A 112,689-nucleotide genomic window follows, 5' to 3' on the forward strand; every position below is an offset into this window, starting at 1 on the left:
TCACCCGGGGGCTGGTCGCCCGCGGCTACCCCGACCAGCAGGTCGAAATGATCCTCGGCGGCAACTTCCTGCGCGTTTTCGAGCAGGTTGTCGGTTGATCGACACAAAGGAGTGCCCGTGATGATCAGTGCTGAAGAATTGCGGAGCCGGCTCGACCGGCTCGCGAAAGAACACCACGTGACCGGCGCCGCGGCCGCGGTGGCGGTGGGCGAGGAGGTCGTGACCGCACACCTGGGGTGCGCCAACCTCGCCACGTCGATGCCGGTGCGGCACGACACCCTGTTCGCCGCGGGATCGGTGACGAAGGTGTTCACCGTCGCCCTGGTGATGACGCTCGTCGATGACGGGCTCGTGGACCTGGACGCGCCCGTGCAGCGGTACCTGCCGGATTTCCGGCTGGCCGACGTGGAAGCCTCGAAGCACGTCACGGTGAGGATGCTGCTCAACCACACCGCGGGCATCCCAGGGCACTGCATGTACGACCTGCCGCGGAGCCCGGAGGTCGTGGCGCGGCACCTTGAAGTGATGCGGGAGCTGCCGTTCACCTCGCCGCCCGGCAGGTTCTGGTCGTATTCCAACGGCGGGATGGCCGTCGCCGGCCGCGTCGCCGAGGTCGTGAGCGGCCGGACGTGGGACGAGGCGCTCGCCGAGCGGATCCTGGGTCCCCTCGGAGGCAACGCCACCACGTCCGCCGAAGAGCTGGTTCTCGGCTCGACCGCGGTGGGACACCTGGTCGGCCCCTCTGGAGCGGTCACCCGTGTTCCCCGCCTGGTCGTCGACTCCGGCAACGGCCCGGCCGGCGCCACGCTCTGGTGCGACATCGACGCGATGATCGCGTTCGGGCAGATGCACCTGCGTGAAGGCCGTTCGGCAGACGGGAAGACGGTGCTCAGCCCGGAGTCGGTGGCACTCATGCAGGCGCCGTCGTTGGAAACCCTGTGGGGCCTGCCCTTCGAAAACTGGGGGCTCGGCTGGTACATCCGGGGCACCGGGGCCGCGCGAACGCTGGGCCACACCGGCGGCAACGCCGGTGCGCACTCGATCCTGACGATCGCGCCGGAGCACGGCTGCGCCGTCGCCGTGCTCACCAACAGCACCACCGGCGCAGTGCTGAACGCCCTCCTGACCGAAGAGCTGTTCCAGCAACTCTGCGGTATTTCGGCCGCGCCCCGGATGGAGACAACCGGCGACCCGGTCACTGCCGGCCTCGACCTCGACCGCTATGCCGGTACCTACGAGGCGGAAGGCGGCTCGCTGACCGTCACCGTGCGCAACGACCGCCTGCACGTCGAGCAGCACATGAACGACAGCCTCGCCGGGCACATGACCATGATTTCGCCTGACCTGCTGCCACTGCCGCCGATGACGCTGACGCCGTTCGACGCGGACGGCCGGTTCCTCAGCGACGCAGGGATGCCCGTCAGCTTCGTCGACGGCGCTTCCTACGTCTGCGCCGGCCGGATCTTCCGGCGTGTTTCCGCGGCGATGTGATGCGCACACTCGACGAGCACGGCGTCGACGTCAGGTTCGACGCGGGGATCACCGCACCTGACGGCCGCCGCCTTTCGGTGAACATGTTCCGGGCCGCCGGGGCGGAACCGTCCGCGACGGTGGTCGTGTGGGCGCCGCTGGGCAACGGCCGGCTCTCCGCCCTCGGTCCCTCGCCCGTCCCGTCGCTGGGTTCGACCCGGCACTGCCGCCGGCTGGCCGCGGCGGCGGGGGTGACCGTGGTGTCGGTGGACGTTCGTGGGCGGGGCGACTCCGACGGCGAGTTCGTCCCGTTCGTGCACGAGGCGGCCGACGCCGTCGCGGTCGTGGCGGCGCTCGCCGGGCACCCGTGGTGCGGCGGGCCGATCGTGGTGATGGGACAGGGCTACGGCGCCGTGTGCGCGCTCGCGGCGGCCCGGGACGCCGCGGGCCTCGTGGCGGCGGCGTTCCTGATCAGCCCTCCCGGCGGGCCAGGGGACGTGTTCCCGGGCCGGGACGGTGTGCGGCGGGCGGACCTGCTGGTCTGGCGGCACCTGATGGCCGGGCGGCACCCGCTGCCCACCCGGTTCGCCGACTGGGCCGACGTGCTGACCCGCCCGTGGAAGGACCAGGAACATGCCCTCGGGCACGGCAGCCTCGGGTGGGCGGAGTTCACCGCCGCCGGGCTCCCGGGTTCGGTGCCGGTGCCGGTTCCCGTCACGATCCTGACCGGCTGGTGGGACCCCGCGTGCCGCCCGTCGTGGGAGCTGGCCCGAAACAGCCCACACGCCGAACTGCTGGTCGGACCGTGGACGGCGTACACCACTCGCCACCCGGCCCAGCACGTCGGCGGGCTCGACTGGGGTCCCGGCAGTGTCGTCGACCCACTCGAACTGCAGGTGGACCTGCTCGGGCGCCTGGGTGAGCCCGCTCGGGGCGGCCGGGTCTTCGTCACCGGCGACAACGCCTGGAACGATCTGCCGCGCACACCACCGGCGCTGAACTGGGCTTTGCACCCGTCAGCGCCGCACGGTGCGTGGACGACCGCCGGCAGCGGACACCTCGGCGACACCGCGGGTACCGGCGCCGCGGAGTTCACCAGCGATGGGGCAGACCCCGTGCCCGCCCAGCCCGACCTCGGGCTCGCCGTCAGTGCGGGTGCTCCCGCGCAGCTCGACCTGACGTTCCTCGACGGCAGGCACGACGTGCTCGTTTACACCTCCACGGCGCTGACAACCCCGCGCCTGGTCGTGGGGGAGCTGCTGCTCGAACTGGACGCGGAGAGCGACTCACCTGCCGATGGGCTCTGGGTCGCTTCGGTCGAGGACGTCTTCCCCGGCGGGGCACCGAGCCTGCACCTGGCGCTCGGGGTCGCCAGTGTCCGGCCCGGCGAGCGGAAGGCGGTGCTGCGGCTGGGCCCGATCGGGCACCGGTTCCTGCCCGGGCACCGCGTGCGGCTGCGCGTCGCCGCCACCTGCGCGCCGTTGTACCGCCCGGCTGACGACGCCCCGGTCCGGGAACGGCGCCGCGTCCACCACGAAAACACGGTCCTGCGGCTTCCGGAGGTACTTCCATGAGCCGCGCCCGTCGAATGCTGTGGGGCCAGCGGATTTCCACCGGCGACGGCGACCTCGTCGCCGATATCGCGTTCCCCTCCGGCCACGACGAAACGACCGGCCCTCTGCCCACCCTGGTCGCGCGCACGCCCTACAGCCGCCAAAGCTTCTTGAGCGACAACTGGCTGCGCCTGGCCGATCGTGGCTACGTGCTGGTCGCCTGCGACGTGCGCGGGCGTGGCGACTCCGACGGCCGGTTCGCCGCGTGGGAACGCGACACCGAAGGCGGCGTCGCGGTCATCGACTGGGCCGCCGCTCAGCCGTGGTCGGACGGGCGCGTCGGCACGATCGGCGGCAGCTACGACGGCCTGACCCAGTGGTGGGCCGCCGCGGGCGCGCCGGCGCCCTTGCGGTGCATCGTGCCGATGGCCGTCGGTGCCCGCGGCCGGCCGGGCGGGCGGCCGTTCATGGACACCGGGATTCCCTGGCAGTACTGGATGTGGTGGTTCGCCCTGGTTTCAGGGCGCACCCTGCAGGACGTCGGCGCCACCGCGTGGGGACGCCATTGGGGACATCGTCCACTGCGGACCTTCCACGAAGCGGCGGGATTTCCCACCGCGTCCTGGCCGGACTACGTCGAGGGCCGCATCGACTGCCTCGGGCCGGGCTGGGCACTGAGCGACCGGGAACTCGCCGCCGTCGAGGTGCCCGCACTGGTCGTCCTCGGCTGGTGGGACGACCTGACCACGCTCGAGACCTGGCAGGCCCTGCAGGCCGGGCCGCACGCGGCGAACAAGCACCTGCTCGTCGGCGCGTGGGACCACATCGGCAATATCGTGCCCCGCGTCCGGCTCGGTGGTGAGGACGTGTCCGCGGGGACACTCGACCCGCTGGGGGTGGTCGGTGATTTCCTGGACCGCTACCTCAAAGGCGACACGACTGTCCGGCAGCTGCCGCGCGCAAAGGTGTGGCACAGCGGAGCGAACCACTGGGAGGACTTGGCCGGATATCCGGCGGCCGCCGACGACCAGGTTCTGCACTTCGGGCTGACCGAGCCGGGAACCGGCCTCCTGCAGCCAGATCCACCGTCTTCCTCCACTTCGGACGAATGGTCGCACGACGCGACCGACCCCGTCGCGACGCTGACCCCGCTCGACAACTTCGCGTGGAGCGACCCGCCGCACGACCAGCGCTACCTGGAAGCACGCCCGGACGTGCGGATCTACACGTCCGAGCCGCTGTCGGAACCGGTGACGGTCAGTGGACGCGTGCGGTTCGACCTGGCGGTGTCCGCGGACGCGGCCGACGCTGATGTGTTCGCCTGGGTGACCGACGTCCATCCCGACGGGCGTTCGATGTTGCCGGCCGGGTTCGAGCTCGAAGGGCGGCGGCTCAGTGTCCGCAATGGACCACAGCCGGAGCTCTTGGACGGCGGCGAAGTCGTGCGCGTCGAGGTCGATGCGCAGTGGCTGCACCACACCTTTGCCGTCGGGCATCGCATCCGCGTGCTCGTCACCTCTTCGTTCACGCCGACCACGGCCCCTGCCAACGGCACCGGTGAGCACTGGGCCGACCAAGAACCCGGCCGTCCGTTCACGATCCGGGTCCATCACGGCCGTGCGCACCCCAGCGTCGTGCACCTTCCGCTCCGCAGACCCCAGGACCCCAAGCCCGTCTCTTGATCCGGAGGAAGTCAATGTCGACTCCAGTGGATTCCGTCAGAACCGGCCCGCCCCGGGCTGCGTCGCTCGTCCTGTTGTGCCTGATCGCCCTCACCTATTCGACGCTCGAAGGCATGGTGGCCCCGGCACTCCCGGTCTTGCAGAGCGCCTTCGGTGCTTCCCCTTCGGCCCTCGCCTGGGTGTTCACGGGGCTTCTCCTGGCGGGCACCGTCGCCTCGCCACTGATCGGGCGCCTCGCCGACGTCCACGGGCCCAAGCGGGTCCTGCTCACCGTCCTGGCCCTCGTCGCGCTCGGCACGCTGCTGGCCGCTCTGGCCGGCACCATGGTCCTGCTGGCGCTCGGGCAGGTACTGCAGGGGTTCGGGCTCGGCTTCGTGCCACTGTCGATCGCGATCCTGAGCGGGGTGAGCCGGGGCTCAGGCAAGGCCGGGGTGGGGGTCCTCATCGGAATGTCCGGCTTCGGGACGGTCGCCGGTGGCCTCCTGGCCGGGCCGTTGCTCCTGGCGCTGTCCTACCGGTTCATCTACTGGATCCCGTTCGGCGTCCTGATCCTCGCCGGACTGCTCGCGGCGTGGCTTCTGCCGGCCACGGAGCCGAGCGCCCGGGGCCGGATCGACTGGGTGGGCGCGGTCCTGCTCGCCGGTGGGCTCGTCGCCTTGTTGCTGGGAATCACCTTCGTCCCGACGTCGGGCTGGGGTTCGGTGTTGGTGCTCGCGCTCCTTGCCGCCGCTGTGGTACTGCTCGCGAGCTTCTTCGTCGTGGAGCGGCGGACGGCGCAGCCGCTGGTCGCATTGCGGGTGGGTGGGCGTGCGATGGTCGCCACCTACGTGATCGGGCTGGCGACCGGCTGGGCGGGATCGGCGACGTTCGTGCTGCTGCCCCTGATCGTCGCCGCACCCCCGGCGTCGGGATACGGACTCGGCGAGAGCCCGCTGGTCACCGGCTCGCTGTTGACCGTGTTCGGGGTGCTCGGTGCGGCATCGGCCCCGCTTGCCGCACCGCTGGAACGGCTGCTCGGCGCTCGGCTGCTGCTGGTGCTGTCGTGCCTGCCGCTCGTCGCGGCGCCGCTGGTGCTGATACTCGGGCACCTCGGCTTCGCCGGGCTCGTGGTTGCCGCCGGGCTGATCGGTCTCGGTATCGGGCTGGGGTTCTCGCAGGCGATGAACGTCGTGGTCGGCACGGTGCCGGCGGACCGGATCGGGAGCGCGAGCAGCGCCGTCTACGTGGTCCGGGGCGTCGGGAGCACGCTGGGTGCCCAGGTGACCGGCAGTTTGCTCACCGTCACCCTGTTGCCCGGGCTCGGTGTCTCGGCGTGGAGCGGGTTCCTCGCCGCACTGGTTGTCTCCGCCGTCGTCGCGATCGTCGCTGCCGCCGCGGCCGGGACCGTGCCGCGCAATGCCGTCGCGAGCCCGCGCCCTGTCGCGCTGGCCGAACACTGAACACAAGGAGCTGACATGGAGTTTTCCCCGCCACAGCGGGTCTTGGTGGTCGGAGCGGGCGCTGTCGGGCTCTCGTGCGCGTGGTTCCTGCAGGAGCACGGCGCCGACGTGGCCGTCCTCGACCGGTCGGGGGTGGGTGCGGGTGCTTCGTGGGGTAATGCCGGTTACGTCGCACCGGCCATGGTCGCGCCGTTGCCGGATCCGGCGCTCTTGCGGGAAGGCGTCCGGAGCCTGCTGACGCCGGGGTCACCGGTGTCGGTGTCCGGGCGGGTGTCGGCGGCCATGCTGGCCTTCCTGGCCGGTTTCACCCGGAATTCGACCGGTGCGCGGTGGCGGCGAGGGATGGCTGCGCTGGCTCGGCTGGGACAGCTGAGCATCCCGGCGTTCGACGACCTGGTCGCGGGCGGTGTCGAGGCCGACGTGCACGAGGGAGTTGTCCGGATCGGGTTCACGGAGGGTGAGGACACCGCTGGTCTCGAGCAGGAGTTCGCCGCCGCCCGCGATGCCGGGCAGCCTGTGTCCTACTGGACGAGCCCGGGGCACGTGCGGCCGTTTTCCCGCCGTGTCAAGCAGGTGGTGCACCTGGAGGGCCAGCGGTTCGTCGCGCCGGGTGCGTTCCTCGACGCGCTCGCCGGCTCGGTGCGCAAGCGGGGCGGCGAGATCGTCGACGGCGCCCGCGTCCGGTCGGTCGGGTTCGGCCCCCGCGGCCTCCAAATCGATACCTGGTCCGGCGCGCCGTACCGCGGCGACGCTGTCGTGCTGGCGACCGGACCGTGGTTGCCGGAGCTGGCCCGTCCGCTCGGCGTGCGGGCCCCGGTCCAGGCGGGCCGTGGCTACTCCTGCAGCGTCCGGCTCGCCGACCCGCTCGCCGCTCCGGCGTATCTTCCCGGTGTCCGGGTCGCACTGACGCCGTACGGGGATCGTGCCCGCGTCGCGGGAACCATGGAGATCGCCGATCGTGACGCGCCGTTCGACCGCAGGCGCCTCGATGCGATCCTGCGTTCGATACACCCGTTGATCGAGGGGGCCGATTGGGCCGACGTGCGGGATCCGTGGGTCGGGGCCCGCCCCCTGACATCGGACGGCCTGCCCCTGATCGGCTCGACGAAGCTCGAGGGTGTCCACGTCGCGGGCGGGCACGGCATGTGGGGGCTCACCCTCGGACCCGCCACGGGCAAGCTGCTGGCCCGGCAGATCATGACCGGAACCGACCTGCCCGAACTGGCCCCCTTCCACCCCCTCCGGCGCGGCTGACCAGGTGCGTGCCCGGCAGCCCGCGACCCCGCCGCCAAGGCAACCTGCTGTTGTTGTCGGGCCAGGTCGGCGTCGGCGAGAACTGGCGGCCGGTCGACGGCACCTTCCACGACGAGGCACGCGCGGCCTTCCGCAATGTCCGGGGCGTTCTGGCCGAGGCCGGAGCTCAGCCGCACCAGATTCTCAAGATCACCGCCTACCTGGCCGACTTCGGAGACTTCGCCGCCTACAACGAGGTCTGGGCCAAGGAGTTCCCCGAGCCGCGCCCTGCTCGTACGACGATCGGCGCCAGGCGCCCCATTCGTCTGTGGCGGCCGCTCCACCGGACGCTGCCGCGACAGGCTTGTGGTCAGGCTGGTTCGGCTGTGGGCAACGGCGTTGCCGAGAAGACGCCCTCCGGATCCACAGCCGCCTTGATTCGCTGCAGGCGCGGAAGATTGTCTCCGTGGACATGGGGAATCTGGTCGGTCGCTTCCGGACCGAGGAGGTTTGCGTAGCCGCCTGGGAAGGCTTGCCCGGCCAGTGCGACGGATGCCTCGTCGGCCCAGCCGTGGACATGCTCGCCGGTGTCCACCGAGGGCCAGATGCCGATGATCTCGGTCATGAGGTGCGGCCTGCGCAGCACGAACGCGGTGTCGGCGGGAGCGATCCTGGCGGCTGCCCCGTGGAATTGGTGCAGGGTGATCCCGGACATCGGCGTCGGCAGGCGACCGCCGAACCGCTCGATGACATCGACGACGTCCTCGTCAAGCGCGGGCACGGAGCGGGTCCGGATGGTGACGTGCCTGCCGTCGGGGAACATCGCGTCCCGCCCGGCGATCGTGGCCGCGTACGATGCGGCGCCCAACTGGGCCAGCACCGGATCGCCGAGCCGGGCCAGCGTCATCACCGGCCCCGAGGGATCCTCGCCGGTCGCGACATCGCCGGACCAAGTCGGCAGCACCAGCAACACGGGTGAGCCATCCGGAGCGGCGATCGCGCCGACCTGGATCGTGAGGTCGTCGGAGGAGTCCTGTTGTGCCTCGCGGACTCGCTCGAGCACCTGCCTGGCCTGGTTCCAGGGGTAGAGCACCATGCCGGTCACCACCGCCGGCACGGCGTGCAGCCGCACCGTCATCGACGTGACGACCCCGAAATTGCCGCCGCCACCGCGAAGCGCCCACAGCAGGTCTTGATCACGCCGGCTGTCCGTGTGCACGACCGACCCGTCAGCCGTGACCACTTCCGCGGCCAGCAGGTTGTCCGCGGCGAGGCCCGCCCGCCCGGCGAGCGGCCCATAGCCGCCGCCGAGGGTGAGGCCGGCCACCCCGACCGTGCCGATCGTGCCGGTCGCGGCCACCAAGCCGTGCTCACCGGCCGCGGCCAGCAGGTCGTTGGCGGACGCGCCACCACCAACCTCGGCGGTCCGGGCCGTGGGGTCGACCCGAACACCGTGCATCGGCCTCAAGTCCAAGGTCAGGCCTCCGTCGGCAAGGGCGCGGCCGGCGTAGTCGTGCCCCCTCCCGCGAACCGAGAGCGGAAGACCGAACTCGCGCGCGGTGCGTACCCCGAGCACCACGTCATCGGTGGACGTGCAGGCCAGCACGATGGCGGGGCGGTGCTTCACGGCGCCGTTCCACAAGGCGACGCCGTCGACGTAGCCCTGGCCGGAAACGTGCACCTGCTCGGCGCGCCGCGATGTGCGCAGCGCGCGATGGGCGTCGGCGACGGAACGGGCGTGATCGTGACTGCGGGGCATGAGCTTCCTTCGGCAGTAGCGAGCGAATGCGGAACAGAACGTTCTATCCACCTGTGTGTGGCGCTCACTCTACCAAGTTTTGCGATCAGGCGGCAGCACATCTCGACGGCGTGCGGCTTCGCGAACTGGCCGTTCGGATGGTGCACGACACTCGCGGCCAGAGGCAGGGTGTCACTCCGGTGCAGCCGGGCCGGTGTACGGTCCACTCGAGTCTTCGGTCATTTCACCGTTTTCATCGGGAATTGGGAGTTGGTCCGGGCGACACCGGGCAAGCGCGTGAGAGTGTTCATGTAGACCCGCTCGTAGGCAGCGAGGTCGGCGACGGCCACCCACAGCAGGTAGTCGGGCTGGCCGAACAGACGGAAGCACTCCTCGACTTCGTCGACCTCGGCGATCCGGGCTTCGAACGCCTCGATCGTGCCGATGTCCTGGGTGGCCATGTCGATGTGCACGAGGACGCGGAAACCCCGGCCGAGCGCCGTGGCGTTCACGGCGGCGTGATAACCGGTGATGACGCCGGCCTCCTCCAGCGCGCGCACTCGGCGCAGGCACGGCGAGGGAGTCAACCCCACCTTGTCGGCGAGCTCGGTGTTGGCGAGGCGGCCGTCAGCCTGCAGGTGGCGAATGATTGCGCGATCCGTCTGATCCATGGGCGCACTATGCCAAAGCAGCCGCGGACATAGGACGAATATGGCATCCTGTGCGCAGAACTTTGTCATAACGTGCTGCGCATGAGTGAGCTGGTACTGACTGACGAGGAGCGCGCCCGGGCGGGTGAACGTCTGGTGGCGCTGCTGGACCGATACGAACGCGGCCTGCCTGAATCGCGCCTGTTGCCCGAGCCGGACCGCGATCAGCTGGCGACGCTGCTCGCGGACTTGGTGCCGGAAAAGGGCATCGGCGTGGACGGCCTGTTCGACCGTCTCGAGAACACGATCCTGCCCAACTCCACCACCGTGGCGCACCCCCGGTTCCTCGCCTACGTGCTCGGGCCGCCCAACGGCGTTGCCGCCTACGCCGAGGCCGTCGCCGCGACGATCAACCAGAACTGCAATTTCTGGCAGCTGTCCCCGGCCGCGAGCGTCGTCGAGCGGGCGGTGCTGGAGTGGCTGGCCTCGATCGTCGGATTCCCGGCGACCGCGAAAGGCATCCTGACCGGGGGCGGCTCGCTGGCCACGTTGCAGGCCTTGGCGACCGCGCTGGATGACCGCGTGCCCGGATTTCGGAGGACCGGGCTTCAGCGCTCGGCGCCGCCGTTGGTCATTTACACGTCGGTCGAGGCTCACCGCAGCGTCGACAGGGCCGCGGCGATCCTGGGAATCGGCGTCGACCACGTCCGCCACATCACGGTCGACGACCAGAACCGGATGGACGTCGACGCGCTGACCGCGGTCATCGATGCGGACCGCGAGGCCGGTCTGCGGCCCTGGTGCGTGGTCGCGACATGCGGCACCGTGGCCACCGGCTCGGTCGATCCCCTGGACGCGATCGCCGATCTGTGCGAGGAGCAGGACCTGTGGCTGCACGTCGATGGCGCCTACGGTGGCCTCTTCCTGCTGTGCGAGGAGATGCGGGAGCTGATGAGAGGAGCCGCCCGCGCCGACTCGATCTCCATGGATCCGCACAAGCTGCTGTTCGCTCCGCTGGAAGCCGGCTGCCTGCTCGTGCGCGACGGCGCAAAGCTGCGTGCGGCATACGCGTTCGACTCGTCGTACCTCACCGTGGCGGAAGACCCGTTGATGACCGACTACATGGACTACGGGCCCCAGCTTTCGCGAAGCTTCAAGGCGCTGAAAGTGTGGAGTGCTTTACAGGCGTTCGGCGTGGATTCGTTCCGAGTCGCGACTCGCCGGACGCTCGAACTGGCGCAGCACTTCGCGCGCGGCGTCGAGGCTACGACCGGCCTGACCCTGCTCGCCCCCGTCACGTTGACGGCGGTGTGCTTCGTTGTCGATGATGCGTCCCACAGCGATCACACGAAACTTCTGGAAACGCTGGCCGCGGAGAACACCGCGCTGCTCGGACCGGTGATGATCAACGGCAGGCACGGTATCCGCGCCTGCATCACCAACCACCGCACGACGACCGAGGACATCGACCTGATCCTCGCTCGGTTACGGGAGGTCGTCGCAAGCCGGCAGAGGTGAACACGTCGGTGATCACCAGTTGGCGGCGCGGGCAGGTGTTCGATCTCCTGTGACTTTGTCCGGGGCGGTAGTCGGTGCCGAGCAGTCCGGCGATCAAGACATGGTGCAAACCGGGGATTCTCCGCCGTCCGCAGTACTCACTCAGCTCCGTCGATCACGGCTGCGGGCGCCGCACATCCTCCGCGACACCGGCCGGGTGAAGGTGTCGAAGGCACGCGAGATCTCGGGACGTTGTCGTCTACCGCCCACTGGCTGTGTGCAGCGGCGGCCGGAGCCGCGGATCAGGCTGTCGGCAGCGCCGCGTCGAGCAGAGTGGCGGCGGCTGTCCTGGCCGCCCACGCGCCGTGCTGATCGCGATCCATCCGAGCCGACTGGGCGGCGCCATCCCAGAGCAGATGCAGCTGCTGGGCGAGGGTTCGCGGATTCGAAGCGCCGGTCTGCGACGCGAGTGCCGTGAAGGTTTCCCGGAGCCAGTCGCGGTACGCGTCGGCCGCCGCGTCCGCGCTCGGGGCATGGGCTTCGGCGGTTGCGTTGGCGAACGGGCAGCCCCGGTACTCGGGATCGCTGGTCAGCTCGATCTGGAGGTCGAAGACCGCGAGCAGTTGCTCGCGCGAAGAGCGATGGCGGCCGATCGCCTGGTCGACGCGCTCGCGCATTTCGCGATGGCGGATCTCCAGGTAGGCGGCGATCAACGCGTCCTTGGAGCCGAAGGTGCTGTAGAGGGTCGCCTTGGCTACCCCGGCCCTGGCGATGACCCGATCGATCCCGACCGTGTGCACCCCTTCCCGGTAGAAGAGCTCGGTCGCGGCGGCCAGCAGGCGTTCATGTGGAGTGGTGGAGGCGTCGTCGGCCACGGATCGCACCCTAACGTCCGGCCCGCTGCGTCGCGCGGCCGCGCCGCCCACCTTCTCCGCGTGCTGTGGACCATTCGTACAGACCTGTCTGTTCACTCCTCGACCATAGCAGCACCTATCGGCGGCCCACGCTGGCATGTCGCGCACGGCCGGTCTGCTCCAGGGAACCCGCCTGCACGAGCTGCCGTTCGCTGCGTCGGCGGGGCGGAAATCGGCGGTTCCTGGTTCCGTCCGATATGACGGGTGACCTGCGCGGTGCGCTGCTCCGGTACCACTTCGGCCTGCGCCAGATGCGGAAGAGCGGAACCGACCCACGCTCGTCCAGGAGTTGCCGGAGCGGGTCACCAAGAGGTGCTGCTATGGTCGAGGAGCGAACAGACAGGTCTGTATGCTCGCTTGCAGTAGGCGGCCTCCGCGGGCGTCTGGCCACCCTGCCCCGACCAGCTCGTTGGTCGGGGCGCTCGTCGCCGCGACCACTGGCACTATCCGCTGATTCCGACTGGGAGCAACACGATGAACGACAGCAGCCCGACGAACCTCACTCTCGGCCTCACCGCCGACCAAGTCCTCACCACCACGCGCGCGGTTCGCCGCCGCCTTGACCTGACCCGGCCTGTTCCGCGGGAGCTGATCCAGGAGGCCGTGGCGATCGCCACTCAGGCTCCGACCGGCCGCAACCAGCAGCAATGGGACTTCGTCTTCGTCGACGATCCCGCGACGAAGGTGGAGATGGCCAACCTCTGGCGCGCCGGACTCGCGCACGGCAGTCCCGACGAACACCACGGCCTGCCGCTCCCGACCAGGGGGAGCTTCGCTTCGGCGGAGTGGGGACGGATCCGGGGCAGCCTCGGCCACCTGATCGAGCATCTGCACGAGGTGCCGGTGCTGATGATCCCGGTGGTGCGGGTCGCGACCCGCGCCGAACTCGGCACAGTCCACGGACAGGCGCACAACTGGGGCTCAGTGCTTCCCGCTACCTGGAGCTTCATGCTCGCCGCGCGGGAACGCGGCCTCGGCACGTGCTGGACCATCGGCCACCTCGCCTATGAGCGTGAGATGGCCGACCTGCTCGGCCTTCCGTTCGACACCACCGTCCAGGTCGCGTTGATCCCCGTCGCCTACACGATCGGCATCGACTTCAAACCGGCCCCGCGGGTCGACGCCAAGAATTTCGTCCACTGGAACGGCTGGTAGAGGCCAAATCCGGCAGCTGGCGGACTATTGGGTTCCCGCGAACCCGAGCTCCACCGCACCTCATCCCACGAGGCTCACCGTCACGTCGACCGGAATCGAGTCGTCCTTCTCCGGCCCACTGGTCGTAGGAGACGAGGTGGAAATGCTGCCACACCGACAAAACTGCGATAACCCCGCGCGCGGTACTGGCGGGAGAGTCGTCCGGCCTGGTAGCGCCAGGCCGCCACTGGCACCACAGTCACGCTCGGTACGGGGATGGGAGACGATCTCATCTGCCGCAGCGCCCCTGCGAACTCAGTCTGCCGTTCACGACCTGCAGCGTGCCCCAAGCTGGTCGCCTATCTGCGCGAGCGTCACCGTCTGGCGGTCTCCGGCGAAACGCGCGACGGGTCCTGCATCGGGCGGGGATCAGCTGGCAACGTACGAAGAGCTGGAAGACGAGCAAGGACCCCGATTATGCGGTGAAGATGGCTAGCGACCTCGACCTCTACGACCACCCGCCCGCCGATGGCAGTGTGATCTGTGTCGGTGAGTTCGGGCCGCTGAACCTGCAACCCCGGCCCGGTCACCGCTGGTTCCGCCGCGGGCACCCAGCCCGGCAACGCGCGACCTATACCCGTCGTGCCGGAGTCCGGCAGATGCTCGCCGCCAGCCCAGGCCAGGGCGCCAAGAACCGGCGTGCGCCTCGTAGATGCTACCGGCTACCGGGCCGCGATCCGCTGGACCGACTCGAGCACTGCCACCACCACCGCCGAACCCAGCGTTGCCGACGGACGCAACCAATCGTCATCGACCACCACCGAACCCATGACGACCGACCCAAAGCGGCGATGGTCTGACACCGAGGCCGTCCCCAACCCGTGACGGTTCACAGCTGGTGTGGGACAACTGTGACGTGCTCGGCACGGCTGCCCACCTTGTGTACCGAGCGCTCCACACATGGCTATAGTGTGGTGGGCAGGGGTGACCACGACTAAGACCTCTGGACAGAGGGTTCTTGGAGGAACTGTCTACACATGCGCAAGACTCTTCGCTTCACCCTGACCGCTGCCGCGGTCATCGGCCTGTCAGCAGCGACGACGACCGCGACGGCGAACGCGACCCCAGGCTCTGGGGTCACCTCGGTCACGGTCTTGGACAAGACTATCGGCACCACCGAATACGTCGTGAAGGAAATCACGATCGCTCCCGGTGGTAGCACTGGCTGGCACTACCACCCCGGTATGGTGTCAGGCATCGTCAGGCAAGGCGTGTTGACCCACAACGAGTCGAACTGCTCCATCGACGGGATTTATCACGTCGGCCAACGCATCACGGAGGAAAGCGGACCCGGATACGTCCATATCGGGCGTAATCTCGGCTCCACTCCCATGGTCCTGGACGTGCTCTATCAGAACCCAGTCGGCAGCCTGCTGGCCGTCGACGTGCCGAACCCCGGCTGCCCGTTCGAATAGCGATGCGACGAGGAAAGCAGCGGCGAGGCTTTTTCTCGGCTGCTTTCCTCGTCCTGGCATTCCGTCCAGCACAAACGAGGTGCGCGCGGTGAGGCAACGCCGGGGCAACGTACCCTGGTCCGCCTGCCATCGGCAGCAAACTGGGCAAGCGTGTGCACCTTGTCTGGCCACCGCTGGCCCCGGCCGACGTCACGGCTGCCGTCGCTGCCGCAAGCACTCGCCACGATCCACGCTGCTCGCCCTCGCGAAATCCGCGCCCTCCACCTCGAGGACGTCGATCTCGTAGGCCGGCGTCTGGGGATCGCCGGTCACGAGCATCCCTTGGACGACGTGACCTGTCAGGTGCTGCGCGAGTGGATGGACTACGGGGCACAACGCTGGCCGTCGAACGGAATTACGACCATGTGACGCCGGTCATTCGGTCGCGGCGCTGACGCCCGGCAGCGAACGAAGCTGTTTAGCTGGTTTCCTTGGCTGGAGCCTAATTTTCGCCCAGTACGGCCTGACCAGAACGGGCCGTGGTCACCAGCAGGCCCATTGACCTGCGGAAAGAATGAGTGCGCGATACTGGGATCGAACCAGTGACCTCTACCGTGTCAAGGTAGCGCTCTCCCGCTGAGCTAATCGCGCGAGGTGGAGACGGGATTCGAACCCGTGTACACGGCTTTGCAGGCCGTTGCCTCGCCTCTCGGCCACTCCACCGTACGGGCCCGAGTGGGCTCCTCCGAGCGGACGACGGGATTCGAACCCGCGACCCTCACCTTGGCAAGGTGATGCGCTACCAGCTGCGCTACGTCCGCGTTTCCAGCGACTCCGGGCGGCTCGGCCCCCGTCCTCGCGGTGTGGCAAAACCATATCCGACCCCGGAATCCGCGATCACAGGGGGGTACCCATTGTGACCGCGGGTGCTCTGATCAGCCCAGATCGTTCGGGATCAGGTGGGTCAGCGCGTCGTCGACGTCGACCCACAGGTGCTCGTTGCCCGGGAGCACCACGTCGTAGGTCCGGTCGAGGAAGTCCGCCAGCTCCTGGGCCGACGCCTCGAACATGGCGTGCCCCGACGGCGAGTTCAGCTCGATCAGCACCGACTCCGGGTCCTCGACCGACGGGCGGATGCGCACGTCGCCGTCACCGGCTTCGGCGAGCAGGCCGTCCGCGAGCAGGTCGCGGGCGTAGACCCACTCGACCCAGCCGGCGCGGCCGGTGCGGAAGGCGGCGACCACCGCATAGGGGTCGCGGGTGTCGTAGCGCAGCTCCACCTTGACCGGCACCGCCGGAGTGCGCGGCGCCAGCAGGTCGAACACCGCCGTCGAGCGGAGCGTCACGTGATCGTTACGCATGGTCTTACCTTTCGTCTCCCTCCACGGCCCGCCCGGCCGGGTACTGCTGGTGGGACGCACCAGCACGCCGATTCGCTCTCCGTTAGACGCGAGATCACCCGGATGAGTTCATCGGCGTTGCGGTCCATCTTCACCCGTCCCCGAGCGGCCTCGGTGTCCGGTCCCGTGATCGTCCACCTCGTACATCTTGCTCGGTTCCGGTCGCGAACGACAGCGCCGTGTCTGCAACGTCGCAGGTGACACGGCCCGCTACCAGGCGAACACAGTGCTTGCTACCACTCGGTTGTTCGCTCCGTACCTGCTCGTGCGCACACGGTGGCCACCTAAAGACCACCCGTTTGCCAGAGCCGTTCCGGGGTGCGCTAGAGTTCCTTCTCGTACCGCACGGGGGCGATTAGCTCAGCGGGAGAGCGCTTCGTTCACACCGAAGAGGTCACTGGTTCGATCCCAGTATCGCCCACCCCCCGAAACCCCGGGTTCGGAGTTCGAGTGACATCGGATTCCAACCCGGGGTTTCGTCGTCTTGTTCCAACCTCAACCATTCTCACGCGGTCGGGTGACGCGCCGGCGCGGATTTCCGCCCGTGCACGGGGGTTTTCGGTGGCACAGCTGGGCGCTACGATATGAAACGCTCACTCTGCCTATTGAAACGAGGTGAGTCTTGGCGGCCGACCCGAACCTCGACCCCGACCAAGGCGACGGCCCCCTCGCCGAGGACCGCGACTACTCACTGCGCGCGGTCGACCGCGTCTGCGCGATCCTGGACCTGCTGCAGCAGTCCGTCGACGGTATCAGCCTCAACACCGTCGTGGAGGCCACCGGGATGCCGAAGTCCTCGGCCTACCGGTACCTGTGGACGCTGGAGGCGCACCGGTACGTCGAGCGCGACGAGGAGACCGGGCTGTGCCGGCTGGGGCTGGGCTTCCTGGGGATGCAGTCCCGACACCTGGAGCTGCTGCGCGAGGTCGCCCGCCCGTGGCTGGAGAAGCTGCGCGACGAGTTCGGCGAGACCACGAACCTCGGCGTGCTCGACAGCGACCGCATCATCTACGTGGACATCATCGAAAGCCGCCGCGGGGTCCGGCTCGCCGCCGCGCGCGGGGACCGCGACCCGTTGCACTCCACGGCACTGGGCAAGGCGATCGCCGCGCACCTCGCCGAGGAGCGGGTGCGCGACATCCTCGCCCGCTCCGGCATGCCCCGGCGCTCGGCGAGCACGATCACGACGGTCGAGGAGTACCTCGCCGAGCTCGACACCATCCGCACGCTCGGTTACGCGGTGGACAACCTGGAGAACGAGGCCGACGGCCGCTGCGTGGCCGTGCCGTTGCTGGGCACCAGCATTCCCGCGGCGATCAGCCTCAGCGCGCCGGCCGCGCGCTTCCCGGCCAAGGACGTGGGCCGCGCCGCGAAGGCGCTGCTCGACGTGGCCGCGCGCATCGTCTCGCGGCCGCGCGCTCGCAGCGGTTCCAACGACGCCGCCTGAGGGAAAGAGGAACCCCGGCGCGCGGGGAGGGCGGATGTCGCGCCGGGGTTCCGGCGCCGGCTGCGGTAGTCAATGGCTGTTGCAGCTCACGCAACCGGCGGTTTTTCTGGACGGCCAGGTTTCGCCGACGCAGTCCATGGTCGTGGCTGACGGTGCATCCCACAATGCTCCATTCGGGTTAAATCGAAACACCCGTTTCAGTACGCGGTACACCGCGGACATGTGGTGGATTTACCGGCTACCTTCCGTGATTGTTCGGCGGGAGGCAACGGCGGTCCTCCGCCGTTCGGCCGTGGTTTGGCTCGCGTTCTCATTCCTCGATCTTGCAGGGAACTCGGTGTAACGACTCCTCGATCGCGGCCGACTCCCCGGCTGATGGTGCGCCCGAGGGGGACGTGACCACGCCGGTAAATCGATTACGTTGCGTGACTCTTTCAGGGGAACAAGGTGCGGGACACGTCGTCCCCGCCGCCGGATGCGGGAGGTCGGATGGAAGACCCGGTGGGCAAACCGTTTCCGGAGGCCGGGGGAGTGGCGCGGGTGCGCCTGCAGCCGGTGCCCGACGTCGCCACGGAGACGAGCGCGCCGCGCGCGTCGGCCACGTCCTGGGAACGCCGGTACTCGGCCTGCGTGATCGGCTGTGACGTCTTCGCGACCGTGCTGGTGATCGTCTCCGCCGTCCTGGTGCTGGTGGAGGTCACCGGGCGGCCGTACCTGCTGCACGCCTCCGGCACCGCCACCGCGATCCTGTGCGCGCTGCCGCTCAACCGCGCGTGGAGCCAGCACGTGCTCGGCGAGGGCGCCGAGGAGTTCCGCCGGCTCGGCCGGGCGCTGCTCACGGCCGGGGTGGTCGTGGCGCTCGCGGGGCTGATGTTCGGGGCGCTGGACGTGCAGCCGTGGGTGTTCTTCGCCGTGCCGGTGGTCGGGCTCGTCGCGCTGCCGCAGCGCTACCTGCTGCGCCGCTTCCTGCACCGCGCCCGCCACGTGCACGGCACGTGCATGCTGCCGGTGATGGCCGCGGGTGCCCCCGCGACCGTGCACGATCTCATCCAGCGCACCCGCGCCGACGCGCACGTCGGCTGGCACGTCGAGGCCGTCTGCACCGACAGCGGCACCGGCGAGGTCGGCGGGGTGGCCGTCGCGGGCCGGCTGGACGAGGTCGCCGAGCAGGTGCGCCGCGGCGGTTACCGGGTGGTGGCCGTGACCTCCGACCCGTACTGGACCCCGGCGCGGCTGCAGCGGCTCGCGTGGGACCTCGAAGGCACGGGCGCCGAGCTGGTCGTCGCGCCGGTGCTGATGGAGGTCGGCGGACCACGGCTGAACGTGTCCGGCGTGCTGGGCATGCCGTTGCTGCGGGTCAGCGCGCCCGCGTTCACCGGAGGGCGCCGCGTGGTCAAGGAGATCTTCGACCGGGCCACCGCCGCCGCCGGACTGGTGCTGATCTCGCCGGTGCTGCTGCTGATCGCGCTGCTGATCAAGTTCAACGACCGCGGCCCGGTGTTCTACCGGCAGCACCGCGTCGGCCGCGACGGGCACACCTTCCGGATGATCAAGTTCCGCACGATGGTCGTCGACGCCGACCGGGTGCGCAACGAGCTGCTCACCGCCAACGAGGGCGCGGGCCCGCTGTTCAAGATGCGCCGCGACCCGCGGGTCACCCGGGTCGGGGCCGTCCTGCGGCGGTACTCGCTCGACGAGCTGCCCCAGCTGTTCAACGTGCTCGGCGGCACGATGTCGCTCGTCGGCCCGCGGCCGCCGCTGCCGGAGGAGACCGTCAGCTACGAGCGCGCCGCCCGCCGCCGCCTGCTGGTCAAGCCGGGGCTGACCGGGTTGTGGCAGGTCAGCGGGCGCAGCGACCTGAGCTGGGACGAGAGCGTGCGGCTCGACCTGCGCTACGTCGAGGACTGGTCGCTCGCGCTGGACATGGTGATCCTGTGGAAGACGGCCCGCGCCGTCGTGAGCGGCCGGGGCGCCTACTAGCCTCACCGCGTGCTTTCCTTGCAACTCCCCGGAATCCGCGAGGTCGCGTTGCTCGGCGCGCACTGCGACGACCTGGCCATCGGCGCGGGCGGCAGCCTGCTGACGCTCTGCGCGGGCCGGCCGGACCTCACCGTGCACGCGCTCGTGCTGAGCGGCGCCGGAACCGGGCGGGAGGACGAGGAACGCGCGGCGCTCGCCGACTTCTGCGCGCCCGCCCGGGTCGAGCTCACCGTCCTCGGGCTGCCCGACGGGCGGATGCCGGCGCACTGGCTCGAGGTCAAGGAGGCGGTGGCCGCGCTGCGCGACCGGCTCTCCGCCGACCTCGTGCTCGCCCCGCACCGCGGCGACCGGCACCAGGACCACCGTCTGCTGGCCGAGGTCGCGCCGCAGGTCTTCCGCGACCAGCTGGTGCTCGGCTACGAGATCCTCAAGTGGGACGGGGACCTGAGCCAGCCCTCGGTGTACCAGCCGCTGACGGAGGAGACGGCGCGCCGCAAAGCGGAGCTGCTGGCCAAGCACTACCCGTCCCAGCACGGCAAGGACTGGTACGACGAAGACGCCTTCCTCGCCCTCGCCCGGCTCCGCGGCGTGCAGCAGCACACCCGCTACGCCGAGGCCTTCCACGTCGAAAAGCTCGCGCTCACCCTCGGCCGAGGCTGACCAGCAGCTCGTGCCACGACGGGGCCTGCGCGTCGCGGGCGCTGACGACCGTCACCGGCAGGGGCCAGTCGATCGCCAGGTCCGGGTCGTCGTACCGGACCGCGAGGTCCTCCGACGGGTCGTGCGGGCGGTCGATCCGGTAGCAGACGTCCGCGGTCTCCGTGAGCGCCTGGAACCCGTGCAGCATCCCCGGCGGCACGTAGAGGTGCGCGAACTCCGTGTCGTCGAGCCGGAACTCCAGCCGTCGCCCGAACGTGGGCGAGTCCGGCCGGATGTCGACGACGGTGTCGAGCACCGCGCCGTGCGCGCACCGCACCAGCTTCGCCTCCCCGCGCCCGCCGCGCCCGTGCAGGCCACGGACCACGCCCTGCCGCGACCGCGACTGCGAGTCCTGCGCCTCGTCGCCGAGCTCGATCCCGTGCTCGCGGGCGATCGCGGCGTCGAACGTCCTGGTGAAGAACCCGCGCTCGTCGTGGTGCGGCCGCGGCCGGAGGACGAACACGCCCGCGATGTCGGTTTCGGTGACCTGCACGGCTAAGTTGCTCCTGTCCGTCGGAGAAGAAAAGGGGAAAGCTCGTGCATTCTTGCCGGGCCTGCGGCGCGGCCGTCGGCGACCTCGTCCTCGACCTCGGGGAGCAGCCGCCGTGCGACCTGTTCCCGCCCGCCGGCGACCCGGGGCCGGACCCGCTGTTCCCGCTGCGGATGTGGTTGTGCGGCCGCTGTTCCCTGGCGCAGCTGGTCGAGGACCCGGGCACGGCGGAGGAGCCCGCCGGGGTCGAACCGCGGGCGCTGACCGACCAGGCCGCCGACGCGGTCCGGGTGCTGACCGAGGCCGGGCTGGTGCGGCCGGGAGCCACGGTCGCCGAGTACGGCAGCCCGCACGGCGGGTCGTGGCTGCCGCTGCTGCGGGCCGCGGGCCTGCGCGAGGCCGGGCCGGGGGAGCAGGCCGACCTGGTGCTCGACTGCTTCGGCCTGATGCACGAACCGGCGCAGGACAAGGCGATGGCCGAGCGCGCGGGCAGGCTCGCCCCGGGCGGCGCGCTGCTGGTGCAGTTCCACTCGCTGGCCTCGATCCTCGCGCAGCGGCAGTGGAACGCCCTGCGGCACGGGCACTTCGCGTACTACTCCACGCCCGCGATGCGCACCCTCGCCGAGCCGGCCGGGCTCACCGCGGGCCGCAGCTGGTCGTTCCCGCTCTACGGCGGCACGGTGCTGCTGGAGCTGCGGGCGGGCGGCGCACCCGCGCCGGAAACCGAGGAGCTCGTGCGCGCCGAGCTGGCCGCCGGGGTGGCGGACGCGGAGACGGTGGCGGGGCTCGGCCGGGCCGCGGCCGAGGGCGCGGCCCGGCTGCGGCGGGAGCTGGTGGCCCGGGCCGAGGCGGGAAAGCACGTTCTCGGTTACGGCGCCGCATCCCGTGCGGTCGCCCTGCTCACCCGCGCCGGAATCGATTCCGGCCTGCTGCCGGCCATTGTGGACATTTCTGCCGCCAAGCACGGGCGCAGAATGCCGGCGACGGAAATCCCGATCACCGGTCCCGCCGCGCTGGAAAGTGATCTTCCCGACGTCGTGCTGCTGTTCGTGCCGGACCTGCTGGCGGAGGTCCGGGCGGCCTTCCCGGCGCTGGACGAACGGGACGCCGAGTGGCTGCTGGGGTAGATCCGCCCAGGTCACGTGACCGCTCGTCGCCGCGTGATCACCCACCGACGTGACCTTCACCCGATCGATGTCTCACTCTGGTCCAGTTGCGCGTAACGCTGAACGGCCGCACCCCTATAGTCACCATGAAAAATCAAGCCGGGCGGCGGCCTGGGGCACTGGGACGAGGGGTGGCACCGCGACATGCCGAAGGTCGAGCGGCCGTACTGCCGGCTGTGTGGCTCGCCGGAACTGGCGAGCGTGGTCGACCTGGGGGCCAGCCCACCGTGTGAATCGTTTCTCGCCGAAGCGGAATTGGACGCGCCGGAACTGACGCACCCGCTGCATTTGCGGGTGTGCCCGAATTGTTTTCTCGTCCAGCTGCCGCCGTTGATCGACCCGGTGGAGACGTTCACCGAGTACGCGTATTTCTCGTCATTTTCCCACTCCTGGCTCAAGCACGCCGAGGAGTTCGTCACCGCGGCCGTCGACCGGCTCGGGCTGGACGGCTCCTCGTTCGTGGTCGAGGTGGCCAGCAACGACGGGTACCTGCTGCGCAACGTGGTCGAGCGCGGGCTGCGCTGCCTCGGCGTCGAGCCGTCGGTGAACGTCGGCGCCGCGGCGCGGGAGGCGGGCGTGCCGACGCTGACGGCGTTCCTCGACCCGGAGACCGGCGCCGCCGTGCGGCGCAAGCACGGGCCCGCGGACCTCGTGGTGGCCAACAACGTGTACGCGCACATCCCCGACGTGCTGGGCTTCAGCCGCGGCCTGCGCGAGCTGGTCGCCGACGACGGCTGGGTCTCCATCGAGGTGCAGCACCTGCTGAGCCTCATCGAGCTGACCCAGTACGACACGATCTACCACGAGCACTTCCAGTACTACACGGTCGCCACGGCGCAGCGGGCGCTCGCGACCGCCGGGCTGGCCGTGGTGGACGTCGAGAAGCTGCCCACGCACGGCGGGTCCATCCGGCTGTGGGCGCGGCCCGAGGCCGTCGCGGGCGAGCCGAGCGACCGGATGCGCGCCGTGCTCGCCGAGGAGGAGGCCGCGGGCCTGCACGAGCTGCGGGGCTACCGCGACTTCGCCGAGCGCGTGGAACGGGTGCGCCTGGCGCTGCTGGAGTTCCTGGTGCGGACCAAGCGCCGCGGCGAGCTGGTCGTGGGTTACGGTGCCCCTGGCAAGGGCAACACCCTGCTCAACCACTGCGGCATCCGGCCCGACCTGCTGCCGTACACAGTGGACCGCAACCCGTACAAGCACGGGCGCTACACGCCCGGCACCCGCATCCCGATCTTCGAGCCCGAGCGGATCGCGCGGGACCGGCCGGACTACGTGCTGGTGCTGCCGTGGAACCTGCGTGCCGAGTTGACCGCACAGCTCGGTTACGTCGCCGAATGGGGCGGCCGCCTGGTGTTCCCCATCCCGGAGCTGGAGATCGTCGTTCCCGAGCGAGAGGTGAGCTGAGCCCATGAAGGTGGTGCTGTTCTGCGGTGGCTACGGCATGCGCATGCGCAACGGCCCCGCGGACGACGTGCCCAAGCCGATGCAGCTGGTCGGCCCGCGGCCGCTGCTGTGGCACGTGATGCGCTACTACGCCCACTTCGGCCACAAGGACTTCGTGCTGTGCCTGGGCTACGGCGCGCGGCACATCAAGGACTTCTTCCTGTCCTACACCGAGACCGCGTCGAACGACTTCGTGCTGCGCGACGGGCAGGTCGAGCTGCTGTCCACCGACATCAGCGACTGGTCGATCACCTTCGTGCACACCGGGATCGAGTCGTCGATCGGCGAGCGGCTGCGGCGGGTGCGCGAGCACGTGGCGGGGGAGGAGATCTTCCTCGCCAACTACGCGGACGTGCTCTCCGACGCCCCGCTCGACGAGATGATCGCGAACCTCCGCGAGAGCGACGCGGGTGCCTCGATGATGGTGGTGCCGCCACAGTCGACGTTCCACTGCGTCGAGCTGGAGGGCACGCAGGTGCGCTCGATCAGCTCCGCGAGCCAGCTGCCGGTGTGGGAGAACGCCGGGTTCTTCGTGCTGCGGCAGGAGATCTTCGACTACATCCCGGAGAACGGCGACCTCGTCGAGGACGCGTGCGGCACCCTCGCGGGCAAGGGCAGGCTCGTCGCCTACCCGTACCGAGGGTTCTGGCAGCCCGCCGACACGTTCAAGGAACGGGCCGCGCTGGACGCCGCGTACGAGAGCGGCGAGCGGCCGTGGATGCTGTGGGAGAAGAAGGCACCGGTGGGGGCGAGCGCATGAGGGTTCTGCTGACGGGACACCAGGGTTATCTCGGCACGGTCATGGCGCCCGTGCTGCGCGAGGCCGGGCACGAGGTCTTCGGGCTGGACTCGGGCCTGTTCGCCGACTGCGTGCTGGGGCCGCGCCCGGACGACCCGCCGGGCGAGCCGGTGGACCTCCGCGACGTGACCGCCGACCGGCTCGCCGGCGCGGAGGCGGTGATCCACCTGGCGGCGCTGTCCAACGACCCGCTGGGTTCGCTGAAGCCGGACCTGACCTACGACATCAACCACGCGGCGTCGGTCCGGCTGGCCCGGCTGGCCAAGGACGCCGGGGTGCGCCGGTTCCTCTACGCCTCCACGTGCTCCGTGTACGGCGCGGCGGGGGACGACCTGGTCACCGAGGACGCGCCGCTGCGGCCGGTCACGCCGTACGCCGAGTCGAAGGTGCGCGTCGAGGACGACCTGCACGAGCTCGCCGGCGACGGGTTCAGCCCGGTGTACCTGCGCAACGCCACGGCGTTCGGGTTCTCGCCCCGGCTGCGGGCGGACATCGTGCTCAACAACCTCGTGGGCCACGCGGTGCTCACCGGCGAGGTGCGGGTGCTGTCCGACGGCACGCCGTGGCGCCCGCTCGTGCACGCCCTCGACATCGCCGCCGCGTTCCGGGAAGCGCTTTCCGCGCCCGTGGACGCGGTGCACGACGTCGCGTTCAACGTGGGTACCGAGGTCAACAACCTGACGGTGCGCGAGATCGCGGAGGCCGTGGCCGAGGCGGTGCCGGGCTCGAAGCTGGTCATCACCGGTGAGGCGGGCCCCGACCCCCGCTCCTACCGGGTCGACTTCTCGCGCATCCGCGCGGCGCTGCCGGGCTTCACCGCCCGGTGGTCCGTGCCCGACGGTGCGCGCGAGCTCGCCGGCGCCTACACGCGCCACGGGCTCACCGCCGAGGACTTCGCCGACCGATTCACCCGATTGGCATGGCTGCGTCGGCAGCAGGATTCCGAACTCCTGGGAGATGATCTGCGGCGGAGCCGAACCTGAGCCGCCGCCGAGCGTCTGACAAGTGTCTCCCCCGACTATCCCCCCGCCCGTGAGGAACAGCGCGTGACGATCACCGACTCCCCGCGTCCCGTCACCGACGCCCGCCGCCCCGAGTTCGAGAACCTCGGCGACGCCATCGCGTTCGCCGCCCGGCACACCCCGAAGCGCAGGCTCGAGCCCTCCGTGACCATCGTCGTGCCGGCCAAGAACGAGGCCGCCAACCTGCGTGAGGTCCTGCCCGAGCTGCCGCCGGTGCACGAGGTGCTCGTCGTGGACGGGCACTCCGACGACGACACCCTGCGGGCCGCGCACGAGGCGCTGCCCGGGGTCCGCGTCATCCAGCAGACCCGCCGTGGCAAGGGGAACGCGCTCGCGTGCGGGTTCCTCGCCGCCTCCGGCGACGTGATCGTCATGTTCGACGCCGACGGCTCCGCCGACCCTGCCGAGATCCCCCGGTTCGTCGACGCGCTCGTCGGGGGCGCCGACTTCGCCAAGGGCAGCCGGTTCGCCCCCGGCGGCGGCAGCCACGACATCACGGCGCTGCGCGCGGCGGGCAACTCGGGGCTGAACCGGCTGAGCAACACGCTGTTCAGCGGCGGGTTCACGGACCTGTGCTACGGCTACAACGCGTTCTGGCGGGACCTCGTGCCGATGCTCGCGCTGCCGCCGGTGTTCGCCCCCGACGGGCCGCAGATGCGCTGGGGCGACGGGTTCGAGATCGAGACCGTGATCAACTGCCGGGTCGCCGCGCTGGGCCTGTGGATCACCGAGGTGCCCAGCGTCGAGCGCGCCCGCATCCACGGCGAGACCAACCTGCGCACGTTCAGCGACGGCGGCCGCGTGCTGCGCACGCTGGTGGCGGAGTGGCAGCGCGTCGGCAAGCAGCGCCGCAGCCGCCGCTTCGGCGCCTTCACCCCGCTTCCGCTGTCCGCGCCGGAGACCGCGAGCGAGCCGGTATGAGTGATCCCGCCACGACGGTCGTCGTCTGCGCCTACACCGAGCGGCGCTGGGACGATCTCGTCGCCGGGCTCTCGGCCCTGCGCGCGCAGACGGTGCCGCCCGGCGAGATCGTTCTCGTGATCGACCACAACCCGGAGCTCGAACGGCGTGCCACCGCGGCGTTCGACGACGTGCTGGTGGTGCCCAACGCCGGGCGCCGTGGCCTGTCCGGGGCCCGCAACACCGCGATCGAGCTCGCCAAGGGCGAGGTGATCGCGTTCCTCGACGACGACGCGGAGCCCGAGCCGGACTGGCTCGAACAGCTGCTCGCCGGCTACCGGGACCCGCGCGTGCTCGCGGTCGGCGGCGCCGCGCGCCCGGTGTGGCCGGGGCACGAGCGCAGCCCGCTGCTGCCCGCCCGCGGCGCGGGCACCGGCGAGCTGGACTGGGTCGTCGGCTGCACGTACACCGGGCAGCCCACCACCGACACGCCGGTGCGCAACCTCATGGGCTGCAACATGTCCTTCCGGCGCGAGGCGTTCGAGCTGGCGGGGCTGTTCACCGAGGACCTCGGCCGGGTCGGGCGCACGCCGCTCGGCTGCGAGGAGACCGAGCTGTGCATCCGGCTGCACCAGGCGTCGCCGGGGTCGGTCGTGTTGTTCCGGCCCGGCGCCGTGGTGCGCCACCGTGTCACGCCGGACCGGCTCACCTGGAGCTACCTGCGCCGCCGCGGCTGGGGCGAGGGCGTGTCGAAGGCACTGGTCTCCCGGTCGGTCGGCGCCGACGCGGCGCTGTCCACCGAACGCGGCTATCTCCAACGGGTGATTCCGGCGGCCGCGGTGCGCGAGCTGAGCCGCCTGCTGCGCGGCCGCGGGTCCGGGCTCGTGGGCCTGCTCGCGCTGGTCCTCGTGGTGGGCTCCACCGCGGTGGGCTACGCGCGCGGCAAGCTGTCGCGGGAACGCCTGAAGGCGGTGGCGCCGAAGCTCGTGCACGGCCCCATCCACGTGGCGACCGTCGACCTCAACCGGATGCCCGCGCAGCTGCCGGTGCCCGCCCGCGCGGTGGGGCACTACCGCGCCGCGCAGGTGCTGGTGCGCGACGGGGACCGGACCCTGGACGTGGTGCTGCTGCCGGTGCGCCGCGGCGTCGTCCGGCTGGACCTGCTGGGCTTCGGCACGTCCGCGCCCCGGCCGCGCCCGGACTTCGAGCGGCCGCTGATCAGCGTCGTGGTGCCCACCGCACACCGCAAGGCGCAGGCGGTGGCGAGCGTGCGGGCCGCACTGGCCGCCGGGTACGAGCGGCTGGAGATCCTGGTCGTGGACAACCTCCCGCCGGGCCCGGACGGCGACCCCGAGCTGCGCGAGCAGGTCGAGCGGCTCGGCGCGCGCTACCTCGTGGAGCCGCGCAAGGGCGTGAGCATCGCGCGCAACACCGGCGCGCGGGCGAGCAGCGGCGAGTTCGTCGCGTTCGTCGACGAGAACATCCGCGTCGAGCCGGGCTGGTTCGACGCGGTGGCCGAGGAGTTCGCCACCGACCCCGGGGTCGGCTGCGTGACGGCGATGGTCCTGCCCGCGAGCCTCGAGACCGACGCCGAGGTGCTGTTCGAACGGCTCAAGGGCTACAGCCAGCACGTGCGCCGCCAGAGGCTCGACCGTGAGACCGTCCGCGAGGACCCGCTGTACCCGCTGTCGCTGGCGCGGTACGGGCCGGGCAGCTGCACCACGTGGCGCCGCTCGGTGTTCGACGGCCTCGGCGGGTACGACCCGCTGCTCGGCGCGGGCACCCCGGCGATGGCGGGGGAGGACCTCGACCTGTTCGTGCGGCTGGCCCGCGCGGGCGGCACGGTGGTCTACACCCCGCACGCCGTCGCGCGGCACACCCACCGCGCCGACTGGCTGGAGCTGCGCGAGCAGATGCGCGGCTACGGCGTCGGGCTCACCGCGATGCTGCTGCTGTCGGTGCTGCGCAGGCCCGTCGGCGTCTTCTCGATCCTGCGCCGGATCCCGCGCGGCATGGCGCGGCTGGCGTCCCGCACCCCGGAGCTGCCGCTGTCCGACCGGGCGGCGCGCTCGCGCCTGCGGCAGCTGCGCCGCGACGAGCGGTCGGGCATGCTCAGCGGCCCGCTGGCGCTGGCGAGGGCCTGGCGGCGGTACCGGTTCGGCGCCCGCTCCGGCCATCGGTAACCATAGGCAGGCGCGGAAGGAAGAAGGCGGCGGGTGATCGAGCAACTGAGGAACCGGCGGATCACCGCCTACTGCCTGCTCGGCGTCTGCCTGCTGACCGTGCTGCTGATCCTGCTCGGGCTGACCACACCGGTCCGGACGCTGCTGGTGCTCGCCTTCGTCACCACCTCGCCCGGCTGGGCGCTGATCTCCTACGTCAACGTCCGGCACGTGTCGGTCACGTGGATCAGCGCGGTCGGGCTGTCGATCGCCGTCAACCTCGGGATCGCCCAGATCATGGTGCTCACCCACGCGTGGCACCCCGAGGCCGCCACGGTCGGGCTGGCCTTCGCCAGCGCCGCGCTGCTGGCGCACCACGTCGTGCGCAGCAAGCCACCCCGCGGGGCCGGTGCGCGGTGACGCGGTGGGCTCGCCTGCGCCCCCGGGCGCAGGTCCCGCCCGGCGGCGCGCCGGGGCGGGGCATGTTCGCGGACGGGCTCGCGTTGTCGGCGAGCGCGGCGATCAGCGCGGTCGCCGGGATGGTCGGCTGGATCCTCGCCGCGTGGCTGCTGCCCGCGGCCGACGTCGGGCACACGTCGGCGTTCGTCTCGGGGATGCTGCTCATCGCCGGGATCGCGGAGCTCGGCCTCGGCCCGGCGGTGCTGCGGTGGCTGCCGCGCTCGGGGCCGTTGCAGCGGCTGCTGCTGAAACGCACGTACCTGGTGGTCCTGCTGGGCGGCCTCGCCGGCGGGATCGTGTTCGTCCTCGTGCCCGCCGGTGGTGCGGTGGCGGCGAACGTCCCCGGCGGGGCGTGGCTGTTCGTGCCCGCCGCGGTCGCCTGGACGGCGTTCCAGTTCCAGGACGCGGTGCTCACCGGCGTCGGCAAGGCGCGCTGGGTGCCGGTCGAGAACGGCCTCTTCGCGCTGTCGCGGCTGGTGGTGCTCGTCGCGCTGGCGCCGCTGCTGGGCGGGCTCGGGCTGGTGCTGTCGTGGTTCGCGCCGACCGTGCTGGCGGTGCTCGTGGTGACGGTGCTGGTGTTCCGCCGCGTGCGGCCGCGGCCCGAGCCGGGCGGCCTGCCCACGCGGGGTGAGGTCGTGCGGCTGCTGGCGCCGACGTACCCGGGCACGGTGTGCGTCGTCGTGCTCTACAACCTCGTCCCGCTGATCATGCTGCACCGGTTCGGCGCCGACGCGAACGCGGTGTTCTTCGTGGTCTGGACCGCGATCAACGCGCTCGACCTCGCGGCCAGCATGTTCGTCAACCCGCTCGTGGTGGGCCTGTCCGCGGAGCCGGAGCACGCCCGCGAGCTGGTGCGCCGGTCCGGGGCGCGGCTCGCGATGGTGTTCGTGCCGCTGCTGGTGCTCGGCGGGCTGCTGGCCGGGGTGCTGCTGCTGATCTTCGGGCCGGAGTACACCCACGGCACGGGCCTGCTGCGGGTGCTGCTCGCGGCACAGGCGCCGCGGCTGGCCGTGCTGGTCGCGATCGCCGTGCACCTCGGGCAGGGCCGCGGGCTGGGCGTGGCGAAGCTGCACGCCGCCACCGCCGCGCTCGCCGTCGGGCTCGCCCTGTTCATGCCCACCGAGCTCGGTTTCGGCCTCGGCCTGCTCGCCGCCCAGTGCGTGCTCGCCGTCGTGGTGCTGCTGGACCTGCGCCGCCGCCTGCCCCGGGAGCCCGCGTGAGCGCGCCGACGCGGTTCCTGCGGGCGCTGCGCCCGGCTCGCCCGGTCCGCCGCCACCCCGGCACGAACAAGCCGATGCACTACACGGTGCCCGGCGGCCCCACCCGCTACATCCCCACCAGCGGGCTGCTGACCCCGCCGGAGGAGCTGCCCGGCCGTCCGCGCGCCGCCGAGTCGCGGCCGCGGCTGGGCCGGGGGCCGGGGCGCCCGGCGTTCCTCGCCGACCCGTACTTCGGGCCCGGGCTCGCCGCCGTCGCCGCGATCCTCTGGGTGGTGGGCCTGCACCCGGTGCCGCCGTCGGCGATCGGCGCGATCGGGCTCATCGCGAACCTGTCCATCCCGACGCTGCTGGCGTACCCGCTGCTGATCGCGTCGGTGGTGCTGGAGCTGTTGCGCTACCAGCCGCGCACCTGGTTCATGTCGGGCTACACGCTGCTCGGCGTCGTGTTCGTCTACGGCCTGCAGCCCGCCGTCGAGGAGGTCGCGCGGCTGCCGACCGCGTGGCTGCACTCCGGGTTCGCCGAGTACATCGCGAACCACGGCGAGGTCCTGCAGGGCTACGACGCGCGCTTCTCGTGGGCCGGGTTCTTCTCGCTGATCGCGATGGTCACCAAGGCCGCGGGCATCCCGAACGCGCTGTCGCTGATCAACTGGGCGCCGGTGGTGCTGGCCGGGCTGATGGTGCTCGGCACACGGGCGCTCGCGGTGTCCGCGCTCGGCAACCGGCGGGCGTCCTGGTTCGCGCCGTGGCTGTTCCTGGTCGGCGACTGGACCGAGCAGGACTACTTCTCCCCGCAGGCCACCGCCATGGTGCTGATGCTGGCCGCGCTCACGCTGACGTTCCGGCACCTGGTCCGGCCGCGGCTGACCGAACCGGTCCGGGCGCGGATGCGCGTGCGCCTGGCCCCGCGGTCCAGCCCGAAGGCGCGGCTGGTCGCGCAGGGCTCGGTGGTGCTGATCGGGCTCGGGCTCGCGCCCACCCACCAGCTCACCCCGTTCGTGCTGGCCGGGATGCTGCTGCTGCTCCTGCTGTTCGGGCGGCTGTGGCCGGCGTGGCTGCCGTTCGTCGTGTTCGGCGCCGCGGTGGTGTGGTTCTCCCTCGGCGCGTCGGACTTCTGGACCGGGCAGCTGGTGCAGATGCTGCTCAGCCCGCTCGGCGACGTCAGCGCCTCGGTGGACCAGGGCCTGTTCAGCCGGCTGTCCGGGGACATCGGGCACCTCGTCGTGCTGCTGGTGCGGATCGCGGCGAGCGGGTTCGTGGCCCTGCTGGCCGCGCTCGGGATCATCCTGATGCGGCGGGACAACCTGCGCTCGTGGCTGCTGCCGGTGCTGTGCGCGGCGCCGTTCGGGCTCGCGCTGGTCCAGTCCTACGGCGGCGAGGTCTTCATGCGCTGCTTCCTGTTCGCGCTGCCGATCATGGCGCTGCCCGCGTCGATCCTGCTCGAACGGGCGCTGACCGAGGCGCGCAAGCTGCGCTGGCGCAACCGGCCCAGCAGGACGATGGCCGTCGCCGGGATCCCGTGGCTCGTGCTCACCCTGCTGGCCACCATGACGCTGATCGCGCGCGGCGGGAACGACGCCTATACCTCGATGAGCAAACAGGACGTCGCCGCCGCGTCCTGGGCGATCGGGCAGGCCCGGCCGGGGCAGCGCGTGGACTCCCTCGTCAACGCCGTGCCGCTGGCGTTCGCCCGGGTCGGCGAGGTCGACCAGTCCGAGGCCGACATCTACTGCACGGACCTTGTGCACGTGCCCGCGGCCGTCGAGTGCCTGCAGGAGAAGGGGCCCGACTATCTTGTCGTCACCGAACCGCAGTTCGCGTACCTGAAGATCCTCAACGCCGCCGCGCCGGACTACGAGGACCAGCTGCTGCGGGGACTGCAGGAGACCCAGCTCTACCGGGTCGTGTTCAACGACGAGGGTGCCCTGGTGCTCGGCCGGGCGAGCGTGGCGCTGCAGAACGTGCAGCCCGCGGAGGGGGGAACGGGATGAGGCCGTGAACGCCGGTGACGTGCTCGTGCTGCTCACCGCGATCTCCGGGGTCGCGCTCCTGGTCGTGCTCGTGGTGCGCACGGTGCTGAAGGAGATCGCCGTCGGGCGCCGCTCTACGGACTCCGTCAGTGCGCGCACCGAGCGTGTCCGGTTGCTCGACTTCGTCGCGATCGCGCTGACGGTGCTGACCGTCGCGGGCGCGATCGCCCGGATCGTGGTGGGCCTGACGGGCTGAGTCAGCCCAGGTTGACGGCGAACGGCCCGAGGGTGATCGTCGTCCCGCCCTCGTGCAGCAGCTGGGCGGAGGCGGACAGGTTCACCGTCAGCGTCTGCGAGGGCCCGACGAACTTCAGCAGGTTGTCCTCGACGTCCCGCACCACCTTCACCGTCTTCGCGCGCAGCCGCGGCACGAGCCACTGCCAGGCCTCCGTGAGGCTCGTCGGCGCGACCTTGCCGGTGCCCGGATCGGTCCACAGTGCCCCGTACGGCAGGTCCGGGCTCGCTTCCGGTTGCCACAGCAGCATCGCGGCGGCGCCGGCCTCCTCGGCGTGGGCGATGGCGTCGAGCGTCGCCGCCGAACGCGCCTGGTCGTTGTCCGCGGCGGCGGTGGGGTAGAACTCCGACCACCACACCGGCAGCCCGGTCAGGTTCCGCACCCACCGGGTGACGTCGGTGTAGAAGGCGTCCGCCTCGGCGGGCGTGGTCTGCATGCCCTTGTCCCAGGTGGTGGTGGACCCGTCCACGGCGACGAAGTCCGCGCCGTGCGCGTGGTCGTTCCAGTACCGGTAGAAGGCCAGCACCCGCTCGTCGACCCGGCCGTAAGGGCCGGTGATCATCGAGTTCGGGTTGCCCGAGGAGAACAGGGTGAACACCGCGTACGGCCCGCCGACCTGCGCGTCCGGCCGCACCTTCTTCACCGCGTCGTAGACCTGGTTGTAGAAGTCGGTGAAGCCCTTCGCGTCCCACGTGTTGCCCGCGGTGTTCCAGAACCCCTTCAGCTCGTTCCAGACCTGGAAGTAGCGCACCTCCGGGTAGCGCTGCGCCACCTTGGCGGCGAGCGCGGCGAAGTCCTTGTAGTGCTCGGGCAGGGGAGCGTCGGTCAGCTTGGTCCAGTCCGTGCTGCCCGCCTTGCCGCCCTTCATCCAGTCGGGTGCGCAGCACAGCGTCAGCACGGCCGTGCCCTGGGTGCGCCGGATCAGGCCGATCCGGTCGTCCAGGCTCGACCAGTCGTACTGCCCCGGCGAGGGCTCGGGGTTGAGCGCGCCGAAGCCCATGATGTGCTGGTTCTGCAGCATCGGGCTGGCGCTGAGGATGCGTTCGCCCGCCTGCCGCTCCGCGTCGGGCAGCGACGGGTCGAGGCTGTGCTGGGCGTGGGTGACCCCGAGCAGCATGCCGCCGTTGTCGACGGGCGGCTGGGCGATGTCGGGCAGCCACGAACCGATCGCGGTCAACAGTGCCGCTACCATCGCGAGGCTCTTCACGAATCCGAGTCTCGCCGAGCCGCGGGCGCGGCGCCTTCCGAAGATTCCGCCCAGAGGGGGAATGCGCGGTGATGAAAGTCGACATTTCGGTCTGTGTCCCGGCATACCAGGCCGAACGATACCTGGCGGGCACGCTGCGCAGCGTGCTCGCGCAGAGCTTCCGCAACTTCGAGCTCGTCGTCGTGGACAACGCTTCCACGGACCGGACCGCCCGCATCCTGGCGGAGTTCCGCGACCCCCGGCTGCGGGTCGTGCGCAACGACACGGTGCTGCCGGTGGCCGAGAACTGGAACAGGGCGGTCGCCGAGTCGAGGGCGCCGCTGGTCAAGCTCGTCTGCGCCGACGACCTGCTGCACCCGCGCTGCCTGGAGTGGCAGCACGCCGTGCTCACCCGCGACCCGGGCCTCGCGCTCGTGTGCGGGCGCCGCACGATGGTCAACGAGCAGTCGCGGCCGATGAGCGTCAACCGGGGGCTGCGGGGCCTGCTCGGCAAGCACGCGAGCGAGGACGTGATCCGGCGCGTGGTCCGCCACGGCGGCAACCCGCTGGGCGAGCCCGCCGGCGCGTTGTTCCGGCGCGCGGACTTCGACGCCGTGGGCGGGTTCGACGGGCGCTGGAAGTTCCCGATGGACCTGGCACTGTGGGTGCGGCTGCTGGAGCGCGGGGACTTCTACGGGATGCGCCAGTCCGTCGCGGCGTTCCGGATCAGCCGCGGTTCGCTGACCGACGCGCTCGACGACAGCGGTTACGCCGAACAGCGGACGCTCACCGAGGAGCTGGCCGCCACTCCGGAGTGGCAGGTGCGGCGGCGCGACCGGCTGGTGGGCGCGGCGAAGGCGCCGGGTGCCCGGCTGCGGCGGCAGGCGTTGTTCCTGGTCGCGCGGGCGCAGGGGGAGCGTGCGGAGCGTGATGTGACGGCCGCCGCACATCACCCATCAGAGTGAGGTAGGTTCCTGGGCCGTGAAGCGTCGGTCGAGTCTGATCTTGATGTGCGTCGTGCTGGTCCTGGCCGCCGTCGTCGCGGTGACGGTGACGATCCAACGCTTCGGTGGCGACTCCGCCGACTCCGGGGAACAGCTCCAGCTCGGCAGTCCCGGAGGCGCGGGCGTGGCCGTCGGACCCACCCAGCCGGCCTCGACCGAGGCCGCCGTGCTCAACGGCTGGCAGCAGATCGGCGGGGACGAGTTCGACGGCAAGAAGGTCGACAGCAAGCACTGGGACGTCTACGACGGCGCCAACTCGGCGAACGAGACCTGGAGCAGCAAGCAGTGCGCGGTTTCGGCGGGCGTGCTGACCATCACCGGGCTGGCCGACAGCGCGGGCACCACGTGCGGCATCTCCTGGAAGGGCGACCAGACCTTCGGCCGCTGGGAGGTGCGGGCGCGGATGCCGCTGCCCGCCGACGCCGGCTACGCCCCGGCGTTCCTGCTGTGGGGCGCGGACGACCTGCACTTCCCGAACGCCGGTGAGATCGACTTCGCCGAGACGTGGAACCCCGACCGCGCGTTCACCGAGAGCTGGCTGCACGGCCCGGGCAACCTCAAGGGCCCGTACTTCAAGAGCAACCCGGTCGACCTGACCCAGTGGCACAACTTCGGGGTGGACTGGCAGGCCGACAAGATCACGCTCTACCTCGACGGGCAGGTGTGGGGCGTCTACGACGACCCGAAGTACATCCCGACGACGCCGATGCACCTCGTGCTGCAGCTGACCTACATGCGCAAGCACGCCGGGGTCCCGACGAAGACTTCGGTCGACATCGACTGGGCCCGCGTGTACCGCTGAGTGACCACGGACACACGCGCGGTGCGAAATAGTCAAACGCTCAACAAGGTTGGACGGAGTGATCACCCCGTCTTCCAAGGAGCGAGCATGACTTCGACCACCGCCGGCCTGGCCGACGCGCTGCAGGTGCCCCAGGACGTGCAGGACCTGCTCTTCCGCGAGGCCCGCACCGCGAACAGCTTCAGCGACGAGCCGGTCTCCGACGAGCAGATCCAGGCGATCTACGACCTGGTGAAGTGGGCGCCCACGTCGATGAACACCCAGCCGCTGCGTGCGCTGGTGGTCCGCACCCCCGAGGGCAAGGAGCGCCTGCTGCCGCACATGTCCGAGGGCAACCGCGCCAAGACCGCGAGCGCGCCGGTGACCGTCGTGCTGGCCGCCGACACCGACTTCCACGAGAATCTGCCGAAGACCTTCCCGCACAAGCCGGACGCCAAGGACATGTTCGCCGGCAGCGAGGAGGCCCGCGAGGGCTTCGCCCGGCTCAACTCCCTGCTGCAGGTCGGCTACTTCATCATCGGCGTGCGCGCCGCGGGCCTGGCCGCGGGCCCGATGACGGGCTTCGACGCCGCGGGCGTGGACAAGGAGTTCTTCGCCGACCGCAAGTGGAAGTCCCTCGTCGTGGTGAACGTCGGCCGCCCCGGCGCCAACCCGTGGTTCGACCGCCTGCCGCGGCTGGACTACGACGAGGTCGTCGAGACCGTCTGAACTCCCTGACGAAAAGCGGGTGGCGGACGGCGGATAGCATCGATGGGTCATCCTCTTCCGTGAAGGAGCCCATCGTGAACCAGCCGTCGTCCGCCGCAGCCGCACCCGCCGCGAGCGTGGTGGTGCAGGCCGGGACTACGGCCGGCGCAGCGATCCGCGAGGCGGGACTGCCCACCAAGGGCCCGGACACGGTCGTCGTCGTGCGTGACCCGGAGGGCAGGCTGCGTGACCTCGCGTGGGCGCCCGAGTCGGACACCGAGGTGGAGCCCGTCGCGGCGAACACCGAGGACGGCCGCAGCGTCATCCGCCACTCCGCCGCGCACGTGCTCGCCCAGGCCGTGCAGCAGCAGTTCCCGGAGGCCAAGCTCGGCATCGGGCCGCCCGTGAAGGACGGCTTCTACTACGACTTCCAGGTGGAGCGGCCCTTCACCCCGGAGGACCTGCAGGCGCTCGAGAAGCGCATGAAGCAGATCGTGAAGGGCGCGCAGCAGTTCTCCCGCCGCCGCTTCGACTCCCCGGAGCAGGCGCGTGAGGAGCTCGCGGGCGAGCCGTTCAAGCTGGAGCTCATCGACCTCAAGTCCGATGTGGACACCTCCGAAATCATGGAGGTCGGTGGTGGTGAGCTGACGATCTACGACAACCTCGACCCGCGCACCAAGGAGCGCGTGTGGAGCGACCTGTGCCGCGGCCCGCACGTGCCCACCACCAAGTTCATCCCGGCGTTCAAGCTCACCCGCGTGGCCGCCGCGTACTGGCGCGGCAACGAGAAGAACCCGCAGCTGCAGCGGATCTACGGCACCGCGTGGGAGTCCCAGGAGGCGCAGGACGCGTACCTGGAGATGCTCGCCGAGGCCGAGCGGCGGGACCACCGCAAGCTCGGCGCCGAGCTGGACCTGTTCTCCTTCCCCGACGAGATCGGCTCGGGGCTGCCGGTGTTCCACCCCAAGGGCGGGATCATCCGGCAGGAGATGGAGAACTACTCGCGGCAGCGCCACGTCGAGGCGGGCTACTCGTTCGTCAACACCCCGCACATCACCAAGGGCAACCTGTTCGAGGTGTCCGGTCACCTGGACTGGTACCGCGACGGCATGTTCCCGGCGATGCACCTCGACGCGGAGTACGACGCCGACGGCAAGGTGGTCAAGCCCGGCCAGGACTACTACCTCAAGCCGATGAACTGCCCGTTCCACGACCTGATCTTCCGCTCGCGCGGCCGGTCCTACCGCGAGCTGCCGCTGCGGATGTTCGAGTTCGGTTCGGTGTACCGGTACGAGAAGTCCGGCGTGGTGCACGGCCTCACCCGCGTGCGCGGGATGACGCAGGACGACGCGCACATCTTCTGCACCCCCGAGCAGGTCCCCGACGAGCTGCGCTCGCTGCTGGGCTTCGTGCTGAACCTGTTGCGCGACTACGGTCTCGACGACTTCTACCTCGAACTGTCCACCCGCAACGACGAGAAGTACGTCGGCTCGGACGAGGTGTGGGAGGAAGCCACCGAGACCCTGCGGCAGGCGGCGCTCGACTCGGGTCTCGAGCTGGTGCCGGACCCGGGCGGCGCGGCGTTCTACGGGCCGAAGATCTCCGTGCAGGCCAAGGACGCGCTGGGCCGCTCGTGGCAGATGTCCACCATCCAGCTGGACTTCAACCTGCCCGAGCGGTTCGAGCTGGAGTACGCGGCCAGCGACGGCACCCGCAAGCGCCCGGTGATGATCCACCGCGCGCTGTTCGGCTCGATCGAGCGGTTCTTCGGCGTGCTGACCGAGCACTACGCGGGCGCGTTCCCGGCGTGGCTCGCGCCGTTGCAGGTGGTGGGCATCCCGATCGCCGAGGACCACGTGGAGCACCTGCGTGGCGTCGAGAAGGCGTTGCGCGCCAAGGGAATCCGCGTCGACGTGGACACCAGCGACGACCGGATGCAGAAGAAGATCCGCACCCACACCACGCAGAAGGTGCCGTTCCTCGTGCTGGCGGGCGCCAAGGACGTCGAGGCGGGCGCGGTGTCGTTCCGCTTCCGCGACGGCAGCCAGATCAACGGGGTCCCGGTGGCCGACGCGGTGGAGGCGATCGCGGGCTGGGTCGCGCGGCGCGAGAACACCTCGCCGAGTGCCGAGTCGTTCGGGGCGGTCCTGGCGTGAGCGAAGCTTGCGAGCGAACCATCGATACCACGCCTGCCGACGTTGTGTTGCAGTCGCGACTTGTCGCGTCCGTTGAGGAGGCCGCGTGAGTGACCCGGAGCTGGTGCCGCAGGACGGGATCGGCGTGCCGGACGCGCTGCAGCGCCTGTGGACCCCGCACCGGCTCGCGTACGTGCAGGGGCAGGACAAGCCCGAGGGCGACCAGCCGGAGGGCTGCCCGTTCTGCCGCCTGCTGGGCCTGCCCGACGAGGACGCGCTGATCGTCGCGCGCGGCGAGCACGTGTGGGCGGTGCTGAACCTGTACCCGTACAACCCGGGGCACCTGATGGTGCTGCCGTACCGGCACGTCGCGGACTACCCGGAGCTGACCCGCGAGGAGACCGCGGAGCTGGCGGAGTTCACGCAGCGCGCGATGACGGTGATCCGGTCGGTGTCGGGGGCGCACGGGTTCAACATCGGCATGAACCAGGGCGAGATCGCGGGGGCGGGCATCGCGGCGCACCTGCACCAGCACGTCGTCCCGCGCTGGGGCGGCGACGCGAACTTCATGCCGGTGGTCGGGCACACGAAGGTGCTGCCGCAGCTGCTCGGCGAGACGCGCGCCCTGCTGGCGGGCGCCTGGAAGTAGGAACGCGAAGTGCCCCCTCCGGTTCGCGGAGGGGGCACTCGTGTCCGGTGGGGCTCAGGACTGCAGACCGGCCTCGATGTCCAGCTCGATCTTGATCTTGTCGCTCACCACGGCGCCCGGCACGCCCGCGCCGACGCCGAACTCGGTGCGGCTGACCTCGGTGGCCGCCGAGATGCCCAGCACCTTGCTGCCGGGGGCCTGGCCGTCGGCGAAGCCACCCAGCTCGGTGGTCAGCGTGACCGGCTTGGTGACGCCGTGGATGGTCAGGTCGCCGTCGATCAGGTACTCGCCGTCCTCCACGCGAACGCCGGTGGAGGTGAAGGTGATGGTCGGGTACTTCTCGACGTCCAGGAAGTCCTCGCCGCGCACGTGGGCGTCGCGCTGCTCGTTGTTGGTGTCGATGCTCGCGGCCTGGATCGTGGTGGTCACCGTCGAGTCGAGCACGTTCTCGGCCGTGACGATGGTGGTGTCGACCTGGTCGAAGCGCCCGCGGACCTTCGAGACGCCCAGGTGGCGCACCGTGAAGGTGACGTCGGAGTGGGTGCCGTCGATTTTCCAGGTGCCCGCGATGTAGCCGGGGATCTCGGTCGTGGGTGCGCTCATGCTTCTCTCCCTGTGACTGCTTCTGGGGTCGGAAATCGCTCTCCAAGGGGAACTGTAGCAAGCATAGTTGAGTGCTCAACTAGGGGTAGGATCGTCCGTATGCCGGGAACCCGATGGCTCAGCGACGACGAGCAGCGCGTGTGGCGCGACTTCCGTGCGGCCGTGGACATGGTGCGGGGGCACGTCGACGGGCAGCTGCAGCGCGACTCGGGGATGCCGCACACCTACTACGAGGTGCTCGCCGTGCTGTCCGAGGCGCCGGGGCGGACGCTGCGGATGAGCGAGCTGGCGGAGCGGTGCCGCTCGTCCCGCAGCCGCCTGTCCCACGCGGTAGCCCGGCTGGAGGACAACGGCTGGGTCCGCCGCGACAACTGCGCGACCGACAAGCGCGGCGCCTTCGCGATCCTGACGGAGGAGGGCTTCGCCGTGCTCGAAGTCGCCGCCCGCGGCCACGTCGTTGCCGTCCGGGAAGCGTTGTTCGACGCTTTGACGCCGGAGCAGGTGACCGTGCTGGGTGAGATCAGCATCGCGATTCGTGACAAGCTCACGCCCCGCTGCGCGGCCGCCCTGGCGGAGGCGGAGGCCGATCCGGCGGGGTGCCCCGACGCCGGGAAGGCTTGCGCTGGGTGAGATCGGTGCCACGGCCGGTGACAGGCGGTGACACCCGTATCGAGTGAGGGGCCGCGCCGGGCACGCTGATCGCCACAGTTGGGCGCGCCGGGGCGTTAATGCCTGGTGGCGGGTGGCTAGGCTGCGGGCGAACCACTTCCTCTCACGCAGCCAGGTGACGTAGACAGCGATGAGCCAGCCGGCCGACACCCCCACCCCGATCTGATGCTGAACATCTTCGCGCGCGCTTCGGTCTCCCGCGCCCTCGATCCACTCGCCCGGGTGCTCCTGCGCGCCGGCGTCACGCCCAACGTCATGACGATCGTCGGCACGGTGGCCGCCATCGTCTGCGCACTGGGCTTCTTCCCGAACGGGCTCCTGCTGTGGGGCACGTTCACCGTCTGGGGCTTCGCGATGCTCGACCTCCTCGACGGCGCCATAGCCCGCGCCCGCGGCCACGGCACCCCGCTCGGCGCCACCCTCGACGCCACCTGTGACCGGCTCGTCGACGGCGCGCTGTTCGGCGCCATCGCCTGGTGGTGCTTCGTGGACGCGGGCAACCTCCGTGCCGCCGGGGCCGCGCTCGTCAGCCTGGTGCTGGGTCAGGTGATCTCCTACGTCAAGGCCCGCGCCGAGGCGTCGGGCCTGTCCGCGGACGGCGGCCTGATCGAGCGGGCCGAGCGGCTGATCATCGCGCTCGTCGGCACCGGGCTGCAGGGCCTGCACGTGCCCTACGCCGTCGAGGTCTCCCAGTGGCTGCTCGCCGCGTTGTCGGCCCTCACCCTGGGGCAGCGGATGGTCGCCCTCGTCGCCTCCGCCCGGGAGGCCCATTCGTGAGCCGGTTCACCCAGCGTGCGAGCGAGCTCGGCTACGCCGCCGGATGGCGGCTGGTCCGTCGGCTGCCCCCGTGGCTGGCCGACGCCGCGTTCGGGCTGGGTGCCGACTTCGCGGTCCGCCGCGGCGGGAACGGCGTGGTGCAGCTGCGCCGCAACCTCGCGCGGGTGGTGCCGCAGGCGGGCGAGGTGGAGCTCGACGAGCTGACCCGCCAGGCCATGCGGTCCTACGCGCGGTACTGGCAGGAGGCGTTCCGGCTGCCCGCGATGGACCTGGACGTGGTGCGGCGCCGGTTCTCCATCACCGGTGTCGAGAACATCGAGGCCGCGCTGGCCGAGGGCAACGGCGCGGTGTGCGTGCTGCCGCATTCGGGCAACTGGGACGTCGCGGGCGTGTGGCTGGTCGACCACGCGGGCTCGTTCACCACCGTCGTCGAGCGGCTGCGGCCCGACGCGGTGTACCGGCGGTTCGTCGAGTTCCGCGAGTCGCTCGGTTTCGAGATCCTGCCCGCGTCCGGCGGCACCGGCTCGTTCCGGCTGCTGCTGCGGCGGCTGCGGGAGAACAAGATCGTCTGCCTGGTGGGGGACCGGGACCTGTCGGGCTCCGGCGTGCCGGTCACGTTCTTCGGCGAGCGCACGAAGATGCCCGCCGGCGCGGCCCGGCTCGCGCTGAGCACCGGCGCCGCGCTGCTGCCGGTGGGCTCCTGGTTCACCGACGACGGCTGGGGCGCCCGCGTGCACCCGCGCATCCGCGTGACCGCTCGGCCGGAGATCCCCGCCGCGGTGCAGGCCACCGCGGACATCTTCGCCGGGGACATCGCCGCCCACCCCGCGGACTGGCACATGCTGCAGAAGTTCTGGACCGCCGACTTCTCCGGGTCCGAACCGGAACCCGCGGAGGAGGCGGCGGCCGGGTGAAGATCGGCATCGTCTGTCCCTACTCCTTCGACGTCCCCGGCGGCGTGCAGGGGCACGTGGTCGACCTCGCCAGGGCGCTCATCGCCCGCGGGCACGAGGTGTCCGTGCTCGCGCCCGCCGACGAGGACTCCGACGTGCCGGACTTCGTGCAGCCCGCGGGCAAGGCGCTCGGCATCCCGTACAACGGCTCGGTGGCGCGGCTGCAGTTCGGTCCCGTGTCGTACGCGCGGGTGCGGCGGTGGCTGCGCGAGGGCGGCTTCGACGTGCTGCACCTGCACGAGCCCGCCGCGCCGAGCCTGTCGCTGCTGGCGCTGAAGGTCGCCGACGGCCCGATCGTCGCCACGTTCCACACCTCGACCCCGCGCTCGCGGACGCTGTCCGCGTTCCAGCCCGTGCTGCGCCCGCTGCTGGAGAAGATCACCGCCCGGATCGCGGTGTCGGCGCTGGCCCGGCGCGTGCAGGTGGAGCACTCGGGCGGCGACGCGGTCGAGATCCCGAACGGTGTCGACATCGACTTCTTCGCGCGGGCGTCCCCTTTGGACGGTTATCCGCGGGCGGGCGGCACGCTCGGGTTCGTGGGCCGGTTCACCGAGCCCCGCAAGGGGATGGACGTGCTGCTGGAGGCGGCGCGCCGGATCCTGCCGGAGTTCCCGGAGCTGAAGCTGCTCGTCGTGGGGCGCGGCGACGACGAGGAGCTGCGGCGGATGGCCGGGCCGCACCTGGCGCCGCACCTGGAGCTGCTGGGCCAGGTCGACGACGCCACCAAGGCCCGCGCGCTGCGCAGCGTCGACGTCTACTGCGCACCGAACCTGGGCGGGGAGAGCTTCGGCATGATCCTCACCGAGGCGATGGCCGCGGGCACGGCGGTGGCCGCCAGCGGGCTCGACTCGTTCCGGCGGGTGCTCGACGACGGCCGCGCCGGGATGCTGTTCCCGCCGGGGGACGCCGGTGCGCTCGCCGACACCCTGCGTGAGCTGTTGACCGATCCGGCGCGGCGCGGTTCACTCGCCGCGGCGGCGGGGGAGCGGGTGGCGATCTACGACTGGTCCGTCGTGGTCACGCAGGTGCTGCGGGTGTACGAAACGGCGGTCGCGGCGGACCCCCGGCGGGTGAGCGCCCAGGAGGCTTCGACGTGAGCTGGTTCGTGGTGCTGCTCGCCCTGGTCGCCGCGGTGATCGTGCTGGGCGGGCTCTTCCTCGTCGCGACGGCGAACCGGCTCGACCGCCTGCACGTGCGGCTCGACGCGGGCTGGGCCGCGCTGGACGCGGCGCTCGCGCGGCGCGCGGTGGTCGCGAGGGCCGTGGCGGCGCTGCACGGCGAGGAGGCCGTGGCGGTCCTGCAGGCGGCGGACGCCGCCGAGGCCGCGCCGCGCGCGGAACGCGAGGACGCCGAGAACGAGCTGACCAAACTGCTCGCCGCCGTGGCGCGGTCCAGCCTGCCGCCCCGGCTGGCGGAGGAGCTGGCCGACGCCGAGCACCGGGTGGTGATCGCGCGGCGCGTGCACAACGACGCCGTGCGCGACACGCTGGCCCTGCGGCGGCGGCGGAAGGTGCGGTACTTCAAGCTGGCGGGCACGGCGCCGCAGCCGCAGTACTTCGAGATCGTCGATCCCGCGTAGGTTCGGGGGCATGACGGATCCCAGCTGCGCGGTGGCCCACGGCGAAGCCGAGGCGGAGACCGCGACCCGGACGCTCGTGGCGGTGTTCGCCACGCCGGTCGCCGAGTACCTGCTGAAGTACGGCGCCGACCTCGGCTACCGCACGCTCTGCCACGACCCGCGCGACGGCGCGCTGCCCCCGCTGGACGGCACGGCGGACGTCGTCGTGACCGACCACCACCGTCCCGAGCTGGGCGAGGTCCTGCGGGACGTGCTCGCGCACCCGGTGCGGTGGGTCGGCGTGATGGGCAACCCGCGCCACCCGGGGCCGCACGTCGAGGCGCTGAAGCAACTCGGCGTCGCGCCGGAGCAGATCGAACGCGTGCACCGCCCGATCGGGTTGAACATCGGCTCGCGCACGCCACCGGAGATCGCGATCGCCACGCTGGCGGGCCTGCTCGCCGACCGCAACGGCAAACCGGGCGGGTTCTTCCAGGAGCGTTCGGACCGTGCGTGACCGCTTCCCGCCCGCCTGTCAGACCCCGGTCTTCACCCCTTCCGGCATCGGGTCGAAGCGGCAGTGCTCGCGCGTGAAGCTCGCGGTCCCCGAGGTGAGTGAGCGCAGATCCGTCGCGTAGCGCAGGAGCTCCGTCGCGGGGACCTCGGCGCGCACGACGGTGCGTCCGCCCGACGCGGACTCCGTGCCGAGCACGCGGCCCCGCCGCGACGACAGGTCACCGAGCACGGCGCCCAGGTGGTCGTCGGGCAGGAGCACGGTCACCGTGTCGAGTGGTTCGAGCAACACGATCCGGGTGTTCGCGGCCGCGTCCTTGAGCGCGAGCGCGCCCGCGGTCTGGAACGCGGCGTCGGAGGAGTCGACGCTGTGTGCCTTGCCGTCCACCAGCGTCACCCGCACGTCGACGACCGGGTTGCCCGTCGCCAGCCCGCGCTGCAGCTGCGCCCGCACCCCCTTCTCGACGCTGGGGATGAACTGGTGCGGCACCGCGCCGCCGACAATCCGGTCCACGAACTCGAAGCCCGACCCGCGGGGCAGTGGTTCGACCTCGATGTCGCACACGGCGTACTGCCCGTGGCCGCCGGACTGCTTGACGTGCCGCCCGTGCCCCTTGGCGGGGCGGGCGAACGTCTCGCGCAGGCTGACCTTCACCGGCTCGGTGTCCACTTCGGCGCCCCCGGCGCGCAGCCGCGACAGCACGACGTCCGCGTGTGCCTCGCCCATGCACCACAGCACGAGCTGCGCCGTCTCGGCGTTGCGCTCCAGCCGCAGCGTCGGATCGCCCGCCACCAACCGCGACAGGTTGCGCGCCAAGGTGTCCTCGTCGCTGCGGTTGCGTGCCACGATCGCCACCGGCAGCAGCGGCTCTGGCATCGTCCACGGCCGCATCAGCAGGGGGTGTTCCGGCGCGGACACCGTGTCCCCGGTCTCCGCCGAGCCGATCTTCGTCAACGCGCACAGGTCGCCCGCGACGCAGTACGGCACCTCGCGCAGGTTCGCCCCGAGCGGCGAGTACAGGTGCGCGACGCGCTCGTCCGCGTCGTGGTCCTCGTGTCCGCGTTCGGCCAGCCCGTGCCCGGACACGTGCACCGGCCGCTCGGGCCGCAGCGTGCCGGAGAAGACGCGGACCAGCGACACGCGCCCCACGTAGGAGTCCACCGCCGTGCGGACGACCTCGGCCGCGAGCGGCCCGTCCGGGTCCGCGCGCAGCTCCTCGTGTGGGCTGCCGTCGAGCTCGCTCACCTCGGGCAGCGGGTGCTCCAGCGGGCACGGGAACGCGCGCGCGATCCCGTCGAGCACCTCGGCGAGGCCGAGCCCGCTGGTCGCGCACACCGGGATGACCGGGTGGAAGCTGCCGCGCGCGACGGCCTTTTCGAGGTCGGAGATCAGCGTCTCCTCAGGGATCTCCTCACCGGCGAGGTAGCGGTCCATCAGACCCTCGTCCTCGCTCTCGGCGATGATCCCCTCGATCAGTTCGTTGCGGGCCTCGGTGAGCCGGTCGAGGTCCGCCGGATCGGGTTCGCCGAGCACCGGCGGGAAGCCGTTCGAGTAGTCGTAGAGCCGCTGCGTGATCAGCCCGATCAGGCCCGTGCCGCCGCTGGCCGGCAGGTACAGCGGGAGCACGCCGGCGCCGAACGCCTCCTGGCACGCGGCGATCTCGCCCGTCACGTCGGCCCGCTGGTGGTCGGTGCGCGCGATGACCACCGCGCGCGGCATGCCGACCGCGGCGCACTCGTCCCACAACGTCACGGTCGCGGGGTCGACCCCCTCGGCCGCGCTCACCACGAACAGCGCCGCGTCCGCCGCGCGCAACCCGGCGCGCAGCTCGCCGACGAAGTCCGCGTAGCCGGGGGTGTCGATCAGGTTGATCTTCACGTCGCCGTGCAGCACCGGGGCGACCGACAGCCCGACGGAACGCTGCTGACGCACCGCGGCCGGGTCGTGGTCGCAGACCGTGGTGCCCTCGGTGACGGAACCGGCCCTGCTCACGGTGCCGGACACGGCGAGCAGGGCCTCGGTGAGAGTGGTCTTGCCCGAACCGGAAGGGCCGACCAGGACGACGTTGCGCAGGTTGCGCGGGTCGTCCACAGCGACCGCGGCCCCGGCGTCTCCGGTCTTGGGCTGCTTCTCGGCCATGGCAGGCCTCCCGGGACTTCGATGCGGGTGCGGGTGTGCCCCCGATCACACACCCGTAGGACACGCCCCGGCAACCCCGCGTCCACCAGGCCACCCGTCTGCCCCTCGCGGCGGGAAAAGTGGCCTTCCGAGATAGGGGCTTATTGGCCTGGGTGAGCGGTCCACCTCGACCTAGACTGGACGTAATCCCGTTCCGCACGTTGGAAAGGCGTCGACCCGTGTCCGAAGTTGCTTCCACTCCCGTCCCCGAACGCGGCACGGCCCGTGTCAAGCGCGGTATGGCCGAGATGCTCAAGGGCGGCGTGATCATGGACGTGGTCACGGCCGAGCAGGCCAAGATCGCCGAGGACGCGGGCGCGGTGGCCGTGATGGCGCTGGAGCGCGTGCCCGCCGACATCCGCGCGCAGGGCGGGGTGGCGCGGATGAGCGATCCCGACCTCATCGACGGGATCATCGAGGCCGTCTCGATCCCGGTGATGGCGAAGGCCCGCATCGGGCATTTCGTCGAGGCGCGGGTGCTGCAGTCGCTCGGCGTGGACTACATCGACGAGTCCGAGGTGCTCACGCCCGCCGACTACGCGAACCACATCGACAAGTGGGCGTTCACCGTGCCGTTCGTGTGCGGGGCGACGAACCTCGGCGAGGCGCTGCGGCGGATCAACGAGGGCGCGGCGATGATCCGCTCGAAGGGCGAGGCCGGCACGGGCGACGTGTCCAACGCGACCACCCACATGCGCAGGATCCGCGCCGAGATCAAGCGGCTGACGTCGCTGCCGGAGGACGAGCTGTACGTCGCGGCGAAGGAGCTGCAGGCGCCGTACGAGCTGGTCCGCGAGGTGGCGGAGCGGGGCAAGCTGCCGGTGGTGCTGTTCACCGCGGGCGGCATCGCGACCCCGGCCGACGCGGCGATGATGATGCAGCTGGGCGCGGAAGGCGTGTTCGTCGGCTCGGGCATCTTCAAGTCGGGCAACCCGGCGAAGCGCGCGGAGGCGATCGTGAAGGCGACGACGTTCCACGACGACCCGGACGTGATCGCGAAGGTGTCGCGCGGCCTGGGCGAGGCGATGGTCGGCATCAACGTCGACGACGTGCCGGAGCCGCACCGCCTGGCCGAACGAGGCTGGTGACCTCAGGCGGCGTACAGCTCGAGGTCGAACAGCTCGGGTGCCGCGGCGTGCCCACCGAGGACGCGGCGGCGCAATGCCGGGTCCGGGCTCTTTCCGGTGAGCGCCGCGATGGCCGCGGAGGCGTCCAGGACGAAGTGCGCGGTGCTCATCCGGCGTTCTCCCGGTCCTCACGCACGGAGGCGACGATCAGGTGGCCGGGAATGCCGCCGTCCCGGTACCGGTCCATGTCCTCGAGGATCTCGGCCATCGTCATGGCTCCAAGGCTAGCCCCACCCCGCGGGCCGAAAAACCGCGTCCTTGCACGTCAGCGCACGTCAGTGCCGCCGCGACACGCCACGGCCTACAGTGGGAACGAGGAGGTCACGTGACCACGAAACCGGTGATCGGGGTGCTCGCCCTGCAGGGGGACGTGCGCGAGCACGCCGCCGCGCTGGAGCACGCCGGGGCGCGGGTCCGGCCCGTGCGGCGGCCCGCCGAGCTGGCGGAAGTGGACGGGATCGTCCTGCCCGGCGGGGAGTCGACCACGATGTCCCGCCTGCTGGAGACCTTCGAGCTGCTCGAACCGCTGCGCGAGCGCATCGCCGCCGGGATGCCGGCCTACGGCTCGTGCGCCGGGATGATCCTGCTCGCCCGGCAGGTCCTCGACGGCAGGCCCGACCAGCGGCAACTCGACGGGCTGGACGTCATCGTGCGGCGCAACGCCTTCGGCCGGCAGGTCGACTCCTTCGAGGGCGACCTCGACTTCGAAGGCCTCGACGGCGGCCCCGTGCACGCCGTGTTCATCCGCGCCCCCTGGGTGGAGAAGGCCGGCGACGGGGTGGAAATACTGGCCAGGGTGCCCGAGACGCCCGACGCCGGGGACGCGGCCGCTAGGATCGTCGCGATCCGGCAGGGGCCGGTGCTCGCCACCGCCTTCCATCCGGAACTGACGGGGGACGAGCGCGTGCACCGGCTCTTCGTGACAATGGTGCGCGAAACGAAGTAGATGGAGGAGAGATGAGCGGCCACTCCAAGTGGGCTACCACCAAGCACAAGAAGGCCGCCCTCGACGCCAAGCGTGGCAAGCTGTTCGCGAGACTCATCAAGAACATCGAGGTCGCCGCGCGGACCGGCGGGGGCGACCCGGACGGCAACCCGACGCTCTACGACGCCATCCAGAAGGCGAAGAAGAACTCGGTGCCGCAGGACAACATCGAGCGCGCCCGCAAGCGCGGCGCCGGGGAAGAGGCCGGCGGCGCCGACTGGCAGACCATCAACTACGAGGGTTACGGCCCCAACGGCGTCGCGGTGCTCATCGAGTGCCTCACCGACAACCGCAACCGCGCGGCGTCCGAGGTCCGCACCGCGCTGACCCGCAACGGCGGCTCGCTCGCCGACCCGGGCTCGGTGGCGTACCTGTTCAACCGCAAGGGCGTCGTGCTCATGCCGAAGAACGACCTGTCCGAGGACGACGTGCTGATGGCGGTCCTCGACGCGGGCGCCGAGGAGGTCAACGACCTCGGGGACAGCTTCGAGATCGTCTCCGAGGCCACCGACCTCGTGGCGGTCCGCAAGGCGCTCCAGGACTCCGGTTTCGACTACGAGTCGGCCGAGGCGAGCTTCCTGCCTTCGGTCAGCGTCCCGCTCGACGTCGACGGCGCGAAGAAGGTCTTCAAGCTGATCGACGCGCTGGAGGACTGCGACGACGTGCAGAACGTGTATGCGAACTTCGATGTACCCGACGACGTCCTCGCGGAGGTCTAGTCCCACGATCGAGCGAGAAATCCCGGTGTGCCAGGCATGCCGGGATTTTTTTTGCGCACCGGCCCTGTGATTGCGTGCAACGGTGCGGCAGAATGGCCGCCGTGACGACCGAGACGACGACCGAGGTGCTCGCCCCCGAAGATCACGAACTCCTCGAGTGGATCGTCGCCGAGGCGGAGCGCCGGGGCAACGCGGTCATCTCGGTTCCCAGTGACGACAAGGGATCCGGCTACTGCTTCACCGCGTGCGTCTGGGCGCTGCACCAGGTGCCGGAGGCGGTCGTCGTCGGCCTGCCCGAACAGGTCGCGCACGTGCTGCTGGACGCCTATGTGGACCGGGCCGCCACGGCCGGGCCGTTCGAGCCGGGCCGGATCTACGACGACTTCTTCGAGAACGTCCCGGTGGTCTTCGAGCAGGTCAACCCCGGGCACTACCCCGAGTACTTCGGCAGCGCCTTTCTCGTCTACCCCGACGGGGACTTCCCCGCGGTGCAGATCATCGTGCCCACGCCCGAGGGCAAGTGGCCGTGGAGCGAGGACGCGCCCGAGGGCTTCGCCGCGTGGCAGCCGGTGCTCACCGCCAGCGGCCGCCCCGAAAGCTGGACCCCGGGCGTCGACGGTCCATAGTGGACAGCGCGACGCCCCGGCGAGTCCTGTCCGGCACCGGCGCTCCCACCCGGTAGCCTCCGAACTGGTGTTCGGACGCGGAAGGGCGGAAACAGGGTGCGGGTGCTGGGAGTCGACCCCGGGCTGACGCGGTGCGGGCTCGGGGTGGTGGACGGCGGCACCGGCCGGAAGGTCCGCTGCGTGGCGGTGGACGTCGTGCGCACGCCCGTCGACGCGACCCTCGCCAACCGCCTGCTGCAGATCTCCGACGCCGTCGAGGAGTGGCTCGATCGCTACCGGCCCGAGGCGGTCGCTGTGGAGCGCGTGTTCAGCCAGCACAACGTGCGTACCGTGATGGGCACTGCCCAGGCGGGCGGCGTGGTCGCGCTGAGCGCGGCGCGGCGCGGGCTGCCCGTCGTGTTCCACACGCCGAGCGAGATGAAGGCGGCCGTCACCGGCTCCGGCCGCGCGGACAAGGCGCAGGTCACGGACATGGTGACCCGGCTGCTCGGGCTCGCCGAGGCGCCCAGCCCCGCCGACGCGGCGGACGCGCTGGGGCTGGCGATCTGCCACCTGTGGCGGGAGCCGATGCGGGCCCGCCTCGCGGAGGCCGAGGCGCGGGCGGCGGAGCTGGCGAAGAAGCACCGGGCGCGGCTGGCCGCGGCCGCGAAGGCGGCGAAGGCGGAGAAGACGAAGGGGGCGGCGCGATGATCTCGTCGGTGCGCGGGGAGGTGCTGTCGGTCGGGCTCGACCACGTGGTCGTCGAGGTCGGCGGGGTCGGGCTGGCCGTGCAGGCCACGCCGTCGACGCTCGCGACGCTGCGCCGCGGCGAGCAGACCCGCCTGCACACGGCGCTCGTGGTGCGCGAGGACTCGCTGACGTTGTTCGGGTTCGCCGAGGCCGAGGCGCGCGAGCTGTTCACGCTGCTGCAGACGGTGTCCGGCATCGGGCCGCGGCTCGCGCTGGCCGCGCTCGCCGTGCTCGACCCGGACAAGCTGCGCACCGCGCTCGCCGAAGGCAACATCACGGTGCTCACGCAGGTGCCCGGCATCGGCCGCAAGGGTGCCGAGCGGCTGTCGCTCGAACTGCGTGACAAGGTCACCGCGGCGGCGGGCACCGGGGAGACCGTGCCGGTGGCGGGCTCGGCCGTGCGCGCCGAGGTCGTCGAGGCGCTCACCGGCCTCGGGTTCCCCGCCAAGCAGGCCGAACAGGCCGTGGAGAAGGTGCTGGCCGCGGGCGAGGCCAGCGACACCGCCACCGTGCTGCGCGCCGCGCTCACCACCCTCGGCCGCAAGGGCTAGGCCGGCGGCGTGCACGATGACAGCGTGACCGATTTCGACGCCGACGAGACCCTCTCGGCGCTGCCCCAGACGGGCGAGCGCGAGGTGGAGAAGACGCTGCGCCCGCGTCACCTGGCGGAGTTCGTCGGCCAGCCCCGGGTCCGCGAGCAGCTGGAGCTGGTGCTGGAGAGCGCCCGGCGCCGCGGTGTCCCGCCGGACCACGTGCTGCTGTCCGGCCCGCCCGGGCTCGGCAAGACGAGCCTCGCGATGATCATCGCCGCCGAGCTGGACGCCGCCATCCGGATCACCTCCGGGCCCGCGCTGGAGCGGGCCGGGGACCTGGCCGCGATGCTGTCGAACCTCGCCGAGGGCGACGTGCTGTTCATCGACGAGATCCACCGCATCGCCCGTCCCGCCGAGGAGATGCTGTACCTGGCGATGGAGGACTTCCGCGTCGACGTGGTGGTCGGCAAGGGGCCCGGCGCCACCAGCATCCCGCTGGAGATCGCCCCGTTCACGCTGGTCGGGGCCACCACGCGGTCCGGCGCGCTGACCGGGCCGCTGCGCGACCGCTTCGGCTTCACCGGCCAGATGGAGTTCTACGCCGACGACGAGCTGGACCAGGTGGTCCGCCGCGCCTCGGCCATCCTCGGCATCGAGATCGACCCGGCGGCCAGCGCCGAGATCGCGCGGCGCTCGCGCGGCACGCCCCGGATCTCGAACCGGCTGCTGCGCCGCGTGCGCGACTACGCGGAGGTGCGGGCCGACGGGCGCATCACGCTCGACGTCACGCGGGCCGCGCTGGAGGTCTACGACGTGGACGAGCTGGGCCTGGACCGGCTGGACAGGGCGGTGCTGCGGGCACTGGTCCAGTCGTTCGGCGGCGGCCCGGTGGGGGTGTCCACGCTCGCGGTCGCGGTAGGGGAGGAGCCGACCACCGTCGAAGAGGTGTGCGAGCCGTACCTCGTGCGCGCGGGTATGCTCGCCCGGACTCCACGAGGACGGGTCGCCACGGCGGCCGCGTGGGAGCACCTCGGCCTCCGTCCCCCTCCGGACTACGGCCGCTCGGACCAGTCGACGCTGTTCGACTGACGTATGGTGGGAAGTGGTTTGCGTAGCGTGCGGGTGGCGGAACCTCAGCGGCCTTCTCGCTCCGGGATCGCCTCCTCATGACCGCCAGGTCACCACGTCGGCGCTGTCCTCGCGAGAAGACCGCTGAGAACCCGCGGCGGTGCGAGCTGACGGCCCCACCGCCGGCGGCTCCGCCGCTCGGAAAGACAATCGAGACGCCGTTGGTGAGATCCACGGGTGCACCTGGCACACTCGATGGAGCACATCCGGACAAATGGGTGCGCGCGCCGCGTGTGCCGAATGGAGAATCATGAACCAGCTCTTGCTGCCGTTGCTCCTCATCATCGTCGTGGCCATCCCACTCGTGCTGGGTAGCCGCAAGCAGAAGCGCGCCGCTGCGGAGCAGCAGAACCTGCAGTCGAGCCTGTCCGAGGGTGACCGCGTGATGACCACGTCGGGGCTGTACGGCACGGTGGCCAACACCAGCGACGAGACCACGATCGACATCGAGATCGCGCCGGGCGTCGTCACCACCTGGCTGCGCCAGGCGGTGCGTGAGAAGGTCGCGCCCCCGGTGGACGAGGTCGAGGAGATCGACGCCGACGACGAGGAGACCACCACGGTCACCGCCGTCGACGAGACCCCGGTCGAGGAGAAGTCGGGCGCCCAGATCGCGCCTCCGCTGGAGCACGGCAAGAAGTAGGCCGGGCCGCCGAGCCCCTGGCGCCGAAGCGGCGCCGGGGGCACAACGCTGCGCTCACGCAGCACCGAGTAGTGTCTCGAAGCTGACACTGGGCTGAGCTGACTTTTCCCGAGGAGAACGACCACCGTGGCACCACCGGCCGGGCGGATCCGCCCGGGACGCTATCTGAGCATCTTCGTCCTGATCGTGGTCGTGCTCTACGCGCTGGTGTTCTTCACCGGCGGCGGGAAGCCGACGCCGAAGCTGGGCATCGACCTGCAGGGCGGCACGCGGGTCACGCTCAGCGCGCGCACGCCCGACGGGTCCGCCCCGTCGAAGGACTCGCTCAACCAGGCCCGCCAGATCATCGAGAAGCGGGTCAACGGCATCGGCGTGAGCGGCACCGAGGTCATCCTCGACGGCAACAACATCGTCATCACCGTGCCCGGCGAGCAGGGCGACCAGGCGAAGAAGCTGGGGCAGACGGCGAAGCTGGGCTTCCGCAAGGTGCTCGAAGCCCAGACGCCCACCACCCCGCCCACGCCGGCCGCGCCCGGGGCCGACGACCAGTCGCCCGCGCAGATCCAGCAGGCCAAGGCCACCCGCCAGGACCCGGGGCTGGTCACCGGCACCGGCGACAGCCTCGCCGAGTCGGCCACCGCGCAGCAGGCGCTGGCCGCGTTCACCTGCTCGGCCCAGGACCCGCTGCGTGGCAACGACGACCCGAACCTGCCGCTGCTGGCCTGCAACCAGGACGGCAGCGAGAAGTACCTCCTGGGCCCGGTGTTCCTGCAGGGCACGGAGATCGACAACGCGGTGTCCTCGCCGCCGGCGCAGAACAAGCCCGGCTGGACCGTCGACCTGACCTTCAAGTCCGGTGGCCGCCAGACCTGGGCCGACTTCACCACCAAGAACATCAACCAGCGCGCCGCGTTCGTGCTGGACACGCAGGTGGTCTCGGCGCCCACGATCCAGAGCGCGATCGTCGACGGCAACACCCAGATCAGCGGCAGCTTCACCCAGCAGCAGACCAAGGACCTCGCCGACGTCCTCAAGTACGGCTCGCTGCCGCTGTCGTTCACGTCCTCGGACGCCACCACGGTGTCGGCGACGCTCGGCCTCGCCTCGCTGAAGGCCGGGCTCATCGCGGGCGGCCTCGGCCTGGCGCTGGTGTTCGTGTACTGCCTGTTCTACTACCGGCTGCTCGGCGCGCTCACGATCGTCTCGCTGGCCCTGTCCGGGCTGGTCGTGTACTCGGTGCTGGTGCTGCTGGGCCGCTGGATCGGCTTCACGCTCGACCTCGCGGGCGTCGCCGGGTTCATCATCTCGATCGGTGTCACGGCGGACTCGTTCGTCGTGTTCTTCGAACGGCTCAAGGACGAGATACGCGAGGGCCGCACGTTCCGGTCCGCGGTGCCGCGCGGCTGGACCCGGGCGCGGCGCACCATCCTGGCCTCCGACGCGATCCTGTTCCTCGCCTCCGCGGTGCTGTACGCGATCGCGGTCGGCGACGTGCAGGGCTTCGCGTTCACCCTCGGCATGTCGACCGTGCTGGACCTGGTCGTGGTGTTCCTCGTGACCCACCCGCTGGTCGCGCTCGCGTCCAAGTCGAAGTTCCTGTCCAACCCCAAGCTGACCGGGCTCGGCGGCGTGCAGCACCTCGCCGACGAGCGCCGGACCGCACGGAAAGCCGCCGCCGCGGCCGCGAAGGAGGCGTGAGGTGGCCAGCCCCGAACAGAGCACGCCCGCCGCGAAGGGCAGTGTGTTCCACCGGCTCTACGTCGGCAGTGGCGCGTTCGACATCGTCGGCAAGCGCAAGCGGTGGTACGTCTTCTTCGCGCTGCTGGTGCTCGTCTGCATCGCCTCGATTGGCATCCGCTGGTTCAACCTCGGCATCGAGTTCGAGGGCGGCACGCAGCTGCAGATGCCGGCGCACGGCGCACACGGCACCATCACGGCCGACCAGGCCAAGCAGGTGTTCGCGGACACGCTGGGCAAGCAGGCCGCTTCGGCGCAGACGGTCGGCGTGGGCAACGCCGCCACCGTCCAGATCCGGTCCGAGGCGCTGGACGAGAACGACGTCTCGAAGGTCGAGCAGGCGCTGTTCCAGCAGCTGCAGCCGATCGGCTCCAACGGCCAGCCCAGTGTCCAGGCCATCAGCGACAGCGCGGTGAGCGCGTCGTGGGGCGGGGAGATCTCGCGGCAGGCGCTGATCGCGCTCGCCGTGTTCATGGTGCTGGTGACGGTCTTCCTGGCGATCTACTTCGAACGCTGGATGGCCATCGCGGCGCTGATCTCACTGATCCACGACATCGTGGTCACCGCGGGCGTCTACTCGCTGGTGGGCTTCGAGGTCACCCCGGCGACGGTGATCGGCCTGCTCACGATCCTCGGGTTCTCCCTCTACGACACCGTCGTGGTGTTCGACAAGGTGAAGGAGAACGCGCGGGGCCTGCTCGGGCTGACGCGCCGCACGTACGCCGAGACCGCGAACCTGGCGCTGAACCAGACCCTGATGCGCTCGATCAACACGTCCATCATCGCGCTGCTGCCGGTGCTGGGCCTGCTGATCGTCGGCTACCTCCTGCTCGGCTCGGGCACGCTGCAGGACCTCGCGCTCGTCCAGCTCACCGGCATGCTGGCCGGCGTGCTGTCATCGCTGTTCCTGGCGACGCCGCTGCTGGTCGACCTCAAGATGCGGGACCCGAAGTTCAAGCAGCAGGCCGAGCGCGTGCACGCCCGGCGCGCGAACCTGGCGCGCAAGGCCGCCGAGCGCGAGGCCCTCGAAGACGACTTCACGGGTGACGACGAGGAGCCGGGCAAGGAGAAGGCGTACGCCGGTGCGGGTGCGACGCGGAGCCCGAAGGCGGGTTCGCGTCCGCAGGCGCGCCGGGGCCGCCCGTCGGGCAAGCGGAAGCGCTGAGCATGGAGCTCGACGCGGCGCTCGGCCTGATCGCCGACGTCCCGGACTTCCCCGAGCCCGGTGTGCTGTTCCGGGACCTGTCGCCGCTCTTCGCGAGCGGTCCGGGGTTCCGGGCGGTGGCGGACGCGCTCGCCGGCACGCTGAGCCCGGAGGTGGAGCTGCTGGCCGCGGTGGAGGCACGCGGGTTCGTGCTCGCCGCCGCCGTCGGCTACGCCCGCGGGCTCGGCGTGGTGCTGGTCCGCAAGCCGGGCAAGCTGCCGTCGGTCGCGGGCCGGGTGGACTACGCGCTGGAGTACGGCACGGCGTCGCTGGAGCTGCCGGAGGACGTCGTGGCACCGGGCGCGCACGTCGCGGTGGTCGACGACGTGCTGGCCACGGGCGGCACGGTCAACGCGGCGTGCGAGCTGCTGGAGAAGGCGGGCGCGGTGGTGTCCGGCGTGTCGGTGGTGCTGGAGCTGGCCGCACTGGGCGGCCGCGCGGTGCTCGAAGGCCGGGAAGTGCACGCGCTGCGCACGGTGTGACCGCGCGCGCCTGACCCCGCCGTCCGGCGCGCAACCCGCCCGTTCGGCGCAGGCCGCCGGGCCGGCGGGAGGGATCACGAACCCGTCCGGCCCACTCGCGTTACGCTTGTTGTTCCAGAGGACTCGTCGCGAGAGCAGGAGGTGCGGGTGAGCCAGGAGCTCGACGCCTCAGCGCCCGCCGACAACGCGCTGACCCACCAGGGTGTGACCAGGGCGCCCTCGGCCACGCGGCGGGTCCGCGCCCGGCTCGCCCGGCGGATCACCGCACAGCGCGCCGCCTCCGTCAAGCAGGTGCTGGAGCCGCTCGCCGCGATCCACCGCGAGCTGCACCCGAACGCGGACCTGAGCCTGCTGCAGCGGGCCTACGACGTCGCCGAAGAGCTGCACCGCGACCAGCGGCGCAAGTCCGGCGACCCGTACATCACGCACCCGCTCGCGGTCGCCACCATCCTCGCCGAGCTGGGCATGGACACCATCACGCTGGTCGCCGCCCTGCTGCACGACACGGTCGAGGACACCGGTTACTCCGTCGAGCAGCTGGCCGAGGACTTCGGCGACAAGGTCGCGCAGCTCGTCGACGGCGTCACCAAGCTGGACAAGGTCAAGCTCGGCACGGCCGCCGAGGCCGAGACCATCCGCAAGATGGTCATCGCGATGGCCCGGGACCCGCGGGTGCTCGTCATCAAGCTCGCCGACCGCCTGCACAACATGCGCACGATGCGGTTCCTGCCGCCGGAGAAGCAGGCGCGCAAGGCGAAGGAGACCCTGGAGGTCCTCGCCCCGCTCGCGCACCGGCTCGGCATGGCGACGGTCAAGTGGGAGCTGGAGGACCTCGCGTTCGCGATCCTGCAGCCGAAGAAGTACGACGAGATCGTGCGCCTGGTCGCCGACCGCGCGCCGTCGCGCGACATCTACCTGCGCAAGGTGATCGACGAGCTGAACCTGAGCCTGGGCAACTCGCGGATCACCGCGAAGGTCGAGGGCAGGCCCAAGCACTACTACTCGATCAACCAGAAGATGATCGTCCGCGGCCGCGACCTCGACGACATCCACGACCTGGTGGGCGTGCGGATCCTCGTCGAGGACGTGCGCGACTGCTACGCGGCCATGGGTGTCGTGCACGCGCTGTGGCAGCCGATGCCCGGCCGCTTCAAGGACTACATCGCCCAGCCCCGCTACGGCGTCTACCAGTCGTTGCACACCACCGTGATCGGCCCGGACGGCAAGCCGCTCGAAGTGCAGATCCGCACCTACGAGATGCACCACACCGCCGAGTACGGCATCGCGGCGCACTGGCGGTACAAGGAAACCCGCGGCACGCACAGTGGCAACACTGTCGACATCGACGAGATGGCGTGGATGCGGCAGTTGCTCGACTGGCAGCGCGAGGCCGCGGACCCGGGTGAGTTCCTCGACTCGTTGCGCTACGAGCTGGCCGCGCGCGAGATCTTCGTGTTCACGCCGAAGGGCGATGTGGTCACGCTGCCCGTCGGCGGCACGCCCGTGGACTTCGCCTACGCCGTGCACACCGAGGTCGGTCACCGCTGCATCGGCGCGCGCGTCAACGGCAGGCTCGTCGCGCTGGAGCGCAAGCTCGAGAACGGCGACGTCGTCGAGATCTTCACGTCGAAGGCGGAGAACGCGGGCCCGAGCCGGGACTGGCTGACGTTCGCCCGCTCGCCGAAGGCACGCGCGAAGATCCGCCAGTGGTTCGCCAAGGAGCGTCGCGACGAGGCGATCGAGGCGGGCAAGGAGGCGATCACCAAGGAGATCCGCAAGGTCGGGCTGCCGATGCAGCGCCTGGTCACCGCGGAGTCCATGGGGGCGCTGGCCGCCGAGCTGCGGCATCCGGACATCAGCTCGCTGTACGCCGCGGTGGGGGAGAACCACACCAGCGCGAAGCACGTCGTGCAGCGGCTCGTCGCGCTGATCGGCGGGGTCGAGGAGGCCGAGGAGGAGCTGGCCGCCCGCTCGACGCCGTCGACGGTGGCCCGGCGCCGCGGCTCCAACGACGTCGGCGTGATCGTCAAGGAGGCGGGTGACGTGTGGGCGAAGCTCGCCCGCTGCTGCACCCCCGTGCCGGGCGACGAGATCCTGGGGTTCGTCACACGCGGTGGTGGCGTGAGCGTGCACCGCACGGACTGCACGAACGCCGAGGACCTGCGCAACCAGCCCGAGCGGCTGGTCGAGGTGGAGTGGGCGCCGTCGGAGAACTCGGTGTTCCTGGTGTCGATCCAGGTCGAGGCCCTCGACCGGCACCGGCTGCTGTCGGACGTGACGAAGGTGCTGGCCGACGAGAAGGTCAACATCCTCTCGGCGTCGGTCACGACGTCCCGCGACCGGGTGGCGGTGAGCCGGTTCTCGTTCGAGATGGGCGACCCCAAGCACCTGGGCCACGTGCTGAAGGTGGTCCGCGGCGTGGAGGGCGTCTACGACGTGTACCGCGTCACGTCGGCGTCCTGATCTCCGTCGTTACAGTGCCCGTATGAGTCTGGAGTTCACCCGCGACGGGGCGGTCGGCAGGCTGACCTTCACGCGGCCGGAGAAGAAGAACGCGATCACGCACGAGATGTGGTCGGCGGTTCCCGGGATCGTGGCGGAGGTCGAGGCCGATCCGGCGCTCAAGGTGCTCGTGCTCACCGGCGCGGGCGCGGACTTCTCGGCGGGCGCGGACATCAGCGAGTTCCGTTCGCTACGGTCCACTGCGGACGGTGCGGCCGTCTACGACAAGGCCGTCGAGGAGGCGGTGTCGGCGCTCACGAGCCTGCGCAAGCCGAGCATCGCGGTGATCCGCGGCAACTGCATCGGCGGCGGCTGCCAGGTTTCCGTGGCGTGCGACTTCCGGTTCGCCGCGCCCGGCGCGCGGTTCGGCATCACGCCGGCGAAACTCGGCATCGTCTACGACTTCCTGTCCACGCGGCAGCTGGTCTCGCTGATCGGGCCCGCGCACGCGCGGTACTTCCTGCTGTCCGGACAGCTGATCGACGCCACCAGGGCGCGGGAGATCGGTCTGGTCAACGACGTCTTCGACGCACTCGACGACGAGGTCGCCGCGTTCGTGGAAGTCCTCTGCTCGCGTTCGCAGACGTCGATCCGGGGAATGAACCGCGTCATCGAGAAGATCCTGGCGGGACAAGGGGAAACCGACGCCGAGATCGAGGGGATCCGCTCCGCCGCCGTGCACGGGGCGGACTACGCGGAGGGCGTCGCGGCCTTCCTGGAGCGCCGCCCTCCGCGGTTCCGCTAAGCGTCCACTGTGGCCCCGGTGAACTTCACCGGGGTCTTGGGCGCACCCGTGCCGTCCTGGCTCTGCGCCGCGGAAGCCGGGTCGACGCCGTCGCGGGCGACCTTGTCCAGCACCTGCAGCCCGGCGTCCGAAATGGACCCGAAGACGGTGTAGTCGGGGTCGAGCTGCGCGTCACCGTAGACCATGAAGAACTGGCTGCCGCCGCTGTTCGGCTGGGACGTCTTCGCCATCGCGAGAACGCCGCGGCCGTAGGTCAGCTGGGCGAAGTTCTCGTCCGGGATCGTGTAGCCGGGCCCGCCCATGCCGGTGCCCGTCGGGTCGCCGCACTGCAGCATCTGCAGCCCCTCGGTGCCCAGGCGGTGGCACGAGCTGTCGGTGTAGAAGCCCTGGTTGATCAGGCTCAGGAAGCTGTTCACCGTGCAGGGGGCGAGCGCGCGGTCCAGCGTCAGCGGGATGTCGCCCGCGGTGGTCTTGAGCGTCACGTTCACCGTGCCGGTGGAGGGGACGTTCTTGCCGTCCGGCGGGGTCGCCTTCTTGGTGCTCTGCTGGTCGGTCGACGCCGGGTAGTTGCACGTGGTCGGGTTCGGCAGCGGCGTGGGGCGGGCGGCCTCGGTGACGCGTTGTGTCGGGATCTGGATGGCGCTGCTCTCCGGCGCGCTCGTCTGGTCCGCCGCCGTCGTCGAGTCGCTCCCGCCGCCCTGCGTCACGAAGAAGACCACCAACCCGGCGACCACGACCACCACGCCCACCGTCGCACCGACGCCGATGATCTTGCGTCGGCGGGCGCGCTCGGCGCGGCGGACGAGTTGCCGTTCCAGTTTGCGCTTCGCGGCTTCACGGCGCTGCTGGTTGGTCGCCACCTGCCCCCTCCAGAATCTGCTCGACTTCACCGATCGGGTGGCGGCAGTCTATGGGCACAGCCTGTGAGAACCCCGTACAGGGCCGGTTAGGGTGGACGCGCCGGACTGACTGGAGGTGGCTTTTCGTGCTCGTCGTCGGGTTCGCGACCGGCGCGCTCCGAGCGAACTGTTACCTGCTCGCCCCCGAAGCCGGTGGCCCGTGCGTGGTGGTCGACCCGGGGCAGGAGGCCGCCGGACCGGTGGGGAAAGCGTTGGGGGAACACGGTTTGACGCCGGAAGCGGTGCTGCTCACGCACGGCCATCCCGATCACGTGGACGCCGCGGGCCCGCTCGCGGAGCGGCACGGGATCCCGGTGTGGCTCCACCCCGCCGACAGCCCGCTCGTGCCGATATCCACTTGTGATCTCGGCGAGGAGAGCCTCGCCGTCGCCGGGCTGACGGTCGGCGTCGCGCACACCCCGGGGCACACTCCCGGTTCCGTCGTGTTCCGCCTCGACACCCCGGAAGGGGGACGCCTGGTGCTCACCGGTGACACCCTGTTCGCCGGTTCCGTCGGCCGCGGCGACCAGGAGGTGCTCGCCGCGTCGCTGCGCGACACGCTGCTGCCCCTGCCCGACGACACGGTGGTGCTGCCCGGGCACGGCGCGGCGACGACGATCGGGCGCGAGCGGCGCCAGGCGGCGGTGGCCCGGTGACCGAGCCGAGCAACGAGCGGAAGAACCCGGCCAGGACGCCCGAGCCGGAGCGGCTGCCGCTGCACCAGGAGGAACCGCGGCTGCGCAGGCGCAGGCTGCTGTCGGGGCTCATCGGGGCCGTCGTGTTCGCTGCCGCGTTCGGCGGGGTCGCCGGGCTGATCGGCGGCCAGGTCGCCGGGCTGGTGGTCGCGGCCGTGGTCGCGCTGCCGCTGGTCTACGTCGTGGTGTTCGCGGCCCGGCGCCGGATCTGGCTCGAAGGCACCACGCTGCTGGTGCGCACCTGGCGCACGCGCCGTGTGGACGTCGTCCAGGCGAGCCGCATCGACCTGCTGGTGACCGACGTGCGCGGGATGCGCACGGTGAGCCTGCTGTTCAACGCCCGCCAGCGCGGCCGGACCGCGAAGGTCGACGTGGCGGTGTACGCCGGGACGGGCGGGCGCGAGCTGAACGTGCTGGCGCTGCGGCGGCTGGCGAACGCGCTGATGAACAACACCGAGGCCAACGGCATGGTGTTCGCCGAGCTGCTCGTGGCACAGCTGCGGGCGGAGGCGCGGGGCGAGGCCGCCGCGGGGCGCCCGCTCTACCGGCTCGCGTCGGCGGCGCCATCCGGGCGGCTCGCGCAGCGGTTCACGATGGACGCCGTGAGCCGCTTCGTCGCGCACCTGGACTGACCTCGCCCGGCTGCCCGTTCGACTGCGCGGCCAGGCGCCGCTCGATCGCCGCGAGCTGCTCGCGGACGCTCTCCAACTGGTAGACGAGCTCCGGCAGCTCCTGCGCGGCGAACGTGGCGAGCCGTTCGATCTGCTTCACGGCGTCCCGCAGCTCGGTCAGGACGGTGGTCAGCCGGGGCAGGCTCCACAAGGCCTGCACGGTGGTCCGGGCGGCGCGGGACAGGCGTCGCGGCAGTGCGAGATCCATGCGAGACCCCTCTGTTCGCTTGCCGGTCTTCGTACCCCACCTTCTCCCGGCGCCCCGCACCGGGGCCGTGACCTGTGACTACTGCTCACTCGTGGGGCTGCTGTGGTCGCTGGGAACCTGTTCACGCCTCGCGATGAGCGCGGCCAGCGCCGTGGTGACCGGAACGGCGGCGACGATTCCGACGCTGCCCGCGAGCGTGCGGACGATCTCCTCCGCCACGTCCTGCGAGCTGAGGATCGTGCCCAGCCCGACGCCGGAGAGCGACGAGTAGAGCATCACGGGCAGCGCGGCCCCGGCGTAGGCCATGACGAGTGTGTTGACCGCCGAGCCGACGTGGTCGCGCCCGATCCGCTGCCCCGCCCGGTACAGCTCGCGCCAGCCGAGATCGGGGTTCGCGCGCCGCAGCTCCCACACCGCGCTGGTCTGGGTGACGGTGACGTCGTCCAGCACGCCGAGCGCGCCGATGACGATGCCGGCGAGCAGCAGCCCGCGGGCGTCGATGCCGTGCCCGAGCGTCCCGATCAGCGTCGACGTGCTGTCGTCGAGCCCGGTGAGCGACGAGGCGACGGAGAAGATCACCGACAGCACCCCGATGAGCACGAGGCTGGCCAGCGTGCCCAGCACCGCGACGGACGTGCGGGCCGAGACGCCGTGCGTCACGTACAGCGCGACGAACATGATCACCCCGGCGCCCACGATCGCCACCAGCAGCGGGTTCTCGCCCGCCAGGATCGCCGGCAGCACGAACAGCACCAGCACCACGAAGCTCAGCACGAGCGCGCCGAGGGCCGCGACGCCGCGCCAGCGGCCCAGCAGGACCACGGCGACGGCGAACAGCGCGGCGAGCACCGCCAGCGGCAGCCCGCGCTGGAAGTCGACGATCTGGTACGAGCTGGGGTCCTTCGGGTCGCCGTTGTTGTAGGCCAGCACGACCTTGTCGTTCGCGGCGAAGCGCGGGGTGCTGGGCTCGACCGGCACGACGAGCTCCACGCTGGAACCGGCGGCGGCGCCGTCGGAGAGCGCCACGTCCACGGTGAGGCACGGCTTCTGGTCCGGGTCGGGCCGGCCGTCGCCGACGTGGACCTGACCGGGCGCGAGGCACGGCCCGCTCGTCGCGGTGGTGATCGTGCCGTGCACTGGCACGCCCTGGGCGTAGGTGCCAGTGGGCTTCGCCTGGCCCCACGGGTAGAGCACGACCATCCCGGCGACGGCGGCCACCGCGAGCGGCGCGAGCAGCCACGTCAGCAGCAGCCGGACGCGCTTCGACGCCGGAGCGGCTGGGCCGTGTCCGTGGCCATGGCCGTGCCCGTGTCCTGCCGGTGCGGCGTGGCGTTTCGCGGGCGGCTTCCGCGGCCCGGTCTTCGGCTGCTTGGCTTTCGGCTGCTCGGTCTTCGGCCGCTCGGGCTTGCCGGGTGCCCGCCGGGTCTCGGGCTTGCGCCGGGGCGCCTGTTCCCGGGCACGCGGGGGCTCGGCGGGGATCCGGCGGATGGGACCGGTCTCCGCGTCGGCGAGGTCGTCACGTGCCACGGGGTTATCGTGCACAGCGAGTCGCGGCCCCGGCACCGCGGGGTCGTCCGGCGGGACACTTCGCCGGATCCCTGTAACGTCCGGGGCGTTGCGGCGTCTCCCCGATGACAGGGTTCGTGGACGGGAGGACAGCCGTGCGCACCGATCACGTGGAACAGCACCAGTTCGTCACGCTCAACGGATGCCGGACACCCGTCTTCTCCCGATGGTCCTATGTGGCCCGCGAGCCGTACGTCGTGACGCTCGCGTTCCGGACCGAACGCGGCCGCTGGATCGAGTGGTCCTTCGCCCGCGACCTGCTCGTGGACGGGCTGCGGGAGCCCGCCGGGCTCGGCGACGTGCGGGTGCGCCCGGACCTGGCCTACGAGCACCAGCTCATGGTGATCGAGCTCGAGTCGCCCGACGGCTACGCGGTGGTGGAGATGCGCCGCGAGGACGTCGAGCGGTTCGTCGAGTCGACCTGCGGCGTGGTGCCCGTCGGCGCCGAGAGCGGGCTGCTCGACGTCGACGGGTTCATCGCCCAGGTGATGAACGTCTGACCGCTACCGCAGGTACTGCGGGTCGGCGGCCGGGATCGGGATGTCCGGTTTGCCCGCGAGCAGCTGGTTGAACGCGTGGAAGTACGGCGGCGCGGCCACCGTGCCACCGAACGCGCCGTGCCCGCAGTTGCCCAGGTGCACCGGGTTGCCGGGGCAGATCTCCTGAGGGTGCGAGCCGTCGGCGAACACCATGGACGCCACGGCGTAGTCGTCGACGCCGCCGACGAACGCGACCGACTCGCTGAACTGGGTCGTCCCGGTCTTGCCGATGTCCGGGTGGTTCCAGTTCGCGGCGCGCGCCGCGGCGGCCGAGGTGCCGCTGATCGTGTCCTGGCTCAGCCCCGCTTCGAGGGTGTTGGCCAGCCCGACCGGCACGACCTGCTCACACCCCTGCTGCTTCACCGGCACCGGCTGGCCGTTGCGGTCGGTGACCGACAGGATCGGGTTCGGCGGGCACCACACGCCGCCGCTCATGAGCGTGGCGGACACGTTGGACATCTCCAGCGGGCTCACCGGGCTGTTGCCCAGGGTGAACGAGAGCTTGTCCTGGAAGTACTGCGTCTGCGGCTCGCTGTAGCGGGTGTCCTTCGAGGACGGGTCGGGCGTGGCGCCCGCGACGTTGGTGTTCAGGGAGTTGCGCAGGCCCAGCTTGCGCGCCATGTCCAGCACGGCGGGCATCCCGACCTTCTGCTCCAGCCCCACGAACGCGACGTTCGGTGACGTCGCGAGCCCGTCGCGCAACGAGATCGGGTCCGGGTAGTTCCCGTCGTTCTGCACGCAGTACTGCGCGGTGTACTGGTTCGCGCCGGGCTGGGTGAAGCACTGGCCCGATGCGTTCGGCAGCGGGGTGTCGAGCCCCGCGACCCCGGCCGCCATCGCCGCGGCGGAGGTGAAGATCTTGAACGACGACCCGGAGCCGAACACGTTGCTGGCGTTGGCGACGATGTTGGTCGACGTCTCGCCCTTCGCGGGATCCGTGCCGTAGTTGCGGTTCGCGACCATCGCCAGCACCTCGTGGGTCTGCTGGCCGGGCCGCACCACGGCGAACGTGTTGGCCACGCCGTTCTGCGTCGTGGGCACGTTCGCGTCCACGGCGTCCTTGACGGTCTGGCTCACCACCGGGTCCATGGTGGTCTTGATGGTGTAGCCGCCGGTTTCCAGCTGGTCGGCGGTGAACCCGGCCTGCTGCAGGTAGCTTTCCGCGTAGGCGCAGAAGAAACCGGCGTCCGCGGGGGCGCCCATGCAGGTGCTGGACGGGATGTCCGGCCCGTTGTCTACCACGCCGAGCGGGCTGGCCTTGGCGATTTCGGCGTCCTTCGCGGCCAGGACGCGGTTGCTCACCATGTCGTCGATGACCGTGTTGCGCCGTTCCAGTGCCTGCTGCGGGTGTGTGTACGGGTTGTACAGGTTCGGGTTGTTCACCATGCCCGCGAGCAACGCGGCCTGCTGCACGTTGAGCTTGTCCGGCGTGGTGCCGAAGTACGCGTGCGCTGCGGCGCCGATGCCGTAGATGTTGCCGGAGAACTCGACCACGTTCAGGTAGCCGCTCAGAATGTCCTGTTTGGACTCGGTCTGGCCGAGCTGGACCGCGATCTTCGCCTCGCGCAGCTTGCGCGCGATGCTGTCGGCGCGGTCGGCGTACTGGGCCGCCTTGTTGCCCCGGTCCACCACGTTGATGAGGTAGTTCTTCACGTACTGCTGGGTGATTGTGGAACCACCCTGCGTGCCGCCGCTGCCCGAGCTGTCGTGCAGGGCGGCGCGCACCATGCCCTTCGGGTCGACGCCGCCCTCGGACCAGAACCGGCGGTCCTCCACCGACACGATCGCGGCCGTCATGGTCTGCGCGATCCGGTCGTAGGTCACGGGCAGGCGGTACTGGTCGTAGAGCGTGGCGATGGGATTGCCGTCGCGGTCGGTGACCGTGGTGACGAGGGGCTGCTGGCTCGTGGCCAGTGAAGCGGAGATCCCGTCCACGGAATCGCTGACCTCGTTGGACAGGACTCCCGCCCCCATCGCCACCGGAGCCACCACGCCGGCGACCAGCACGCCGGCGATCGCACACGAACCGAGGAACCGGGGCACATTACGGGAAAGCTGCACGACCGCGACGATAGCCACTATTGGGTGAGGCCCTTGTTGCGCCCGGAAGCGTTTACCGGTCGCTGGTTTTTCCTTGACCTCGCGGGTGCTTTTCCCATGGTTCGGTAAAGATTCGTTCCGGGAGCCTTGCGTGTGACCCCGCCGGTGTCCAGGCTGTGCGCGTGGGCGAATACGACTACGACCTGATCGTCATCGGCTCCGGCCCTGGCGGGCAGAAGGCGGCGATCGCGGCCGCGAAACTGGGCAAGCGGGTGGCGGTGATCGACCGGCAGGACATGGTCGGCGGCGTCTGCGTCAACACCGGCACCATCCCCTCGAAGACCCTGCGCGAGGCGGTGCTGTACCTCACCGGGATGAACCAGCGGGAGCTGTACGGGGCCAGCTACCGGGTGAAGCAGGACATCACGATCGCGGACCTGCTGGCGCGCACGCACCACGTCGTGGGGCGCGAGGTGCAGGTGGTGCGGGCGCAGCTGCTGCGCAACCACGTGGACCTGGTGAGCGGCATGGGCCGGTTCCTCGACCCGCACACGGTCGCGGTGGAGGGGGCGAACCGGGGCGAGCGGCGGTCGCTGTCGGGGGAGAAGATCGTGATCGCCACCGGGACGCGCCCGGCGCGGCCCGCGGAGGTCGACTTCGACGCGGCGCGCGTGCTGGACTCCGACGAGATCCTCCAGCTGGAGGACATCCCGTCGTCGCTGGTCGTGGTGGGGGCCGGGGTGATCGGGATCGAGTACGCGTCGATGTTCGCCGCGCTCGGCAGCCGCGTGACGGTGGTGGAGCAGCGGGAGCGGATGCTGGACTTCTGCGACCCGGAGATCGTCGAGTCGCTCAAGTTCCACCTGCGTGACCTCGCGGTGACGTTCCGCTTCGGGGAGAAGGTCGCGAACGTCGCGGTGTCGGACCATTCGACGGTGACGACGCTGGTGAGCGGCAAGCGCATCCCGGCGGACGCGGTGATGTACTCGGCGGGGCGGCAGGGGATGACCGGCGAGCTGGACCTGCCGGCGGCGGGCCTGGAGGCGGACCGGCGCGGCAGGCTGACGGTCGACGAGCACTACCGGACGCCGGTGGAGCACATCTATGCCGTCGGCGACGTCATCGGTTTCCCCGCGCTCGCCGCGACGTCCATGGACCAGGGCCGGCTGGCGGCGTACCACGCGTTCGACGAGCCGGCGCACGAGCTGGGCGACCTGCAGCCCATCGGCATCTACACGATCCCGGAGATCTCGTACGTCGGCGCGACCGAGGCGGAGCTGACGTCGTCGTCGGTGCCGTACGAGGTGGGCACGGCGCGGTACCGGGAGCTCGCGAGAGGCCAGATCGCGGGCGATTCGTACGGGATGCTCAAGCTGCTGGTGTCCACGACGGACCGCAAGCTGCTGGGCGTGCACGTCTTCGGCACGGGCGCGACGGACCTCGTCCACATCGGACAGGCGGTGATGGGCTGCGGCGGCACGGTGGACTACCTGGTGGACGCGGTGTTCAACTACCCGACCCTGTCCGAGGCGTACAAGGTGGCAGCCCTCGACGCGACGAACAAGATCCGGGCCCTGGAGCGTTTCACGAGCTGAGCGGGGTTGGGGCCAGCTGCGGCGAGCCGGGAGGAGTGAGCCCGGGGAGGGGCTGCGCGGCGACGCAAAGGCGGGGACTCGCGGCGGTCGTTCGGGTGCGGGCCCGGAGGCCACGTCGTTGTGGCGGGGGCGGGGTCAGACGGAGACGGTGGCGGAGAGCTGCTCGCGGACGGCGTCCGGGCCCAGGGCGGCGAAGGCCCACAGCGCGCTGAGCGTGCGCATCCCGTTCAGGCCGGCCAGGTCCGGCTGCGGCGGGTACCGGACCGTCAGGCCGCGCGCCGCGAAGGGGGATTCGTCCAGGTAGCGGGCGCCGCCGCGGCCGCAGAGGTACGTTTCGGCTCCGACGGCCTCCGTGAGGTCCGCCAGGCGTTCCGAGCGCTCGTCGCTGGTGACCAGGGTGCTGCTGCGCACCACCTCGCCGCGCCAGTCGAGCTGGGCCAGCAGCGCTCGGGTGGACACCTCGGCCACGTCCGCCACCCGGTCGGTGAGCGCCAGCGCCGCCAGCACCTCGTCGACCGCCGCGCGGGCGCTCGTCCAGTGCGGCGCCCGCCGGTAGTACTGGTGCACCAGCTGCGCCACCCGGCGGCGGCTCGTCTCCGGGTCGGCCAGCTGCAACTCCTCGATGCGGCTGCCCCGGCCACGGGGCCGGTGCACGGGAACCGTCAGCCAGCGCTGCGCCGCCGGGTCCCCGAGGGGGGCCAGGCGCGCCCGGTGCTGGTAATCGCGCGCGTTGAACTGGACATCGTCCAGCACCACCCACACGTCCGCGGTGAAGATCTTCGCCAGAGTGGTCAGACGAGGAAACAGATTCGGTTGATGGACTGCACAGGATCTCGGGTCGGTCACGGCCACGGGCCGTATTCGATCACAGCATCCGGCTGCGGAAACCAGCGGCCACGAGTCTTTGGTACGCCGCATACACGGATGGGGGAACTTCCTGCGCGATCGCGAATCCCTGACCGGGATACTCGATGATCCGTTGGAGATCCCCGATCATCATGTCGATAAGTTCCGTGCCGTGGTCCCGTGCCCGCACGTACTCCTCCAGGGACAACGGGACAGAGGTGCACACCGGCGTCACATCCGGCCACACTTTGCGCGTGGTCGCGTACGCCCGCCGCTCCATGTACGGCATCGACACGAGCATCACCGAATCGACGGAAATTCCCGCCGCACGCAGGACTTCACGCGAAAGAGTGATGTTCTCGCCGGTGTTCGTCGCCCGGGGCTCGACCAGGATCGCCTCCTCCGGCACGCCCAGCTCCAGCGCCCGCTCCCGGTAGTGCACCCCCTCTCCGCGGGGAAAAGTCACGAACGTTTCGCGGCTGTTCGCGCCGCTGAACACCACCACCGGAAACAATCCCCGGTGGTACAACTCCGCCGCATAGGTCGCGACGCTCAAATCGTGGCAACCGAGCGCCACCGCGGCGCAGCACTTCCGCGGCCGGTGCCGGAGCCGGTGGTATTCCCAAATGATTTCCGCGTCCGCCCACTTGCGGTCGACGAGTTCTTTCCGCATTCGTGCCCGAAACCGATCCTCACGCCTGCCGCTCGAAAGCGCGGCGAATTCCGTCGATGCTCTGCAACTGGTGCAGCAGGCCGAACCGGGTGGAGATGCGCGCGCACCGGTCGAGGATGGTGAGCCCATTGCCGGCGGTAGCCCTGTCGGACAGCAGGATGTGCGCGTGCGCGGTGTCGAGCCGCACCTTCTGCAGTGGCGTGTCGTTGACCCGGTGCTGCAACGCGACGTCGATCGCCTGGCTGGCCGCCGTGAGGTCGCCCGCGCCCCGGTGCGCGAGGGCGAGCTTCTGGTGCGCGATCGACCAGTCCTCGGGCTCCTCCATCGACTCGAAGTCGTGGATCGCCGGCACGATGTGCCGCGTCGCGGACTCGTTGAGCCCGCGCTTGCTCAGCGCCGTGCCGATCCACAACCGGGCGCGCGTGCGGTCGTGCTCGCTCAGCCGCTCGTCCGCGGTGAGCGATTCGTAGTGGCGCGCCGCGGTTTCGAGGCGGCCCGCCATCTCTTCGAGCACCACGAGCTTCAGTTCGATCTGCGCCACGCGCCGCGGGGTGCCCAGCTCCGTGAAGACGCGCAACGCCTTGCGGTAGGTCTGTTCCGCCGACGCCGGGCCGAGTATGACGCCCTGATCCTGCTGCACCTCGCCGAGCAGCCGTAGCGAACGGCCGTACAGGTACATGCCGCGCGTGTCGTTGCTGTTGGGGCGGTAGCGCCGTAGCCACCGGTCGAGCAGGGTGCGGGCGAGCGGGAACTCCTGACGCCCCAGGCACGCCATGACGCGGTCGAGGTCGTCGGCCCAGGCTTCGTAGTCGTAGCCCGAGACCGGCGGGGCCGGGTTCTCCTCGTCCGGTTGCTGGAGCAGCAGGTCGAAGCGCCGCCGTGCCTCGGGTTCGGCCCTGGCGAGCGCGGTGTCCAGGATCGCCTGCGTGTCCGGGCGGGGCACGGTCGAAATGCCGCCGGACTCCCACTTGGCCACGGTCCGTGCCGCCACGCCGAGGTATCCGGCGAACGCGCGGACGGACAGCCGCAGCGCATGCCTCAGCAGCCGTGCTTCGCGCCCACTCCAGTGGTGGGCCGTCGCAGCGACCTGGTTGTCGTCCCCGATGGCCACTCGATGAGGTTAGCCCGGGAAGGGGCCGGCAAGTACACCAGAAGTGCAACAGCAGTTCGTATGCGCGGCGAATTCCATCGTTCAGCCTAGAGACAGGCACTCGTCGCCGGGCTGACTCCTTTGTCCCGGGCCGATCCCCGGCGCCGGGTGCCGTTCCACCGCCGCGTGGCCGGCCGCGGCGCTCGGGAACCGGTGCGGGCCGGCGCGGTCTGGTGTGGTCCGGCGCGGAGACCGGGCAGGGGCGGTCTCCGTCGCCGGGCGGGTCGCCGAAGGCGGAGCGGCGACGCTGACAGCGTTTCCTTGTCGCTGCGAGAAATTCGGGCGCACGAGAAGTCTGTAGTGGACATTGGCTCGCGGCCGTACTTGGTGTACATCTGCCAAAAGACAGATCTTTGCGTTCTGCGCGGGCGCACGGGTTTTCCGCGCAGTACCATGGAGGCGTGACTTCGGGCTCGATGGTGGCACCGGCGCGCAACGCCTTCCGCGAACAGCAGTGGCGCGAGGCGCACGAGCGCTACCTCGTCTGTGCGCGCACGGTTTTCGCGAACCTGGGCTACCACGCCGCGACCGTCGCGGACGTCGTCGCGGAGGCGAACGGCAGCCGCGCGACGTTCTACGCCCACTTCCGCGACAAGGCGGACGTCGCGGCGTGCCTGTTCGAGCGGGTGCTGCCCGCGGCGGCCGGCATCTACCGCCGCGTCGCGGAACTTCCCGTGCTGAGCCGGGACGCGGTGCGGTCGTGGCTGGACGAGCACGCGCTCGGTTTCTGGCTGCGCTACGCGGTCGAGGTCGACGCGGTCAACCACGCGATGGCCGCGGACCCGTCGGTCGCCACCCGGCACTACCAGTGGGTGCTGGAGGCGACGCGCGAGCTGCGGCCGTACCTCGCGGCCTGGACCGGGCCGCGGGCGGATGCCGGGCTCACCCGCGCCTCGTTGCTGGTGCTGCAGCTGGAAAGGCTGTGCTACCACTGGCTCGTCCGCGGCGTCGCGCACGACCGCGAGCAGATGCTCGACATCCTCGCGGACCTGTGGTTCCGGGAGCTGGTGCTGCTGCGGGAGGGCCCCGAGCGGTGATCGTGCTCGACGGCGGGCTGGCGACGGAGCTCGAAGCCCGCGGTCACGACCTGTCCGACGAGCTGTGGTCCGCGCGCTTGCTCGCCGACGCGCCCGGGGAGATCGTCGCCGTGCACGAAGCGTTCTTCCGGGCCGGCGCGCAGGTCGCGACCACGGCCAGCTACCAGGCGAGCTTCGAGGCTTTCGCCGCGCGCGGGTTCGGCAGGCGGGAGACCGAGGACCTGTTGCGGCGCAGCGTGGCACTCGCCGCCGAGGCACGCAGCCGCGTCGAGGGACCGCGGTGGATCGCGGCTTCGGTGGGGCCGTACGGGGCGATGCTGGCGGACGGGTCGGAGTACCGCGGCCGGTACGGGCTGAGCGCGGCTCGGCTCACCGCGTTCCACCGGCCGCGGATCGAGGTCCTCGCCGAGGCCGGGCCGGACCTGCTCGCACTGGAGACGGTGCCGGACGTCGACGAGGCCGTGGCGATGCTGGCCGCGCTCGAAGGAGCCGACGTGCCGGCGTGGCTGTCGTACACGATCACCGGCGACCGGACGCGGGCCGGGCAGCCGCTGGAGGAGGCGTTCGCGGTCGCCGCCGGGCGGGACGACGTCCTCGCCGTCGGCGTGAATTGCTGCGACCCCGAGGACGCGGCCCGCGCGATCCCGCTCGCCCGCGAGGTCAGCGGCAAGCCGGTCGTCGCGTATCCGAACAGTGGCGAGGGGTGGGACGCCGTCCGGCGCCGCTGGACCGGCCGGTCGCGCTTTGCGCCCGATCGGGTGATCAACGCCGATGCGGCGGGTGGCTGCTGCCGGATCGGCCCGGCTGCCATCGCGGCGCTCGCCGCCAGCTGTGTGGGTGAAACTCCTGGTCGCGGACTGTCACAAAACCCTGGTGGGAACTTCCCCACCATCCCTCGATCAGTGGGTTAGAGATCTCCGCGCGACCAGGTGCGCCATACCGCGTCCATTCGCAGTAGAATCGCCTACCTGCGTGACTGATCAACAGTCACGTTCGGTGGAGCGGACCTCGAGGAGGCGTACCTGCAGTGGCGTCGCCTACCGAAGCACCCGGTTTCGACGGGACGTATCCGAGCATCGCCCGGATCAACGACTTCTGGCTGGAGGGTACCCACCACAGCCGGGACGACGAAGACTACGCGGGACGCATCGAGCTGTGCGCACCGCACATCCCGTACCTGGTCCGCGCGTCGCGCAGCCTGACCGGGCGGATGGTCCGCTACCTCTCGGAGCGGGGCGTCCGGCAGTTCGTCGACCTCGGCTCCGGCGTGCCGACGCGGGGCCACGTGCACGAGGTCGCGCAGCAGCTGGACCCCGAGGCGCGGGTCGTGTACGTCGACCTCGACCCCGGTGTGGTCGCCGACAGCCGCGAGATCCTCGCGGGCAACGACAAGGTCGCGTACCTGCAGCTGGACGTGACCGACCGCGACGCGGTGCTGGGCGATCCCGCCACCCGCGCCCTGATCGACTTCTCCGAGCCGGTCGCCGTGCTGCTCATCGAGACGCTGCTCTACCTGCCCGACGAGGCCGACCCCGCCGGTGTGGTGGCGTCGTACGTCGACGCCCTCCCCGCGGGGAGCTACGTCGGGATGTCGCACTGCGGGGAGGACTCGCAGCTGCGCCAGGGGCTGGACATGTTCAGCCGGATGTTCGGGCAGCCGCCCAACGTGTCGCTGCGGGAGCGGGACGAGCTGGCCGCGTTCTTCGGGGACCTGGAGCTGGTCGACCCGGGCGTGGTGCCGGTGCTGCTGTGGAAGCCGGCGAACGAGGACGACATGGGCCGCAACCCGGAGCTGGCGCACATGTACGCCGGACTCGGGCGGAAGGCTTAGGGAGTAGTAAGCGCTTTCTCGCGGGGCGGGTGGCGGAGCCCGTCGGAGCTGTAAGCGCTTTCTCGTCGCTGCGGGTAGCGCCGGTGCTAGCGGTCGGTGGTGGAGTACCGGGGTGGCAGGGAGAGCTGCGGAAGTTCCAGGGGCAGAGAGGGCGGGCCCCCGTCGGCACGCCGGGCTGGGGCGGGACGAAGGCCCGTAAGCGCTTCCTAACCCGCCACCAGAGGGATCACCGCGATGAGTACCTCGCCCAGGGTGGCTACCGGGAGGGTGCGCTTCAGCATCGGGCCCGCGCGAGGCGCTTCGCCGCGCAGGGTGGGGGGTAGCTGGGACAGCGCCAGCGCCAGGAAGACCACGTGCGCGGCCAGGCCGAGCAGGCACCACGGCCCGTAGGCCGCCCACAGGCCCCAGCCCAGCGTCAGCAATCCCAGCGCTACCAAGCCGCACGCCAGGGCCAGTGCGCGCGCCGGGCCGTAGCGCACCGCCGGGGTGTTCATGCCCGTCGCCGTGTCGGCGGCGTGGTCCGGGAGCGCCCACCAGACCGTGCGGCCCGTGGACAGCACCGAGGCCCCGGCGACGATCAGCCACGTCCAGGGTGGCACCTCGGCCCTCACCGCCACGTACGCGAGCAGGACCGGCAGGCCCATCGACGCGATCCCGAAAGCAGCGGAACCTGCCAGCCCGCGGCGCTTCAGGCGCGCCGGTTCGAGGTTGTACAGCAACTGGGCGCCGATGATCGCCGAGGCCACCGTCAGCGGCCACCAGCGGCCCCAGCCCACGCCGAGCACCAGCAGCAGTGTGAGCGCCCCGACCAGTTCCCCGCACGCCCAGTTCAGCGCTCGCGCCCGGCCGAACCGGCCCGCCGCGCCCGCCAGGTAGCCCTTCTCCGTGTGCCGGGTGTCGGTGGACATGTCGACCGCCACGTTCAACGCCAGCGGCGCCACGATGAGCAGCAGGTTCGCGGCGATCGCGAGCACCGCGGGTGGCGAAACGAGCCCGCCGAGACCCGATCCCGCGAACAGGCAGCCCCAAATGGAGTAACACACGTAATTGACCGGCAGCGGAAATTGCAGACGGTGCAGGACGACGATATCGCGCCACGCCGGGCGCTCGGCTAGTCGCGGCACGAAAGCACTTCCATGCGCAATTTCGGTGACGGCGCCATCGCGTGCCCACGCAATTGCGCGACCCCGGCACGCGGATTCACGCAGCGCAGTTCCCGCCGCCGCAGCAACGCGGCCACGAGCATCCGGACCTCCACCTGCCCGAGCTGGCTGCCGAGGCAGTGCCTGCTGCCGCCGCCGAACGGGAAGTACCGGTCGGCGGGCACGCGGCCCGACAGAAACCGCCCGGGGTCGAACCGGTGCGGATCCGGATAGGACTCCGCACGGTGGTGGGCGAGGTAGATGCTCGGCGTGACCACCGTGCCCGCTTCCAGGACACCACCGGCGTGCGGGCACTCCTCCGCCAGCACACGGTTCCCCGCCGCCGGAACCGGAGGGGTTATCCGTAACGTCTCCTGCACCACCGCCTGCAGCAACGGGACCTGCTCGGCGGTGAACCCGTCGTCGGTGGTCCGATCCAGTTCGGCGAGTACGCGGGCGCGGACGTCTTCGTTGCGGTCGAGCCAGTACAGCGCCCACGCCGCCGTCGACGCCGTGGTTTCGTGGCCCGCGAACAACAACGACACGATCTGGTCCCGCAGCTCGCCGTCGTCGAGGTCCGCGAACGGGCCGTCCTCGGCCAGCAACCGCCCCGCCAGCGTCGCCGGGTTCTCCCTGGCGGCCGTGCGTGCGCTGCGGACCAGCAGCTCCTCCAGCCGCGGGCCCGGCAACGGCAGCCGCCCGCGCAGGTAACGGTAGGCGAGCGTGCGGTAGCGCGAGCCCAGCGCCAGGTCCATCCAGCGCGCGAACGGGTGCAGCACCTCGTCTTCGGCCCGGCCGAACACGATCGTCGCCATGATCCGCAGCGCCACCTGCCGCGTCCAGTCGGCCACCCGGAACCTGCGGCCCGGCCCCAGTTCGTCGATCGCCGAGTGCACCGTGGCCCCGATCAGCGCGCGGTAGTCCTGCAGCCGCCGCCCGCGCAGCGGGGTGCCCAGTACGCGGCGGTACGCGGCGTGCCGCTCTCCTTCCTGCCACAGCAGGGACCGCGGGCCCAGCAGCGGCCGGAACGAGCGGCTGCCGGGGTGACCGAGCCCGGCGTCCGCACGGAACAGCTCCCCGATGAGCTCCGGATCCCAGACCAGGCAACGGTCTTCGCGTTGCCGCAGGATCCCGTTCGGCAGGTCCGCGTGGGCGTCGAGGAACGGCAGCGTACGGAAGACGAGCCGGAGCTCCGTGCGGTTCATCAAGCGGTCCGCTCCGATCCGTGGCGCAGCCGCGCGAGGTGCGCGGCGGTGCGGGGGTGGTTCTTCGCGACGTGCAACGCCGCGATGGTCTCCGCGCGGATGATCCGGGCCGGGGTGTAGAGGTCCTTGTCGTGCCACAACGGCGGGCACGGCGAGGGCTGGGAGTCGAGCAGGAACGCGCAGCCGCGCACGGCCGCGTCCTCGATCGCGGCGTCCGCCCGGATCGTCCTGGCGCGCAACAGGATCTGCACGGCGTAAGCGGTCTCCTCGGCCGTGCCGTCCCAGAAACCCCAGGACCCGTTGCGGTGCTGGGTTTCCAGCACCCATCGCACGGCGCGGCGGATCGCGGCGCGGCTCTCCCCGAAGCCGTTGAGCGCGACGACGCACGTCACGGTGGCGTAGTACGGGGACGCGTGCCACTTGTCCGTCCAGCTGCCGTCGGGGTGCTGCTGCCCGCACAGCCACGAGGTCAGGCCGAGCATCGCCTCCGCCACCCTGGGCGTGGGCCGGGGGCAGGCCGCGAAAGCCTGCAGGACATGGGCGTTCGTGCTCACCGACGGCGTGCGCTCCTCGGGGAACGTGCTGAAGTGCTCGCCGGCCTGGTACTGCCACAGGGAGTCCAGCGGCGCCGGTGCGCCCAGGTTCGCCAGCGCGTGCAGCGTGGTCGACGTGTCGTCCGCGTCCGGCGGCAGTCCCGCGCCACCGGCCACCCCGGACTCGCCGATCGCCGCGCGCAGGCCGTGCACCAGTTCCGGCGGTACCGTGACGGGAATCCCCACGTCGGTGAACGTGGTGAGCACCCACGCCCGCTCGAACACGTCCAGCGGAGCGGCCACCGGCACCGGCCCGCCGTGCCGCGCCTGCAGGAACTCCAGGTAGCGCACGGCGGGATGCGGGTTCGCCGTGGTGGCCGCGTCGCCGAACCACGCCGCGGTGGCGGCGGGGGAGCAGCCGACGCCGAACCGGCCCGGCCGCACGAAGGACAGGCCCTGCGCCACCGGACCCAGCATTTCCAGCGAGTGCCACAGTTTCTCGGGCAGCACCGCGCCCTCTTCGACCGCTCCGCGCAGCATCAGCAGGACTTCCGGATACGTGTCCGCCGGGCAGGGGAGCCGGGCGCCGTCACCCCAGGCTTCCAGTCCTGGCAACGGTTCCGCCTCCAGCCCGGCCAGCCGCAGGTTGAGCTCGGCGACCAGCCAGGGCACCAGCAGCTCGACCGCCACCGTGTCCGGCAGCGAGACCTCCTTGCCCGCGGACAGTTTTCCGAACAGTGCGTGCAGTCCGCGGTGGACCGCCGCCGCCACCGTGGGAGCCGGGTTCCTGGCCTGCTCGGCGAACAGCGCGTCGGTGGCCGCGAGCGTCGGCAACACGGCGTACTCGCCGGGCCCGCTCCAGGTTCCGTCCGGGTTCTGCGCCTCCACCAGGAAGCGAATTCTGCCCGCGTGGCCCGCCAGCGCGGGCGCCAGCGCGGCCACCCGCGCGGTTTCGTAGAGGGACGGCAGGAAATCGCCGGAGGAGTCCGCCGCCATTTCGACGAGGAGCCGCCTGGCCAGATTCGCCAAATCCATCGACACCCCCCGGAATTCGTGGCGGTGCCGGGGCCGGAAACCGCCGCGGAACTGCGGCCGTCGTGACAGGGAGAAATCCAAAGTATCACCACACACTGCCAACAAGACCGCTTTTCCTCCGTCCGGCCCAGCGGGTTGGTGCCGTAGGGGGGTTGCCCCTGCGCTACCCGTCGCGGGATGAATCCGCCGTCCCAGTACGTTCATCCTGGAGAAGGACTGCCCGAGGTGACCCAGGAGGCTAAGGTGTTCGATCCGGAGGAGCTCTACGAGGTGGACTCGGAGCTGCCCGAGCTCACCGGCGCGGTGCTGCTGCACCAGCTCGACGGGTTCGTGGACGCGGGCCTGGCGGGCAAGGCCGTCAGCGAACACCTCGAATCCCGCCTGGAGTACACCGTCGCCGCCCGGTTCGACGTCGACCGGCTGATCGACTACCGCGCCCGCCGGCCCATGATGACCTTCGCCGCCGACCACTGGGCCGGCTACGAAGCGCCCGAGCTGGCCGTCAAGCTGTTCCACGACGAGGCGGGCACGCCGTTCCTGCTGCTGACCGGGCCCGAGCCCGACCACGAGTGGGAGCGCTACGCCGCGGCGGTGCGCAGCCTCGTCGAGCGGTGGGAGCTGCGGATGGTCGTGTCGTACCAGGGCATTCCGATGGGCGCCCCGCACACGCGCCCGCTGGGCGTGACGGCGCACGCGACCCGCAAGGAGCTGGTGGGGGAGTACCAGCAGGTGCTCAACCGGCTGCAGGTGCCGGGCAGCGCGACCGGGCTGACGGAGTTCCGCCTCGGCGAGGCGGGGCACGACGCGGTGGGCTTCGCCGCGCACGTGCCGCACTACCTGGCCCAGTCGCGGTATCCGGCGGCCGGCGTGACGCTGCTCGGCTCGATCTCGCGGGTCGCGGGGCTGTCGGTGCCCGACGAGGCGCTGGTGGAGTCCGCGCGCCGCACGGACGCCGAGATCGCGCGGCAGGTGGCCGAGTCCGACGAGGTCGCGGAGGTCGTGCGCGCGCTGGAGCAGCAGTACGACACGTTCGTCGAGGCGATGGACCGCAAGAGCCTGCTTGCCGAGGAGGTCGAGCAGATGCCGACGGCCGAGGAGCTCGGCGCCGAGTTCGAGCGCTTCCTCGCCGAGCAGCAGGACCGCGGGGAGTAGCCGCTACAGGCCCTTGCGCAGGGCGGTGACGCGGTCGGCGGCCGCGGTGAAGTCGGCCTGGTCGAGCTGGCCCGACTGGACCGCCGCGGTCAGCGCGTCCGCCGCGTCGTCGCCCTGCGTCGCGTCGCGGGCGGAGCACAGGATGAGGTCCATGCCCGCCGCGGCCGCCGCCACCGCGCGCTGGCCCGTGGCGCCGTACGCCTGCAGCGAACCGGCCTCCAGCGCGTCCGTGACCGTCACGCCGGCGAAGCCCAGGCGCTGCCGCAGCTCCTGCCGCACCACCGTGGCGGACAGCCCGGCCGGGTTGGCCGCGTCGAGCGCGGGGTAGGTGGCCCACGAGACCATGACCAGCTTGACCCCGGCGGAGAACGCCGCCGGGTACGGCGCCTCGTCGACCGTGCGCAGGGTCTGCAGCGGCACGTTCAGGGTGACCGGCTGGGTGTCGGTGTTCTGGTTGGTCGTGGCGGCCCCGAGACCAGGGAAGTGCTTGGCGGTCGCCGCGACGCCGCCCTGCTGCTGGGCGGTGATGAACGCCTTGCCCAGGTTCCCCACCACGGCCGGATCCTTGCTGTAGGAGCGGCCGTAGTGGTCGTCGAAGTCGCCTTCGGTGCGGTACACGTCGAGCACGGGCGCGAGGTTCACGTTCAGCCCCACGCCCGCGAGGTTCTGCGCGGCACCCGTGCCGGCCTGCGTGGCCGCCGCGACCGGGTCGGCCGCCTGGCCGATCTGCTTCTCCGACAGCGTGGGCTCGCCGGGCAGCCGGCGTACCTGGCCGCCCTCCTGGTCGGTCATCAGCAGCAGCGGCGCCTGCACCGGGCTCTGCGCGTTCGCGTCCTGCAGCTGCTTGACCACTCCGGCGAGCTGCTGCGGACTCTGGATGTTCTCCCCGAAGAAGATCACCCCCGCGGCCTCCCCGGCGCGGATACGGTCGAGCAGGCTCTGCGGCGGCGTCAGCCCGGAATAGGAGTAGACCACCCGTTGCCCCGCCTGCTGACGCGGGGAAAGCGCTTGCGCGTGCGACGTTCCGGCGAGGGCGAACACCCCGCCCAGCACGATGGCGAGCACGACGCGAAGCCAGCGGCCGGCGTTTCCCATGGGGAGGCCCCCTGGAGTTTCGGCGACAGGACCGGGCTCACCCTACCCCGGCCACCGGGCTCGGGCGAACGTCGCGGTCCGGACCAATTTCCGCCCATTTCATCCCGTGCGGCGATTTCGGGAAATGCCTTGGCCAGTCAGGGGAAGGTGAACCGGTTTTCGCGAACGACAACCACATGCCCCGCAGTTTCCGCCCGAATTCCGCCATTTCCGTCCAGTCCGCGCCCGCCAGCATCGGCGCGGCCGCCCACGACGCCTGGTCTCCCAGGAGGAACGGCAGCTCGACGCAGTGGCACGCACCGTAACCGGACTCCGGCGCCGCCCAGTCGAACCGGTAGGTGAACACGCGCCCGCCCGCTCCGGCGAGCGCGTCGGCGTACCGCATCGACGGCGCGTCGAACATCCAGCGCGTGATGGCCTTCTTCGCCGCGCTCATGCCCGCGCGGCCGGCGAACGGAATCGCCTCCAGCTGGGTGATTCCGGGCTTGCCGTTGAGGAACGTGTCCATTTCGTCCCGCGTGGTCCCGATGAGCACGTCGACCTCGCGGGCCCGGCGGACCGCGCCCGGCAGCCAGCCCGCGAGCGGGGGCAGCGGATCGGCCGCCGCGACCGGGCAGAACGGCGGTACCGAGTAGAGGCCGCCGGGACCGGCCGCGCGGACGATCGTCTTCTCCTGCGCGGCAAGGATTTCCGCGGTGCTCGCCGTGCGGGGGTCGGCGCCCAGCGCGGCGGTGAAGTAGCGGGCGACGCGAGCCGCCCTGGCGGGCTTGGCGAGCTTCATCGCCATCGGCGCGCTCTGCAGGATCGCCCGGCGGAACAGCCCGTCCGAGGCGGGGGTGGCCAGCAGGCACGCGATCGAGTGCGCGCCCGCGGACTGGCCGAACACCGTGACCTGCCCGGGATCGCCGCCGAAGCGCGCGATGTTGTCCCGTACCCACCGCAGCGCCGCCAGCTGGTCGAGCAGGCCGAGGTTGCCGGGGGAGACGCCGTCGAGCTTGAGGTACCCCAGCGCGCCGAGGCGGTAGTTGACGCCGACGAACACCACGTCGCCCTCGGCGGCCAGGCGCTGCCCGTCGTAGAAGGCCAGCGATCCGGCTCCGGTGACGTACGCGCCGCCGGGCAGCCACACGAGCACCGGGCGCTTGCGGTCGTCGGTGCCCGGCGTGACGATCGTCAGGTTGAGGCAGTCCTCGCCCTGCGGCTGTTCCTCGGGAATCCCGGTGACCGAGCCGATGCGGAACGGCGGCTGCGGGCTGATCTGCCCGTTCCTCGTCGCGTCCCGCACCCCGCTCCACGGCTCGACGGGCTCCGGCGGCGCGAAGCGCGCCGCCCGCGCGTACGGCACCCCGCGGAACACGGCCAGCCCGGACTCCCCTGTCGTACCCCGCAGCTCGCCACTGCTGATCCTCACCACAACGCCACTGTAGAGCGAACTGTGGCTGCTACACCTGCATGAGGATGCGGTCGAGCGCGCCCATCCGCCGCTGCGCGCCGGCCAGGCTGTACAGCACGTGCGGGTCCGCCTTGTCGATCAGCCCCGTGATCGCGTCGTCCGCGAGGTCCGGGCGGCCGCCGAGCTGCGGGTACGCCGCCAGGTCCAGCAGGGTCTGCTCGACCGTGGTGACCCAGCCGTTGCCGAGCGTGCTGCTGTGCCGCTCGATCTTCAGCCTGCGCGGGTCACGCCGCACGAACGACACCGTGGCCTCGCGGTCGGTGAAGCGCAGCGTCGGGCGGTTGCGCGTGGTGGCGATCACGGCGACGCCCTGGGTGTCGGGGAACGCGCCGTGGGCGTGGGCCGCCGACAGGCCCATCAGTGCCACCGAGCGGGGCCCGTCGTCGGCCGCGGCGATGCCCCACGCGGCGGATTCGAGGTCGGGCCGCCAGTCCGTGCCGATGTGGTCGCTCGGCACGAGCGCGTAGTACCCCGCCGCGACGCGGTGCAGCAGGCCGTTACCGGCGAGCCGGGCGAGCCCCGGGTGCCGGGGCGCTCCGGTGTCCTCGTCCTCCTCCGCGGGGACCACGCGGACCGCGCGGCGGAGCAGCGAAGGCAGCAGGTCGTGCATCACTTCACGTGTCATGTCCATCACCCTCGGTAGAGGGTAAAGAGTACGGAACGCAACCGGCAAGTCACCGTACGGACGAACTTGTCGTCACGTCGCGTTGTCGTGCCACGCTTCCGTTCCTCCTGGTCAGTCCACTGTGGAACTTCGAGGGTGGCCGCACCCTCCATTAGGGGCCTTTAGGCCCTAACCGCGAGGCGGGCCGGAAAGCGATTCTCGGAGGGGGAGGGTTCGCGGAGTCGGAAGAGGTGGGTAGCGGTGGAACGGACGGGATACGAACCCGGAACCCCGTGCTGGGTGGATCTGGTGACGACCGACGTCGAGGGGGCGTCGCGGTTCTACGGCGGGCTGTTCGGCTGGGAGGCGGTGGACCAGGGCGCCGAGTTCGGCGGCTACCGGATGTGCCGGCTGGGGGAGCGGCAGGTGGCGGGGATCGGCCCGGCGATGGAGCCCGGCGTGCCGCCGAACTGGACCACCTACGTGTCGGTCGCCGACGCCGACGTGGCCACCAAGGCGGTCACCGCCGCGGGCGGCCGGGTGATCGTCGAGCCCATGGACATCCCGTCATCCGGGCGGATGGCGTTGTTCGCCGACACGGGTGGCGCGGCGTTCGGCGTCTGGGAGCCGCGCGGATTCGCGGGCGCGGAGCTGGTGAACGAGCCGGGCGCGCTGTGCTGGAACGAGCTGGCCACCCGCCACCCCGACGCCGCAGGCGCGTTCTACCAGGCCGTGTTCGGCTGGCAGGCGGCGAAGCAGCCGGACTACTCGGTCTGGCACCTCGGCGAGCGGGAGATCGGCGGCATGCTGACCCTCGACGCGAACTGGCCCGCGGAAACGCCCGAGCACTGGATGGTCTACTTCGCCGTGGCGGACGCGGACGCCATCGGTGCCCGCGCGGGCGAGCTGGGCGGGCGGACGCTCGTGCCGCCGACCGACACCCCGGTGGGCCGGTTCACCGTTCTCGCCGACCCTCAGGGAGCGTCTTTCAGCGTGATCGCGCTGGCCGCAGCTTGACCGTGGACGACCGGGAGACCGACGCGGGGACAGCCCTGCCCGCCGGGCTCGACCGGCTCGCCCGTGGCGCGGCCACCGGCGACGCGGTGCTCGTCGGCAGGCTGCTCGCGGAGGTCGGCCCGCTGCTCGTGCGGTACTGCCGGGCGCGGCTGGGCCGGGACGGCTCGTCGTACCGGCGGGCGGACGAGGTCGCCGCGGAGGCCGGGCGGGCGGTGCTCGCCGCCGTGCCGGGCTACCGCGGCGGCCCGTTCCTGCGGTTGGTGTTCCAGGTGCTGACCCGCACCGTCGACGAGCTGGCGCCGGGGCACCGGCGTCCGGCGGCCGACGAGGTGCTCGGGTTGCTGCCGGTGCTGTCGCCGCTGGACCGGGACATCGTGCTGCTGCGCGTGGCGACGGGCCTGACGGCGGCGGAGACCGCGCTGGTGCTCGGGCTGTCGGTCGGGCAGGTGCGGGTCGCGCAGCACCGCGCGCTCATCCGGTTGCGCGCGATGCTGTGACCCCGCTTGACGGCGGGGTCGCGTGCGGCTACCTTCCTTTACGTTCCCGTTCCGTTTCGTAAAGGAGGAGCACGTGCCGGGCAGACCGCGGGACGCCGGCCGGGACGTCGCGATCCTCGACGCGACGCTGCGGCTGCTCACCGAGATCGGCTACGACCAGCTGAGCATCGAGGCGGTCGCGGCGCGGGCCGGGGTGGGGAAGCCGACGGTCTACCGGCGCTACGCCGGGAAGGCCGAGCTGGTGGTGGCGGCGGTCGACCGCCGCACGGTGGACCCTCCGCCGGCCAGCCGTTCCGGCGATCTTCGCGAGGCGCTGCTGGAGACCGTGGGGTGGCTGGCGCGGGAGATCGCGGAGCAGGAGGTCGGGCTGCTCGGCGCGCTGTTCGCCGGGATGCGCGGTGACCCCGAGCTGGCCGCGGCCCTGCGGCGGATCCGGCAGCGCGACAAGACGGCCATGACCGAACAGCCCTTTCGCGCCGCGCTCGAACACGGCGAACACCTGGCGCCGGGGGCGGCGGAGCTGTTCGCCGAGATCGCCCCGGCCGTCATCGTGCTCCGGCTGCTCACCGGCGAGCCCTGCGACCAGGGGTTCCTCGAACACCTCGTCGACGACATCCTCCTGCCGCTCCTGCGGCGCCGATGACCGAGAAGGACCTCAGCATGATCGTCATCACCGGTGCGACCGGCGCCCTCAACGGTGCCACCGTCGAGCACCTGCTCAAGCTCGTGCCCGCGGGCCGGATCGGCGTGAGCGTGCGCGACGTCGCCAAGGCCCGGCACTTCGCCGACCGCGGTGTCCGCGTGCGCCAAGGCTCCTACGACGACCCGGCCGCGTTGCGCGAGTCGTTCGAGGGCGCGGAGCAGGTGCTGCTCGTCTCCCACAACGACCCCTCGCGCGACGGGCTGGAGCTGCACCGCACGGCCGTCGAGGCCGCGGTGGCGGCGGGTGCCCGACGGATCCTGTACACCAGCCACCAGAACGTCCGCGGTGACTCGCCGTTCTCCCCGGCCCGCGAGCACGCCGCCACCGAGGCGCTGCTCGCCGGCTCAGGCGTCGCCTGGACGTCGCTGCGCAACGGTTTCTACGCCCACAGCCTCGACTGGATGCTCGGCCCGTGGCAGCGGACCGGGGTGATCGCCGCCCCCGCGGACGGCCCCGCCTCGTGGACGGACCGGGCCGACGAAGCGGAAGCGGCGGCGGTGATCCTGGCGGGCGAGCGCGCGTTCGACGGCCCGGTCACCCTCACCGCGAGCCGCGCCGTCACGTTCGACGACATCGCCGGGATCGCGTCCGAGGTCACCGGCCGCCGCGTGGAACGGGTCGTGGTCGAGGACGAGCGGTGGGTCGCCGACCAGGTCGCCCACGGCACCCCGGAGACCACGGCCCGCATGCTGCTGACGTTCTTCCAGGCCGCCCGGCAGGGCCACTTCGCCGGCACCGATCCGTTGCTGGGGCAGCTCCTGGGCCGCGAACCGCGCACGGTGGCGGACCTGCTGGCGGAGCGGGTCGCCGGCTAAAGCGTCCTCGCCTGGTCTCGCAGGTACCGGTGCATCCCGCCGAAGGCGTCGGCCTGCGGGAGGAGGCGTTTGGCCACCTTGGTGACCGCGCTGTAGTTCGCGTCCACCACGTTCGCCAGCGGGGCCTCGCCGATCTGCGTCAGCAGCTGGTACGCGTCGAGGCGGTCGAGGCCGTACAGCTCGTGCAGCCAGTCGATCATCCCGACCTGGCTCGCGCGCCACGCGTCCTCCAGCGGGCGCGACGAGCCGACGACGGCGTAGTGCGAGTCCTGCTCGATGCGCGGCCACAGCGGCGCGCCGCCCTTGATCAGCTCCACGATCAGGGTCACGTTCATCGCGCCCTCGACCGCGGTGCCGCACGACTCGCCCTCGCCCTGGCGGTAGTGCCCGTCGCCGACGGAGAACAGCGCGCCTTCGACGTTGACGCCGAGGAAGCACGTCGCGCCCGCGCGCATCTCGGGCGTGTCCATGTTGCCGCCGAAGGTGTCCGGCACCAGCGACGTGCGCACCTCCCGCCCGCCGGGCGCCACGCCGACGGTGCCGAGCATCGGCGCGACCGGCAGGTCCAGCCGGAACTCGCCCTGCAGCGCCTCGAACACCACCACCTCGCGCTCGCGGTCGAGCTGGTAGATCCACGTGCGCTCGGGCAGCGCGTCGTGCAGCAGCGCCGTGCGGTCGGTGCCGGTGAGGCCGCCGAAGAACGGGATGGTCGCCGACGCGGCCCAGTCCCGCGCGGGCTCCAGCTCGGCGAAGTGCAGCGCCAGCGTGTCGCCCGGCTCGGCGCCCTCGACGTGGAACGGGCCGGTCTGCGGGTTGACCTCGTGCAGGTCGAGCTGCTCGCTCGGGCGGTCGTGCGGGCTGGTGAGACGGCCGCCGAACGCGTCCTCGGTCCACAGCCGCAGTGCCGTGCCCGGCTTGACCCTCAGGACAGGCTCGACGCCGCCGAAGGTCCAGGCGTACTGCTCGCGCGTCGGCGTGAACTCGATCACGTTCATGTGACTGGAGCGTAGCGCGCATGGCGGACACTGGCGCCATGACGAGGGAGTCTGTGCTGGGCCGGGCCGTGCGGATCATCGAGGTGTTCGGGCCGGACGCGCCCGCGCTGGGCGTGTCGGAGCTGGCGCGCCGCACCGGCCTGCACGTGGCGACGGTCTCGCGGCTCGTGGAACACCTCGTCGGCTACGGCTGGCTGCAGCGCGACGCCGACCGGAAGGTGCGGATCGGGATGCGGCTGTGGGAGGTCGCCTCGCGCGCGTCGCCGGCGCTCCCGCTGCGCGAGGCCGCGATGCCGTTCATGGAGGATCTGCACGCCGTGGTGCGCCAGCACATCCAGCTCGCCGTCCGCGAGGGCGACGAAGTGCTGTTCCTCGAACGGCTGTCCGCGCGGCGCGCGGTGATCAACCTGACCCGCATCGCCGGGCGGCTGCCGCTGCACGCGTCCTCCTCGGGGGAGGTGCTGCTCGCGCACGCCCCGGCGGAGGTGCAGGAGCGCGTGCTCGGCGGCGTGCTGTCGGCGTTCACCCCGTACACCGTGACGGACCCGAAGGCGTTGCGGGCACGGCTGGCCGACATCCGGCGCGACGGGTTCGCCCTGTGCGCGGGGTTCATCGACGAGCGCGCCACCGGGGTCGCGGTGCCGGTGCGCGGGCCGGGCGGGCCGGTCGTCGCCGCGCTCGGCGTGGTGGTGCCGAACGACGCGGGCGCGCGCACGGTGATCCCCGCGCTGCGGGCCACCGCCCTGGGCATCGGCCGGGCGATGGGTCTCTCACCGGATGAGAATCGGGTGTAGCGCCGCCTCGCCGCCGATTCATCCTGCTGGGCATGCCAACGACGGTGGACCTGCGGGTCGTGGACAAGTCACCGGTGGCCGAAGGCGTCGTCACGCTGACGCTGGCCGCGCCGCACGGCGGGCGGCTGCCCGACTGGACGCCCGGTGCGCACGTGGATCTGGTGCTGCCCAACGGTTTCGTGCGCCAGTACTCCCTGTGCGGCGACCGCTGGGACCCGCACACCTACCGCATCGGGGTGCTGCGCGAACCGGACGGCCGCGGCGGTTCGGCGTTCGTGCACGACGAGCTGTCCGTCGGCGATTCCGTGGGCATCGGCGGTCCCCGCAACAACTTCCCGCTCGTGCCGTCGCGGCGGTACCTGTTCGTCGCGGGCGGGATCGGGATCACGCCACTGCTGCCGATGCTGCATCAGGCCGAGCTGCTGGGCACCGGCTGGCACCTGCTCTACGGCGGCCGCACGCGCCGGTCGATGGCGTTCCTGGACGAGCTGGCGCGCTACGGCGAGCACGTGACCGTGTGCCCGCAGGACGAGTACGGCCTGCTCGATCTCGACACGTGGCTCGACGTCGACGCGGGGACGAAGGTCTACTGCTGCGGCCCGGAAGCGCTGCTCGCCGCCGTCGAACGCCGGTGCGTCACCTGGCCACCCGGCCGGCTGCGTACGGAACGGTTCGTGCCCCGAGACTCCGGCGTGCGCGGCGAACCGTTCGAGGTGACCCTCGCCAGATCCGGCCGCTCGGTGACCGTCCAACCTGGACAGTCGGTGCTCGAAGCCGTGACCGCCGCCGGGGCCGGGCTGCTGTCGTCGTGCCGCCAGGGCACCTGTGGCACCTGCGAGACCGGGGTGCTCGACGGCGTGCCCGACCACCGCGACTCGATCCTCGACGACGCCGAGCGCGCCGCCGGGGACTGCATGTTCCCCTGCGTTTCCCGCGCCCGCACCGACCGCCTCGTGCTCGACCTGTGAAGGACTCCGCGATGATCGACCCGTTCAGCCACGACGTCCTGGAGAACCCGTTGCCGCTGCACGAAAAGCTGCGGGAAGCCGGGCCGGTGACGTACCTGGAGAAGTACGACGTCCACGCACTGGCCCGCTACGCCGAGGTGCACGCGGCGCTGACCGACTGGCAGGGCTTCGAGTCCGGCGCCGGCGTGGGGCTGAGCAACTTCCGCGTGGAGGAGCCGTGGCGGCCGCCGAGCCTGCTGCTGGAAGCCGATCCGCCGCACCACGACGCGCCGCGCGCGGTGCTGTCGAAGATCCTCGGCCCGCGCGCGTTGCGGCGGCTGCGCGCGGAGTGGTTCGCCGACGCCGAGCGGCTCGTCGACGAGGTGCTCGCCGAGGACGAGTTCGACGCCGTGCCCGCGCTCGCGCAGGCGTTCCCGCTCCGGGTGTTCCCCGACGCCGTGGGCCTGGGCAAGGCCGGGCGCGAGAACCTGCTGCCCTACGGCGACCACGCGTTCAACGCCTTCGGCCCGGTCAACGACCTCGTCGAGAAGGGACAGCCCCGCGTCGCGGAGCTGTCGGCGTGGGTCAACGCGCAGTGCGCGCGGGAAGCGCTCGCGCCGGACGGTTTCGGCGCGCGGATCTGGGCGGCGGCCGACAACGGCGACCTGACGTACGAACAGGCGCCGCTGGTCGTACGGTCGCTGCTGACCGCCGGGGTGGACACCACGGTGCACGGCATCGCCGCGGTGCTGTACGCCTTCGCCACCCATCCGGAGCAGTGGCGGCGCCTGCGGGAGCGGCCCGGGCTCGCGCGTGTCGCCTTCGACGAGGCCGTGCGGTGGGAGTCGCCGGTGCAGACGTTCTTCCGCACCACGACGAAGGACCTGGAGCTCGGCGGCGTGCGCATCGCGAAGGGCCGGAAGATCCTGATGTTCCTCGCGGCGGCCAACCGCGATCCCCGGCGCTGGACCGATCCCGACGTCTTCGACCTGTCCCGCGACCCGTCGGGCCACGTCGGCTTCGGCATGGGCCTCCACCAGTGCGTCGGGCAGCACGTCGCCCGGCTCGAAGCGGAAGCGCTGGTCACCGCACTGGCCGCCCGCGTCGAGCGGATCGAGCTCGCGGGGCAGCCACGCCGTCACCACAACAACACGCTGCGCGCCTGGGCGTCGCTACCCCTGCGCGTCCACCGGACCGGCGGTGTCACTGGCTGAAACGGGCACTAGAGTTCCCGGTATGACGCTCAGGGTTGCGCTGTTCGCGACGTGCCTGGGGGACACCCTGTTCCCGGACACGTGCAGGTCGGTGGTGCGCCTGCTGGAGCGGCTCGGCTGCGCGGTGGACTTCCCGCTGTCGCAGACGTGCTGCGGGCAGATGCACTTCAACACCGGATACCGGGACGAGACCGTGCCGCTCGTGAGGCGGCTGGGGGAGTCCTTCGCGGGCTACGACGCGGTGGTCGCGCCCTCGGGCTCGTGCGCGGCGATGGTGCGAGACATCTACCCGAAGCTGCTGGAGTCCGACCTGCCCGGCCGGATGTACGAGCTGAGCGAGTTCCTGGTCGACGTGCTGGGCGTGACCGACGTGGGCGCGTATTTCCCGCACCGCGTCACCTACCACCCGACGTGCCATTCGCTGCGCATGCTGGGCGTGGGGGAGAAGCCGCTCGCGCTGCTGCGCGCGGTCAAGGGCCTCGACCTCGTCGAGCTGCCCGCGGCCGAGACGTGCTGCGGGTTCGGCGGCACGTTCGCGCTGAAGAACTCCGAGACGTCGACGGCGATGCTCGGGGACAAGATGACCAGCGTGCTCGACACCGGCGCGGAGGTGCTGACGGCGGGCGACAACTCGTGCCTGATGCACATCGGCGGCGGCCTCTCCCGGCTGCGCACCGGCGTGCGGACCGTGCACCTGGCCGACATCCTGGCTTCGACGGAGGAGGAACCGTGGCTCGCAACCCCGTGACGTGGCTGGGCGTGCCCACGTTCCCGAAGGCCGCGCACACCGCGCTCGCCGACTCGCAGCTGCGGCGCAACCTCCGCCACGCCACGCACACCATCCGCGACAAGCGCGCCCGCACGGTCGCCGAGGTGCCCGACTGGGAGGAGCTGCGCCACGCGGGCGAGGCGATCAAGAACGAAGTCCTGGCGAACCTCGGCACCTATCTGGAGCGACTGGAGGCGGCGGTGACCGCGCGCGGCGGCGTGGTGCACTGGGCGCGTGACGCCGCCGAGGCCAACGAAATCGTGCTGCGGCTGGTGCGCGAGGCGGGCGCGGACGAGGTCGTCAAGGTCAAGTCCATGGCCACGGCGGAGATCGGGCTCAACGAGGCGCTCGAAGCCGGTGGCGTGACGGCGATCGAGACCGACCTCGCGGAGGTGATCGTGCAGTTGGGTCACGACCGGCCCTCGCACATCCTCGTGCCCGCGATCCACCGCAACCGCGCGGAGATCCGCGACATCTTCCGCCGCGAGATGCCCGGCGCGCCCGCCGACCTGCCCGCCGAACCACGCGCGCTCGCCGAGGCCGCGCGCCGGCACCTGCGGCAGAAGTTCCTCACCGCGAAGGTCGCCGTGTCCGGGGCGAACTTCGCGGTCGCCGACACCGGTTCGGTGATGGTCGTCGAGTCCGAGGGCAACGGGCGCATGTGCCTGACGCTGCCGCGGACACTGATCACCGTGCTGGGACTGGAAAAGCTCGTGCCGACGTGGCGCGACCTGGAGGTGTTCCTCCAGCTGCTGCCGCGCTCCTCCACCGCCGAGCGGATGAACCCGTACACCTCGGTGTGGACCGGCGTCACCCCGGGCGACGGGCCGCGGGAGTTCCACCTGGTGCTGCTGGACAACGGCCGCACCGAGGTGCTCGCCGACGAGGTGGGGCGCCAGGCGCTGCGCTGCATCCGCTGTTCGGCCTGCCTCAACGTGTGCCCGGTCTACGAGCGCACCGGCGGGCAGGCGTACGGCTCGGTCTATCCCGGCCCGATCGGGGCGATCCTCACCCCGCAGCTGGTGGCCGACCCGCACGACAAGCAGGCGGCGGCGCTGCCGTACGCGTCCTCGCTGTGCGGAGCGTGTTTCGAGGTCTGCCCGGTGCGCATCGACATTCCGGAGGTGCTCACCCACCTGCGGGCGAAAAGCGTCGCGGCGAAACCCCCAGCCTCACCGGAACGGCTCGCGATGCGGCTGCTGGGCCAGGTGTTCGGCGACCCGGGCAAGTACGAGGCGGCGCAGCGGGCGGGCTCGCTCGCGCGGCACCTCGTGCCGGGCGGGAAGATCACGAAACTGCCGTGGCCCGGTTCGTTGTGGACCTCGTCGCGGGACGCGCCGCTGCCCGCCCGCGAAAGCTTCCGGACCTGGTGGAGGAACAACCGTGGCTGACGCCCGAGCGGAGATCCTCGCGCGCGTCCGCGTCGCGTTGCGTGACCGGCCCGAACCGGCGCCGGTTCCCCGCGAGTACGCGAGCACGCGCGAGTACCCGGACGTGACCGGGCTGGCGGCCGAGCGCATCGCCGACTACCGGGCCGAGGTCCGCCGGGCCACCGAGGCCGGGCTGCCCGGCGCCATCGCGGAAACCCTGCGACGGCGCGGGGTGCGCACGGTGGTCACCCCGCCCGGGCTGCCGCGCGAGTGGCACGCCGGGGACGTGCGGTGGCTGACCGACGAGCCGCCGCTGACCGTCGACGAGCTCGACGCCGCCGACGGCGTGCTCACCGGCTGCGCCGTCACGATCGCCGAGACCGGCACCATCGTGCTCGACGGCGGCCCCGGCCAGGGCCGCCGCGCGCTCACCCTGGTGCCCGACTACCACCTGTGCGTGGTGCGGGCGCGGCAGATCGTCGCGACCGTGCCCGAGGGGCTGGCCCGGCTGGAGCCCACGCGGCCGCTCACGTTCGTCTCCGGGCCGTCGGCGACCAGCGACATCGAGCTGAGCCGCGTCGAGGGCGTGCACGGGCCGCGGACCCTGGACGTCCTCCTGATCGGCTGATCCGGTCACGACCAGGCACCGAAGCCGCAATCCGGGCCCAATCTGTAGCACGATCGGCTGAGCCAGCGATTGTTTGCGACGGAGGCCCGGAGCGGGAGGGGTGCGCAGTGGGGGAGACCGGCGGATGACCGCACTGCTCACGAGCAGGCCGGTCCGCGAGGCGACCGCGCTCGCCCGGACGACGCCGGGCGTGCTGACCGGGCTCGCGCTGGTCCTCGTCGCGGCCGCGCTGCTGGCCGGGCTGTTCACCTCGCTCAGCGTGCAGCGGCGGGGCGAGTCCGTCGCCGACCTCGCCACCCGCAGCGGCCCGCTCACCGCCGCGGCGCAGGAGATCTACCGCTCGCTGTCCGACGCCGACGCCACCGCCACGGGCGCCTTCCTCTCCGGCGGCCTGGAACCGGCTGCGTCCCGCCAGCGCTACGAGGCCGATGTCGCGCAGGCCGCCAACGCGCTCACGATCGCCGTCGCGGCACGGGAACCCGCCGACGTGGCCGCGCCGGACAGCCCGCTCGCGACGCTGACGGGGCAGCTGCCCGTCTACACCGGACTCGTCGAGACCGCGCGGGCCGACAACCGGCAGGGCCTGCCGCTGGGCGCGGCCTACCAGCGGGAGGCGTCGAACCTCATGCGCACGCGGCTGCTGCCGGCCGCGGAGCGGCTGTACCGGTCGGAGTCCGCGGACCTCTCGGCCGACCAGGACAGCGCGAGCGGCGTGCCGTGGGTGGAGATCCTGTTGTCGCTGGCCGTGCTCGCGTTGCTCGTGCTCGCGCAGGTGTTCCTCCGGCGGCGCACGAACCGGGTGTTCAACGCGGGACTGCTCGCCGCCACGGCCGCGGCCGTCGTGTCGCTGTTGTGGGTGCTCGTGGCGACCGTCTCGGCGGTCAAGGACGTCGGGGACAGCCGCGACGAGGGGTCCGCCCAGATCGACGTCCTGGTCCGCGCCCGGATCGCCACGCTCAACGCCCGCGCGGACGAGACGCTGACCCTCGTGGCGCGCGGCGCGGGAAGCGCTTACCAGGACGACTACGTGCAGGTCACGGGCCAGCTCGCGGCACTGCTGGAGCAGGCGCGGTCGCTGGCCACCGACCCGGAGGTCGGCAACCGCGTGGCCACCGCCGCGGCCGACGCCAAAGCGTGGACGCTGGCGCACACCGGCATCCGGGCCGCCGACGACACCGGTGACTACGTCCTCGCCGTGCAGCGCGCGACGGACACCGGCCCGGCCGGCGCGGCCGGGTTGTTCGACCGGCTCGACCGGGACCTGCAGACCGCCATCGACCACACGCGGGCGACCTTCGGCGAGGAGGTGACCGACGCGAGCCGGGCGCTCGCCGGGACCCTGGCCGCGGTCACCGTGCTCGCGGTGGTCACGGCGGCCGGTGCCGCGGCGGGGATCTGGCGACGGCTGAAGGACTACCGATGAGACGCGTACTCTCCTTCGGCGCCGCGCTGCTGCTCACCGGCTGCGCGGTGGTGACGCCGACGGCGGTGCCGACCGTGCCCGCGCAGGTGCCCGCGCCCGGCGGCGCCACGACCGTCACCTCGTCCGCGCCACCCGTCGCGGACGACTGCGGGGACATGCTCGCGAGCCTGCGCCCGCCGGATCCCTTGCCGCAGCCCGGGAAGATGCCCGCCGGCTCCACCATGGCGAAGATCGCCGAACGCGGGAAGCTCGTCGTCGGCGTCGACCAGAACACCCTGGACATGGGCTTCCGCGACCCGTTCACCGGGCAGCTGCAGGGGTTCGACATCGACCTCGCGCACGCGATCGCGCAGGCGCTGTTCGGCGACCCGAACGCCGTGCAGCTGCGCGCGATCACCTCCGACCAGCGCGTGCCGGCGGTGCAGCACGGCGACGTGGACCTCGTGGTCCGGACCATGACGATCACCTGCGCCCGGCGGCGCGACGTCGCGTTCTCCTCGGTGTACTACGAGGCGCAGCAACGGATCCTGGTCAAGCGGAACTCCGGGATCGCCGGGCCGGACCAGCTGGCGGGCAAGCGGGTGTGCGCCACCAAGGGGTCGACGTCGATCGACACGGTGCAGGCGCTGCCGCAGAAACCCGTGGCCGTCGGCGTCGCGGACTGGACCGACTGCCTCGTGCTGCTGCAGCAGGGGCAGGTGGACGCCGTGTCCACCGACGACGTGATCCTCGCCGGCATGGCCGCGCAGGACCGCTACACCGAGGTCGTCGGCCCGTCGCTGGCCGCCGAGCCGTACGGGATCGCGATGCCGCGCGAGCACGAGGACCTCGTGCGGTTCGTCAACGGGGTGCTGGAGCAGGTGCGGGCGAGCGGGGCGTGGGCGGCGTCGTACCGGCGCTGGCTCGGCGACCTGCTGCCCGGCCCGGTGCCCGCGCCCCCGGCCCCGCGGTACCAGGACTGACGCCCGTGCTGACCCCGGACGAAGCCGACCGCGCGCTGGCGGAGCTGGGCGCGGAGAGCGACCGGCTGGCCGAGGCGCTGGTCGCGATGGACGGCCATCCCGCGCACCGGCTGCTCGGCGGTGACCTCACCGGCGTCACGCGGCAGCGCTGGGACGAGGCGAAACAGGCGATGAGCGCCTTGTGGGAGCAGTTTCCGCGGCACCGGGGGCTCGTGGAGCGGGCACGGGAGGTGCGGGCGCGCCGGGCGCGGCCCGGGCAGGCGGAACTGGCGGAGCTGACCGAGCTGCTCACCGGGGAGGTGGTGGAACTGACCACCCTCATGGAGGCTGGGCACAAGACCGTCGCCGCCGTGCTCGCCGAGGTCGAGCAGGCCTGGCAGGCGCTGGCGGAGCAGCTCGGCCCGCTCGAAACCCTCGCCGAGCAGCTCGGCGCCGAAGCGCGGCTGGCCGAACTGCGCCGCCGCGCGCTCGCCGACCCGCTGGCGCAGCTGCCGCAGCGGGAGCTCGCGCGGGTACGGGCGGAGTTCGACGAGCTGGTGGCCGTCCGTGACGGGTTCTCCGACCGGCAGCACGAGCTGGAGTCGCTCGTCGACCGCGTCGCGGCGGCCGAAGCCGAGGCGCGGATCGTCTCGGCCACCGTCCGGAAGAAGATCGCCGAACCCGGGCTGTCCGACACCGCGGCCCGCGCGCCCGCACTGCGAGCCCGGCTCACCGAGCTGGTCGACCTGTGGCACGCGGGCCAGTGGAAAGCGCTTTCTGACGCCCTCACCGCGCTGCGGCGAGACGGGGAGACCGCGCTCACCGAGGTCCGGCAGCGGCTCGCGTTCGCCACCGGGCTGCTGGAGCGCAGGCTCGAACTGCGCGGGAGGCTGGCGGCCTACCGCGCCAAGGCGGCGAACCTGGGCCACGCCGAGGACCTGGAGCTGGGCGAGCTGCACCGCACGGCACACGACCTGCTGCACGCGGCGCCGAGCGACCTGCGGGCGGCGACGGTGGCGGTGCGCGACTACCAGCGGGCGGTGCGGGCACGGGAGGAGGGGCCGGAATGAGGGCGTGTCCACGCGAGGGGTGTGGCGGCCGGGTCGAGGAGGACGGGTTCTGCGACACGTGCGGCCTCGAAGCCCCGGCCCGCGTGTTGAGCCCCGACACGTCGGCGACCGGCTTCTCCGCGCCGACGAGCGTCTCCTGGAGCACGTCGGCCTCCGCTGCGGCCAGCGCGCCCAGCCAGCTGGGCCGTGGCGTCGTCGACGTGCCCCGCGTGCCGACCCGCGACCCCCGGGACGCGGTGCTGAGCGACCCGCAGGTGCCGGAGAACAAGCGGTTCTGCAGCGCGTGCGGGGCCAAGGTCGGGCGTGGCCACGACGGCAAGCCCGGGCGTGTCGAGGGCTTCTGCCCGCAGTGCGGCCACCGGTTCTCCTTCACGCCCAAGCTGGTGCCCGGCGAGCTGGTGCACGACCAGTACGAGGTGCTGGGCTGCCTCGCGCACGGCGGGCTCGGCTGGATCTACCTGGCCGCGGACCGGAAGGTCGCCGACCGGTGGGTGGTGCTCAAGGGCCTGCTCGACTCGGGCGACGCCGACGCGATGGCGGCCGCGGTGGCCGAGCGCCGGTTCCTCGCGCAGGTCGAGCACCCGGCGATCGTGCGCATCTACAACTTCGTGGAGCACCGCGGCACCGGCTACATCGTGATGGAGTACGTCGGCGGCACGTCGCTCAAGGACCTGGTCAAGCGCCGCCGGGAGCAGGAGGACCCGCGGGCGTGCCTGCCGCCCGAGCAGGCGATCGCGTACGTGCTGGAGATCCTGCCCGCGCTCGGCCACCTGCACGAGAACGGGCTGGTGTACTGCGACTTCAAGCCCGACAACGCGATCCAGGTCGAGGACCGGCTCAAGCTCATCGACCTCGGCGCGGTCCGGCACGCCACCGACGCGGACAGTCCCATCTACGGCACGGCCGGGTACCAGGCTCCGGAGATCGGCAGGCAGCTGCCGTCGCCACTGTCCGATGTGTACACCGTCGGCCGCGCGCTGGCCGTGCTCACGTTCCCGTTCGACTTCCAGCGGGAGTACCGGGACTCGCTGCCGCCGCCGGACGAGGTGCCGCTGCTGGCCGAGTTCGAGTCCTTCCACCGGCTGCTGCTGCGGGCCACGCACCGCGACCCGGAGCGCCGGTTCGCCTCGGCGGAGGCGATGCGCGACCAGCTCGAAGGCGTGTTCCGGGAGGTGGCGGCCGCGCGGGACGGGCAGCCGCGCCCGGGCACGTCCACGGAGTTCACGCCCGAACGGCGCACCTTCGGCGTCCACGGCACGCCCACGGCCGCGGAGCTCGCCGGTGCGCTACCCGTGCCACGGGCGGACCTGACGGATCCGGGAAGCGCTTTCCTCGCCGGGCTCACCGAGACCGATCCCGCCGCGCTGCTGCGGGAGCTGGCCGATCCGCCGGTGCCCAGCGTCGAGGTGACGCTGCGGCTCGCCAGGGCCCAGATCGACGCGGGAGACGCGGCCGCCGCCCGGAAGACCCTCAACACAGCCAAAACGGTGCGCGGCGACTGGCGCCCGGACTGGTACCGCGGCCTCGCCGCGCTCGCCGAGGGCAGGCCGCACCAGGCCCGCCAGTCCTTCGAGGCGGTCTACGACCAGCTGCCCGGCGAGCTCGCGCCGAAGCTCGCGATCGCCGCGTGTGCCGAGGCGGTCGGCGAAACCGGCGACGCGGACCGCTACTACCGCACGGTCTGGCGCACCGACCGGACCATGCTCAGCGCAGCCTTCGGGCTCGCGCGCGTGTTGCTGGCGAAGGGGGAGCGGGCGGAGGCGGTGGACGTGCTGGAATCCGTGCCGGAGACCTCCAGCAGCCACGTCGCCGCGCAGCTGGCCGCCATCCGCGCCCGCACCGGCGGTACCGGACTGTCCGAAGAGGACTTCGTCGTGGCGGGGGAGCGGTTGGCGCGGCTGGAACTGGACGAACACCGGCGCGCGCAGGCCGCCCGCGACCTGCTGCGCTCGGCGCTGGACTGGGTCGACGGGGCGAAGCCGGGGTCCGGCACCGTGCTGGGCTGCCGGCTGACCGAGCCGGACCTGCGGAAGGGGCTGGAGACGTGGTACCTGCGCCTGGCCCGGCACACGACGGACCGGCGCGAGCGGATCGCCCTGGTCGACGAGGCCAACCGGGTGCGGCCGAGGACGTGGTTCTGATGACGTGCCTGGACTGCGGGCAGGACGTGCGCCCGGGGGACCGGTTCTGCGAGAACTGCGGCCGGAACCTGGTGCTGCGCCGGACGCCGGAGGGCGGGCCGCTCACCGCGGCCCGCACGTCCTGCCGCGCGTGTGGTGCCGCGGTGGCGGACGACGGGTTCTGCGAGGAGTGCGGGCGAGCACGGCCGGCGCCCCGCGACCGCATGGAGTTCGACCTCGGTGCCGTCGCGGGGGTGAGCGACCGCGGCCGCGTGCGGGCCCGCAACGAGGACGCGCTGGCCGCCGCCGTGCTGCTGCCCGGGACCGTGGTGGCGATCGTGTGCGACGGCGTGGGTTCGGCGGAGCGCGCGGACGAGGCGGCACAGCTCGCGGCGGACACCGCCCTGGACCGGATCGTCGACTGCCTCATGGCGGGCAAGGCCGCTCGGGAGTCCGTTGTGGACGGTTACGCGGCGGCTTTCGACGCGGTGCGCGGGCTCGCCCAGCCGGTGTCGGTGGACCTCGCGCCGTCGTGCACCTTCGTGGCGGCCGTCGTCACGCACGACGTCACCGTCGGCTGGGTCGGTGACAGCCGGGCGTACTGGCTGGCCGGAAAGCGCTGTCAGCAGCTGACCGTCGACGACACCCCGCACGCCCGGCTGCTCGCCGCCGGGCTGAGCGAGCGCGAGGCGTCGGCCGCGGTGAACGCGCACGCGCTGTCCCGGTGGGTCGGCGCGGACGCCGAACCCGGGCCGCCGAACGTCACGACGTTGGCCGTGGGCGAACCCGGCGTGCTCCTGCTGTGCAGCGACGGCCTGTGGAACCACGTGCCCCGGCCGGTGCTGCCCGCCGGACCGGCCGCCCTCGTCGCCGCGGCACTCGAACTGGGCGGTGAGGACAACATCACGGCCGTCACCGTGCCGTATCCGACCCCGGGGAGCGAGACGCCATGAGCGAGTTCCAGGTCGACGTCCACCAGAACGAGTACCTGCCGCGTGATGCGTCCGAAGTGGACGCTATCGTCACGGTCCGCCGCACCGGAAGCGCCGTCGCGCAGCGGGTTCCGGCGGCCGAAGTGATCATTGTGGACTGCTCGGGATCGATGGATCACCCGCGCGCCAAGATCACCGCGGCGAAGCGGGCCACCGCGGTGGCCGTCGACACGCTCCGCGACGGGGTCGCGTTCGCCGTGATCGCCGGCACCGACAGCGCGGAGCTGGTGTATCCGCGGCAGCTGGGCATGGCCACGGCGGACGCGGCGAGCCGGGCCGAGGCGAAGGAGGCGGTCGCGCGGTTGCGGGCCGACCGGGGCACGGCGATGGGGGAGTGGCTGCTGCTGGCGCGGGACGTGTTCGCGACGCGGGAAGCCGGGCTGCGGCACGCGATCCTGCTCACCGACGGCAAGAACGTGCACGAGGGGGCGCGGAAGCTGGAGCGGATCCTCGGCGAGGTGGCGGGGCGGTTCGTGTGCGACTGCCGGGGCGTCGGCACCGACTGGGAGGTCGCGGAGCTGCGCCGGATCGCCGACGCGCTGCTGGGTTCGGTCGACATCGTCGCGGAGCCCGAGGGGCTGGAGGCGGACTTCCGGGCGATGGCGGAGACGGCGATGGGCAAGGAGGTCGCGGACGTCGCGCTGAGGCTGTGGACGCCCGAGGGCGCGACGGTGAAGTTCGTGAAGCAGGTCGAGCCGTCGCTGCTGGACCTGACCGGGCGCCGGGTGGAGTCCGGGCCGCGCACGGGCGACTACCCGACGGGCGCGTGGGGCGCGGAGAGCCGGGACTACCACGTGAGCCTGCGCGTGCCACCCGCCGGCGTCGGCGACCGGATGCTCGCCGCGCGCGTCAGCCTCGTCGCGGGAGACACGGTGCTGGGCAAGGGAAAGGTGCTCGCGACGTGGACCGACGACACGGCGTTGTCGGCGCGGATCAGCCGTGAGGTCGCGCACTACACGGGGCAGGCGGAGCTGGCGTCGGCGATCGAGGAGGGGCTGGCGGCGCAGCGGCAGGGCCGGGAGGAGACGGCGACGGCGAAGCTCGGCCGGGCGGTCGCGCTCGCGCACTCGTCGGGGCACGAGGACACCGCGAAGCTGCTGGCGAACGTCGTGGAGGTGCTCGACCCGGCGCGCGGCACGGTGCGGTTGCGGCGGCAGGTGAGCGCGGTGGACGCGATGACGCTGGAGACGCGCTCGCAGGTCACCAAGCGCGTCCAGCGAGGTGAGGACTGATGCCGGTCTGCGCGCGCGGCCACGAGTCGGCGGACGAGGAGTTCTGCGACGTGTGCGGGCTGGCGTTCGACGGCGCCCCCGAGGTGGTGGCGGAGCGGCCGCAGCCGTGCCCGGCGTGCGGAACGCAGCTGGCGGGCCGGTTCTGCGAGACCTGCGGGGCGGACTCGCTGGGCTCGCCGGAGGTGCGCACGTGGTCGGTGGTGGTGACCGCGGACGAGCGGTACTTCCGCGCGGTGCAGGCCGACGGCGGTCCGGACACCGAGCCGATCCGGTTTCCGCCGTACTGCCCCGAACGGCACTTCCCGCTGGGCGGCGAGCAGGTGACGATCGGCCGCCGCAGCCGGACGCGCGGGATCACGCCGGACATCGATCTCACCGGGCCGCCGGAGGACATCGGCGTGTCGAGGCTGCACGCGCTGCTCGTGCCCGGCGAGGACGGGTGGGCGGTGGTGGACATGAACTCGGCCAACGGGACGTACCTCAACTACTCGCGCAAGCCGATCGAGCCCAGCACCCCGTGCCCGCTGAAGGACGGCGACCGCGTGCATCTCGGTGCGTGGACGACGCTGACCCTGCGGGAATGCGCCCCGTAGCCGGCGGGTTGTCCGATCTTGTGACTTCCGTTCTCCAGGTGTGCCAGGTCGACCAGGACGATCCGCGGGTGGCGCCGCTGCTCGCCGAGCTGGCGCACGAGTACTCCAGCCGGTACGGCGGCACGTTCGAGAAGCTGCACGAGGACCTGCGGGGCTACCCGCGCGAGCGGTTCGCGCCGCCGGACGGCGCGCTGCTCCTGCTGCTGGCGGACGGGGAACCCGTTGCCGGCGGGGCTTTCCAGCGGTACGACCAGCGGACGGCGGAGCTGAAGCGGATCTGGACGCACTCCGCGCACCGGCGCCGCGGCCTGGCGCGCCGGGTGGTGGCGGAGCTGGAACGCGAGGCCGCCGCGCGGGGCTACGAGCGCGTGTACCTGACGACGGGCCCACGCCAGCCGGAGGCGAAGGCGCTGTACCTGGCGATGGGCTACCGCCCGCTGTTCGACGTGACGGCCGACCCGGAGACGATCGGCCCGCTGGCGTTCGAGAAGCCACTCGGGAGTTGAGCGCCCGCCCCGCGGAAGCCGCCTCCGCACCTCACTGCGTCAGATACGCCGACAGCGCCGCCGAGGCGCGCAACCGCTTCAGGCTGCGGCGGTGGAGGTCCTGCTCGCGCTTCGCCAGCTCCGCCCGGACGCGCTCGGGCCTGCCGTGCGGGCCCAGCTCGTCGAGCACCGACCGCACGACCGCGAACGGGTAGTTCCCGCGCCGCAGCAGGGCCACCACCTCGGCCTTGCGCAGTTCGGCCTGCCCGTACACCCGGTACCCCGTGCCGGGCTCACGCTCCGGCGACAGCAGGCCCCGCTGCTCCCACAGCCGCAGCACCGGCGTGCGCACCCCGACCACGTCCGCCACCTCGCCGATCCGCAGCGGCCGCCTCGGCCTGGCGCCCGCCGGCTCCCGGCCGATCTCGTCGAAGGCGCCCAGCACCCGGGCGATGTCGGAGCGTTCGCGGTCCAGCTCGCCGTGGCTGGCATCGACCGTGGCGAGCACCGTGCCGAGATCCCCGGCGTGCACGGCCCGCATGATCGTCCGCGTCCGCTCCCAGCCGTGCCCCTCCGCGAGCTGCCGCACGATCAGCAGCGCCTCCGCGTGCACCTCGGTGAACACCCGGTACCCGCTGGCCGTGCGCTCGACCGGCGGCAGCACCCCGAGCTCCACGTAGTTGCGGACCTGCTGCACCGACACGCCCGCCATCCGCGCGAGGTCGGTGATGCGCAGCTTCGCCACGGGCTCAGCGTAGCCCATCCGGCTGGTTGAGACTTTTACGATCTTTTCCGGCAGTTGATCAGGAAAAGCCTCAACCGATCTCACTGCGGCAATTGAAGCTCATCTCGTGACGCAGCGCCGGAGTTCCGCCATCAGCGCGAGCGCGGGCCGGGACAGCGGACGCGACGCCGAGGTGGCCAGGGTGACGTTCCACGCCAGTCGTTCGGCCACCGGCACCACCGACAGCTCCTCGTGTGCCAGCGCCACGCTCTCCGGCAGGAATCCCAGCACGTGGCCCTGCCGGATGAGCGCCGCCGCGGTCGCGTAGTCCGGCACCTCCAGCGGTACCGAGCGGCTGAGCCCGTGCCGGTCGAACGCGAGGTCCACCAGGTCCCGGGTGCCCCAGCCCTCCGGGAACTCGGCGAACGTCTCGCCGGCGAGGTCCTCCAGCCGCACCTCGGCCGCGCCGGCGAGCGGGTGGCCGGGGCCGCACACCAGCCGCAGCATCTCCGTGGTCAGCAGTTCCGCGGTGAGACCGGGCGGCGGACGTCGCGGGAAGGACACGAGCGCCACGTCCACGGTCCCGTCGAGCAGCGCGTGCACGTGCCCGCGGGAACCCGACTGCGAGTACTGCACCCGCACCCGCACCGCGGGGTGGGCGCGGTGGAACCGGCCGAGCACGCCCGCCACGTCGACGCCCGGCGTGGACAACATGCTGGCGAGGACGACCGCGCCGTGCAGCTCACCGTGCCGCGCCTGCACCGCGTCGTGCGCCGCGCGCGCTGCCGCCAGCGCGGCACGGGCGCTGGGCAGCATCGCTGCCCCGGCCTCGGTGAGCGTGACGTGCCTGCTGTCCCGCTCGAACAGCGGCGTGCCGACCTCGCGCTCCAGCGCGCGGATCGCCGTGGACACCCCCGACTGCACGACCCGCAACCGGCGGGCCGCCTTCGTGAAGCTCAGCTCCTCCGCCACCGCGACGAAGGACGCGAGCTGCCGCAACTCCATTCGATCAATCTAGATCCGTGATAGCAGCATGCACAAACATTCGTTGGACGTGATCGATGGGCGGCGGGAGAGTGGAGTGCGGAAAGGGAGGAGCTCCAGTGACGACACTCGTCTCTCGCACGAGCCCGGCCGCTTCGGCGGTGCCGGGTTCACGGCGCGGTTTCTGGCTCGTGGCCTACGCATTCGCGGTCACGATGGCCTTTTCGGCCGCGCCCGCGCCGCTCTACGTGCTCTACCAGGCCAAGGACGGCTTCGGTCCGTTCACGGTCACCCTCGTCTTCGCGGTGTACGCGGTCGGCGTGCTCGCGAGCCTGTTCCTGGCCGGCCACGTGTCCGACTGGGCGGGCCGCCGGCTGGTGCTCGTGCCCGCGGTACTGGTCAACGTGCTGGCCGCGGTGGTCTTCCTGACGTGGACCTCCGTGCCGGCGCTGCTCGTGGCGCGGTTCGTCTCGGGCATCGGCATCGGCATGCTCACCGCCACGGCCACCGCGCACCTGACCGAACTCCACTCCGCCGCGCGGCCCGGGGCCTCCCGGACCCGCGCCGATCTCGTCGCGACCGCCGCGAACCTCGGCGGCATCGGCCTCGGGCCGCTCGTCGCGGGCCTGCTGGCCGAGTACCTCGGTGATCCGCTGCGCGTGCCGTACCTGGTGTTCCAGGCCCTGTTGCTGGTGGCCGCGATCGCGCTGGCGCTCGCGCCGGAGACGGTCGAGCCGGTGCGGGTGCGGTACCGCCCGCAGCGGATTTCCGTGCCGCCCGCGGCGCGGCGCCGGTACTTCGCGGCGGGGGCCGCGGCGCTCGTGCAGTTCGCGGTGTTCGGTCTGTTCACTTCGCTGGCTCCGGCGTTCGTGGCCACCGTGCTGCACCAGCATTCGCACGCGCTCGCCGGGCTGGTGTCGTTCGCGGTGTTCGCCGCCGCGGCGGGCGCGCAGATCCTGCTGGCCCGCGCCGGGTTGCGCCGTCAGCTCGGCATCGGGGTGGCGGCGCTCGTCGCGGGCATCGTGCTCGTGACGGTCGCGGTGCAGGTGCCGAGCCTCGTGTTGTTCCTCGTCGGCGGGGTGCTGGCGGGTGGCGGCGCCGGGGCGGCGTTCAAGGGCTGCGTCAGCATCGTGCTGTCGCTCGCTCCCCCGGAAGGGCGGGGCGAGGCCCTCGCCGGGCTGTTCCTCGCCGCGTACGTCGGCCTGGTCGTGCCCGTGGTCGGGCTCGGGCTGGCGACGCAACTGGTGCCGGTGCAGGCCGCGCTCGCCGGGTTCGCCGTGGTGCTGCTGATCGTGCTCGGGCTGGTTTCCCGCCGGCTGTTCCAGGCGGCGGGAAACCAGCGGCCGCACTAACGGGCCGCGAACTCGTCGAGCGACACGGACTCCGCGACCGCCCGGTGGGAATCGTGCTCGGCGAGGCGCGCGGCGAGGGACGCCCGCACGTCGCGGTAGGTGTCGGGGCCCAGCGGCAGGCGCAACGGCACCTCGCCGCCGTCGACGAGGTCGAGGATCGCGCCGACGATCTTGTCCGGGTCGTTGAGCAGGGGAAAGTCGCCGCTCGCGAGCGCGCGGCGCACGTCCCCGGCCGGCGTGGCGTCGTACTCCGGCATGATCGGCGCGGTGGCCAGCGCCGCGCCGAACCCGGTGGGCGTCGCGCCCGGTTCGACGATCGTCAGTCCGATCCCGAACGGCTCGATCTCCTTCGCCACCGTCTCGCAGAACCCTTCGACACCCCACTTCGACGCGTGGTAGTAGCCGAAGTTGGGGTACGTCGTCTGCCCGCCGGCGGTCGAGATCTGCAGGATCCGGCCGTGGCCCTGCGCCCGCAGGTGCGGCAGCGCCGCGCGGATCACCGAGATCGACCCGACGAGGTTGGTGTCGATGACCTGCCGGATCTGCTCGTCGGACGCCTCCTCGACGGAGGCGAACACGGCGAACCCGGCGTTGTTGACGACCACGTCGATCGTGCCGAGCGCCGCGAACGCGTCGTCCACCACGCGCTTGACCTGCGCGGTGTCGGTGACGTCGAGGCGCCCGACCCACAGCCGGTCGCCGTGGGCGGCGCGGAGGCCGTCGAGCACCTCCGGGCGGCGCAGGGTGGCGGCCACCCGGTCGCCCCGCTCCAGGAGGCGCTCGGTGAGGCCCCGCCCGAAGCCGGAGGACGTGCCGGTGATGAACCAGGTCTTGGTCATGCTGTTCCCTTCGTTCGAGCTCGTTTCCGACGCTAGGAGTTAGAGCCGACTCGAAGTCAACTCCGTAGAGTGGGTGATATGACTGCTGTCACGAACTCGACGTTGACGATCGGCGAGGTCAGCTCCCTGACCGGGCTGTCGGCGCACACGCTGCGGTTCTACGAGCGGGAGGGCCTGTTCGTGGAACCCGTGCAGCGCAACGCGGCCGGGCGGCGGGTGTTCGGCGAGCAGGAGGTCAACTGGCTGCGGGTGTGCGCGAAGCTGCGGTCGTCGGGCATGCCGCTGCCGGACATCCGGCGGTACGCGGAGCTGGTGCGCCAGGGCCCGGGCACGGAGGCCGAGCGGTTCGAGATCCTGCGCGGCCACGAGGCGAAGGTGGCCCAGCAGATGGCCGACCTGCAAGAGGCGCTGGACGTCATCAGGTTCAAGGTGGCCCTGTACGCGAAGCACCTGGAGGCCGGCTCGGCGGACTCGCTGTGGCGCGACGGACCGTCCTGTTCGGCCCCCTAGACACACCCAGCCGCGACTGTCACGTTCTTGTCCGGTTCTCGGGTCTGCTTTTGCCGCTCCGGACGGGGCATCGTGAGGTCGTGCACCACCACGCGGACCTCATCGGGATCCACCTCGCGGGCGAGGAGCGCCCGTCGTTCCTCGCTGCCGCCGTCGCCGAGGCGGCCGAGCGGTTCGACCTCGACCTGCACGGGCTCGACCTGCCCGAGGCGATGCGCATCCTCGGCGAGGCGCTGCCCGGCGACACGCTCTGCGTGGTCGGCGACATCCACACCGGACAGTCCACATCGGACCTGCGAGACCGCGGCTTTCCCGCCCAGACAGTGCTCGCCGCCGCGGCGGCGCTCGCGCCCGCGCCGGTCACCGCGGACCTGCTCGTGCCCACCGTCGCGGGCACCCTCGGCTCGCAGGCCCCGATGCTCGTCGGCGCCGCGCTCGACGAGCTCGCCTGCCACGGCCTCGTGCACCCGCTGAGCGACGCCGGCACCGTGCGCCGCGCCTGGCGGGTGCCGGAGGCGGTCACCGAGGCGGCCCGGCAGGTCCTCGACCCCGCGACGCTCGACGTGCTCGCCGCCCGGGCCGCGACCGTGCTGTCGCGGCTGCTGGCGGCACCGGCGCCACTGGACGTGTTCCGGCACGCGCTCGCCGTCGCCGGGCACCGCGCCGTGCCCCGTGACCAGCGGGAGCTGCTCCTGCGCGCCGTCGCGACCGGTTTCGAGCAGCGCGGCGACTCCGCGGCCGCGCGTGACGTCTGGCTGGAGGCCGGGAACCTCCTCGCCGCCGCGCGGCTCGCCGATCCGGCCACGACAGTCCGCGAGACGGCGCCGATCATCCAGCGGGCGCGGCGGGAGCGGGACGTGCGCACCGAACACCGCGCCCGGTTCCTCGCCGCGATGGCGCACGACCAGCTGGGCCGCTATGCGCAGGCGGACAAGGTCTTCCACGCGCACCCGCTCGTCTCGGCGCAGGGGCCCGAACCCGTGTGGCTCGACGGAGACGAGCGCCGCGAGGTCCGGCTGGGGCGGGTGCGGGCGCTGCGGCTGCGGGGTGAGCACCGCCAGGCCCGCGCCCTCCTCGACACCCTGCTGCCCGAGATCCGCCGCGCGCAGCCGCACGGCAGCCACCGGGGCGACTGGCCGGTCGCGACTCTGGAAGACGCGCGGCTGCTCCAGCTGGCCGGGGACGTTCCCCGCGCCCGTGACGCGGCGGGCCGGCTCGTGGAGCTGTTCGGCCGGGTGGGGTGGCAGCGCCACCCCCTGGCGCGGGCAGCGGTCGTGGTGCTCACCGAGGGGGAGCACTCGCCCGAGCCGGTCCGCCGCGCTGTCGCGGACTCCGTCGAGTGGTTCGGCGAGGACGATCCGCGGACGCTGGAACTGCGGATCGTCGAAGCCGTCGCCCTGCGCGACGACGGCGAGCCCGCCGCGGCGCTCGCGGTGCTCGCCGACGCCGAAACCCGCGCCACCGCCCGGCTCGGCGAGGCGCATCCGCTCACGCTCCGGATGCGGCGGCAGTCGGGCGTGACCTGGATGGCGGCCGGAAACCCTTCCCGTGCGGCGCGGATCTTCGAGGAGCTGCTGCCCGACCAGGACGCGGTGCTGGGCGCGAGCCATCCCGAAGCGCGTCTCGCTCGGCTGGACCTGGGCGTGTGCCTGGCGCGGACGTGCCGCCCACGGCTTGCCCGGCCACTGCTGAAGGAGGCCGCACACGCCGTGCAGGAGTACGGGCCGTGGCAGCGGTGGATCTGCTCGGCGAGGGCCACCGTCGCACTGGCCGAGTTGCCGGGCCGGCTGTTTCCCGGAAGAGGCAACCGGAAACCCCTGTCTCTCGCGCCGGAGCCCGACTCACACTGATCGGCATGGAACTCGGACCGGAACTGCGGCGGCGCCGCGAGGCTGCGGGGCTGTCGCTGACGGACCTGGAACGCCTCGTGCACTTCACCAAGGGCTATCTCAGCAAGGTGGAGACCGGCCGGATGCCGGTCAAACGCGGAGTCGCCGAAGCTTACGACAAGGCGCTGAAAGCGAACGGCGAGCTGGCGGCGCTCGTACCGGAGGAGACGCCGCGGCGCAGCGGGGCCGGGCTCGCCGGTTTGCCGCGCGAGACGCGGCATTTCGTCGGTCGTGAAGCGGAGCTCGCCGCGCTTTCCGCGGCGCTGACCGGTTCCGACGACGTGCGCGTGTGCGTGGTGCACGGTCTGGCGGGAGCGGGCAAGACCGCGCTCGCCCTCGCGGCCGCGCGTGCCGCGGAGCGGGGTTTTCCGGACGGGGCACTGTTCCTCGACCTGCGTGGGCACACGCCCGATGTCCCCGCGCAGGCTCCGGCCGAGGCACTGGGACAGCTGCTGCTCCTGCTCGGCGTGCTGGGGGAGCAGGTGCCGCCGGGCCTCGACGCGCGGGCGAACCTGCTGCGCGACCGGACGCGGGGCCGCCGGATGCTGCTGGTGCTGGACAACGCGCTCAGCGCCGCGCAGGTCGCGCCGCTGCTGCCCGCCGAGCCCGGCTGTCGCGTGCTCGTGACGAGCCGTGGCCGGCTGTCCGCTTTGGACGATGCCTGGCACCAGCCCGTCGGCGTGTTGAGCCCGGCGGACGCGGTGGCCTTGTTCCGGGCGGTCAGCGGGACGGCCGAGGGGGCGGCGGAAATCGTGGAACTGTGCGGGTTCCTGCCGCTCGCGATCCGCATCGCCGGGGCGCGGGTCGCCGGTGGCGGGGTGCGGCTGCGGGAGCGGCTCATCGACGAGCGGACCCGGCTGGCCGCCCTCGACGACGGGGAGCGCAGCGTCGCGGCCGCCTTCGCGGTGTCCTACGAGGCACTGCCGCAGGAGCAGCGGCGGTTGCTCGGGTTGCTGGCGCTGCACCCGCCGGCGCCGGCCGACCTGGCGTCGGTGGAGGCGCTGGCGGGACCGGCCGACGAGCTGCTGGATCGCCTGCACGACGCGAACCTCGTCACACTCGCCGACGGGCTCGTCGAGCTGCACGACCTGGTGCGGGCGTTCGCGATCCGGCACGCGCTGCCCGCGAGCGAGGAACGGAAGGCGGCGGTCGGCAGGCTGACCGAGCACCTCACGGGGCTGCTGCTGGCGGCGGACGAGCTGGCCGAGCCGCACCGGTACCGGCCGCCGGTCGACTGTCCCCGTCCGGCCGTCCCGTTCGACGACGGCGAGGGGGCGCTGGCGTGGCTGGGGGCGCGGTGGCCCGCGCTGGCGGGAGCGGTCGAGCTGGCGGGGGAGTACGGGTTGCACCGGCTGTGCTGGCAGCTGGCGTACGTGCTGCGGGGGTTCTTCTTCCGGGAGAAGCTGTTCGAGCCGTGGCTGCGGACGCATCGGTGCGCGCTGGCCGCGGCGGAGGCGTCGGGGGACGGGGCGGCGGCCGGGATGGTGCTCAACAGCCTCGGCATGGCGTACGTGGAGCGGGGCGAGCTGGCGGAGGCGTTCGACTGCCACCGGCGGGCGCGGGAGCGCTGCCTCGCCGCGGGTGACGCGCGCGGGGCGGTGGACGCGTTGTCGAGCCTGGCGTGGGTGCGGCTGTACCAGGGGGAGGTGGAGCTCGCGCGGCGGGAGCTGGGGGAGACGCTGGCCGAGTACCGGGCGGCGGGGCGGGTGCGGAACGTGGCGATCGCGCTGCGCGGGATGGCGCTGGCGCTGGTGGAGCTGGGCCGGTTCCCGGAGGCGGCCGAACACGCCGCCGAGGCCCGGCGGCTGGCGCAGCTGCCGATCGAGGTGCTGATGGCGCTCAACTGCCAGGCGTGGATCGCCTTCCGCCGCGGGGACCTGTCCGCCGCGGAGGGGTGGTACGGGGAGGCCGCGGAGCTGGGCGACCTGGCGGGCAGCCGCTACGAACGCGCCCGGGCCCTCACCGGCCTGGGGAACGTGGCGCACTCCCGGGGCGACGCGGAGTCCGCACAGCGGTACAGATCCGCGGCGGACGCCGTCGGGGTGCCCCTGCCGCCGACCCTCGGGGAGGCCCGGGCCCGGGCGGAGGCGGTTCGCTGAGGTAAGGGCGTCCCACGAGGTGCCGGAGGGCTGGTGGTGCGGTGGCTGCGGAGGCGGTTCGCTGAGGCGAAGGGTGGCTACCGGCCGCGAGAAGGCCGTGCCGGACGGCTGGTGGGTGGCGCTACCGGTGGAAGGGCACCACCACTACGCCATCCAGGCGTAAGGGCCCTCAGTGCATCCGCGGGCGCGGTGGGGGCTGCTGCCGCCGCTGGGGTGGGGGGCCGCCCGCCGGGGCGCGGCGGGGCGGTGGCGGGGGCTGGCGGCGCACCGGCGGCGGCTGCTGCGCGGGCGTCCGGCCGGAGGCCGGGGGGCGGGCAGCCGCCGGGGGGCGGCCGCTCGTCGGGGCGCGGCGGGGTGGCGCCGCGGCCGGTGGGGGAGTGGGCTCGCGCCGGTGAATCCACACCTCCAGCGCCACGATCCCCAGCGCCAGCACGGCGAACGCGATGGCGCCAGGCAGGAAGCCGCTCACGCCGCACAGGCCCGCGAGCGCCAGGGCCGGGATGATGGCGCACAGGCTGAACGGGTCGATGCGCGCCAGGGAGTAGCGGGACCTCGACTGGCCCATGGTGCTACCTCCCTGTGTCGGCGAACGATCAACGGCGAAAGTGTACCCGCCTGGGCGAACGGGCCCGTTCGCGAGCATCTCCCCGGCCCGGGTTTGCGCTCCGTGACCGGTGGTAGCCCCTGCCCGTTCGACGACCCCGAGCGAAGGTGGCGAAGGAATGACCGACCACGGTGCGACCACGCCCGGGGAACCGGGCACCAGCGATCCGGAGGAGTTCGCCGACGAGGCCGGGATCGACCCCACCCCCCAGGAGGTCGACCAGTACCTGGAGCTCGCCGAGGAACAGCCCCCGTGGTCCGGCCCGGCCGACAGCTGAGCGAGGAGGAACCATGTCTTCGACCCTGACGCGTGAACGCCTGCGGGAGTGCCTCGGCGACGCCGACTTCCCCGCGAGCCGCGACCAGCTGGTCCAGACCGCGGAACGCCAGGGCGACGGCGAGGCCGTGCGCGCCCTGCGGGCGATCCCGCCGGTGGACTACGCGAACCTGACCGAGGTGTTCGGCTCCGTCGAATTCGCCGACGACGGCACGGTTCCCGACGCCGACAAGCACAACGCACACGCGAACTCGGTGCCAGGACTGGCGGAATCGGCCACCGACACCGCACCGGGCAACCCGATCGTCGAGGAGCTCGGGGAAAACCGGGGCAGCTGAGGAGAGTTTGCCGCCCGAAAATCTTGGTATTCCCCGCCCATGAGTTCATCCGGCCCGCTGTCCGTCGCGATCATCGGTCTGGGGCCGCGGGGTCTGTCGGTCCTGGAACGACTGATCCTCCGGTTGCGGGCGCGCGGCGGCGGGCGGGCCGTGACGATCTGGGCGGTCGACGCGACCGAGCACGGGTCCGGGCGGGTGTGGCGGTCGGGCCAGCCGGACTGGCTCGCGGCGAACGCGACCGCGAGCGAGCTCACCGCCCACTCCCCGGACAACCCGCTGGTCGAGGGCGACGCACCGTACTCGCTCGCCGAGTGGTCCGGGCACGAGCTGGCGCCGGACGAGTACCCCAGCCGCGCCCGGTACGGGACGTACCTGCACGAGTTCTTCCAGCGCCTGCGCCGCCTCGCCCCCGAAGGCGTCTGCGTGCGCCCCATCCTGGGCCGCGCCATCGGCCTGTTCCGTGCGGCGCAGGGGCTGCGGCTGCGCATCGACGACGGCGCCCCCGATCTGCACGTCGACAAAGCGATTTTGACCACGGGGCACAGTGCGCTCGAACCGGACGAGGAGGAACGCGGTTTCCTCCGCCACGCCGCGCGCTCCGGCCTGCGCTACCTCGGCCGCGGCATCGCCGCGGACCTGCCGCTGGACGAGATTCCGCCCGGCGCCACGGTCGCGGTGAAGGGCCTCGGCCTGACCTTCTACGACATCGTGCGCTCGCTGACCACGGGCCGTGGTGGCCGTTTCACCCGCAACGGGGACGGGGAGCTGCGCTACCACCCGAGCGGGCGGGAACCGTGCCTCGTCGCCGGATCGCGCAGCGGCCTGCCGTTCCTCGCCCGCGCGCAGGTGCACCGGCCGGAGCTGGCACCGAGTCCCGTGGTGCTGACCGAGGAGCGGATCGCGGTGCTGCGCGACCGGGCGGAGGCCGAGCGGGGCTGCGCCAAGCTCGACTTCGCCGCCGAGGTCGAACCGCTGTTCCAGGCCGAGGTGGAGCACGCGTACTACCGCTGCGCCCTGCGCCTGCGGGACGGCGACGAGGACGCCGAGGCGTTCACCTGCGCCTTCGGGGACGTCGTGGACGAAAGCGGCGAGCTGGACCTGCGGCGCAAGGACAAGGTGCTCGCCGCCTTCGGGCTCGGTGACGTGCCGCCGCTGCGCCCCGACCTGCTGGCCCGGCCTTTCGCGGGGCGCACCTACGCGGACCCTGCCGCGTTCCGGACCGAGCTGCGGGAGCTGCTCGAACAGGACGTGGAGACCTCGCGGCTCGGCCCGGAAGGCAGCCCGCTCAAGGCCGCGCTGGAGATGATGCGGACGCTGCGCCCGGCGATGCCCGGTATCGTCGACTTCGGTGGCCTGCTGCCGAAGTCCCACGAGGACTTCCTGGCCCGGTTCGCCCCGGCGAACTTCCTGCTGTCGGCCGGCCCACCGGTCGGGCACGTCGAGCAGCTGGTGTCCCTTGTGGACGCCGGAGTGGTCGAGATCGTGGGGCCGCAGGCGGACTTCACGTGTGGCGGCGGCTGTTTCGTGGTCGAGTCGCCCGTGGTCGCGGGCTCGCGGCGCGAGGCGCAGGTGCTGCTGGACGCCCGTGCGCCCGCGCCCGACCTGCACCGGGAGTGCGACCCGCTGCTGCGCCAGCTGCTCGCGGACGGGCTGATCAGCGAGTACGTCAACACCGATCCGTGCACCGGTGAGAGCTTCGCCACCGGCGGGCTGGCCGTGGCCGGTTCGCCGTTCCACGTGCTCGACGTCGCGGGCGAGCCGCGCCCCGACCTGTACGCGCTGGGCGTGGTCACGCAGAACACGCGTTGGTTCACGCAGGTCGGCACCGGGCGGCCGGGCCAGGACAGCCCGTTCCGCCGTGACGCCGACGCCATCGCGAGAGACGTGCTGGGGGACGCCGCATGACCTGGCCGTCCGAAGAGCAGACCTTCGGCGTCGAGGAGGAGTTCCTGCTCGTCGACGCCGACGGCCGTCCCGCCGCCGCGGCTCCCGCCGTGCTGCGGGGTTCGCCCGACGAGCTGCAGCCGGAGATGGTGACCTGCCAGGTCGAGTCCGTGACGCCGGTGTGCCACCAGGCCGAGGAGTTGCTGGACTGCCTGCGCACGCAACGCGGCCAGCTGGTCGGCGGCGCGCGGGCGAAGGGCCTGCGGCTGCTCGCCAGCGGGACCTCGCCGGTCGAGGACACGGCGCGGCTCACGCCCGGCGCGCGGTACGAGCGCATCGCCGACCACTTCCGCGGCCTGATGGACAGCGTGAACGTGTGCGGCTGCCACATCCACGTCGGCATTCCGGACCGCGCGACGGGCGTGGGCGTGCTCAACCACCTGCGCCCGTGGCTGCCGGTGCTGCTCGCGCTGAGCGCGAACTCGCCGTTCGCCGACGGCTCGGACACCGGCTACGCGAGCTGGCGGTACCTGTCGATGTCGCGCTGGCCCTCGGGCGGCCCGCCGCCGCACGTCGAGTCCGAGGAGCACTACGACACGCTCGTCAGGGAGATGGCGCAGTCCGGCGCCGTGCTCGATCCGGCGAACCTGTACTGGGACATCCGGCTCTCCCCGCGGCACCCGACCGTCGAGGTGCGGGTCTGCGACGTCGCCGCGACGGCCGAGGAAGCCACGCTGCTCGCGGTCCTGGTGCAGGGGCTCGCGGCTTCGGCCCGGTGCCGCCTGGACAGCGGCGAGACCGTCGAGCCGGTGCCGCAGGACGTGCTGCGTGCCGACCTGTGGCGGGCGGCGCGCGACGGCCTGGACGGTCAGTGCGTCGACCCGCTGACGCGCACCCTGCGTCCCGCGCGTGAGACGCTGCTCGGCCTGTTCGACGAGGTGCGCCCGCAGTTGCGCGACGGTGCCAAGGAGTTCGCGGACCAGACCCTCGCCGAGGTCCTCGCCGGCGGTGGCGGCGCGGCCCGGCAACGGGCGGCGTTCGCGCGGGGCGGCGATCTGGCCGGGGTGGTGGCGTTCCTCGCCCACCAGACGGAGGCGTAACCGGCGCCGGGGCGGGTATGTCCGGGTCGTCAGACGGCTACGAGGCAGAGGAGCACACCATGGCGACCGGAGAAACCGGTTTCGACGACGTCAGTTTCGACCTGATCTCGGTGCAGTACCACTCGCTCAAGGCCGGGCACGACTACGGCCAGTACGTCCGCGACGCGGAGAACGCCGGCCGCCAGGACATCGCGGACTTCTTCCGCCGCGTGATGGAGGAGGACTCGGCGCGCGCGAAGCAGTGCCACGAGTTCCTCAAGGAGCTTTCCGGGACCTCGGAGTCCGGCCCGGCGGTGAGCTGAGCCCGATGTTCAGGCACACGAAGAACCTGCAGTTCGAGGCGAAGCCGGAAAAGCCGGACCCGGTGTTCGCGCACAAGCTGCAGGAGCTGATCGGCGGCGCCTACGGGGAGCTGAGCGTCACGT

General features: G+C 71.9%; 108 protein-coding genes, 4 tRNA genes and 2 pseudogenes (2 of these 114 only partly in view). 84 read left to right on the forward strand and 30 right to left on the reverse strand.

What is annotated here, in order from left to right; genetic code table 11:
* From FHX82_RS18060 to FHX82_RS38010, 7 genes and pseudogenes are all read left to right on the forward strand, one after another.
* Positions 1–98, forward strand: the end of a protein-coding gene (locus FHX82_RS18060; protein ID WP_145933790.1) for a dipeptidase. Its footprint begins 1,048 nt before the window's first position; the window shows 98 of its 1,146 coding nt (coding positions 1,049–1,146); its start codon lies off the left edge, out of view; it ends in the stop codon at positions 96–98.
* 22 nt (positions 99–120) lie between these two features.
* On the forward strand, positions 121–1,491 hold the full coding sequence (locus FHX82_RS18065) for a serine hydrolase (protein WP_145933789.1): 1,371 nt from the start codon (positions 121–123) through the stop codon (positions 1,489–1,491).
* A complete protein-coding gene (locus FHX82_RS18070; protein WP_145933788.1) occupies positions 1,491–3,044 on the forward strand; it encodes an alpha/beta fold hydrolase in 1,554 nt (517 codons plus the stop codon). Before FHX82_RS18065 ends, FHX82_RS18070 begins: the two co-directional genes overlap by 1 nt.
* Positions 3,041–4,705 (forward strand): CocE/NonD family hydrolase, encoded by a 1,665-nt coding sequence (locus tag FHX82_RS18075; protein WP_145933787.1) that lies wholly within the window; start codon positions 3,041–3,043, stop codon positions 4,703–4,705. The genes FHX82_RS18070 and FHX82_RS18075 overlap by 4 nt, the downstream gene beginning before the upstream one ends.
* A gap of 26 nt (positions 4,706–4,731) precedes the next feature.
* Positions 4,732–6,144: an MFS transporter gene (locus FHX82_RS18080; protein ID WP_183176694.1), complete on the forward strand. Its 1,413-nt coding sequence runs from the start codon at positions 4,732–4,734 to the stop codon at positions 6,142–6,144.
* 15 nt (positions 6,145–6,159) lie between these two features.
* Positions 6,160–7,398, forward strand: a complete 1,239-nt coding sequence (locus tag FHX82_RS18085) for an NAD(P)/FAD-dependent oxidoreductase (protein WP_145933785.1) — start codon at positions 6,160–6,162, stop codon at positions 7,396–7,398.
* An 8-nt stretch (positions 7,399–7,406) separates the two neighbouring features.
* Positions 7,407–7,679: pseudogene (locus tag FHX82_RS38010) on the forward strand (RidA family protein); the annotation flags it as partial.
* 68 nt (positions 7,680–7,747) lie between these two features.
* Here FHX82_RS38010 and FHX82_RS18090 read toward each other — a convergent pair.
* Together FHX82_RS18090 and FHX82_RS18095 are read right to left on the reverse strand one after the other, a co-directional pair.
* Positions 7,748–9,136: an FAD-binding oxidoreductase gene (locus tag FHX82_RS18090; protein WP_145933783.1), complete on the reverse strand. Its 1,389-nt coding sequence runs from the start codon at positions 9,134–9,136 to the stop codon at positions 7,748–7,750.
* A gap of 218 nt (positions 9,137–9,354) precedes the next feature.
* Positions 9,355–9,786 carry an Lrp/AsnC family transcriptional regulator gene (locus tag FHX82_RS18095; protein ID WP_145933782.1) on the reverse strand — a complete coding sequence of 144 codons (432 nt, stop codon included), beginning with the start codon at positions 9,784–9,786 and terminating at the stop codon, positions 9,355–9,357.
* A gap of 81 nt (positions 9,787–9,867) precedes the next feature.
* Between FHX82_RS18095 and FHX82_RS18100 the strand changes: the two genes are divergently transcribed.
* Positions 9,868–11,283: a pyridoxal phosphate-dependent decarboxylase family protein gene (locus FHX82_RS18100; RefSeq protein ID WP_145933781.1), complete on the forward strand. Its 1,416-nt coding sequence runs from the start codon at positions 9,868–9,870 to the stop codon at positions 11,281–11,283.
* Between the two features lie 281 nt (positions 11,284–11,564).
* Here the strand turns inward: FHX82_RS18100 and FHX82_RS18105 are convergent, their stop codons facing one another.
* A complete protein-coding gene (locus tag FHX82_RS18105) occupies positions 11,565–12,137 on the reverse strand; it encodes a TetR/AcrR family transcriptional regulator (protein WP_221216154.1) in 573 nt (190 codons plus the stop codon).
* Between the two features lie 513 nt (positions 12,138–12,650).
* Here FHX82_RS18105 and FHX82_RS18110 point away from each other — a divergent pair.
* Together FHX82_RS18110 and FHX82_RS18115 are read left to right on the forward strand one after the other, a co-directional pair.
* Positions 12,651–13,331: a nitroreductase family protein gene (locus FHX82_RS18110; RefSeq protein WP_145933780.1), complete on the forward strand. Its 681-nt coding sequence runs from the start codon at positions 12,651–12,653 to the stop codon at positions 13,329–13,331.
* A gap of 1,016 nt (positions 13,332–14,347) precedes the next feature.
* Entirely contained in the window at positions 14,348–14,785 is a 438-nt protein-coding gene (locus tag FHX82_RS18115; protein WP_145933779.1) for a cupin domain-containing protein, read from the forward strand.
* A 558-nt stretch (positions 14,786–15,343) separates the two neighbouring features.
* Here FHX82_RS18115 and FHX82_RS18120 read toward each other — a convergent pair.
* From FHX82_RS18120 to FHX82_RS18135, 4 genes are all read right to left on the reverse strand, one after another.
* A tRNA-Val gene (locus FHX82_RS18120) sits at positions 15,344–15,415 on the reverse strand.
* 1 nt (position 15,416) lies between these two features.
* A tRNA-Cys gene (locus FHX82_RS18125) sits at positions 15,417–15,487 on the reverse strand.
* A 25-nt stretch (positions 15,488–15,512) separates the two neighbouring features.
* A tRNA-Gly gene (locus FHX82_RS18130) sits at positions 15,513–15,585 on the reverse strand.
* 114 nt (positions 15,586–15,699) lie between these two features.
* Entirely contained in the window at positions 15,700–16,125 is a 426-nt protein-coding gene (locus FHX82_RS18135) for an SsgA family sporulation/cell division regulator (RefSeq protein ID WP_027945617.1), read from the reverse strand.
* A gap of 388 nt (positions 16,126–16,513) precedes the next feature.
* On the opposite strand from FHX82_RS18135, the gene FHX82_RS18140 reads away from it, so the two are divergent.
* The 4 genes from FHX82_RS18140 (at position 16,514) to FHX82_RS18155 (ending at position 20,251) form a co-directional block, all read left to right on the forward strand.
* A tRNA-Val gene (locus tag FHX82_RS18140) sits at positions 16,514–16,585 on the forward strand.
* A 201-nt stretch (positions 16,586–16,786) separates the two neighbouring features.
* Positions 16,787–17,611 carry an IclR family transcriptional regulator gene (locus FHX82_RS18145; protein WP_145933778.1) on the forward strand — a complete coding sequence of 275 codons (825 nt, stop codon included), beginning with the start codon at positions 16,787–16,789 and terminating at the stop codon, positions 17,609–17,611.
* A gap of 489 nt (positions 17,612–18,100) precedes the next feature.
* On the forward strand, positions 18,101–19,591 hold the full coding sequence (locus FHX82_RS18150; protein ID WP_145933777.1) for a sugar transferase: 1,491 nt from the start codon (positions 18,101–18,103) through the stop codon (positions 19,589–19,591).
* Positions 19,592–19,600: 9 nt separating this feature from the next.
* A complete protein-coding gene (locus FHX82_RS18155) occupies positions 19,601–20,251 on the forward strand; it encodes a PIG-L deacetylase family protein (RefSeq protein ID WP_145933776.1) in 651 nt (216 codons plus the stop codon).
* On the opposite strand, the gene FHX82_RS18160 is transcribed toward FHX82_RS18155, so the two are convergent.
* A complete protein-coding gene (locus FHX82_RS18160) occupies positions 20,232–20,783 on the reverse strand; it encodes a dTDP-4-dehydrorhamnose 3,5-epimerase family protein (RefSeq protein ID WP_145933775.1) in 552 nt (183 codons plus the stop codon). The two genes, FHX82_RS18155 and FHX82_RS18160, sit on opposite strands and share 20 nt — an antisense overlap.
* Positions 20,784–20,827: 44 nt before the next feature.
* On the opposite strand from FHX82_RS18160, the gene FHX82_RS37730 reads away from it, so the two are divergent.
* The 10 genes from FHX82_RS37730 to FHX82_RS18210 all read left to right on the forward strand — a co-directional run bounded on the left by FHX82_RS37730 (position 20,828) and on the right by FHX82_RS18210 (position 32,177).
* Positions 20,828–21,907: a class I SAM-dependent methyltransferase gene (locus FHX82_RS37730; protein WP_145933774.1), complete on the forward strand. Its 1,080-nt coding sequence runs from the start codon at positions 20,828–20,830 to the stop codon at positions 21,905–21,907.
* A 183-nt stretch (positions 21,908–22,090) separates the two neighbouring features.
* Positions 22,091–23,350 (forward strand): class I SAM-dependent methyltransferase, encoded by a 1,260-nt coding sequence (locus FHX82_RS18170; protein ID WP_145933773.1) that lies wholly within the window; start codon positions 22,091–22,093, stop codon positions 23,348–23,350.
* A gap of 4 nt (positions 23,351–23,354) precedes the next feature.
* A complete protein-coding gene (locus FHX82_RS18175; protein ID WP_145933772.1) occupies positions 23,355–24,149 on the forward strand; it encodes a glycosyltransferase family protein in 795 nt (264 codons plus the stop codon).
* Complete coding sequence (locus tag FHX82_RS18180) at positions 24,146–25,171, forward strand: NAD-dependent epimerase/dehydratase family protein (protein ID WP_145933771.1); 1,026 nt, start codon at positions 24,146–24,148, stop codon at positions 25,169–25,171. Before FHX82_RS18175 ends, FHX82_RS18180 begins: the two co-directional genes overlap by 4 nt.
* 63 nt (positions 25,172–25,234) lie before the next feature.
* The gene (locus tag FHX82_RS18185; RefSeq protein ID WP_222425942.1) at positions 25,235–26,131 is read left to right on the forward strand and encodes a glycosyltransferase family 2 protein; all 897 of its coding nucleotides are present in this window, start codon (positions 25,235–25,237) and stop codon (positions 26,129–26,131) included.
* Entirely contained in the window at positions 26,128–28,293 is a 2,166-nt protein-coding gene (locus tag FHX82_RS18190; RefSeq protein WP_145933769.1) for a glycosyltransferase, read from the forward strand. The genes FHX82_RS18185 and FHX82_RS18190 overlap by 4 nt, the downstream gene beginning before the upstream one ends.
* Before the next feature lie 33 nt (positions 28,294–28,326).
* Positions 28,327–28,692 (forward strand): hypothetical protein, encoded by a 366-nt coding sequence (locus tag FHX82_RS18195; RefSeq protein WP_145933768.1) that lies wholly within the window; start codon positions 28,327–28,329, stop codon positions 28,690–28,692.
* Positions 28,689–29,951, forward strand: coding sequence for a lipopolysaccharide biosynthesis protein (locus FHX82_RS18200; RefSeq protein ID WP_229881070.1), 1,263 nt, complete (start codon positions 28,689–28,691; stop codon positions 29,949–29,951). The genes FHX82_RS18195 and FHX82_RS18200 overlap by 4 nt, the downstream gene beginning before the upstream one ends.
* Positions 29,948–31,942, forward strand: a complete 1,995-nt coding sequence (locus FHX82_RS18205; protein WP_145933767.1) for a hypothetical protein — start codon at positions 29,948–29,950, stop codon at positions 31,940–31,942. Before FHX82_RS18200 ends, FHX82_RS18205 begins: the two co-directional genes overlap by 4 nt.
* A 4-nt stretch (positions 31,943–31,946) precedes the next feature.
* Positions 31,947–32,177 (forward strand): hypothetical protein, encoded by a 231-nt coding sequence (locus FHX82_RS18210; protein WP_145933766.1) that lies wholly within the window; start codon positions 31,947–31,949, stop codon positions 32,175–32,177.
* 1 nt (position 32,178) lies between these two features.
* On the opposite strand, the gene FHX82_RS18215 is transcribed toward FHX82_RS18210, so the two are convergent.
* Complete coding sequence (locus FHX82_RS18215; RefSeq protein WP_183176695.1) at positions 32,179–33,423, reverse strand: glycoside hydrolase family protein; 1,245 nt, start codon at positions 33,421–33,423, stop codon at positions 32,179–32,181.
* Positions 33,424–33,494: 71 nt separating this feature from the next.
* Here FHX82_RS18215 and FHX82_RS18220 point away from each other — a divergent pair, with 71 nt between their 5' ends.
* From FHX82_RS18220 to FHX82_RS18240, 5 genes are all read left to right on the forward strand, one after another.
* Positions 33,495–34,367: a glycosyltransferase family 2 protein gene (locus tag FHX82_RS18220; protein WP_145933764.1), complete on the forward strand. Its 873-nt coding sequence runs from the start codon at positions 33,495–33,497 to the stop codon at positions 34,365–34,367.
* Between the two features lie 43 nt (positions 34,368–34,410).
* A complete protein-coding gene (locus FHX82_RS18225; protein ID WP_145933763.1) occupies positions 34,411–35,208 on the forward strand; it encodes a glycoside hydrolase family 16 protein in 798 nt (265 codons plus the stop codon).
* Positions 35,209–35,295: 87 nt separating this feature from the next.
* A complete protein-coding gene (locus FHX82_RS18230; protein ID WP_145933762.1) occupies positions 35,296–35,916 on the forward strand; it encodes a malonic semialdehyde reductase in 621 nt (206 codons plus the stop codon).
* A gap of 74 nt (positions 35,917–35,990) precedes the next feature.
* Positions 35,991–38,051 (forward strand): threonine--tRNA ligase, encoded by a 2,061-nt coding sequence (thrS, locus tag FHX82_RS18235; protein ID WP_145933761.1) that lies wholly within the window; start codon positions 35,991–35,993, stop codon positions 38,049–38,051.
* An 85-nt stretch (positions 38,052–38,136) separates the two neighbouring features.
* The gene (locus FHX82_RS18240) at positions 38,137–38,679 is read left to right on the forward strand and encodes an HIT family protein (RefSeq protein WP_145933760.1); all 543 of its coding nucleotides are present in this window, start codon (positions 38,137–38,139) and stop codon (positions 38,677–38,679) included.
* A gap of 54 nt (positions 38,680–38,733) precedes the next feature.
* Here the strand turns inward: FHX82_RS18240 and FHX82_RS18245 are convergent, their stop codons facing one another.
* Positions 38,734–39,282: a YceI family protein gene (locus FHX82_RS18245; RefSeq protein WP_145933759.1), complete on the reverse strand. Its 549-nt coding sequence runs from the start codon at positions 39,280–39,282 to the stop codon at positions 38,734–38,736.
* Between the two features lie 99 nt (positions 39,283–39,381).
* Here FHX82_RS18245 and FHX82_RS18250 point away from each other — a divergent pair, with 99 nt between their 5' ends.
* The 6 genes from FHX82_RS18250 to FHX82_RS18275 all read left to right on the forward strand — a co-directional run bounded on the left by FHX82_RS18250 (position 39,382) and on the right by FHX82_RS18275 (position 43,756).
* Entirely contained in the window at positions 39,382–39,912 is a 531-nt protein-coding gene (locus tag FHX82_RS18250; protein ID WP_145933758.1) for a MarR family winged helix-turn-helix transcriptional regulator, read from the forward strand.
* Positions 39,913–40,116: 204 nt separating this feature from the next.
* Positions 40,117–40,728 (forward strand): phosphatidylinositol phosphate synthase, encoded by a 612-nt coding sequence (gene pgsA, locus FHX82_RS37030; RefSeq protein ID WP_145933757.1) that lies wholly within the window; start codon positions 40,117–40,119, stop codon positions 40,726–40,728.
* Entirely contained in the window at positions 40,725–41,642 is a 918-nt protein-coding gene (locus FHX82_RS18260; RefSeq protein ID WP_145933756.1) for a phosphatidylinositol mannoside acyltransferase, read from the forward strand. Before pgsA ends, FHX82_RS18260 begins: the two co-directional genes overlap by 4 nt.
* On the forward strand, positions 41,639–42,778 hold the full coding sequence (locus FHX82_RS18265) for a glycosyltransferase family 4 protein (RefSeq protein ID WP_145933755.1): 1,140 nt from the start codon (positions 41,639–41,641) through the stop codon (positions 42,776–42,778). Before FHX82_RS18260 ends, FHX82_RS18265 begins: the two co-directional genes overlap by 4 nt.
* The gene (locus FHX82_RS18270; RefSeq protein ID WP_145933754.1) at positions 42,775–43,260 is read left to right on the forward strand and encodes an NUDIX hydrolase; all 486 of its coding nucleotides are present in this window, start codon (positions 42,775–42,777) and stop codon (positions 43,258–43,260) included. Before FHX82_RS18265 ends, FHX82_RS18270 begins: the two co-directional genes overlap by 4 nt.
* Before the next feature lie 10 nt (positions 43,261–43,270).
* Positions 43,271–43,756: an XdhC family protein gene (locus FHX82_RS18275; RefSeq protein WP_145933753.1), complete on the forward strand. Its 486-nt coding sequence runs from the start codon at positions 43,271–43,273 to the stop codon at positions 43,754–43,756.
* Between the two features lie 18 nt (positions 43,757–43,774).
* Here FHX82_RS18275 and FHX82_RS18280 read toward each other — a convergent pair whose 3' ends face one another.
* A complete protein-coding gene (locus tag FHX82_RS18280) occupies positions 43,775–45,892 on the reverse strand; it encodes an elongation factor G-like protein EF-G2 (RefSeq protein ID WP_145933752.1) in 2,118 nt (705 codons plus the stop codon).
* A gap of 218 nt (positions 45,893–46,110) precedes the next feature.
* Between FHX82_RS18280 and pdxS the strand changes: the two genes are divergently transcribed.
* Positions 46,111–47,019: a pyridoxal 5'-phosphate synthase lyase subunit PdxS gene (pdxS, locus tag FHX82_RS18285; RefSeq protein ID WP_145933751.1), complete on the forward strand. Its 909-nt coding sequence runs from the start codon at positions 46,111–46,113 to the stop codon at positions 47,017–47,019.
* Positions 47,020–47,021: 2 nt separating this feature from the next.
* Here the strand turns inward: pdxS and FHX82_RS18290 are convergent, their stop codons facing one another.
* On the reverse strand, positions 47,022–47,168 hold the full coding sequence (locus FHX82_RS18290; RefSeq protein ID WP_183176696.1) for a hypothetical protein: 147 nt from the start codon (positions 47,166–47,168) through the stop codon (positions 47,022–47,024).
* Positions 47,169–47,383: 215 nt separating this feature from the next.
* On the opposite strand from FHX82_RS18290, the gene pdxT reads away from it, so the two are divergent.
* From pdxT to FHX82_RS18350, 12 genes are all read left to right on the forward strand, one after another.
* A complete protein-coding gene (gene pdxT, locus FHX82_RS18295; RefSeq protein ID WP_145933750.1) occupies positions 47,384–48,004 on the forward strand; it encodes a pyridoxal 5'-phosphate synthase glutaminase subunit PdxT in 621 nt (206 codons plus the stop codon).
* An 11-nt stretch (positions 48,005–48,015) separates the two neighbouring features.
* A complete protein-coding gene (locus tag FHX82_RS18300; protein ID WP_145933749.1) occupies positions 48,016–48,762 on the forward strand; it encodes a YebC/PmpR family DNA-binding transcriptional regulator in 747 nt (248 codons plus the stop codon).
* Between the two features lie 92 nt (positions 48,763–48,854).
* Positions 48,855–49,388 (forward strand): DUF4262 domain-containing protein, encoded by a 534-nt coding sequence (locus tag FHX82_RS18305; protein WP_145933748.1) that lies wholly within the window; start codon positions 48,855–48,857, stop codon positions 49,386–49,388.
* Between the two features lie 96 nt (positions 49,389–49,484).
* Positions 49,485–50,078 carry a crossover junction endodeoxyribonuclease RuvC gene (gene ruvC, locus FHX82_RS18310; RefSeq protein WP_145933747.1) on the forward strand — a complete coding sequence of 198 codons (594 nt, stop codon included), beginning with the start codon at positions 49,485–49,487 and terminating at the stop codon, positions 50,076–50,078.
* Positions 50,075–50,668: a Holliday junction branch migration protein RuvA gene (ruvA, locus tag FHX82_RS18315; protein WP_145933746.1), complete on the forward strand. Its 594-nt coding sequence runs from the start codon at positions 50,075–50,077 to the stop codon at positions 50,666–50,668. The genes ruvC and ruvA overlap by 4 nt, the downstream gene beginning before the upstream one ends.
* 24 nt (positions 50,669–50,692) lie before the next feature.
* Positions 50,693–51,739: a Holliday junction branch migration DNA helicase RuvB gene (ruvB, locus tag FHX82_RS18320; RefSeq protein ID WP_145933745.1), complete on the forward strand. Its 1,047-nt coding sequence runs from the start codon at positions 50,693–50,695 to the stop codon at positions 51,737–51,739.
* A gap of 289 nt (positions 51,740–52,028) precedes the next feature.
* Positions 52,029–52,421, forward strand: a complete 393-nt coding sequence (gene yajC / locus FHX82_RS18325) for a preprotein translocase subunit YajC (protein WP_145933744.1) — start codon at positions 52,029–52,031, stop codon at positions 52,419–52,421.
* A gap of 126 nt (positions 52,422–52,547) precedes the next feature.
* Complete coding sequence (gene secD / locus FHX82_RS18330) at positions 52,548–54,119, forward strand: protein translocase subunit SecD (protein WP_145933743.1); 1,572 nt, start codon at positions 52,548–52,550, stop codon at positions 54,117–54,119.
* Position 54,120: 1 nt separating this feature from the next.
* Positions 54,121–55,323: a protein translocase subunit SecF gene (secF, locus tag FHX82_RS18335; RefSeq protein ID WP_145933742.1), complete on the forward strand. Its 1,203-nt coding sequence runs from the start codon at positions 54,121–54,123 to the stop codon at positions 55,321–55,323.
* A gap of 2 nt (positions 55,324–55,325) precedes the next feature.
* Positions 55,326–55,844 carry an adenine phosphoribosyltransferase gene (locus FHX82_RS18340; RefSeq protein WP_145933741.1) on the forward strand — a complete coding sequence of 173 codons (519 nt, stop codon included), beginning with the start codon at positions 55,326–55,328 and terminating at the stop codon, positions 55,842–55,844.
* A 147-nt stretch (positions 55,845–55,991) separates the two neighbouring features.
* Positions 55,992–58,307 carry a RelA/SpoT family protein gene (locus FHX82_RS18345; protein WP_145933740.1) on the forward strand — a complete coding sequence of 772 codons (2,316 nt, stop codon included), beginning with the start codon at positions 55,992–55,994 and terminating at the stop codon, positions 58,305–58,307.
* Between the two features lie 22 nt (positions 58,308–58,329).
* On the forward strand, positions 58,330–59,091 hold the full coding sequence (locus FHX82_RS18350) for an enoyl-CoA hydratase/isomerase family protein (RefSeq protein WP_145933739.1): 762 nt from the start codon (positions 58,330–58,332) through the stop codon (positions 59,089–59,091).
* Here the strand turns inward: FHX82_RS18350 and FHX82_RS18355 are convergent.
* Entirely contained in the window at positions 59,088–59,951 is an 864-nt protein-coding gene (locus tag FHX82_RS18355) for a peptidylprolyl isomerase (RefSeq protein ID WP_145933738.1), read from the reverse strand. The genes FHX82_RS18350 and FHX82_RS18355 overlap by 4 nt on opposite strands.
* 125 nt (positions 59,952–60,076) lie before the next feature.
* On the opposite strand from FHX82_RS18355, the gene FHX82_RS18360 reads away from it, so the two are divergent.
* Both FHX82_RS18360 and FHX82_RS18365 read left to right on the forward strand, forming a co-directional pair.
* On the forward strand, positions 60,077–60,646 hold the full coding sequence (locus FHX82_RS18360; RefSeq protein WP_145933737.1) for an MBL fold metallo-hydrolase: 570 nt from the start codon (positions 60,077–60,079) through the stop codon (positions 60,644–60,646).
* Positions 60,643–61,317 (forward strand): hypothetical protein, encoded by a 675-nt coding sequence (locus tag FHX82_RS18365; protein ID WP_145933736.1) that lies wholly within the window; start codon positions 60,643–60,645, stop codon positions 61,315–61,317. Before FHX82_RS18360 ends, FHX82_RS18365 begins: the two co-directional genes overlap by 4 nt.
* Here FHX82_RS18365 and FHX82_RS18370 read toward each other — a convergent pair.
* Positions 61,274–61,564 (reverse strand): hypothetical protein, encoded by a 291-nt coding sequence (locus tag FHX82_RS18370; RefSeq protein ID WP_145933735.1) that lies wholly within the window; start codon positions 61,562–61,564, stop codon positions 61,274–61,276. The two genes, FHX82_RS18365 and FHX82_RS18370, sit on opposite strands and share 44 nt — an antisense overlap.
* Positions 61,565–61,642: 78 nt before the next feature.
* Positions 61,643–63,091 carry a YibE/F family protein gene (locus tag FHX82_RS18375; protein ID WP_145933734.1) on the reverse strand — a complete coding sequence of 483 codons (1,449 nt, stop codon included), beginning with the start codon at positions 63,089–63,091 and terminating at the stop codon, positions 61,643–61,645.
* Positions 63,092–63,225: 134 nt separating this feature from the next.
* Between FHX82_RS18375 and FHX82_RS18380 the strand changes: the two genes are divergently transcribed.
* On the forward strand, positions 63,226–63,630 hold the full coding sequence (locus FHX82_RS18380) for an SsgA family sporulation/cell division regulator (protein WP_145933733.1): 405 nt from the start codon (positions 63,226–63,228) through the stop codon (positions 63,628–63,630).
* A gap of 3 nt (positions 63,631–63,633) precedes the next feature.
* Here the strand turns inward: FHX82_RS18380 and FHX82_RS18385 are convergent, their stop codons facing one another.
* Positions 63,634–65,730, reverse strand: a complete 2,097-nt coding sequence (locus tag FHX82_RS18385; RefSeq protein ID WP_183176698.1) for a transglycosylase domain-containing protein — start codon at positions 65,728–65,730, stop codon at positions 63,634–63,636.
* 161 nt (positions 65,731–65,891) lie between these two features.
* On the opposite strand from FHX82_RS18385, the gene sthA reads away from it, so the two are divergent.
* Complete coding sequence (gene sthA, locus FHX82_RS18390; RefSeq protein WP_183176699.1) at positions 65,892–67,304, forward strand: Si-specific NAD(P)(+) transhydrogenase; 1,413 nt, start codon at positions 65,892–65,894, stop codon at positions 67,302–67,304.
* A gap of 135 nt (positions 67,305–67,439) precedes the next feature.
* Here sthA and FHX82_RS18395 read toward each other — a convergent pair whose 3' ends face one another.
* The 3 genes from FHX82_RS18395 to FHX82_RS18405 are packed head-to-tail and all read right to left on the reverse strand — an operon-like array spanning position 67,440 to position 69,934.
* Positions 67,440–68,222, reverse strand: coding sequence for a WbqC family protein (locus FHX82_RS18395; RefSeq protein ID WP_145933731.1), 783 nt, complete (start codon positions 68,220–68,222; stop codon positions 67,440–67,442).
* The gene (locus tag FHX82_RS18400; RefSeq protein WP_145933730.1) at positions 68,170–68,823 is read right to left on the reverse strand and encodes a YdcF family protein; all 654 of its coding nucleotides are present in this window, start codon (positions 68,821–68,823) and stop codon (positions 68,170–68,172) included. Before FHX82_RS18400 ends, FHX82_RS18395 begins: the two co-directional genes overlap by 53 nt.
* A 19-nt stretch (positions 68,824–68,842) precedes the next feature.
* Positions 68,843–69,934, reverse strand: coding sequence for a helix-turn-helix domain-containing protein (locus tag FHX82_RS18405; protein WP_145933729.1), 1,092 nt, complete (start codon positions 69,932–69,934; stop codon positions 68,843–68,845).
* Positions 69,935–70,374: 440 nt separating this feature from the next.
* Between FHX82_RS18405 and FHX82_RS18410 the strand changes: the two genes are divergently transcribed.
* From FHX82_RS18410 to FHX82_RS18420, 3 genes are all read left to right on the forward strand, one after another.
* The gene (locus FHX82_RS18410; protein WP_229881063.1) at positions 70,375–71,010 is read left to right on the forward strand and encodes a TetR/AcrR family transcriptional regulator; all 636 of its coding nucleotides are present in this window, start codon (positions 70,375–70,377) and stop codon (positions 71,008–71,010) included.
* Positions 71,007–71,921, forward strand: coding sequence for a homocysteine S-methyltransferase (gene mmuM / locus FHX82_RS18415; protein WP_222425941.1), 915 nt, complete (start codon positions 71,007–71,009; stop codon positions 71,919–71,921). Before FHX82_RS18410 ends, mmuM begins: the two co-directional genes overlap by 4 nt.
* Positions 71,922–72,037: 116 nt before the next feature.
* Positions 72,038–72,841 carry an SAM-dependent methyltransferase gene (locus FHX82_RS18420; RefSeq protein WP_145933728.1) on the forward strand — a complete coding sequence of 268 codons (804 nt, stop codon included), beginning with the start codon at positions 72,038–72,040 and terminating at the stop codon, positions 72,839–72,841.
* Between the two features lie 206 nt (positions 72,842–73,047).
* On the opposite strand, the gene FHX82_RS18425 is transcribed toward FHX82_RS18420, so the two are convergent.
* Genes FHX82_RS18425 through FHX82_RS18435 form a run of 3 tightly spaced genes read right to left on the reverse strand, consistent with a single transcriptional unit; the run spans position 73,048 to position 76,756 of the window.
* Entirely contained in the window at positions 73,048–73,965 is a 918-nt protein-coding gene (locus FHX82_RS18425; RefSeq protein WP_183176700.1) for a UbiA family prenyltransferase, read from the reverse strand.
* Positions 73,953–75,188 carry a cytochrome P450 gene (locus FHX82_RS18430; RefSeq protein ID WP_145933726.1) on the reverse strand — a complete coding sequence of 412 codons (1,236 nt, stop codon included), beginning with the start codon at positions 75,186–75,188 and terminating at the stop codon, positions 73,953–73,955. Before FHX82_RS18430 ends, FHX82_RS18425 begins: the two co-directional genes overlap by 13 nt.
* Positions 75,188–76,756, reverse strand: a complete 1,569-nt coding sequence (locus tag FHX82_RS18435; RefSeq protein WP_145933725.1) for a prenyltransferase/squalene oxidase repeat-containing protein — start codon at positions 76,754–76,756, stop codon at positions 75,188–75,190. The genes FHX82_RS18430 and FHX82_RS18435 overlap by 1 nt, the downstream gene beginning before the upstream one ends.
* A gap of 225 nt (positions 76,757–76,981) precedes the next feature.
* Between FHX82_RS18435 and FHX82_RS18440 the strand changes: the two genes are divergently transcribed.
* On the forward strand, positions 76,982–77,908 hold the full coding sequence (locus FHX82_RS18440) for a proteasome assembly chaperone family protein (RefSeq protein ID WP_229881060.1): 927 nt from the start codon (positions 76,982–76,984) through the stop codon (positions 77,906–77,908).
* A gap of 3 nt (positions 77,909–77,911) precedes the next feature.
* Here FHX82_RS18440 and FHX82_RS18445 read toward each other — a convergent pair whose 3' ends face one another.
* From FHX82_RS18445 to FHX82_RS18455, 3 genes are read right to left on the reverse strand one after another with little or no spacing between them, the layout of a single operon-like run.
* Positions 77,912–79,003 (reverse strand): glycoside hydrolase family 3 N-terminal domain-containing protein, encoded by a 1,092-nt coding sequence (locus FHX82_RS18445; RefSeq protein WP_145933723.1) that lies wholly within the window; start codon positions 79,001–79,003, stop codon positions 77,912–77,914.
* A gap of 37 nt (positions 79,004–79,040) precedes the next feature.
* Positions 79,041–80,417, reverse strand: coding sequence for a carboxylesterase/lipase family protein (locus FHX82_RS37735; RefSeq protein ID WP_145933722.1), 1,377 nt, complete (start codon positions 80,415–80,417; stop codon positions 79,041–79,043).
* Between the two features lie 28 nt (positions 80,418–80,445).
* Complete coding sequence (locus FHX82_RS18455) at positions 80,446–81,081, reverse strand: hypothetical protein (protein ID WP_145933721.1); 636 nt, start codon at positions 81,079–81,081, stop codon at positions 80,446–80,448.
* Positions 81,082–81,369: 288 nt separating this feature from the next.
* Here FHX82_RS18455 and FHX82_RS18460 point away from each other — a divergent pair, with 288 nt between their 5' ends.
* From FHX82_RS18460 to FHX82_RS18475, 4 genes are all read left to right on the forward strand, one after another.
* Entirely contained in the window at positions 81,370–82,077 is a 708-nt protein-coding gene (locus FHX82_RS18460; RefSeq protein WP_221216158.1) for a VOC family protein, read from the forward strand.
* Positions 82,078–82,079: 2 nt separating this feature from the next.
* A complete protein-coding gene (locus FHX82_RS18465) occupies positions 82,080–82,574 on the forward strand; it encodes a sigma factor-like helix-turn-helix DNA-binding protein (RefSeq protein WP_229881101.1) in 495 nt (164 codons plus the stop codon).
* Between the two features lie 73 nt (positions 82,575–82,647).
* Positions 82,648–83,217 carry a TetR/AcrR family transcriptional regulator gene (locus FHX82_RS18470; RefSeq protein WP_145933719.1) on the forward strand — a complete coding sequence of 190 codons (570 nt, stop codon included), beginning with the start codon at positions 82,648–82,650 and terminating at the stop codon, positions 83,215–83,217.
* The gene (locus FHX82_RS18475) at positions 83,214–84,092 is read left to right on the forward strand and encodes an NmrA family NAD(P)-binding protein (protein WP_308431594.1); all 879 of its coding nucleotides are present in this window, start codon (positions 83,214–83,216) and stop codon (positions 84,090–84,092) included. Before FHX82_RS18470 ends, FHX82_RS18475 begins: the two co-directional genes overlap by 4 nt.
* Here the strand turns inward: FHX82_RS18475 and FHX82_RS18480 are convergent.
* Complete coding sequence (locus FHX82_RS18480) at positions 84,089–85,087, reverse strand: acetamidase/formamidase family protein (RefSeq protein WP_145933718.1); 999 nt, start codon at positions 85,085–85,087, stop codon at positions 84,089–84,091. The genes FHX82_RS18475 and FHX82_RS18480 overlap by 4 nt on opposite strands.
* Before the next feature lie 38 nt (positions 85,088–85,125).
* On the opposite strand from FHX82_RS18480, the gene FHX82_RS18485 reads away from it, so the two are divergent.
* The 14 genes from FHX82_RS18485 to FHX82_RS18550 all read left to right on the forward strand — a co-directional run bounded on the left by FHX82_RS18485 (position 85,126) and on the right by FHX82_RS18550 (position 99,686).
* Positions 85,126–85,881: an IclR family transcriptional regulator gene (locus FHX82_RS18485; protein WP_145933717.1), complete on the forward strand. Its 756-nt coding sequence runs from the start codon at positions 85,126–85,128 to the stop codon at positions 85,879–85,881.
* Positions 85,882–85,913: 32 nt separating this feature from the next.
* The gene (locus FHX82_RS18490; RefSeq protein ID WP_145933716.1) at positions 85,914–86,849 is read left to right on the forward strand and encodes a PDR/VanB family oxidoreductase; all 936 of its coding nucleotides are present in this window, start codon (positions 85,914–85,916) and stop codon (positions 86,847–86,849) included.
* An 11-nt stretch (positions 86,850–86,860) separates the two neighbouring features.
* Complete coding sequence (locus tag FHX82_RS18495) at positions 86,861–88,042, forward strand: cytochrome P450 (protein ID WP_145933715.1); 1,182 nt, start codon at positions 86,861–86,863, stop codon at positions 88,040–88,042.
* A 22-nt stretch (positions 88,043–88,064) separates the two neighbouring features.
* Positions 88,065–88,790 carry a (Fe-S)-binding protein gene (locus tag FHX82_RS18500; RefSeq protein WP_145933714.1) on the forward strand — a complete coding sequence of 242 codons (726 nt, stop codon included), beginning with the start codon at positions 88,065–88,067 and terminating at the stop codon, positions 88,788–88,790.
* Positions 88,772–90,202 carry a LutB/LldF family L-lactate oxidation iron-sulfur protein gene (locus tag FHX82_RS18505; protein ID WP_145933713.1) on the forward strand — a complete coding sequence of 477 codons (1,431 nt, stop codon included), beginning with the start codon at positions 88,772–88,774 and terminating at the stop codon, positions 90,200–90,202. The genes FHX82_RS18500 and FHX82_RS18505 overlap by 19 nt, the downstream gene beginning before the upstream one ends.
* Positions 90,195–90,809, forward strand: a complete 615-nt coding sequence (locus FHX82_RS18510; protein WP_145933712.1) for a LutC/YkgG family protein — start codon at positions 90,195–90,197, stop codon at positions 90,807–90,809. Before FHX82_RS18505 ends, FHX82_RS18510 begins: the two co-directional genes overlap by 8 nt.
* Positions 90,810–90,933: 124 nt before the next feature.
* Positions 90,934–92,232: a GlnX family signal transduction membrane protein gene (locus tag FHX82_RS18515; protein ID WP_145933711.1), complete on the forward strand. Its 1,299-nt coding sequence runs from the start codon at positions 90,934–90,936 to the stop codon at positions 92,230–92,232.
* Positions 92,229–93,194 carry a glutamate ABC transporter substrate-binding protein gene (locus FHX82_RS18520; protein WP_145933710.1) on the forward strand — a complete coding sequence of 322 codons (966 nt, stop codon included), beginning with the start codon at positions 92,229–92,231 and terminating at the stop codon, positions 93,192–93,194. Before FHX82_RS18515 ends, FHX82_RS18520 begins: the two co-directional genes overlap by 4 nt.
* Positions 93,195–93,199: 5 nt before the next feature.
* Complete coding sequence (locus FHX82_RS18525) at positions 93,200–94,243, forward strand: hypothetical protein (protein ID WP_145933709.1); 1,044 nt, start codon at positions 93,200–93,202, stop codon at positions 94,241–94,243.
* Positions 94,240–96,384, forward strand: a complete 2,145-nt coding sequence (locus tag FHX82_RS18530; RefSeq protein ID WP_145933708.1) for a serine/threonine-protein kinase — start codon at positions 94,240–94,242, stop codon at positions 96,382–96,384. Before FHX82_RS18525 ends, FHX82_RS18530 begins: the two co-directional genes overlap by 4 nt.
* Positions 96,384–97,316 (forward strand): PP2C family protein-serine/threonine phosphatase, encoded by a 933-nt coding sequence (locus FHX82_RS18535; protein WP_145933707.1) that lies wholly within the window; start codon positions 96,384–96,386, stop codon positions 97,314–97,316. The genes FHX82_RS18530 and FHX82_RS18535 overlap by 1 nt, the downstream gene beginning before the upstream one ends.
* Positions 97,313–98,587: a vWA domain-containing protein gene (locus tag FHX82_RS18540; RefSeq protein ID WP_145933706.1), complete on the forward strand. Its 1,275-nt coding sequence runs from the start codon at positions 97,313–97,315 to the stop codon at positions 98,585–98,587. Before FHX82_RS18535 ends, FHX82_RS18540 begins: the two co-directional genes overlap by 4 nt.
* On the forward strand, positions 98,587–99,180 hold the full coding sequence (locus FHX82_RS18545) for an FHA domain-containing protein (RefSeq protein WP_145933705.1): 594 nt from the start codon (positions 98,587–98,589) through the stop codon (positions 99,178–99,180). Before FHX82_RS18540 ends, FHX82_RS18545 begins: the two co-directional genes overlap by 1 nt.
* Complete coding sequence (locus tag FHX82_RS18550; protein WP_145933704.1) at positions 99,168–99,686, forward strand: GNAT family N-acetyltransferase; 519 nt, start codon at positions 99,168–99,170, stop codon at positions 99,684–99,686. Before FHX82_RS18545 ends, FHX82_RS18550 begins: the two co-directional genes overlap by 13 nt.
* Positions 99,687–99,717: 31 nt before the next feature.
* Here the strand turns inward: FHX82_RS18550 and FHX82_RS18555 are convergent, their stop codons facing one another.
* Positions 99,718–100,410, reverse strand: a complete 693-nt coding sequence (locus FHX82_RS18555; protein ID WP_221216159.1) for a MerR family transcriptional regulator — start codon at positions 100,408–100,410, stop codon at positions 99,718–99,720.
* 99 nt (positions 100,411–100,509) lie between these two features.
* Positions 100,510–101,394 (reverse strand): LysR substrate-binding domain-containing protein, encoded by an 885-nt coding sequence (locus FHX82_RS18560; RefSeq protein ID WP_183176701.1) that lies wholly within the window; start codon positions 101,392–101,394, stop codon positions 100,510–100,512.
* Between the two features lie 98 nt (positions 101,395–101,492).
* Here FHX82_RS18560 and FHX82_RS18565 point away from each other — a divergent pair, with 98 nt between their 5' ends.
* A complete protein-coding gene (locus FHX82_RS18565) occupies positions 101,493–102,725 on the forward strand; it encodes an MFS transporter (RefSeq protein WP_229881057.1) in 1,233 nt (410 codons plus the stop codon).
* Here the strand turns inward: FHX82_RS18565 and FHX82_RS18570 are convergent.
* Positions 102,722–103,564: an SDR family oxidoreductase gene (locus FHX82_RS18570; RefSeq protein WP_145933700.1), complete on the reverse strand. Its 843-nt coding sequence runs from the start codon at positions 103,562–103,564 to the stop codon at positions 102,722–102,724. The genes FHX82_RS18565 and FHX82_RS18570 overlap by 4 nt on opposite strands.
* Before the next feature lie 78 nt (positions 103,565–103,642).
* Between FHX82_RS18570 and FHX82_RS18575 the strand changes: the two genes are divergently transcribed.
* From FHX82_RS18575 to FHX82_RS18585, 3 genes are all read left to right on the forward strand, one after another.
* On the forward strand, positions 103,643–104,074 hold the full coding sequence (locus FHX82_RS18575) for a MerR family transcriptional regulator (protein WP_145933699.1): 432 nt from the start codon (positions 103,643–103,645) through the stop codon (positions 104,072–104,074).
* An 80-nt stretch (positions 104,075–104,154) separates the two neighbouring features.
* A complete protein-coding gene (locus FHX82_RS18580; protein ID WP_145933698.1) occupies positions 104,155–105,924 on the forward strand; it encodes a hypothetical protein in 1,770 nt (589 codons plus the stop codon).
* 5 nt (positions 105,925–105,929) lie between these two features.
* Positions 105,930–108,062: an XRE family transcriptional regulator gene (locus FHX82_RS18585; RefSeq protein ID WP_183176702.1), complete on the forward strand. Its 2,133-nt coding sequence runs from the start codon at positions 105,930–105,932 to the stop codon at positions 108,060–108,062.
* Positions 108,063–108,231: 169 nt separating this feature from the next.
* Here FHX82_RS18585 and FHX82_RS18590 read toward each other — a convergent pair whose 3' ends face one another.
* Positions 108,232–108,627, reverse strand: a complete 396-nt coding sequence (locus FHX82_RS18590) for a hypothetical protein (RefSeq protein ID WP_183176703.1) — start codon at positions 108,625–108,627, stop codon at positions 108,232–108,234.
* Positions 108,628–108,784: 157 nt separating this feature from the next.
* Here FHX82_RS18590 and FHX82_RS18595 point away from each other — a divergent pair, with 157 nt between their 5' ends.
* From FHX82_RS18595 to FHX82_RS18620, 6 genes and pseudogenes are all read left to right on the forward strand, one after another.
* Complete coding sequence (locus FHX82_RS18595; protein ID WP_183176704.1) at positions 108,785–108,943, forward strand: hypothetical protein; 159 nt, start codon at positions 108,785–108,787, stop codon at positions 108,941–108,943.
* A gap of 13 nt (positions 108,944–108,956) precedes the next feature.
* Positions 108,957–109,280: a DUF2795 domain-containing protein gene (locus FHX82_RS18600; RefSeq protein WP_145936706.1), complete on the forward strand. Its 324-nt coding sequence runs from the start codon at positions 108,957–108,959 to the stop codon at positions 109,278–109,280.
* A gap of 39 nt (positions 109,281–109,319) precedes the next feature.
* Positions 109,320–111,185: an FAD/NAD(P)-binding protein gene (locus FHX82_RS18605; RefSeq protein ID WP_145936707.1), complete on the forward strand. Its 1,866-nt coding sequence runs from the start codon at positions 109,320–109,322 to the stop codon at positions 111,183–111,185.
* Positions 111,182–112,264: a carboxylate-amine ligase gene (locus FHX82_RS18610; RefSeq protein WP_145936708.1), complete on the forward strand. Its 1,083-nt coding sequence runs from the start codon at positions 111,182–111,184 to the stop codon at positions 112,262–112,264. Before FHX82_RS18605 ends, FHX82_RS18610 begins: the two co-directional genes overlap by 4 nt.
* 59 nt (positions 112,265–112,323) lie before the next feature.
* Positions 112,324–112,566 carry an acyl carrier protein gene (locus tag FHX82_RS18615; protein WP_145936709.1) on the forward strand — a complete coding sequence of 81 codons (243 nt, stop codon included), beginning with the start codon at positions 112,324–112,326 and terminating at the stop codon, positions 112,564–112,566.
* A 5-nt stretch (positions 112,567–112,571) separates the two neighbouring features.
* Positions 112,572–112,689 (forward strand): annotated as a pseudogene (locus tag FHX82_RS18620) (manganese catalase) (its annotated part continues 689 nt past the right edge of the window); the annotation flags it as partial.

The organism is Amycolatopsis bartoniae (assembly GCF_014191255.1).
GTDB lineage: Bacteria > Actinomycetota > Actinomycetes > Mycobacteriales > Pseudonocardiaceae > Amycolatopsis_E > Amycolatopsis_E bartoniae.

Excerpts from the sequence above, each read along its gene's own strand:
- FHX82_RS18490 (WP_145933716.1), top strand. The coding sequence starts at position 85,914 with ATGCCAACGACGGTGGACCTGCGGGTCGTGGACAAGTCACCGGTGGCC.
- FHX82_RS18600 (WP_145936706.1), top strand. The coding sequence starts at position 108,957 with ATGTCTTCGACCCTGACGCGTGAACGCCTGCGGGAGTGCCTCGGCGAC.
- FHX82_RS18170 (WP_145933773.1), top strand. The coding sequence starts at position 22,091 with ATGCCGAAGGTCGAGCGGCCGTACTGCCGGCTGTGTGGCTCGCCGGAA.
- FHX82_RS18575 (WP_145933699.1), top strand. The coding sequence starts at position 103,643 with ATGACTGCTGTCACGAACTCGACGTTGACGATCGGCGAGGTCAGCTCC.
- FHX82_RS18540 (WP_145933706.1), top strand. The coding sequence starts at position 97,313 with ATGAGCGAGTTCCAGGTCGACGTCCACCAGAACGAGTACCTGCCGCGT.
- FHX82_RS18495 (WP_145933715.1), top strand. The coding sequence starts at position 86,861 with ATGATCGACCCGTTCAGCCACGACGTCCTGGAGAACCCGTTGCCGCTG.
- FHX82_RS18300 (WP_145933749.1), top strand. The coding sequence starts at position 48,016 with ATGAGCGGCCACTCCAAGTGGGCTACCACCAAGCACAAGAAGGCCGCC.
- FHX82_RS18230 (WP_145933762.1), top strand. The coding sequence starts at position 35,296 with ATGACTTCGACCACCGCCGGCCTGGCCGACGCGCTGCAGGTGCCCCAG.
- FHX82_RS18585 (WP_183176702.1), top strand. The coding sequence starts at position 105,930 with ATGGAACTCGGACCGGAACTGCGGCGGCGCCGCGAGGCTGCGGGGCTG.
- FHX82_RS18500 (WP_145933714.1), top strand. The coding sequence starts at position 88,065 with ATGACGCTCAGGGTTGCGCTGTTCGCGACGTGCCTGGGGGACACCCTG.
- FHX82_RS18095 (WP_145933782.1), bottom strand. The coding sequence starts at position 9,786 with ATGGATCAGACGGATCGCGCAATCATTCGCCACCTGCAGGCTGACGGC.
- FHX82_RS18225 (WP_145933763.1), top strand. The coding sequence starts at position 34,411 with ATGTGCGTCGTGCTGGTCCTGGCCGCCGTCGTCGCGGTGACGGTGACG.
- FHX82_RS18475 (WP_308431594.1), top strand. The coding sequence starts at position 83,214 with ATGACCGAGAAGGACCTCAGCATGATCGTCATCACCGGTGCGACCGGC.
- FHX82_RS18455 (WP_145933721.1), bottom strand. The coding sequence starts at position 81,081 with ATGACACGTGAAGTGATGCACGACCTGCTGCCTTCGCTGCTCCGCCGC.
- FHX82_RS18100 (WP_145933781.1), top strand. The coding sequence starts at position 9,868 with ATGAGTGAGCTGGTACTGACTGACGAGGAGCGCGCCCGGGCGGGTGAA.
- yajC (WP_145933744.1), top strand. The coding sequence starts at position 52,029 with ATGAACCAGCTCTTGCTGCCGTTGCTCCTCATCATCGTCGTGGCCATC.
- FHX82_RS18515 (WP_145933711.1), top strand. The coding sequence starts at position 90,934 with ATGACCGCACTGCTCACGAGCAGGCCGGTCCGCGAGGCGACCGCGCTC.
- FHX82_RS18485 (WP_145933717.1), top strand. The coding sequence starts at position 85,126 with ATGACGAGGGAGTCTGTGCTGGGCCGGGCCGTGCGGATCATCGAGGTG.
- FHX82_RS18480 (WP_145933718.1), bottom strand. The coding sequence starts at position 85,087 with ATGAACGTGATCGAGTTCACGCCGACGCGCGAGCAGTACGCCTGGACC.
- FHX82_RS18135 (WP_027945617.1), bottom strand. The coding sequence starts at position 16,125 with ATGCGTAACGATCACGTGACGCTCCGCTCGACGGCGGTGTTCGACCTG.
- FHX82_RS18530 (WP_145933708.1), top strand. The coding sequence starts at position 94,240 with ATGAGGGCGTGTCCACGCGAGGGGTGTGGCGGCCGGGTCGAGGAGGAC.
- FHX82_RS18250 (WP_145933758.1), top strand. The coding sequence starts at position 39,382 with ATGCCGGGAACCCGATGGCTCAGCGACGACGAGCAGCGCGTGTGGCGC.
- FHX82_RS18560 (WP_183176701.1), bottom strand. The coding sequence starts at position 101,394 with ATGGAGTTGCGGCAGCTCGCGTCCTTCGTCGCGGTGGCGGAGGAGCTG.
- FHX82_RS18570 (WP_145933700.1), bottom strand. The coding sequence starts at position 103,564 with ATGACCAAGACCTGGTTCATCACCGGCACGTCCTCCGGCTTCGGGCGG.
- FHX82_RS18370 (WP_145933735.1), bottom strand. The coding sequence starts at position 61,564 with ATGGATCTCGCACTGCCGCGACGCCTGTCCCGCGCCGCCCGGACCACC.
- FHX82_RS18280 (WP_145933752.1), bottom strand. The coding sequence starts at position 45,892 with ATGGCCGAGAAGCAGCCCAAGACCGGAGACGCCGGGGCCGCGGTCGCT.
- FHX82_RS18535 (WP_145933707.1), top strand. The coding sequence starts at position 96,384 with ATGACGTGCCTGGACTGCGGGCAGGACGTGCGCCCGGGGGACCGGTTC.
- FHX82_RS18615 (WP_145936709.1), top strand. The coding sequence starts at position 112,324 with ATGGCGACCGGAGAAACCGGTTTCGACGACGTCAGTTTCGACCTGATC.
- FHX82_RS18190 (WP_145933769.1), top strand. The coding sequence starts at position 26,128 with ATGAGTGATCCCGCCACGACGGTCGTCGTCTGCGCCTACACCGAGCGG.
- FHX82_RS18305 (WP_145933748.1), top strand. The coding sequence starts at position 48,855 with ATGGCCGCCGTGACGACCGAGACGACGACCGAGGTGCTCGCCCCCGAA.
- FHX82_RS18220 (WP_145933764.1), top strand. The coding sequence starts at position 33,495 with ATGAAAGTCGACATTTCGGTCTGTGTCCCGGCATACCAGGCCGAACGA.
- FHX82_RS18545 (WP_145933705.1), top strand. The coding sequence starts at position 98,587 with ATGCCGGTCTGCGCGCGCGGCCACGAGTCGGCGGACGAGGAGTTCTGC.
- pgsA (WP_145933757.1), top strand. The coding sequence starts at position 40,117 with ATGCTGAACATCTTCGCGCGCGCTTCGGTCTCCCGCGCCCTCGATCCA.
- FHX82_RS18070 (WP_145933788.1), top strand. The coding sequence starts at position 1,491 with ATGCGCACACTCGACGAGCACGGCGTCGACGTCAGGTTCGACGCGGGG.
- FHX82_RS18340 (WP_145933741.1), top strand. The coding sequence starts at position 55,326 with ATGGAGCTCGACGCGGCGCTCGGCCTGATCGCCGACGTCCCGGACTTC.
- ruvA (WP_145933746.1), top strand. The coding sequence starts at position 50,075 with ATGATCTCGTCGGTGCGCGGGGAGGTGCTGTCGGTCGGGCTCGACCAC.
- FHX82_RS18435 (WP_145933725.1), bottom strand. The coding sequence starts at position 76,756 with ATGGATTTGGCGAATCTGGCCAGGCGGCTCCTCGTCGAAATGGCGGCG.
- FHX82_RS18395 (WP_145933731.1), bottom strand. The coding sequence starts at position 68,222 with ATGCGGCGTACCAAAGACTCGTGGCCGCTGGTTTCCGCAGCCGGATGC.
- FHX82_RS18605 (WP_145936707.1), top strand. The coding sequence starts at position 109,320 with ATGAGTTCATCCGGCCCGCTGTCCGTCGCGATCATCGGTCTGGGGCCG.
- FHX82_RS18550 (WP_145933704.1), top strand. The coding sequence starts at position 99,168 with ATGCGCCCCGTAGCCGGCGGGTTGTCCGATCTTGTGACTTCCGTTCTC.
- FHX82_RS18085 (WP_145933785.1), top strand. The coding sequence starts at position 6,160 with ATGGAGTTTTCCCCGCCACAGCGGGTCTTGGTGGTCGGAGCGGGCGCT.
- FHX82_RS18275 (WP_145933753.1), top strand. The coding sequence starts at position 43,271 with ATGACGGATCCCAGCTGCGCGGTGGCCCACGGCGAAGCCGAGGCGGAG.
- FHX82_RS18400 (WP_145933730.1), bottom strand. The coding sequence starts at position 68,823 with ATGCGGAAAGAACTCGTCGACCGCAAGTGGGCGGACGCGGAAATCATT.
- FHX82_RS18245 (WP_145933759.1), bottom strand. The coding sequence starts at position 39,282 with ATGAGCGCACCCACGACCGAGATCCCCGGCTACATCGCGGGCACCTGG.
- FHX82_RS18075 (WP_145933787.1), top strand. The coding sequence starts at position 3,041 with ATGAGCCGCGCCCGTCGAATGCTGTGGGGCCAGCGGATTTCCACCGGC.
- FHX82_RS18150 (WP_145933777.1), top strand. The coding sequence starts at position 18,101 with ATGGAAGACCCGGTGGGCAAACCGTTTCCGGAGGCCGGGGGAGTGGCG.
- FHX82_RS18115 (WP_145933779.1), top strand. The coding sequence starts at position 14,348 with ATGCGCAAGACTCTTCGCTTCACCCTGACCGCTGCCGCGGTCATCGGC.
- FHX82_RS18180 (WP_145933771.1), top strand. The coding sequence starts at position 24,146 with ATGAGGGTTCTGCTGACGGGACACCAGGGTTATCTCGGCACGGTCATG.
- FHX82_RS18110 (WP_145933780.1), top strand. The coding sequence starts at position 12,651 with ATGAACGACAGCAGCCCGACGAACCTCACTCTCGGCCTCACCGCCGAC.
- FHX82_RS18610 (WP_145936708.1), top strand. The coding sequence starts at position 111,182 with ATGACCTGGCCGTCCGAAGAGCAGACCTTCGGCGTCGAGGAGGAGTTC.
- FHX82_RS18430 (WP_145933726.1), bottom strand. The coding sequence starts at position 75,188 with ATGAACCGCACGGAGCTCCGGCTCGTCTTCCGTACGCTGCCGTTCCTC.
- FHX82_RS18290 (WP_183176696.1), bottom strand. The coding sequence starts at position 47,168 with ATGAGCACCGCGCACTTCGTCCTGGACGCCTCCGCGGCCATCGCGGCG.
- FHX82_RS18595 (WP_183176704.1), top strand. The coding sequence starts at position 108,785 with ATGACCGACCACGGTGCGACCACGCCCGGGGAACCGGGCACCAGCGAT.
- FHX82_RS18445 (WP_145933723.1), bottom strand. The coding sequence starts at position 79,003 with ATGGGAAACGCCGGCCGCTGGCTTCGCGTCGTGCTCGCCATCGTGCTG.
- FHX82_RS18520 (WP_145933710.1), top strand. The coding sequence starts at position 92,229 with ATGAGACGCGTACTCTCCTTCGGCGCCGCGCTGCTGCTCACCGGCTGC.
- FHX82_RS18090 (WP_145933783.1), bottom strand. The coding sequence starts at position 9,136 with ATGCCCCGCAGTCACGATCACGCCCGTTCCGTCGCCGACGCCCATCGC.
- FHX82_RS18350 (WP_145933739.1), top strand. The coding sequence starts at position 58,330 with ATGAGTCTGGAGTTCACCCGCGACGGGGCGGTCGGCAGGCTGACCTTC.
- FHX82_RS18065 (WP_145933789.1), top strand. The coding sequence starts at position 121 with ATGATCAGTGCTGAAGAATTGCGGAGCCGGCTCGACCGGCTCGCGAAA.
- FHX82_RS18590 (WP_183176703.1), bottom strand. The coding sequence starts at position 108,627 with ATGGGCCAGTCGAGGTCCCGCTACTCCCTGGCGCGCATCGACCCGTTC.
- FHX82_RS18175 (WP_145933772.1), top strand. The coding sequence starts at position 23,355 with ATGAAGGTGGTGCTGTTCTGCGGTGGCTACGGCATGCGCATGCGCAAC.